This window comes from Pseudoalteromonas sp. SG45-1, from assembly GCF_014164135.1.
Classification (GTDB): Bacteria; Pseudomonadota; Gammaproteobacteria; order Enterobacterales; family Alteromonadaceae; genus Pseudoalteromonas; species Pseudoalteromonas distincta.
In genome coordinates this window covers 57,672-142,657 of the sequence record NZ_JACJEP010000001.1, presented here as the reverse complement: position 1 = coordinate 142,657, position 84,986 = coordinate 57,672, and the positions used below count along the sequence as shown (strand labels likewise).

The 84,986-nt window shown below is 38.9% G+C and carries 71 protein-coding genes (1 of these 71 only partly in view); 27 read left to right on the top strand and 44 right to left on the bottom strand.

Features of this window, described 5'->3' with window-relative positions; translation table 11 throughout:
- Window positions 1-725 precede the first annotated feature (725 nt).
- The 11 genes from nqrM to H5117_RS00590 form a co-directional block, all read right to left on the bottom strand.
- Complete coding sequence (gene nqrM, locus H5117_RS00640) at window positions 726-938, bottom strand: (Na+)-NQR maturation NqrM (RefSeq protein ID WP_007376137.1); 213 nt, start codon at window positions 936-938, stop codon at window positions 726-728.
- 101 nt (window positions 939-1,039) lie between these two features.
- On the bottom strand, window positions 1,040-2,071 hold the full coding sequence (locus tag H5117_RS00635) for an FAD:protein FMN transferase (RefSeq protein ID WP_182735949.1): 1,032 nt from the start codon (window positions 2,069-2,071) through the stop codon (window positions 1,040-1,042).
- Between the two features lie 109 nt (window positions 2,072-2,180).
- Entirely contained in the window at window positions 2,181-3,410 is a 1,230-nt protein-coding gene (gene nqrF, locus H5117_RS00630) for an NADH:ubiquinone reductase (Na(+)-transporting) subunit F (protein WP_002958895.1), read from the bottom strand.
- A gap of 18 nt (window positions 3,411-3,428) precedes the next feature.
- Window positions 3,429-4,037 carry an NADH:ubiquinone reductase (Na(+)-transporting) subunit E gene (nqrE, locus tag H5117_RS00625; protein WP_002958896.1) on the bottom strand — a complete coding sequence of 203 codons (609 nt, stop codon included), beginning with the start codon at window positions 4,035-4,037 and terminating at the stop codon, window positions 3,429-3,431.
- Window positions 4,038-4,047: 10 nt separating this feature from the next.
- Entirely contained in the window at window positions 4,048-4,680 is a 633-nt protein-coding gene (locus tag H5117_RS00620) for an NADH:ubiquinone reductase (Na(+)-transporting) subunit D (RefSeq protein ID WP_002958897.1), read from the bottom strand.
- Complete coding sequence (locus tag H5117_RS00615; protein WP_002958898.1) at window positions 4,680-5,432, bottom strand: Na(+)-translocating NADH-quinone reductase subunit C; 753 nt, start codon at window positions 5,430-5,432, stop codon at window positions 4,680-4,682. The genes H5117_RS00620 and H5117_RS00615 overlap by 1 nt, the downstream gene beginning before the upstream one ends.
- A complete protein-coding gene (locus H5117_RS00610; RefSeq protein WP_002958899.1) occupies window positions 5,425-6,627 on the bottom strand; it encodes an NADH:ubiquinone reductase (Na(+)-transporting) subunit B in 1,203 nt (400 codons plus the stop codon). The genes H5117_RS00615 and H5117_RS00610 overlap by 8 nt, the downstream gene beginning before the upstream one ends.
- Window positions 6,628-6,631: 4 nt before the next feature.
- Entirely contained in the window at window positions 6,632-7,975 is a 1,344-nt protein-coding gene (locus H5117_RS00605) for a Na(+)-translocating NADH-quinone reductase subunit A (protein WP_182735948.1), read from the bottom strand.
- A 633-nt stretch (window positions 7,976-8,608) separates the two neighbouring features.
- A complete protein-coding gene (gene fabV / locus H5117_RS00600) occupies window positions 8,609-9,802 on the bottom strand; it encodes an enoyl-ACP reductase FabV (protein ID WP_182735947.1) in 1,194 nt (397 codons plus the stop codon).
- Between the two features lie 113 nt (window positions 9,803-9,915).
- Complete coding sequence (locus H5117_RS00595; protein ID WP_024596564.1) at window positions 9,916-10,227, bottom strand: BolA family transcriptional regulator; 312 nt, start codon at window positions 10,225-10,227, stop codon at window positions 9,916-9,918.
- A gap of 61 nt (window positions 10,228-10,288) precedes the next feature.
- Window positions 10,289-10,900, bottom strand: a complete 612-nt coding sequence (locus H5117_RS00590; RefSeq protein WP_182735946.1) for an alpha-ketoglutarate-dependent dioxygenase AlkB — start codon at window positions 10,898-10,900, stop codon at window positions 10,289-10,291.
- A gap of 42 nt (window positions 10,901-10,942) precedes the next feature.
- Between H5117_RS00590 and H5117_RS00585 the strand changes: the two genes are divergently transcribed.
- Genes H5117_RS00585 through H5117_RS00570 form a run of 4 tightly spaced genes read left to right on the top strand, consistent with a single transcriptional unit; the run spans window position 10,943 to window position 14,698 of the window.
- On the top strand, window positions 10,943-12,085 hold the full coding sequence (locus H5117_RS00585) for a methyltransferase (RefSeq protein WP_024604970.1): 1,143 nt from the start codon (window positions 10,943-10,945) through the stop codon (window positions 12,083-12,085).
- Window positions 12,086-12,646: a YajG family lipoprotein gene (locus tag H5117_RS00580; RefSeq protein ID WP_024596567.1), complete on the top strand. Its 561-nt coding sequence runs from the start codon at window positions 12,086-12,088 to the stop codon at window positions 12,644-12,646.
- A 2-nt stretch (window positions 12,647-12,648) separates the two neighbouring features.
- Window positions 12,649-13,269, top strand: a complete 621-nt coding sequence (locus tag H5117_RS00575) for a peptidylprolyl isomerase (RefSeq protein WP_002958906.1) — start codon at window positions 12,649-12,651, stop codon at window positions 13,267-13,269.
- 49 nt (window positions 13,270-13,318) lie between these two features.
- Window positions 13,319-14,698: an AmpG family muropeptide MFS transporter gene (locus H5117_RS00570; protein ID WP_002958907.1), complete on the top strand. Its 1,380-nt coding sequence runs from the start codon at window positions 13,319-13,321 to the stop codon at window positions 14,696-14,698.
- Between the two features lie 70 nt (window positions 14,699-14,768).
- On the opposite strand, the gene H5117_RS00565 is transcribed toward H5117_RS00570, so the two are convergent.
- Complete coding sequence (locus H5117_RS00565) at window positions 14,769-15,008, bottom strand: helix-turn-helix domain-containing protein (RefSeq protein ID WP_002958908.1); 240 nt, start codon at window positions 15,006-15,008, stop codon at window positions 14,769-14,771.
- Between the two features lie 446 nt (window positions 15,009-15,454).
- On the opposite strand from H5117_RS00565, the gene H5117_RS00560 reads away from it, so the two are divergent.
- Window positions 15,455-15,643 (top strand): hypothetical protein, encoded by a 189-nt coding sequence (locus H5117_RS00560; RefSeq protein WP_024596569.1) that lies wholly within the window; start codon window positions 15,455-15,457, stop codon window positions 15,641-15,643.
- Window positions 15,644-15,692: 49 nt separating this feature from the next.
- Here the strand turns inward: H5117_RS00560 and erpA are convergent, their stop codons facing one another.
- Window positions 15,693-16,031 (bottom strand): iron-sulfur cluster insertion protein ErpA, encoded by a 339-nt coding sequence (gene erpA / locus H5117_RS00555; protein ID WP_002958911.1) that lies wholly within the window; start codon window positions 16,029-16,031, stop codon window positions 15,693-15,695.
- Window positions 16,032-16,352: 321 nt separating this feature from the next.
- On the opposite strand from erpA, the gene H5117_RS00550 reads away from it, so the two are divergent.
- The 5 genes from H5117_RS00550 (at window position 16,353) to H5117_RS00530 (ending at window position 22,951) form a co-directional block, all read left to right on the top strand.
- Entirely contained in the window at window positions 16,353-18,035 is a 1,683-nt protein-coding gene (locus H5117_RS00550; RefSeq protein ID WP_002958912.1) for a chloride channel protein, read from the top strand.
- A gap of 15 nt (window positions 18,036-18,050) precedes the next feature.
- The gene (locus H5117_RS00545) at window positions 18,051-18,485 is read left to right on the top strand and encodes a CopD family protein (RefSeq protein WP_002958913.1); all 435 of its coding nucleotides are present in this window, start codon (window positions 18,051-18,053) and stop codon (window positions 18,483-18,485) included.
- A 114-nt stretch (window positions 18,486-18,599) separates the two neighbouring features.
- Window positions 18,600-19,616, top strand: a complete 1,017-nt coding sequence (locus tag H5117_RS00540; protein WP_002958914.1) for an aspartate carbamoyltransferase — start codon at window positions 18,600-18,602, stop codon at window positions 19,614-19,616.
- Between the two features lie 33 nt (window positions 19,617-19,649).
- Window positions 19,650-20,930 (top strand): glutamate-1-semialdehyde 2,1-aminomutase, encoded by a 1,281-nt coding sequence (hemL, locus tag H5117_RS00535; protein ID WP_024596268.1) that lies wholly within the window; start codon window positions 19,650-19,652, stop codon window positions 20,928-20,930.
- A gap of 179 nt (window positions 20,931-21,109) precedes the next feature.
- A complete protein-coding gene (locus tag H5117_RS00530) occupies window positions 21,110-22,951 on the top strand; it encodes a methyl-accepting chemotaxis protein (RefSeq protein WP_154903663.1) in 1,842 nt (613 codons plus the stop codon).
- 230 nt (window positions 22,952-23,181) lie between these two features.
- Here the strand turns inward: H5117_RS00530 and mrcB are convergent, their stop codons facing one another.
- The 4 genes from mrcB to H5117_RS00510 all read right to left on the bottom strand — a co-directional run bounded on the left by mrcB (window position 23,182) and on the right by H5117_RS00510 (window position 28,687).
- Complete coding sequence (mrcB, locus tag H5117_RS00525) at window positions 23,182-25,524, bottom strand: penicillin-binding protein 1B (RefSeq protein ID WP_182735945.1); 2,343 nt, start codon at window positions 25,522-25,524, stop codon at window positions 23,182-23,184.
- 150 nt (window positions 25,525-25,674) lie between these two features.
- Complete coding sequence (locus H5117_RS00520) at window positions 25,675-26,904, bottom strand: ammonium transporter (protein ID WP_024596272.1); 1,230 nt, start codon at window positions 26,902-26,904, stop codon at window positions 25,675-25,677.
- 9 nt (window positions 26,905-26,913) lie between these two features.
- Window positions 26,914-27,252, bottom strand: coding sequence for a P-II family nitrogen regulator (locus H5117_RS00515; RefSeq protein WP_004587162.1), 339 nt, complete (start codon window positions 27,250-27,252; stop codon window positions 26,914-26,916).
- Between the two features lie 211 nt (window positions 27,253-27,463).
- On the bottom strand, window positions 27,464-28,687 hold the full coding sequence (locus tag H5117_RS00510) for a diguanylate cyclase domain-containing protein (RefSeq protein ID WP_002958922.1): 1,224 nt from the start codon (window positions 28,685-28,687) through the stop codon (window positions 27,464-27,466).
- 363 nt (window positions 28,688-29,050) lie between these two features.
- Here H5117_RS00510 and H5117_RS00505 point away from each other — a divergent pair, with 363 nt between their 5' ends.
- The gene (locus H5117_RS00505; protein ID WP_182735944.1) at window positions 29,051-30,568 is read left to right on the top strand and encodes a S10 family peptidase; all 1,518 of its coding nucleotides are present in this window, start codon (window positions 29,051-29,053) and stop codon (window positions 30,566-30,568) included.
- Between the two features lie 39 nt (window positions 30,569-30,607).
- On the opposite strand, the gene H5117_RS00500 is transcribed toward H5117_RS00505, so the two are convergent.
- From H5117_RS00500 to H5117_RS00485, 4 genes are all read right to left on the bottom strand, one after another.
- Complete coding sequence (locus tag H5117_RS00500) at window positions 30,608-32,839, bottom strand: ATP-binding protein (RefSeq protein ID WP_182735943.1); 2,232 nt, start codon at window positions 32,837-32,839, stop codon at window positions 30,608-30,610.
- The gene (locus H5117_RS00495; RefSeq protein ID WP_024596275.1) at window positions 32,826-33,635 is read right to left on the bottom strand and encodes a phosphate/phosphite/phosphonate ABC transporter substrate-binding protein; all 810 of its coding nucleotides are present in this window, start codon (window positions 33,633-33,635) and stop codon (window positions 32,826-32,828) included. The genes H5117_RS00500 and H5117_RS00495 overlap by 14 nt, the downstream gene beginning before the upstream one ends.
- An 87-nt stretch (window positions 33,636-33,722) precedes the next feature.
- The gene (locus H5117_RS00490) at window positions 33,723-34,388 is read right to left on the bottom strand and encodes an START domain-containing protein (protein ID WP_154903669.1); all 666 of its coding nucleotides are present in this window, start codon (window positions 34,386-34,388) and stop codon (window positions 33,723-33,725) included.
- Window positions 34,389-35,912, bottom strand: coding sequence for a CYTH and CHAD domain-containing protein (locus H5117_RS00485; RefSeq protein ID WP_024596277.1), 1,524 nt, complete (start codon window positions 35,910-35,912; stop codon window positions 34,389-34,391).
- A gap of 307 nt (window positions 35,913-36,219) precedes the next feature.
- Here H5117_RS00485 and H5117_RS00480 point away from each other — a divergent pair, with 307 nt between their 5' ends.
- The gene (locus tag H5117_RS00480) at window positions 36,220-36,825 is read left to right on the top strand and encodes a TIGR04211 family SH3 domain-containing protein (protein ID WP_002958928.1); all 606 of its coding nucleotides are present in this window, start codon (window positions 36,220-36,222) and stop codon (window positions 36,823-36,825) included.
- A gap of 32 nt (window positions 36,826-36,857) precedes the next feature.
- On the opposite strand, the gene H5117_RS00475 is transcribed toward H5117_RS00480, so the two are convergent.
- The 5 genes from H5117_RS00475 to H5117_RS00455 all read right to left on the bottom strand — a co-directional run bounded on the left by H5117_RS00475 (window position 36,858) and on the right by H5117_RS00455 (window position 42,814).
- A complete protein-coding gene (locus tag H5117_RS00475; protein WP_024598984.1) occupies window positions 36,858-37,919 on the bottom strand; it encodes a DUF21 domain-containing protein in 1,062 nt (353 codons plus the stop codon).
- 55 nt (window positions 37,920-37,974) lie between these two features.
- On the bottom strand, window positions 37,975-39,327 hold the full coding sequence (locus H5117_RS00470) for a magnesium transporter (protein ID WP_182735942.1): 1,353 nt from the start codon (window positions 39,325-39,327) through the stop codon (window positions 37,975-37,977).
- Window positions 39,328-39,641: 314 nt separating this feature from the next.
- A complete protein-coding gene (locus tag H5117_RS00465) occupies window positions 39,642-40,391 on the bottom strand; it encodes an RIO1 family regulatory kinase/ATPase (protein ID WP_024596279.1) in 750 nt (249 codons plus the stop codon).
- Window positions 40,392-40,524: 133 nt separating this feature from the next.
- Complete coding sequence (locus tag H5117_RS00460; protein ID WP_231388420.1) at window positions 40,525-41,040, bottom strand: MarR family winged helix-turn-helix transcriptional regulator; 516 nt, start codon at window positions 41,038-41,040, stop codon at window positions 40,525-40,527.
- A gap of 106 nt (window positions 41,041-41,146) precedes the next feature.
- Window positions 41,147-42,814: a methyl-accepting chemotaxis protein gene (locus tag H5117_RS00455; RefSeq protein ID WP_182735941.1), complete on the bottom strand. Its 1,668-nt coding sequence runs from the start codon at window positions 42,812-42,814 to the stop codon at window positions 41,147-41,149.
- Between the two features lie 521 nt (window positions 42,815-43,335).
- On the opposite strand from H5117_RS00455, the gene H5117_RS00450 reads away from it, so the two are divergent.
- The 8 genes from H5117_RS00450 (at window position 43,336) to pelG (ending at window position 58,009) form a co-directional block, all read left to right on the top strand.
- Window positions 43,336-46,041, top strand: coding sequence for an endo alpha-1,4 polygalactosaminidase (locus H5117_RS00450; protein ID WP_182735940.1), 2,706 nt, complete (start codon window positions 43,336-43,338; stop codon window positions 46,039-46,041).
- A 305-nt stretch (window positions 46,042-46,346) separates the two neighbouring features.
- A complete protein-coding gene (locus H5117_RS00445) occupies window positions 46,347-49,055 on the top strand; it encodes an endo alpha-1,4 polygalactosaminidase (RefSeq protein ID WP_182735939.1) in 2,709 nt (902 codons plus the stop codon).
- The gene (locus H5117_RS00440) at window positions 49,055-52,342 is read left to right on the top strand and encodes a tetratricopeptide repeat protein (RefSeq protein ID WP_182735938.1); all 3,288 of its coding nucleotides are present in this window, start codon (window positions 49,055-49,057) and stop codon (window positions 52,340-52,342) included. Before H5117_RS00445 ends, H5117_RS00440 begins: the two co-directional genes overlap by 1 nt.
- A 14-nt stretch (window positions 52,343-52,356) precedes the next feature.
- Window positions 52,357-52,872, top strand: coding sequence for a protein PelC (locus tag H5117_RS00435; RefSeq protein ID WP_076925174.1), 516 nt, complete (start codon window positions 52,357-52,359; stop codon window positions 52,870-52,872).
- A complete protein-coding gene (locus tag H5117_RS20820) occupies window positions 52,869-54,167 on the top strand; it encodes a PelD GGDEF domain-containing protein (RefSeq protein WP_182715443.1) in 1,299 nt (432 codons plus the stop codon). The genes H5117_RS00435 and H5117_RS20820 overlap by 4 nt, the downstream gene beginning before the upstream one ends.
- On the top strand, window positions 54,164-55,147 hold the full coding sequence (locus H5117_RS00425; RefSeq protein WP_024597303.1) for a hypothetical protein: 984 nt from the start codon (window positions 54,164-54,166) through the stop codon (window positions 55,145-55,147). Before H5117_RS20820 ends, H5117_RS00425 begins: the two co-directional genes overlap by 4 nt.
- Entirely contained in the window at window positions 55,140-56,657 is a 1,518-nt protein-coding gene (gene pelF, locus H5117_RS00420) for a GT4 family glycosyltransferase PelF (protein WP_182735937.1), read from the top strand. Before H5117_RS00425 ends, pelF begins: the two co-directional genes overlap by 8 nt.
- Window positions 56,645-58,009 carry an exopolysaccharide Pel transporter PelG gene (pelG, locus tag H5117_RS00415; protein WP_024597305.1) on the top strand — a complete coding sequence of 455 codons (1,365 nt, stop codon included), beginning with the start codon at window positions 56,645-56,647 and terminating at the stop codon, window positions 58,007-58,009. Before pelF ends, pelG begins: the two co-directional genes overlap by 13 nt.
- Window positions 58,010-58,284: 275 nt before the next feature.
- Here pelG and H5117_RS00410 read toward each other — a convergent pair whose 3' ends face one another.
- From H5117_RS00410 to H5117_RS00400, 3 genes are all read right to left on the bottom strand, one after another.
- Window positions 58,285-59,286 carry a D-Ala-D-Ala carboxypeptidase family metallohydrolase gene (locus tag H5117_RS00410; protein ID WP_182735936.1) on the bottom strand — a complete coding sequence of 334 codons (1,002 nt, stop codon included), beginning with the start codon at window positions 59,284-59,286 and terminating at the stop codon, window positions 58,285-58,287.
- An 11-nt stretch (window positions 59,287-59,297) separates the two neighbouring features.
- Window positions 59,298-60,623, bottom strand: a complete 1,326-nt coding sequence (locus H5117_RS00405; protein WP_182735935.1) for a murein L,D-transpeptidase — start codon at window positions 60,621-60,623, stop codon at window positions 59,298-59,300.
- Window positions 60,624-60,833: 210 nt separating this feature from the next.
- Entirely contained in the window at window positions 60,834-61,811 is a 978-nt protein-coding gene (locus H5117_RS00400) for a DNA topoisomerase IB (protein WP_182735934.1), read from the bottom strand.
- Between the two features lie 312 nt (window positions 61,812-62,123).
- On the opposite strand from H5117_RS00400, the gene H5117_RS00395 reads away from it, so the two are divergent.
- Together H5117_RS00395 and purU are read left to right on the top strand one after the other, a co-directional pair.
- On the top strand, window positions 62,124-64,010 hold the full coding sequence (locus H5117_RS00395; protein WP_182735933.1) for a hypothetical protein: 1,887 nt from the start codon (window positions 62,124-62,126) through the stop codon (window positions 64,008-64,010).
- 205 nt (window positions 64,011-64,215) lie between these two features.
- Window positions 64,216-65,046, top strand: a complete 831-nt coding sequence (gene purU / locus H5117_RS00390; protein ID WP_024597310.1) for a formyltetrahydrofolate deformylase — start codon at window positions 64,216-64,218, stop codon at window positions 65,044-65,046.
- Window positions 65,047-65,146: 100 nt separating this feature from the next.
- Here the strand turns inward: purU and H5117_RS00385 are convergent, their stop codons facing one another.
- Both H5117_RS00385 and acs read right to left on the bottom strand, forming a co-directional pair.
- Window positions 65,147-65,797, bottom strand: a complete 651-nt coding sequence (locus tag H5117_RS00385; RefSeq protein WP_002958948.1) for a response regulator transcription factor — start codon at window positions 65,795-65,797, stop codon at window positions 65,147-65,149.
- A 104-nt stretch (window positions 65,798-65,901) separates the two neighbouring features.
- On the bottom strand, window positions 65,902-67,842 hold the full coding sequence (gene acs, locus H5117_RS00380; protein ID WP_182735932.1) for an acetate--CoA ligase: 1,941 nt from the start codon (window positions 67,840-67,842) through the stop codon (window positions 65,902-65,904).
- Window positions 67,843-68,284: 442 nt separating this feature from the next.
- Between acs and H5117_RS00375 the strand changes: the two genes are divergently transcribed.
- Entirely contained in the window at window positions 68,285-69,451 is a 1,167-nt protein-coding gene (locus H5117_RS00375; protein ID WP_182735931.1) for a DcaP family trimeric outer membrane transporter, read from the top strand.
- A gap of 219 nt (window positions 69,452-69,670) precedes the next feature.
- Complete coding sequence (locus H5117_RS00370) at window positions 69,671-71,794, top strand: TonB-dependent siderophore receptor (RefSeq protein ID WP_182735930.1); 2,124 nt, start codon at window positions 69,671-69,673, stop codon at window positions 71,792-71,794.
- A gap of 190 nt (window positions 71,795-71,984) precedes the next feature.
- On the opposite strand, the gene recA is transcribed toward H5117_RS00370, so the two are convergent.
- Entirely contained in the window at window positions 71,985-73,028 is a 1,044-nt protein-coding gene (gene recA / locus H5117_RS00365; protein ID WP_002958952.1) for a recombinase RecA, read from the bottom strand.
- Window positions 73,029-73,095: 67 nt separating this feature from the next.
- On the bottom strand, window positions 73,096-73,584 hold the full coding sequence (locus H5117_RS00360; protein WP_182735929.1) for a CinA family protein: 489 nt from the start codon (window positions 73,582-73,584) through the stop codon (window positions 73,096-73,098).
- A gap of 21 nt (window positions 73,585-73,605) precedes the next feature.
- Between H5117_RS00360 and mutS the strand changes: the two genes are divergently transcribed.
- Window positions 73,606-76,191, top strand: coding sequence for a DNA mismatch repair protein MutS (mutS, locus tag H5117_RS00355; RefSeq protein ID WP_182735928.1), 2,586 nt, complete (start codon window positions 73,606-73,608; stop codon window positions 76,189-76,191).
- A 91-nt stretch (window positions 76,192-76,282) separates the two neighbouring features.
- On the opposite strand, the gene rpoS is transcribed toward mutS, so the two are convergent.
- The 11 genes from rpoS to H5117_RS00300 form a co-directional block, all read right to left on the bottom strand.
- Window positions 76,283-77,257 (bottom strand): RNA polymerase sigma factor RpoS, encoded by a 975-nt coding sequence (gene rpoS, locus H5117_RS00350; RefSeq protein ID WP_002958955.1) that lies wholly within the window; start codon window positions 77,255-77,257, stop codon window positions 76,283-76,285.
- Between the two features lie 35 nt (window positions 77,258-77,292).
- Complete coding sequence (locus H5117_RS00345) at window positions 77,293-78,117, bottom strand: peptidoglycan DD-metalloendopeptidase family protein (RefSeq protein WP_182735927.1); 825 nt, start codon at window positions 78,115-78,117, stop codon at window positions 77,293-77,295.
- 41 nt (window positions 78,118-78,158) lie between these two features.
- Window positions 78,159-78,737, bottom strand: coding sequence for a YqaA family protein (locus tag H5117_RS00340; protein ID WP_002958957.1), 579 nt, complete (start codon window positions 78,735-78,737; stop codon window positions 78,159-78,161).
- Window positions 78,738-78,746: 9 nt separating this feature from the next.
- A complete protein-coding gene (locus tag H5117_RS00335; RefSeq protein WP_182735926.1) occupies window positions 78,747-79,385 on the bottom strand; it encodes a protein-L-isoaspartate(D-aspartate) O-methyltransferase in 639 nt (212 codons plus the stop codon).
- The gene (gene surE, locus H5117_RS00330) at window positions 79,375-80,139 is read right to left on the bottom strand and encodes a 5'/3'-nucleotidase SurE (protein ID WP_024600608.1); all 765 of its coding nucleotides are present in this window, start codon (window positions 80,137-80,139) and stop codon (window positions 79,375-79,377) included. The genes H5117_RS00335 and surE overlap by 11 nt, the downstream gene beginning before the upstream one ends.
- Window positions 80,120-81,172 carry a tRNA pseudouridine(13) synthase TruD gene (gene truD / locus H5117_RS00325; RefSeq protein ID WP_182735925.1) on the bottom strand — a complete coding sequence of 351 codons (1,053 nt, stop codon included), beginning with the start codon at window positions 81,170-81,172 and terminating at the stop codon, window positions 80,120-80,122. Before truD ends, surE begins: the two co-directional genes overlap by 20 nt.
- A complete protein-coding gene (gene ispF / locus H5117_RS00320) occupies window positions 81,169-81,666 on the bottom strand; it encodes a 2-C-methyl-D-erythritol 2,4-cyclodiphosphate synthase (protein WP_024604077.1) in 498 nt (165 codons plus the stop codon). The genes truD and ispF overlap by 4 nt, the downstream gene beginning before the upstream one ends.
- Window positions 81,663-82,364, bottom strand: coding sequence for a 2-C-methyl-D-erythritol 4-phosphate cytidylyltransferase (gene ispD, locus H5117_RS00315; RefSeq protein WP_182673805.1), 702 nt, complete (start codon window positions 82,362-82,364; stop codon window positions 81,663-81,665). Before ispD ends, ispF begins: the two co-directional genes overlap by 4 nt.
- Complete coding sequence (gene ftsB / locus H5117_RS00310) at window positions 82,354-82,641, bottom strand: cell division protein FtsB (protein ID WP_002958963.1); 288 nt, start codon at window positions 82,639-82,641, stop codon at window positions 82,354-82,356. Before ftsB ends, ispD begins: the two co-directional genes overlap by 11 nt.
- Before the next feature lie 37 nt (window positions 82,642-82,678).
- Window positions 82,679-83,314, bottom strand: a complete 636-nt coding sequence (locus H5117_RS00305) for a hypothetical protein (RefSeq protein ID WP_002958964.1) — start codon at window positions 83,312-83,314, stop codon at window positions 82,679-82,681.
- 75 nt (window positions 83,315-83,389) lie between these two features.
- Window positions 83,390-83,869: a DUF2947 domain-containing protein gene (locus tag H5117_RS00300; protein ID WP_002958965.1), complete on the bottom strand. Its 480-nt coding sequence runs from the start codon at window positions 83,867-83,869 to the stop codon at window positions 83,390-83,392.
- A gap of 60 nt (window positions 83,870-83,929) precedes the next feature.
- Here H5117_RS00300 and H5117_RS00295 point away from each other — a divergent pair, with 60 nt between their 5' ends.
- Window positions 83,930-84,169: a DUF1653 domain-containing protein gene (locus H5117_RS00295; protein WP_039486721.1), complete on the top strand. Its 240-nt coding sequence runs from the start codon at window positions 83,930-83,932 to the stop codon at window positions 84,167-84,169.
- 52 nt (window positions 84,170-84,221) lie between these two features.
- On the top strand, window positions 84,222-84,986 hold the 5' portion of the coding sequence (locus tag H5117_RS00290; RefSeq protein ID WP_182692907.1) for a MoxR family ATPase. It continues 81 nt past the right edge of the window; only the first 765 of its 846 coding nucleotides appear in the window; the start codon lies at window positions 84,222-84,224; its stop codon lies beyond the right edge, outside the window.

Below are 84,986 nucleotides of genomic sequence, written 5' to 3'. Positions count from 1 at the left end.
AATATAAAGATTCTTGGTTTACACTACGTGGCAATTGTAGGGAATAAAAACAACTCAAGCTAAGTCACCACCGAACTTGAGCTGCCTTTCACACTGACAACATCTTCACACACAATATAAAGATTTTTGGTTTACATTACGTGGCAATTGTAGGGAATAAAAACAACTCAAACTCGTTCTTTATGGAAGTGAATCCACCGAACTTGAGTTGCCTTTCACACTGACAACATCTTCACACACAATATAAAGATTTTTGGTTTACACTGCGTGGCAATTGTAGGGAATAAAAACAACTCAAACTCAGTCACCACCGAACTTGAGTTGCCTTTCACACTGACAACATCTTCACACACAATATAAAGATTCTTGGCTTACACTGCGTGGCAATTGTAGGGAATAAAAACAACTCAAACTCAGTCACCACCAAACTTGAGTTGCCTTTCACACTGACAACATCTTCACACACAATATAAAGATTCTTTTAAGCGAGGCTAACTTATGCCTCAAGCTTATGACGAGAGCCTTGCTCTTTGTCTATGGTTAAACTTTAGAGTGTTAGCTCCAATTTGACAAACGAGAAAAATAAACCTAATAGGTGAAAAAAACTAAACTATATACCTTTGTCTAATACATTTAGATTGGATTGCTTTGGAAGCTATGATGCGAAGGCGTTTTACAGGCACAAAAAAAGCGCTATAAAGCGCTTTTTAATATTTAAGACAGGCTTAAATAATTTGGTTTTCTTTCCAGGCTTGCTCTTTTGCTAAACGGTTTTTGCGTTTATCACATGGATCATCGCAATCACAGGCTTTATCAATACCAACCGAACCTAAACCACCACAGCTGCTTGCCATAGATTTTTTTTGCACGATCATACCAACGGCCATAGCCGAAACTATCAAAATTAGTAAGCCAAAAGTAAGAAGAAAAAGTGACATTGCTTAGCCCCTATTGATCAGCAATAAATTAAACTCAAATATTTCTGAGCGACTGCTATTATATACCCAAATAACACGGAAATAAACAAGTCAGCACCATACTATAAATAAGGCTTAAATGCTGGGCTTGAGTAGGTAACTAAACCCTCTTTTGATTTACCTATTAAATAAACCGGTAAATCATGTTGTTCAGCATAAGCTTGCGCTTTTTGCATCCCCATTACAGTAAGTGCCGTCGCTAAACCATCTGCCGTCATAGCGCTTGGATGAAGCACAGTTACCGACACTAAGTCGTGCTTAATAGGCATACCTGTTGCTGGATCAATTAAGTGGGTATAGATCTCGCCATCCATTTTATAAAAAATACGGTAATCACCCGATGTCGCTATACCACTTGTACCTGGCGATAAAACACGGTGTACCTTACGCTCTCCAGGTTGCGCATCTGGTTGCTCAATCGCGATTTTCCAATCCTGATTATTTGGCTTTTCACCAGCTATACGTAGCTCACCACCAATCTCAACCATGTAATTAGTAATGTCGTGGTTTTCTAATAACTGGGCAACTTTATCAATACCATAGCCCTTAGCTGTTGCCGAAAAAGAAAGCTCCAGTCCATTAACTGTTTTAGCCAACCCTTGCTCATTTAAGATAAGTTTATCAATGCCTATTTTTTCAACCATACTTGCAAGCTCTTCATCACTTGGGCGATTAGTTGGTTTTTTATCAGGCCCAAAGCCCCATAAATCAATTAAAGGCCCCATTGTTACGTCGAGTGTTTTAGTCGATTCACCCAAGCGAATAGACTCACTTATAACAGCCCTAAAATCTTCGCTAATTGGCATGACTTGATTTGCAGGTAACCTGTTAAATGTATTTATTTCAGAGTCTTCTATGTAAGTAGACATAGATTGGTTCACATCTTTTAAAACAGCGTCTATTTGCAGCTGTAGTTGTGAAGCCGATAGCTGGGCTTGCTCATCATAATATTTAATATGATAAGTGGTACCCATAGTCTTACCTTCTAAAAAGGTTTCTTTTAACTCTGGCTTTTCACCACACCCAGACAATAATAAAGTCAGTGTAATTAGTAAAAAGGCCATTATGCCCTGTGAAGTACTTACTCGATTCATAACAGCTCTACTTAATAGATTGATAAAATTAAAGAATAAAAAAAGCCTCGTAACACAAGTGCTACGAGGCTGGTATTTTAACCAAAACTAAACTGTTTTGGTATTAGTGTTAGCCACCGAAGTCATCTAGTAAGATATTTTCGTCTTCAACACCTAAATCTTTAAGCATAGTAATAACTGCCGCATTCATCATTGGAGGACCACACATGTAGTACTCACAATCTTCAGGCGCTTCGTGATCTTTAAGATAGTTCTCAAATAACACGTTATGGATAAAGCCAGTATAGCCTTCCCAGTTATCTTCAGGCTGTGGATCTGAAAGTGCTGTATGCCATACGAAGTTAGGATTTTCAGCGGCTAGGCCGTCAAAATCTTCTACGTAGAACATTTCACGCTCAGAACGTGCACCATACCAAAAGCTCATCTTACGTTTAGAGTTCAAACGTTTAAGTTGGTCAAAGATATGAGAACGCATTGGCGCCATACCAGCACCACCACCAACAAATACCATTTCTGCATCAGTGTCTTTAGCAAAGAACTCACCAAATGGACCCGAAATAGTTACCTTGTCGCCTTCTTTAAGTGACCAAATGTACGAAGACATTTTACCACATGGCAAGCTAAGGTTTCTTGGAGGTGGAGCAGCAATACGCACGTTAAGCATAATGATGCCTTCTTCTTCTGGGTAGTTAGCCATTGAGTAAGCACGAATTGTTTCTTCGTCTACTTTTGACTCCAGATCGAAGAAACCAAAATGGTTCCAGTCGCCACGATACTCTTCAGGAACATCGAAATCTGCATATTTAACATGGTGAGGTGGAGCTTCGATTTGGATGTAACCACCCGCACGAAACGGCACTGACTCGCCATCTGGAATTTGCAGCTTAAGTTCTTTGATGAACGTTGCTTTGTTATCATTAGAGATAACTTCACAATCCCACTTCTTAACACCAAAAATTGACTCTTCAAGTTCAATTTCCATGTCATTTTTAACATTTACCTGACACGCTAAACGACAGCCTTCACGGGCTTCACCTTTAGATATGTGATCAAGCTCAGTTGGCAGAATATCACCACCACCTTCTTTAATGTGTACACGACACTGACCACAAGAGCCACCGCCACCACAAGCAGATGATACAAATATACCTGACTCAGATAGTGCGCCTAAAAGCTTACTACCTGCTGATGTTTTAATGGCTTTATCTGGGTCGCCATTAATGCCGATGATAATATCGCCACTTGCAACTAACTGAGATTTAGCACCAATGATGACTAAAACCAGTAGTACAACGATAGCGATAAAAACACCAACGCCTAAGAAAATCTGATAATCCATGATTTATCCTCGCTACCTTTACAGTGAAATACCAGAGAATGACATAAAGCCAAGTCCCATTAAACCAACAGTGATGAAGGTAATACCTAAACCACGTAAGCCGTCAGGTACGTCTGAGTATTTCAGTTTCTCACGGATACCTGCAAGTAATGTAATTGCAAGTGCCCAACCAACACCAGCGCCAATACCATAAACAACAGACTCGCCGAAGTTATAGTTACGCTCAACCATGAATGATACCGCACCAAATATTGCACAGTTAACTGTGATAAGTGGTAAGAAGATACCTAACGCGTTGTATAGTGCAGGGAAAAACTTATCTAATGCCATTTCAAGAATTTGCACAAGTGCTGCAATAACACCAATGAAAGTTAAGAAACGTAAAAAGCTAAGATCTGCATCTGGGTAACCTAACCAAGTTAGTGAACCAGGTGCAAGTACCGCATGATAAACCAAGTTGTTTACAGGCACAGAAATACCCAATACAACTATAACCGCTATGCCTAGGCCAATTGATGTAGTTACTTTTTTGGATACCGCTAAAAAAGTACACATGCCTAAGAAGAATGACAACGCTAAGTTCTCAATAAAAACGGCTTTTACAAATAAACTAATATAATGTTCCACTATTTGCCCCTTACGCTTTAGCTTCTACTTGGTCTTTCTTATAAGTACGCAGTACCCATATGAATAAACCAATGATGAAGAATGCACTCGGTGGTAAGATCAATAGACCCATAGGCTGATACCAACCGCCATCTTGTACTAATGGGATAATATCAACACCGAATAGTGAACCCTTACCAAATAGCTCACGAATGAAACCAACAGTAAGTAGTACTACAGAGTAACCTAAGCCGTTACCAATACCGTCAAGGAATGACATAAGTGGTGGCGACTTCATCGCGTATGCTTCAGCACGACCCATTACGATACAGTTAGTAATGATTAGACCAACGAATACAGAAAGCTCTTTTGCAGTAGCATAAGAAAATGCCTGTAATACTTGGTCAACAACGATTACCAATGATGCGATAATGGTCATTTGTACGATGATACGTACAGATGATGGGATCTGGTTACGAATAAGCGAGATAAAGAAGCTCGAAAACGCAGTTACAAGTGTCAATGCGATTGACATAATTAATGCATTTTTTAAGCTAGACGTTACCGCTAGCGCAGAACAAATACCAAGTACTTGTAGTGCGATTGGGTTGTTAGCTAAAACCGGACCGAATAGGACCGCCTTCATTTCTTTAGTATCAGCCATTATTTCAATGCTCCTTTACGTACTTTCGCAAGGAAAGGGCCAAAGCCATTTTCGCCAGTCCAAAAGTCAACTGCATGATCAACACCGTTAGACGTTAATGTAGCACCTGAAAGACCATCGATCTTATGCTCATCATTGCCCGCAGTACCTTTAACAATTTGAATTGGAAGTTCTTTACCTTCCCATGTAGCAGTCCACTGTGGATTTTGGATTTCGCCACCAAGACCTGGGGTTTCATTATGCTTGTAAAAGATAATGCCCTTAACTGTTTCACCATCGCTTTCAAGCGAGATAAAACCGTACATCAAGCCCCATAAGCCGTAGCCTTGGATAGGAAGAATGATTGCATCAACTGAGCCATCTTCTTTTTTAGAGATATACACCGGTGACTCTTTAGTCACACGTTGAATACCAGCAATATCTTTAACGCCTTTCTCTTGAAGAGAAACACTTAGCGCTGCATCATATTTGCTTTTTTCAAAGTCAAAGATTGTTGGGTCTGTATCTACAAACTCACCTGTAGTCATGTTTACAACGCGCGCTTCGATTTTTGCATCAAATGTTTCAAGAACATTTTCAACTTTGTCGATGCCCGCAGCAGCTAAGATATTGCTTTGAATATCTTTGTTTTTATTAGCTTGCTGTAAAGGACGAAGCTGTACAGAAGCAAACGATACAATGATTGCACACACTAAACATAGTGCTACAACAACTGACAACGTTTTGCCGATTGATTCGTTATTACTAGACATTACGTGCCAACCTCCGCTTAATATTAGCCTGCACTACAAAGTGATCGAACAGTGGAGCGAACAAGTTAGCAAATAAGATTGCTAGCATCATGCCTTCTGGGAAAGCAGGATTCACAACACGTATCATAACCACCATAAAGCCAATTAGTAGACCATATGCTAATTTACCTTTGTCAGTAAATGCAGCTGATACAGGGTCAGTAGCCATAAAGAACATACCAAACGCAAAGCCACCAAGTACGAAATGCCAATACCAAGGCATTGCAAATACAGGGTTAGTTTCTGAGCCAACAGCATTTAATAAAAATGCAGTTGCTACCATACCTAGGAATACACCTAGTACGATGCGCCAAGAAGCGATACGAACGTAAATTAAGAACAAACCACCTACTAATAATGCAAGTGTAGATGTTTCACCTACAGAACCTTGAATGAAACCATAAAACGCATTCCACCATAATTCCATGTTTGCAAAGTCAAGTGTGCCAGCAAATGCTTGGCCTAGCATAGTTGCACCAGAGAAAGAATCTACTGCTGTCCATACTGTGTCACCTGAGATTTGAGCTGGGTATGCAAAGAATAAAAATGCACGACCGGCTAAAGCAGGGTTTAAGAAGTTACGGCCAGTACCACCAAAGATTTCTTTAGCGATTACTACACCAAACGTAATACCTAACGCAACTTGCCATAAAGGAATAGTTGCTGGCAAAATAAGTGCGAATAATACAGAAGTAACGAAGAAACCTTCGTTAATTTCATGCTTACGCACTGAAGCAAATATAACTTCCCAGAAACCACCTACTGCAAATGTTACAGCGTAGATAGGTAAGAAGAAACATGCTCCATAGAACATCTTAGCGCCCCAGCCTGCATCAGCGGTTAACTCGCCACCGAATAACTGGAACAAACCAACTTGCCACGTGTTTGCTAGTTCAAAACCTTGTGCTAAAGCACCAGCGGCCTGATGACCGATATTGAACATACCAAAAAACATAGCTGGGAACGTCGCCATCCACACTAAAATCATCATACGTTTTAGGTCGATGTTATCGCGTACGTGTGTCGCGCCTTTATTTACGTAGCCTGGTGTATAAAAAATAGTTGCAGCTGCTTCATACAGTGCATAAAACTTTTCATATTTACCACCGGCTTCAAAATTCGGCTCGATATCTTCTAGATATTTTTTTAAACCCATCTCTCTAGCCTTCCTTCTCGATCGTAGTTAAGCAATCGCGTAGGATAGAACCATACTCGTATTTGCCTGGACAAACGAAGGTACATAACGCTAAATCTTCTTCATCAAGTTCAAGCGCGCCCAATGAAATTGCACTGTCTAAATCACGTGCAATTAAGTCACGTAATAATAGAGTAGGCAAAATATCTAACGGCATTACGCGCTCGTAGCTACCAATTGGTACCATGGCACGTTTTGAACCACCTGTTGACGTTGTCATTTTAAATAAACGACTTGGTGCAAGGTGAGAAATGAATGTACGCGTTACAGAGAATTTATCACTACCTGGTGCAATCCAGCCAAACAATTCTTTTTCGCGACCTTCAAGTAAAACAGATACTTGAACGTGGTAACGACCTAAGAATGCATGAACACCGTTTGAAATAGAACCCGATAGAACAGAACCAGAAATAACGCGGTTATCTCCGTCTTCTAACTCACCAGCCACTAAATCATCCAATGAAGCACCTAATTGTGTTTTCACTAAACGTGGATTTTTAACGCGAGGACCTGCAAGCGAAATAACACGATTTGTGTAAATTTCACCAGTAAGGAATAAGTGACCATACGCAATAACGTCTTGGTAACCAATATGCCAAACTTGTTTGCTAACAGAAACTGCATCAAGATGATGGATATGAGTGCCAACGAGGCCAGCCGGATGCACACCACCAAACTCATGTACTTCTACTTGAGCTATAGATGAGCTAGGAACTTGGCTGCCTGCTTTTTTACACACAAATACTTTGCCATCGGTCAAACGCGAAACAACTGCAAGACCCGCTTCAAATGCTTGCGCATTTTCTGCAATAATTACTGCAGGATCTGCAGCTAATGGGTTTGTGTCGATTGCGGTCACAAAAATAGAACTAGGATTTGCATCCACAGCCGCTACTTTGCTGAATGGGCGAACACGAAGTGCTGTCCATTGACCAGACTGGATAAGTACTTCTTTGGCTTTTTCGCGCTCTAAGCTCGGAAGCTCGTCTGCTTTGAAAGAGTCAAAGGTGATTTGCTCACTGCCTGCTACTTCAATAACAACAGATTGCAGCACACGTTTAGCACCACGATTTATTTCTTTTACTGTACCAGAAGCTGGAGCAGTAAATAGGACGCCTGGGTTCTTTTTATCTTCAAAAAGTACCTGGCCTTTTTTGACTTGGTCATCCACACGAACATGCATGGTTGGACGCATACCGATAAACTCTTCGCCAAGCACAGCTACACGTTTGACAGCAGAACCGTCATGTATAACTTGCTGTGGCGCGCCCTCTAAGGGTAAATCCAGACCTTTTTTTATGTTGATCATACGCACTTGCATTACATTAAAGGAAAGAAACTGAAAAATCGTATCAACCACGTCGCCATTTGAGTTATTCCAAGTTATATCAAGGTACAAAAGAGCAGCTTGCTAGAGATATCAAACAAGCAACGTAGTAAAACTCATCACATATTGTCGAGATTTTAACATCATTTTAGATGACTATGCGAGTGTATTTATGAAAATTATACGACAGAAACACTTATTTAGTTTTGTTAAGTGAATTAAATAAAAATCAAGCTAGACCAAAGTGGTAGCCTAAGCAATTATCATTCCTGATTTCATCGTAAATTCAACAAATCGCATAATACAAAAAAAGCCGCGATAGCGGCTTTTTATAACTAGGGCCTGTTGACCTTTCAGGATTAAAATTTGTTCAATCTAGGGGCTATTTATTTAATCGCGGCGTGAGGTTTGTAACCTAGTGGGCTAAGTAAAAACCGAACAACAAAGAGTAAATAGCCCCTAGGCAGAACCCTTTGGGCAGCGCATGTTTGGCATTTATTCCACGTTATCGCCCATTTATGGGGAATAACCACACTACATAGGCTCTGCCTTGCCTAAATACCAAACAGACTGCTGCAAATTTAACCTCGAAAGATAAACAGGCCCTAAGTTCTGTTAGTCAATCATATTGGCAATTGGCTTAACTGAATCTACATCTTGATCGTAGTCAACACTATCTATACCAAAACCAAATAAGCGTAAAAACTCATTATGGTAACCAACATAATCTGTTAGCTCATCAATGCTGCTCGTATCTACTTTATCCCAAACAGCTTGCACGCGTGCTTGCACGTCGTCTTCTAGCTCTTTATAGTTTTGGAATAAATGTCCACCGTCGTCAAAGCGAGGAGATTCACCATACAAGTTTTCACTAAATAATGCGTGAATTTGCTCAATAGTGCCTTCGTATGTGCCATCTGCTTTCATAACTTTAAATAAAGCAGAGATATATAACGGCATAATAGGAATAGCAGAACTTGCTTGCGTTACCACAGCATTAAGTGATGAAACATATGCCTCACCATTTAAATCTTTTGTTGATTCTTTAATAGCAGCGGTTGCACGGTCTAGATCTTCTTTAGCCTTACCAATAGTAGCGTGTCCGTATATTGGCCATGTTAGCTCTTTACCAATATAAGTGTACGCAGTCGTTTTAAAGTTATCGGCTAATACATCCGCTTCTTTTAATGCGTCAATCCACATTTCCCAATCTTCACCGCCCATTACTTTAATGGTGTTGTCGATATCGTCTTGGTTTGCAGCTTCAACAGTAATTTCATCAATTTCACGCTTTGATGTATTTAAGTTTTTAGTAGTAACGGCATTTCCAATTGGCTTAAGCGTAGATGAGTAAACTTCGCCCGTATTTGGGTCTGTACGACGAGGAGACGCTAAGCTGTAAATAATACAATCTACTTTGCCCAAATCGGCTTTAATAGTGTCGATTGCTTTTTGTTTAATTTCGTTAGAAAACGCATCGCCATTAATATTTTTAGACCAAAGGCCTGCTTCGTCTGCTGCATCTTGAAAAGCAGCGGTATTGTACCAACCAGCAGAGCCTGTTTTGCGTTCTGTACCTTCTTTTTCAAAGAAAATACCTAATGTTTTAGCACCACCACCAAACGCTGCTGTAATGCGCGAAGCCAAGCCGTAGCCTGTTGATGCGCCAATAACTAATACATTTTTTGGTGCATTTTTTAATGCGCCTTGTTGTTTTACATAGTTAATTTGTTCTTGAACATGCTCTGCACAACCAGCTGGATGTGCGTTTGTGCAGATAAATCCACGAATTTTAGGCTTAATGACCATTGATCATCCTATATCTTTTACAATAAAAATTAGCGCTAGTTTAAAGGCTAATACTAAAAACACTGATCTGATCAGTTAACCACAAGTGTAACAATCAAATCGCTATTAATTATTTAAGCTAATTTAGAGCCGCCCATACAATTAGGTGAATCAGGTGCCTCGCCGCCCTGCTCTGTATACTCATCGGGTGTATATGTATGAATTGCGAGTGCATGAATATGATTTGCTAATTCATCTTTTAGAATTTCATTAATTTCACGATGGCGCTGCAATAAACGTTTACCTGTAAAACCTTCGCTAACCACTATTACTTTAAAGTGTGATTCAGTGCCCGCACTGTGCATATGGCTTTCGTTAATTACGTTTAAATGTTTACACGCAATAGCGTTGCTTATTTTTTCTTGGATCTGTTGCTGCATTGACATAAAAGACCGTTTTAATTAGCTAATTTATACACTTACTATAACAATTTAACGCAGCGCTTGGCTAACTAAATTGCTTTTGTTTAATGTCCCTAATAAATCGGTAAGTTAAACTTATTCGAGGATGTGCAAGCGTTGTTTGTTTAGGTATTGCATGTTGATAATCTCGCTGGCTATGTCCATTCATTATTAAACAGCTGCCACTTTGTAATTTTAAGTCGGTTACTTTATTGCTCGCCTTGTGCTTTAACTTTAGAACCCGATCAGCTCCTAGCGAGACACACACAATTGTTGGTTTATCACCAAGCTCTATTTCATCATCACTGTGCCAGCCCATCGTATCATTACCATCTCGGTAATAATTAACGAGTAATGAGTTTAGAGGCTGATTTAAGTGCGTCTCTAAACGCCTTCTCATATTAAGTAACAATTCATCCCATGGCTCTACTATTTGCTTACTACTTGAATAGCCGTATTCAATATTTAAATCGCTCATGAAGCATTGTAGCCGTGGAATAGGCCCCGTTTTACCATAAACAGTTACATCGGGTTGTTGCCAACGTAGGTTTTTTTGCAAATAATAAAATAGATCGAGGCTTTTTTGTGCACTAAGTGCCCTACTTTGATAAGAAAAGCCATTTGGTAACTGTTGGGGGTTGGCGTTTTGCCGTTGCATGTTAGAATTTACCTACATTAGATTACTGATCAACGAACCATTATGACGACGCAAGCCCAGCTAGGCGATAAAACCTTTACTCTTGAACGCTTTCCTTTGGATCAAAAAAACCGCAGCTTACAAGCGTGGGATTCGGCAGATGAGTACCTTATCAATTATGTTAACGAACATCACCCTGATTGTCGCTCATTGCTTATTTTAAACGATAGCTTTGGTGCACTTGCTTGTTATTTTAATAAGTTAACGGTTTGTTCAGTTAACGATTCTTATATTAGCCACCAAGCTGCGGCTTATAACTTACAAGAAAACAAACTGCCTACAGCAGATTTCACACAATTAGATAGTTTGTCTGCATTACCGCAGGATGTTGATTTAGTACTTATTAAAATCCCTCGTAATGTAGGTTTTTTACAGTTTCAGTTAAGTGAGCTCAGTGAAGTCCTTGCACCTGGTACGCCAGTAATTGCTGCAGGTAAAACAAAAGAAATTCATAACTCAACAATAAAATCATTTGAGCAATTTATTGGTGAAACAAAAACTAGCCTAGCAGTTAAAAAATCCCGCCTTATATTAAGTACAGCTAAAGGCGGATATAAAGCAGCAGATTTCCCTGTAACGTGGGAGCTTGAAGGTACTGAGTTTAATATAACAAACCATGCAAATGTGTTTTCGCGTGATTCGTTAGATATTGGTGCACGCTTCTTTTTTAACTACTTACCAGAAACACCAAAAGCTAAAAGCATTATTGATTTAGGCTGTGGTAACGGGGTTGTTGGATTAATGACGCTTGCTCGTTGCCCTAATGCATCAGTTACTTTTGTTGATGAGTCTTACATGGCAGTAGAGTCGGCTCGGTTAAATGTAGAAATTAACCTAGGCGATAAGTTTGATAACTGCGAGTTCATCGAAAACGACTGTTTAACAGGCTTTGAAAGAGACAGTGTAGATATGGTGCTTTGTAACCCTCCATTTCACCAAGCTCAGGCCGTTACCGACCATATTGCTTGGCAAATGTTTAAACAAGCAAAAGATACTTTAAAAGAAGGCGGCGAGCTGCGTATTATTGGTAATCGTCATTTAGATTATCATGATAAATTAAACCGTATGTTTGGCAACTGTAAGTTGCTAGGTTCAAACAAAAAGTTTGTCGTTTTAAGTGCAACAAAAAATAGTGGAATGCTATAAATGAAATTAACAAACATTATAATTGGGTATTGTGTATTACTGATACTTGCTGGCTGCGCGAATCAGCCTAGCCAAGTAATACTTAACCCAGTTTATAAAAATGGTCAAATTAGCACTATAAATAGTAGCTTAAGTACTAGTGTAATTGATTTACGTGGCGATACATCAACACTTAAACTTATTGAGTCAGACAAAACTAAAACCTTTGCAAGCCAAGGTATTACCAGCTCTATTAAAAGTGTGTTAGACAGCGCCCTAAGCCGCAATGGAGCCAGTATTTCTAACTTAGCAACGGTTCGCTTTGAAGTAGATATTCATGCATTGCAAGCTGTTGTAACCGAAAAGCTAGTGAGCCATACCAGCGAAGCCCACATAGAACTTGGCGTGCGTGTTATTCGCGCCTCAAGTAACTTTAGTAAAGTGTATAGAGGTAGTGCTAATTTAGAAGGCCCATTTAGTCATGAGCAAGCAAAAATAGAAGGTCAACTCAATAAGTTGACTGAGCAAGTTATTACCCGCATTGTATCTGACCCTGAATTAATAGAATTTTTAGAAGGTTAACTATGAAACGACTTTTTTTAATCTGCTTAGGCCTATTTTTTAGTGTAAGTAGCTTAGCAGCCCAAGAAGGCCGCTTTGTGCAAAAGGACAACATTTTTCCACGCGTAGAAATTGTAACGTCAATGGGTAGCATCGTGGTTGAGCTAGATCGCTCTAAAGCGCCCATCACAGTCAATAATTTTTTAACTTACGTGTCAGACAAAAGTTATCAAGGCAGCGTTTTTCACCGTATTGAGCGCGATGTAGAAAATGATCGCGACTTTGTTATTCAAGGTGGCGGTTACGATAAAGACTATGATGGCCTACATGAAAATGACCCTATTTTTAATGAAAGCGGTAACGGTTTAAAAAACGATATGTATAGCATTGCTATGGCCTATCAAGATAGACAACCGCACTCAGGAACTCGCCAATTCTTTTTTAATATGGATAATAACGATCACTTAAATCCAGGGAAAGATTGGGGCTTTGCAGTATTTGGTAGCGTAATGGATGGTTACGACACGCTTGATAAAATTATGACTGTTGAAACCGGTTTTAATGAAAAAATTGGCTACGATTTCGTACCTAAAAAACCTGTTGTCATCTTAAATATTAAAGTGCTTGAACAAGTCCCACTATAATTTTTTAAGAGCAGCTTAGCTGCTCTGCATCAAAGCCAATGAAGGCCCTATGAGCAAATCTCTCTCTATTAGCGAATATTTTTCTTACTTTAAAGACAAACGCTTAATCCACATTTTCATATTTGGTATGAGTAGCGGTTTTCCGTGGGTTTTAATTGGCTCTGTTATGTCTGCTTGGCTAAAAGATGAAGGGCTAAGTCGCAGTATGATAGGCCTATTTGGCATTGTATTTGGCGCTTACAGCATAAACTTTTTGTGGTCACCACTCATTGACCGTACAAAACTTCCTATTTTATATAAATGGCTAGGCCAGCGTCGCAGTTGGATACTATTTTGCCAAAGTTTTATTTTTATTGGCACCTTGCTATTAGCAGGGCTTGATTTAAAAGCTAATTTGGCAATTGTTGCTGCGATTTGTTTATTAATCGCCATTGCTTCGGCTACTCAAGACATTGCTATTGATGCCTTTAGAATAGACACCCTAAGCGAAAGCGAATCACACAAAGCAACCGCTGCAGCCGCCATGGCAACTTCGGGTTGGTGGACAGGTTATGCACTTTTAGGCGCCATTCCATTTTACATGGCCGATATCCCCTCGCTCGACTGGCCACAAATTTATTACTTTTTAGCTGCCGTAATGCTGCTGTTAATGAGTGGAGCACTGTTTGCAAAAGAGCCCGAAACTAACCGCGAAGCAGTACATGCTGAACTTGAGCGTGTGTACCTTGAAAAACTGTCCTCTACAAAACAAACTCCTTTAACAAAAACTGTTGCGTGGCTTGCGGTAACCGTTATTGATCCCTTTAGAGCTTTTTTTACTAAAAATGGCGTTAAAACAGCACTAGCATTACTTGCGTTTATTTTCTTATTTAAAATAGGCGAAGCGTTTTTAGGGCGCATGTCGATTGTGTTTTATAAAGAAATTGGTTTTAGTAATAGCGATATAGCTACATTTTCGAAGGTAGGTACAGCGGTACTTACAATCATATTTACCTTTGTTGGCAGTTTATTTAATCAAAAATATGGCATTGTTAAGGGTTTATTTGTAAGTGGTATTGCAATGGCTGCTTCAAACTTAGCCTTCTCGTGGATTGCTTTAGTTGGCCCTGACCTAAGGCTGTATGCCTTTGCTATTGTTATTGATGGCTTTACGCAAGCGTGGTCGTTGGTCGCTATGGTGGCCTTTATATCGATGTTATGCGATAGAGCATTTAGTGCAACGCACTATGCATTACTGGCGTCATTAGGGAATTTAGGACGAACATTGCTTTCAAGCTACAGTGGTGTAGTAATTGATGATTGGTTAATGGGAAATTGGTCGCTGTTCTTTATTTTAACAGCCTTAATGGTTTTACCTTCGTTGATATTTTTATATCTGATTAGGCATAAGTTGTATGAGCTTGAGAAGAATTACCACAAAAATATTTAATGCATCCCTGCATTAACATATTGCTTAGCACTATCAAGTGCCCCTAAAAGTGTACTAAGCAATTATTGAGTTAATCTACTTTTAGCAAGCTAAGTGCTTCATGTGGATCAACTTCTAGAGCTGTACAATAGCGAACAAACTCAATGACATCTAAACGGCGTTCTTGATTTTCAATCTTGCCGATAAATGAATGAGGCGTTCCAAGCACTTGTGCTAGGCTTCGCATTGTATGACCCTTTTCATGGCGCTTAGTTTTAAGCCACTTTGTTAGCTTTGCATTTTCTTCAGAAGAAACTGTTTTGCCCATCATTTTACATCTCCTACTAGATGATTTGACGTACCCATTAAAGCAGTAGTTTCCATCAATAGCCGTAGGCAGGTAAGCAGTCATACTTTCAATAGCAAGCTATTGCTTAATAAAGCATGTGTTGCTACTCACTCCACCAACACAGCTAAAAACTACGCTAATAATATGGTAAAGATTTGTTTTTATTGAGAATGAAATTTTGCCCGTCTCATTCTTGGATACATTATATACTATTAACACTTTGGTTAAATAATTAATTACATACTCGGTACAAAATCAACCTGAACGAACATTTATAAACACTGAATATTTGACCTAAGTTATCAGAAAATATTAAAAAAATAATATTACCTTCATAAAACAGCTTAAAAATATTTATAACATATTTGTTCCTTTTTAATGTTACACGTTTATTATTAAGCAATAATTTGCACTAAAAAGGCCAAGTAATGTTCAGACTTCTTTTTTTATTACCTATCGTGTTGTGTTTAGGTTGGTACTTTTTTTTGCGCCACAACGGCGTACCAATTAAACAAGGTAAAAAAGGCTTTATGTATATTTTAGCGTTTTCAGCCTTTGTACTCGGCTTTTTTGTATTGATAATGCAAATTACCGAATACGCACCAACTGATTTATAGGCATTAAAAAAGCCGCAAAAGCGGCTTTATTCTATTTAGCGTTTGGCTGTTAAACGCTAAAGCTTGCACCACAACCACAGGTTGTTGTTGCATTTGGATTAGATACAAAAAAGCGTGCGCCTTCTAATCCTTCAGTGTAATCAACCTCACCATCAACCAAATATTGAATGCTCATTGGATCAATAACGAGTGTTACACCATTTTTTACAATTTCTAAATCGCCAGGATTCGCTTTTTCATCAAAAGTAAAACCATATTGAAAACCAGAACAACCACCGCCTGTTACATAAACACGCAGTTTTAAGTCTGGGTTTTCTTCTTCGTCGATTAACTGTTTAACACGAACAGCAGCCGCATCGCTGAACTTAATTGGTAATTCTTCAGACATTTTAAAACCCTCAATATCGCAATGGCGTGATTATCTAATACCCGAGTGTTTTAATCAAGTATAGTAAAACAACTCTTTCCTCTAAGTTATATCTATAAATTAGTAAAAAAGTGGCCAAACATTAACTAGCTAAAATAATACTTAAGCAAGCTAAAAGCGACCTTTATACGCTATAAACTCATTAAATATTTAAGTTATAGGCAATAGGTCTTAATCTTCACTGCAAATTGTTAATATAAGTTACGAAAATTTCAAAATCACAAGGACTTAGCTAAACTCTTTTGCTAAAATGCTGCTGAAAAATACAGCGAGGAATTATGCATGTGGCTTGAGCAACTCAGGCGTCGGCTGGCAAAACCTAAAACATCTGTACAATTATGCTTATTAGGCGTAGTTGCCGGATTAATTGCTGCATTTTTTATTATTTTATTTCGCTTAACCATTCTGTTTTTCCAAAGCTTATTTTTAGAAACACCTGACGACTTTACTACCCTACCAACACTTGAACGTGTACTAATGCCTTTAGTTGCTGCATTACTAATAGCCACGTTTGCTGCCTTTACTGGGTTTAAACATTACCGCTTGGGTATCCCCTTCGTTATACACAGAATTAAACGTCACTACGGGCAAATGCCTTTATACAATACGGTTAATCAATTTGTTGGTGGCGCACTTGCTCTCATTAGCGGTTTTTCAGTTGGCAGAGAAGGGCCTTCCGTGCATATGGGCGCAACTGGGGCGAGTATTTTGGCAGATAAGCTGCATTTACCGCATAATGCCATGCGCACTCTAAGTGGTTGTGGAGTAGCGGCAGGTATAGCCGCGTCGTTTAATACTCCACTTGCAGCCGTTATTTTTGTAATGGAAGTGGTACTTCGTGAATATAAAGTACATATATTTGTACCTATCATGCTTGCCGCTGTTACTGGCGCACTGGCAACACAGTTTGTTTTTGGTGAAGGCTCAGAGCTTGCACTCATTACCATAGCGCCATTGAGTGGTTGGCATTACCCTTATTTAATATTATGCGGTATGGCGCTGGGTGCTATTGCATTTAGCTTTAATCAAAACTTAATGCTAATTATTAAAACATTTAAACCTTTAAGTATGTTCCCTCGTTTATTAATTGCAGGATGCATTGCCAGCTTAATAGCTTACGCAGTGCCTCATGCTATGGGCTCTGGTATGAGCGCAATAACTATCGCGGTTGAATCTCCTGATGACGTGAAGCTACTCACAACTATTTTAATCGCTAAACTACTTGCTACATTGTTTGCTATCGGTTTGGGTATTCCGGGCGGTTTAATTGGTCCGGTAATTGGACTTGGCGTATTAATTGGTACATTAATGGCTTTTTTTGCTCAGTTTATTAGTCCTGGCACTGATATAGCGGGTACTTATGGCGTTTTAGGTATGGCCGGATTAATGGCCGCCACATTGCATGCACCACTAGCTGCTTTAACAACGGTCATGGAGCTTACATCGTCACCTGAAATAATTGTTCCAGCTATGCTTGTGATCACCACGGCCTATGTAACAGCATTACAGTTTTTTGGAAATCGCTCCATATTTTTGCAGCAACTAGATTTTCAGGGATTACCGTACCATGTATCTCCCGCTACCGAAGCATTACAAAAAGTGGGGATAATGGATGATATGGATGAAGACTTTAAATTGCTTTATTCAGACGACAAAGTGCAAATAAAAAGCACATTAGATGCCATGGATAGCCAAACTCCGTTAATTGTTTTTGACGAAGAAAATGGCTATCGTCTCGCTGAATACGATTTAACGCTAATGTCTAATGAAACAATAAATATAAATTATATTAGCTTGCAGGGCATCAGTAGTCAGGCCACCCTAGCCGATGCTTTCGATATCCTAAAAGATAAAAGAAGTGGCGCGCTTTACGTTTATAACCTTTTAGATAATCAACAAATTATGGGGCTATTACGCTGGGATCAAATTCATCATATTTTAACCATTCGTAACAGCTTACTTTAAACAATAAGGACTATTATGAGCGCATTATTGATTTATAAAACACTCCACATATTTTTTATGATTGCGTGGTTTGCCGGTATTTTTTACTTGCCTCGATTATTTGTATATCACGCTATGAGCGAGGAAAGATCATGCAACTCTATGTTAAAAGTTATGGAGCGCAGACTACTTTATTTCGTTACCCCATTTGCTGTATTAACCGCTGTATTTGGTGTGTTGACCATTGTTGAATATGGTCGTGATTGGTTTAGATACAGTATGTGGTTGCACTATAAACTAGTGCTGGTGATCATATTATATATATACCACGGCTACTGTTTTAAGTTATTAAATGACTTTAAACATGACCGCAACACTAAGACAGACCGCTTTTACCGTATTTTTAATGAGCTCCCAGTTATTGCGTTGCTCATCATAGTGGCGCTTGCGGTAATAAAACCTAATTTATAAGCGTTTCGGTGCATGTTAAACTGCGCTGCAATTTACAATACTTGCTATAACACGCGCGATTGCGTGCTCCATTTATGGATTATCGCGCCCATTTGATTGATTAGGAATTACCCCATGTTAAGTTTCCAAGGTGAGCATATACTGTCTGTAAATCAGCTAGACAGAGACTGCATTGAACGTATTTTTGCAGTAGCAAAAAAAATGGAGCCTTATGCTAAAAAGCAAAAGCAAACAACGGTGCTAGAAGGCGCTATTTTAGCTAATTTGTTTTTTGAACCGAGCACTCGTACACGAGTTAGCTTTGGCACCGCCTTTAACTTACTTGGCGGTGGCGTACGTGAAACTACAGGTATGCAAAGTTCAGCCCTTGCTAAAGGTGAGTCTCTTTACGATACCGCCCGCGTTATTTCAGCTTATGCTGACGCTGTTGCTATGCGCCATCCTGATGCAGGCTCAGTTAGTGAATTTGCTGACGGCTGTACTGTGCCGGTTATTAATGGCGGCGACGGCCCAAATGAGCACCCTACTCAAGCATTACTTGACTTATTAACCATTGAGCGCGAATTACATCGTTTTGGTCAAAATATTGATGGTATGCATATAGCGCTTGTGGGCGATTTAAAGTATGGCCGCACAGTGCATTCTTTATCTAAACTATTGTGCCATTATAAAAATGTAAAGTTTTCGATGGTCGCGCCTGACGGCTTACAAATGCCAACAAGCATTTTAGATGCAGTAGAAAATGCTGGCCATAAAATTGAGCTAGTAAATAAGATGGAAGGCAATTTAGCAGCCGATATTGTTTACCAAACACGTATTCAAGAAGAGCGTTTTCCATCGCAAGAAGAAGCAAATAAATACCGTGGCGGTTTTAGGATTAGCCAATCTATTTACAGCGCTCACTGTAAGCCTAACTCTGTATTAATGCATCCTCTTCCACGTGACAGTCGCTTAGAAGCCAACGAGCTTGATAACGACTTAAACAGTAACGACAATTTAGCAATATTCCGCCAGGTACAAAATGGCGTATTAATTCGTATGGCACTGTTTGCTTTAACACTCGGCGTAGAAAACAAAGTCGATAAGTATGAAGTAGACGTACCTTGGTTTAGCCGCAAACGCGACAGCTAACCCTCTTTTAAGTGACAATTTATAGGATTTTTCATGACAATTAGCCAAGACTTATTTGAACGCGCCCAAGCTTCTATTCCTGGTGGCGTAAACTCACCAGTTCGTGCTTTTAATGGTGTAGGCGGTACGCCACTATTCATTACAAAAGCAGAAGGCGCGTTTACATTTGATGCCGACGGTAATCGTTACATTGATTATGTTGGCTCTTGGGGGCCTATGATCATGGGCCATAATCACCCTGCAATTAAACAAGCTGTACACGAAGCTGTAGAAAATGGCCTTAGCTATGGCGCACCAACTGAAGCCGAAATATTAATGGCTGAAAAAGTAAAAGAGCTAGTTCCATCAATCGAAAAAGTACGCATGGTTAGCTCAGGCACTGAAGCAACAATGAGTGCAATTCGTTTAGCACGTGGCTTTACCGGTCGCGATAAAATATTAAAATTTGAAGGTTGTTACCACGGTCACGCTGACTCGTTATTAGTTAAGGCAGGTTCTGGTGCGCTAACAATGGGTGTGCCTAATTCTCCAGGTATTCCTGAAGACTTTGCTAAGCATACACTTACAGTTTCGTTTAATAATCTAGATGAAGTAAAAGCTATTTTTGCAAAATACGCAGACGAAATTGCCTGCATTATTGTAGAGCCAGTAGCCGGTAACATGAACTGTATTCCACCAGTGCCTGGCTTTTTAGAAGGTTTGCGTGATGTGTGTGACGAATATAAATCAGTACTTATTTTTGATGAAGTAATGACAGGCTTTCGTGTTGCACTTGGCGGTGCACAAGCTTATTACAACATTAAACCAGATCTTACGTGTTTAGGTAAAGTAATTGGCGGCGGCATGCCAGTTGGCGCGTTTGGTGGTAAAACTGAAATAATGGATTACATTGCGCCTGTAGGACCAGTTTACCAAGCTGGTACTCTTTCTGGTAACCCTATTGCAATGGCTGCAGGTTTAAAATCACTTGAGCTATTAAGTGAGCCTGGCCTTCACGATAAGTTAGAAGCTATTTCAAAAGCAATTTGTGAAGGCTTTGAAGCTGGTGCTAAAAAAGCCGGTGTTGCGCTAACAACTAACTATGCGGGCGGCATGTATGGATTCTTTTTTACTGATGCTGAAAAAGTAACGACATACAAGCAAGCAACTGAGTGTGACCTAGAGCGCTTCAAACGTTTTTTCCACCTCATGCTTGAAGAAGGCGTTTACCTTGCCCCATCAGCATTTGAGGCTGGTTTTGTATGTGCTGCGCATACTGAGCAAGAAGTAAAAGACACAATAGCGGCAGCGGAACGCTCGTTTGCTAAACTTTAAGCTAAAAATTACTATTTATACATTTGTAACCACTTGTTTTTAAGTATGTAATTAAGACTAAAGATTGAAAAAAGCCCGAAAGGGCTTTTTTTATTTGTAGTGTACTATAAATGAATGATAATTAAGCATAACAAGGTCTATTCACCTTTACTCTATTACAAAAAATACAAGAGAGCCTTATGTCAGGATTACGCCAATTTTCTTTTCCCGCTATCCAGCTAATGGCAAACTTAAAATACAAAACTAAAATCAGCTTAATGTTTGGAATTTTACTCGTTCCTCTATCACTTAGTTTGTTTTTTTTAGTCTCGTTATTAAGTGAAAGTATTACTGTTTCAAAAATGCAGCAGCAAGGCTTAAAAGGCTACAGAGCTATACTTTCAAATCAAATGCAGGGAGATACGAATCAAAATATAAAAATAGCTCGCTCACTCGGCTTTGACATAAAAGACACACAAGCAAATGAAGTACTTGAACTTGTTTCTATTCAATCAAATCTAGCCTTAGACAGTCAATTAGCAAGCGCTTATGTAAACCGCTCTTTAGTCACGCCAATTCCTGCACTTATAATGCAAATAAACTCAACAGCGCAAAGCGCTAATACTGTTTTAGCTAGTAACCGTTTTACGCCCGATACGTTTATAGCACTTTCAAATTTTAGTAAGTCACTTCCTTTATACGAAAAACAACTCGATAAAATACTCAATGTAGCCACCAATGCAGATAAATCAGTAAACAAAGCGCTCATGCCTCCTTTAACTAGTTTACACAGTGCTGTGGGTGCATTTAAAAACGCGATAGATGAAAAACTACTTGAGCCAGACGATATTCTATTAACTCAATCAGAATTTACTAAACTAACAAACAATGTTCACAGCAGTATTAATCAACTTGTTAGTAAGAGCATTCCAACCCTTGAGAGCCTTATTGAGGCAAAACTGCAAACTCAACAGTGGACACGAAATCTTGTTTTAGCTGCTTCATTGATCAGTTTGCTATTTGCATTTTATTTGATGATTGGTTTTTATTTTGCAGTTGTTGATACCATTAATCGCTTTGCTGATGCCGCGAATAGAGCCGCGAATGGCGACTTAAATGCCACTATCGATTCGAGCACTAATGATGAAATGGGAATTATTGCATCGCGCTACAATGCATTACTTAATGCATTTTCACATTTATTATTTGATGTTAAAGCAAGTACAGAAGAGCTATGCGACGCAACTAAATCGCTATCACATGCGAGTAGCGAAACAAGCAATGATGTTTCAAAACAGCAAATTCGAGTCAATGCCATTTATAATGCACTAAGCGATATGGCTCAAAACGCACTTGCAGTTGAAGAGTCAGCGCATCAAGCTACGCTTACCGCACAAAATGCTGCAGCTCATGTGAAACAAGGTTCAGATAATACAATGGAGCTTGCTAAATATATGCAAGACCTCCAAATTGAATTTGCAGAGAGCCAACAAGCGCTCGATAAACTAGCACAAGATAGCCAGGAAATTAGTAAAGTAAGTAAAGGGATCAGTGAAATAGCCGATCAAACAAACTTGCTTGCACTTAATGCCGCTATTGAAGCCGCGCGAGCCGGCGAGCATGGCCGTGGATTTGCCGTTGTAGCTGATGAGGTAAGAACACTTGCTCAGCGTACACAAACACAAACCCAAGAAATACATCAAATTATTAGCTCTTTACAACAAGCATCTGACGACACCCAGCAAAAAATGCGCTCAAGTGTTGAAAAAATGGAGCAATCAGTAAAAGCAGCCAATCAAACCAATGAAGTATTGCAAAGTGCAGAGCAAAGTATGGGCGATATTAAACATCAAGGTGAAGTAATTGCAGAGCGTGTTAAACAGCAATCAAATGCAACAACACAAGCATTGAATGATTCGCAAGAGGTGAGTAATTTAGCAGATCAAACGCTAACATCGGCTCAATCAACGCTACAAGATGCACAGCAATTAAGTCGCTTATCTAATGATTTAACCAAATCAATGCAGTTTTTTAAATCTTAATACCAATTCGCTTAATTAAGTGATCTATTTTGAGGGAAGAAAATCGTGTCGATAACAAGGCAAAAATTTCGTTATTTAGTTGTTCTATATCAGAAATTTTTAACGTAGTTAACGTCAGATTTAACCCCTCAAATTGATTAAGTATTATTACGGATTGGTATAATTACGTTAACTACAACTTACAACAAAGCCGCTAAATAAGCGGCTTTGTTGTTTAAAGTAATCTTAAACTAACGTATGCATTGCGGCCTAGGCTCGAACTCACTCGCTCTAAGCGGTAGCTGAATCACCTTGCCACATCCTGGTGGTGCCTGCTTACCCGTTTGCTCATTTACAAATGCCCAGCGTATTGATGGTGGACGCGTATCAGCTATTGCTTGTGGGTTAAGCGGCTTTAAGTAACGAATATATGCTTCTAATGCGCCTACGCTACCTGTTAAACCAGTGCTTTTGTTGTCATCTCGACCAAGCCACGCAACAGTCACTGTATTTTGATCAAAGCCTGCAAACCAACTATCACGTAAATCGTTGCTGGTCCCTGTTTTACCAGCGAGCTGGATTGACGGAAAGTGTAAATTTAAGCGTTTAGCAGTGCCATCTTTCGTTACGCGTTTCATCGCGTATTTGGTCATATACATTGCAGATTTATCAAAACGAGGCTCTGCATTTACTTTATGCTTATAAAGTACTTTACCAACAGAGTCAGTTAATGCCGAAATTGCAGTGAGCTTTTTATATTCGCCATCTGCAGCAATTGTTGTATAAAGCTGAGCCACTTCAAAACTCGACATTTCAACAGCCCCTAAAAGCAGCGATGGGTATTCGTCTATCGCCCCTGTTGCGCCTAAACCTTTCAATGTATTTACTACTTTATCAACACCTACATCGAGGCCTAAATTAACCGCTGGGATATTTATACTGTTACTAAATGCTTTATAAAGTGGAATTGCACCACGGTATTGGTGGTCAAAATTTTCTGGTTGCCACACTTTACCTTGCTCATTTGTGACCTGTACTGGCGAGTCATCAAGCAAAGTAGCTAAATTATAATGTGGCAATTGCAGTGCGGTTAAATACACGGCAGGTTTTACAAGCGAGCCTATATTACGTTTTGTGTCTAAAACACGGTTAAATCCTGAATATCGAACATCGCGACCAGCAATAAGTGCAGAAACACCGCCTTTTTCTACATTAACAGAGATCATGGCTGCTTCTAGTTTTTCAGTTCTAGGGCGATTTTCCAAGTACGGTAAACTCTTTTCAATCGACTCTTCCATTGCTGTTTGCTTTTGCAAGTCAAAATAAGTAAATACTCTTACGCCTGCATCAAGTGTTTGCTGATCAGGTAATAATTCATTTAACTCTCTGTTTACTAGCTCTAAATAGCCTGGGTATGATTTTTGTAAACTGGCTTTCATTGGCGCAATATCAATTGGGCGATTAAGCGATGCACGGTACTCTTTTGTGCTAAGTAACTTATTTTCGACCATTAGACGCAGCACTAAGTCCCTGCGCTCCATTGTGCGCTCTTTATAACGACGTGGGTTGTAATAAGATGGGCCTTTAACCATTGCCACCAGCAGAGCAATTTGATCGTACTCAAGCTCGTCTACAGGCTTTGAAAAGTAAAAGTCAGAGGCAAGCCCCATACCATGGATACCTTGGTTGTATGACTGCCCTAGGTATACCTCATTTAAGTAAGCTTCTAATATCTGATCTTTTGAATAGCGATAATCTAAAATAAGGGCAATAAAGGCCTCATTTATTTTTCGTACTAAAGAACGCTCACGCGTGAGGTAAATATTTTTAGCTAATTGCTGAGTAAGCGTACTGCCACCTTGAACGGTGCGTCCCGCTTTAATATTTGAATAAAGCGCACGTAAAATAGAAAACACCGACACACCATGGTGATCATAAAAATCACGGTCTTCAACTACCAGTAGCGTATCTTTAAGCATGGCTGGGAACTTATCTAGCGGTACAAATTCTCTATCTTGTTTAGAGTCGTTGCCAATTCGCGCTATTTGCACAGGTTCTAGGCGAGCAGAGTTTAAACGCCTGCCGAACTTATCTTTAATAGTCGCAACTTTTTGCCCTGCAAAACGAAGTTCAATAATATGTGATTCTTCAAGGCCATCATAAAATTCAAAATCACGGCGATAAATCTTGATGCTATCTGCTGTTTTAACAAACTGCCCTGTTCTGCTTAATCTATTAACAGATGAATAATGTAGACGCTCTAACTCAAACACAACTTCTTGGCTTGATAAAAATTGCCCCGGATAGAACTCCATAGAACGAGCATACACTTGCGCTGGAAGTTGCCATTTATTACCTTCAAATATACGTGTAGTTTTTGAATCTAAATAAATGAAATACATTGCCATTGCAATAAAAACAGCCAAGCTGAATTTCCAAAACACTGACCATGTTTTTCTCATAAAAGAGCGTTTAACAGTGGGATTCACTGTTTTTTTACTGCCCTTTGATGTGCTTTTTTTTGTCGTGCTTGACGTTTTACTAGCACGTTTAGCTGCAGGTTTGCTGGTAGGTGTTTTTTTATTGTCGGCCATTTAAGTGTAATTTATTCCAAGGGTTATTCACGAGTGTGAGCTTAGCATATTGGGCATATCCTAACATCCGAAAAGTTAACCCCCCCTGAAACAAAAAAAGCCCTACCGAAGTAGGGCTTTATGTAAATACACTATTATTTAAATAAACTATTAGCTATTTCGAACAGAAACAAACTCTGGGTAGGCTTCAATACCACAATCGTGTTGATCCATACCGTTTAGTTCTTCCTCTTCAGTTACTCGTATACCCATTGTTTTGTTAAGCACAGTCCAAACAATAAATGATGCTACAAATACAAAGGCAAGAATACACACTAAACCAATTAACTGATTAACAAAGCTTGCATCACCATTGGTTAGCGGTACTAACATAATACCTAATGCACCACACACACCGTGTACAGAGATAGCACCTACTGGATCGTCAATCTTAACTTTATCAAGTGCTATAATGCTAAACACAACTAATGAGCCACCAAGTAAACCTAGTAAACATGCCATTAATGGAGAAGGTGAAAGTGGGTCAGCAGTAATTACAACTAAACCTGCTAATGCACCGTTTAATACCATGGTTAAATCTGATTTGCCCCAAAGTATCTTACATACAAACAGTGCAGCAATAGCACCCATTGCAGCAGCTGCATTAGTATTAAGTAATATTTGACCTACCGCAGTTGCGTTTTCTTTATCCGAAAGTAGTAATTGAGAACCACCGTTAAAGCCAAACCAACCCATCCATAAAATAAATGTACCTAGTGTAGCAAGTGGTAAGTTTGAACCTGGAATTGGGTATATTTCACCGTTTTTACCATATTTTCCTTTACGAGCACCTAGGATTAGTACACCCGCTAGTGCAGCAGCTGCACCTGCGCCATGTACAATTGCAGAACCTGCAAAATCTACAAAGCCCATTTCAGATAAGAAACCACCACCCCATGTCCAGTAACCTTCAATAGGGTAAATAAAACCAGTTAGTACTACAGCAAAGCCAAGGAAAGCCCATAGCTTCATACGCTCAGCAACTGCACCCGATACAATCGACATAGCCGTTGCAACAAATACTACTTGGAAGAAAAAATCAGATTCTAAAGAATGGTCAGCATCAGCAGCTTGTGTGCCAATTAAAGCGCCTATTGAAGGAATAAAACCACCTTCGGCATTGTCTACATACATAATGTTGTAGCCAACTAATAAAAACATCGTACATGCAATTGAATACAGCGCGACATTTTTAGTTAAAATTTCAGCTGTGTTTTTAGAGCGAACTAAGCCCGCTTCTAACATGGCAAAACCTGCTGCCATCCACATTACTAATATACCTGATATTAAAAAATAGAAGGTATCGAGTGAAAACTTTAGTTCTATTATTGTATTTTCCATGAGACCCCCTTAAATTGCTTCTTCGTCAAGTTCGCCAGTACGGATACGAACAATTTGATCTAAGTCGTACACGAAAATTTTCCCGTCACCGATTTTACCTGTTGATGCAATTTTAGTAATTGCTTCAACAACGCGTTGACAATTTTCAGTACGAGTTGCAATTTCAAGTTTGATCTTAGGAATAAAATCTACTTGGTATTCTGCACCACGATATAACTCAGTATGACCTCGTTGACGTCCAAAACCTTTAACATCAACTACTGTCATCCCCTCAATTCCTAAATCAGCGAGTGCTTCACGCACGTCGTCTAATTTAAATGGTTTTATGATTGCACTAATCATTTTCATAGCGGCCCCCTCGGACTCTTTATTGTTATCCTGTTGGGTTAAACAATCCAACCTTTGTGCCACTATTTTTATATTTTTTAAAACAATAAGTTAGTGAAAAACAGAAACTAAATAACAAAAAAAACGCACCAATTAGGTGCGTTAATTTAACAAGTTATCTACATTGGTGCGTGCAATATATTAATTGCATGCTTAGCTTTATATAACAGAGCTATACCACGCAGTTTCTTCCTTGGTTTTTAGCTTCGTATAATGCTTTGTCAGCAACACGCATTGCCTGCGTCAAGCTAGTGTCTTGAAAGTCTGCCAAGCCTATACTTGTAGTAATTTTAATTGATTTATCGCTGATAGAAAAATCGTAACTAGCCAGCTTTTTTCTAAATGCTTCAAAGTATTCACGACCACGTTCAAGCTCTATCTCAGGTAATATTATGGCAAACTCTTCTCCACCAACCCGTGCAACTGTAAACTTTGAAAACGTAGTGCGGATTAATGAACCAACCTGCTTTAAAGCCTGATCGCCACCCTCATGGCCTAATGTATCGTTAATATTTTTGAAAAAATCGATATCTAACAATGCGAGAGTATTTTTCTGGTTTTTACTTTTAAGGAGCTTTTCTGCATATTGATAAAAATAGCGTCGATTATGAAGCCCTGTTAAATGATCCCTATGCGCGCTTTCTTTAATATCTGAAATTAACGATAGTTGCTCCATTGTTTGAAGTACTCGACAATGAAACTCCTCATTCATAAATGGCTTTGTTAAAAAGTCATTGGCGCCATATTTAATAAATCGCGCTGATAGGCCATGTTTCCCCGCGCCCGACAAGCCAATAATTGCTAAGTCGTCTCGGCCTCTAAAGTTACGTACCGCTTTAACAAGTTCAAAGCCATCCATAGAAGGCATAGCGTAGTCGGTCATAAGTAGCTTTATATCAGGATTAGCTTTTAATATTTCGAGTGCTTGTTGTCCATCGTGGGCATCTGTCACATCAAACAATTGCTTTTCAAGCATTTGCTTCATTAACGAGCGGCTCAGTAATGAATCATCTGCTACTAATGCTTTACAACCTTGGTTTCTTAGCAATTGCGCAACGAGTTTAACGGCGTAATGGTAAGAGTCGCGATTATCTTTAATAACATAATCAACGACACCTAATTCAAGCATTTGTTGGCGCTTGTACTCATCTATTTTTGAGGTTAAAACAACCGTAGGAATCTTTTTAGATAAAGTATATTTTGCGACTTCACCGTGAGGAGCATCTGGCAAGGTTAAATCAACTAACGCAAGCGTATAGTCGTATTTTTCTACGTAAGTGGCACATTCAGCTAAAGACCAAGCAAAATCGATTGCCACATCAAGGTATTGTGCAGTTAAGTGGCGAAGTACCTGCTGCACTACTTTACTGTCTTCAACCACTAATACTCTTTGCATAAAGCTTCTCTTTACCTTTAATTAGTTTTACCACAAAACGACAAATAGCACGCAATTACTGCAATAGCATTAGTCATAAACATCCGGTGTAGAGTGCACTTATGTGCTTGAAAGCGTAATCCGTTAGATTTTTTGGTGATAGCCTGTATAAAAAATCAATACAAGTAGGCCGCAATATACCTGAATTTTGCAATTAACTAAATAAAGAAAGTAAATCCAAAATAACTATAAAAGCGATTAATACGCGCCTTTCAATGTATTAATACCTTACTTAACCAGTATTATCGGCCACTAGTCTCAATACTTTTGTTATTTAACTCATTTTTATCTTTAATGATGTATCAACAATAATAAGGACACCTAATGAAGCTTAGTCGTATTATCAGTTTACCGATAACCGTTATTGCATTAATAATCAGTACAAGTACACTTGCCGATAACCAACGTCGTATTGATGTAGACAGCAAAGTTGTTACTCAACATAAAGCTAAAATCAACGGTCAACGTTTTAACTACACTGTTGCTACAGGTACACAACCTGTATGGGATGATAAAGGCGACGCGGTTGCTACACTGCAATACACCTACTACACCCGCGACAAAGTTGACGACAGAACAACCCGCCCGTTACTTATTTCATTTAATGGCGGGCCAGGTTCGGCTTCTGTATGGATGCACCTTGCTTATACTGGACCTCGCGTATTAAAAATTGATGACGAAGGCTATCCAATTCAACCTTATGGCGTAAAAGACAACCCATATTCTGTACTTGATATTGCCGATATTGTTTACGTAAACCCTGTAAATACAGGCTATTCTCGCGTACTTGAAAACGAAAAAGGCGAACTTCCTTCTAAAGCCCAACAAAAAGAAATGTTTTTTGGTGTTAATGCCGATATTAAATACCTTGCTGAGTGGTTAAATACCTTTGTAAATAGAGCACAGCGCTGGCGCTCGCCTAAATTTTTAATTGGTGAAAGCTACGGTACAACACGCGTGTCAGGTCTTGCTCATGAGCTTCAAAATAGTCAATGGATGTACATAAACGGTGTTGTACTAGTATCCCCTACCGATATTGGTATTAAACGCGATGGTCCGATTAAAGCCGCTAACCGCTTACCTTACTTTGCAGCCACTGCTTGGTATCACAAAGCACTTAAAGCCGATTTACAAGCTAAAGACCTAGACGAGTTATTACCTGAAGTTGAAGAGTTTACTGTAAATGAGTTAATCCCAGCGCTTGCTAAGGGGGGCTTTATTAATGCTGAAGAAAAACGTCGAATTATTACAAAAATGGCGCACTACGCTGGCTTATCAGAAAAATTTGTTGAACAAAATAACTTGGATATTCCAACTCAATTTTTCTGGAAAGAGCTACTACGTGAACGTGGTCGAACTGTGGGTCGCTTAGATTCTCGTTATTTAGGAATGGATAAAAGAGACGCGGGTGAATCCCCAGACTACTGGGCTGAACTTACCTCTTGGTTACACTCTTTCACTCCTGCAATTAATCACTACTTGCGTGAAGAGCTAAACTATAAAACGGATGTAAAATATAATTTATTTGGTAATGTTCACCCATGGGATAGAACCGGTAATAATACGGGCGAAAACCTACGTTTAGCTATGGCGCAAAACCCTTACTTAAACGTGATGATCCAATCAGGTTACTTTGATGGTGCAACCAATTACTTTGACGCTAAATATACATTATGGCAATTAGATCCAAGCGGTAAAATGAAAGACCGTTTGAGCTTTAAAGGCTACAGAAGTGGACACATGATGTATCTTCGCCACGCTGACTTAGAAAGCTCTAACAACGATTTACGTGACTTTATACAGCACGCTTTACCCAAAAAAGGGCAAGCGGCTAAATACTAATATACCTAAAACAAAAAATGGCTCTTTAAGAGCCATTTTTTATGTGCGTTTTTCATATCGTAAACAATAGCTTTTAAGTTGTGTGACTACATCGTTAAAGCACTCTTCCAGCTGCTGTATATAATCACCTTTAACTATTTCACTCTCTGCCTGTGTTTCTATCTGTTGGCATATATTTGCCAACTCAATAGCCCCCACAGACTTTGAAGACGACTTTAATGCATGAGCCTGAAAAGCTAAATCAACATAGTTTTTACTCTTAGCATACGCGTTAGCTAATTTAATTTGCTCCCCTGCTGTTTGTAAAAACGCATTAAATACCATGCAGTGCACAGTAGGATCATCACCAAGCATTGCTTTTAGTAGCGTAATATCTAATTGATCAAAACTATCTGAAGCTATATTTTCACCATCTGATTTTTCTGAACGTGTATTGACCATAGTTTGAGAATGCTCCATCAATAACGACTTTAATTTAACAAGCTCAATAGGCTTTGTTAAAAAGCCATTCATTCCACAACTATAGCAATTATCTATGTTGTTTTTGGTAATGTTGGCCGTAATTGCAATTATAATCAGTTCATCAAAATGAGTGTTTTCTCGTATTTTTTTGGCTAACCCTAACCCATCGAGTAAGGGCATTTGAATGTCGGTTAGTAAAATATCAAAGCGTTTATTTTGTATGGCCTCCCAAGCTTGCTCACCGTTACTTACAAAAGTAGAGCACACTCCAAGCATAGTTAATTGCTGTTTTAACACTTGCTGATTTGTAACTTGATCTTCTGCCACTAAAACCTCAAGCGTAGGAAGCGTTACCGCATTTAAGCTTTGCTGTGTTATTTGAGGGGCTTGCACTTGTGCTGGCAAGTCAGTTTGATCAAAACTGTTAAAGTTTAGCGTAAAACAAGAACCTTTGTGCTGCTCGCTTTGTGCGCTCAAAGACCCTTGCATACGCTCTACCAGCTGCTTAGTTATCACTAAACCAATACCGGTTCCATTTACTTTACTGGTTTCAGCGCCTAAACGGTCAAAAGGTTTAAATAAGCGAGAAATATCATCTGGAGCAAATCCACATCCGGTATCTATTACATCTATTTCGCATTGTTTATTACTTAACACCCGACAATTAATATTAATACTGCCATTTGGTTTGTTGTATTTAATCGCATTTGAAAGCAAGTTAAGCATCACTTGTTTAAAGCGGCGCTGATCAATATAAATACTCAACCCTTCTAAGGACTCAAAACCGTGAGTTTGCAGTGTTATTGATTGCCCTTTAATAAGCTCAGTGACAAGCTCTACTGACTCTTCTAATATGCTTTTAATAGGCACATAAGAAAAACTAAACTGCATATTACCCGACTCAATAGCTGTTAAATCAAGCACATCGTCTATGAGTAATAGTAAATGTTCTCCAGCTTGATAAATGCTTTTCGCGTTTTCTTTTTGTACTTTATTAGCATTCTCATCATATCCATACAGCTGGGCTAAGCCTAAAATTGCATTTAATGGAGTTCTTAATTCGTGGCTCATACTGGCCATAAAATCTGACTTTGCTTTACTTGCAGACTCAGCTTGAATTCGTAATGCATTTAATTTTTGATGGTTATTCGCAACCTCATCAACCATATTATTAAATGCATTTATTACACTGCCCACTTCATTTTGTTGTTGTTTATCTATATGGCAATCAAAGTCGCCTTTGGCTAAACGTGAAAACCCAAGTTTTAGCGTCCTCAAAGGCGATGTAACCCTGTAATCCACCAGCCAAGCTAAACCTATAAAAACGATAACTAAAATAATAAATTGTATATATATTAAGGTGTAATGAAGTTTTGAAGATTCGTTAATTTCATTCGTAAAATTAACAACCAAGCTAATATTAGCCAGCGGTTTGTCTAAAAATACCACCTGTTGAGATAACAGCATGTCGCCGTTTTCATTTGCTCCAACCCAATTCTCAAGCGGATACAATTGGTTTTTTGAATCAACGTCAACAATTTTAATACTTTTCCAATTAGGGCGAGTTTGAAGTTGACTGTCTATTTCTTCATATAGCTCTGCATATTGCCTAGTTAACAACGGAGTCGTTATAGAAGTCGATAACTGCGCTAAAGAACGCTGAGCAGCCTTTGAAAGGCCATCGTTTACCCAACGCGCTTGTTCAGGTAATGCGTAAAACATAAAAAGACATGCCATAAGCAAGCCACAAAGCAATACAACAATAAAGCTTTGCGCCCTTAAACTACGAAACCCTCTAATTTTCAACATAAAATGAGCGCAAGCCCCACTGAGTTAACTGCTGATACTCTGCTAAAGTTGCAATACTAGGTTTAATAATTGGGATACCTGCAAGTAAATGTTTATGCTCTGGGCTTTGCCCTATATCTAAAATAGCTTGTTGCACTTTTAACTGTATTGCAGGATCAACCCTTGGATGGGCTACAATTGGGTGGCGACTAATTTCACGCGTTTTATAAAGAATTTTGAGTTTATTTTGTAAGCTTTCTGGTTGTTGTTTAAATGTGCCCATTACACCACCGCCCGCCATTGTTGAGTGCAGTGCTACATTTAAATATACCGATGGATGAGTTTGGACATATACAGGCTTTATTGTTAGCCCGTATAACAATGCTAAATCAGCTCTCATTAATAATGACGCACCTAATGCGTTAGGTGCAGGGAATGCTATTTCAGCGCCCTCTAGTTGGCTTAAATTATCAATATCACTGTCTTTGTTTACGAGCAAAATACCTTGCAGCTTTCGCCCTGCATCTTTTATTAATGGTAAATATCCCTGTTTTTCGTATGCTACAACACTATGCCATGGGTTCATGTATGCAAAGTCGTACTCGCCATTAGCAAAGGCTTTTTCAAATACAGGAATAGACTCAACTGTAATTAGCTTTATTGTTATTCCCGTTTGCTTACTTACTTGCTTTAACAAAGGTTGCCAAATAGTATTTAGCTTTTGCGGCTCGTATTGCGGCACTACACCAAAGGTATATTCTTGAGCTAATAAGAATGAGCTGTGTATCAAACATAATATAGCCACTAAATACTTCATCAATTCTCCAAATAATAGCGTGTCATTATTGCTTAAGCGTAGTTAAAGACTACTCAACACACCATTAAATTATTATATATTCGATATTTAGCATTGACCTGCTTTGATTACAGGTAGTTTTGGAGTGTATTTTTTATCTGTGAGCATATGATGCAAGTTCATAAATGTGATGTAAGTACTTTTCAATCCGACCTTATTGCTTAGCCAAGTAGGTATTGCCCCATCAGGCAAAGCATATACTTGGTACTCAATATCAAGGCGGCCTTTGTCCTCACTCAGCAGCCAGCGTGCATTTAAAGTGGTAATTCTTATAACGCCATTGTTTTTGGGCTGCTTATTAGGGCGAGCCTTAATAAGCAATTGGCTTTTATTTGCAGTCAACTGTGAATAACAAGAATAAGTAATGCTATCTCTATCTCTAACAGGCCAAGGAGAATTAAAATAACTGTACACTAAATTTTCTGATGGGCTTATGTGCTTAATAACCTTTACCTGAGATATATTTTCGAGCCATTGGGGTGCGGCATCGGTATCACTAAGTAATTCTAAAAACTCATTGGTGGATACGCCTTTCACGCTCATCTGCGCTTTTACTTCAAAGGTATTATCACTGTGGCTTTGATAATACACACTTACGCCATTTTTGTTTTTATACAAATGCCATATGGGCTCAGCGTAAGTGTTAAAACTAACTAATAAAAAAATAACGAATAAACACTTTTGCAACTGAATTTTATTACAAAAGCGCATCATTTATTTTTGCCAGTAAGGTTCTATGTCAAGTGAAGCAAGGCGACTTTGCTCCATGGCACTGACCAAATATTCAGACTTTTGTTCAAGCCATGACTGGATTTTAGCAAGCTGTTCGTCCTCTTGCCCTGCACATAATTGCTTTAAATACTCAAGCGTACTTAATTCATAAATACCATGAGAAATATCAAGCCAAGGCAATCTAAACTCTAGGCGTTCTTCTTTATCAAATAACGATCCTAAACAGTTACCGCTCAGTAGGCTATTTTCAAGCTGAGTTCGTAGGTTTAAATACGAAGCGACATCGAGTGTTTGCTCCTTTGGAAGCAACTCGTGCAGGTTTTTCCAGTCTTTATTGAAAAGCCTATTGGCAATAGACGACACATTTTGCTCAGCCGCTTGAAGCTCTGCTTGCCCCCAGTCTTTACGCCATTGTTTATCGATTAACCAGGTAGTTAACGATAGTAATAAACGATTATAACGTGCGCTGTGAAACAGTGCATTTATATCGTCAATGCTTGGCTGTAACTCTTTTAAGTCTCCAATGACTTGAGCAAGTGCTGGCGCCGCATTAATTTTTTTATAAAAAGCATGGCGTTTAGACGTGTACGTTTTTAATTGAATCGCGTTTTCTACCCACGCTAATTCACTTAATAACCATTTAAGTTCGGTACGTAAGTGCTCTGTACTTTCTTTAGATACTATATCGTCGTATAGCCAAAAAGTATGGCGGATTAAACTGATGCCGTCAGTTACGCGTTTAAGTGTTTTTAAACTTGGCTTATCGAAATAGCATTGCTCGTGCTTTTGTACAAAGCGAATGCCAAAGTTCATGGCTTCAACTAAAGCACGCTCTTGAGTAGTCGACTTTGGTAATTGTACAAAACCAATAGATTTGCTTGGCATTAAAGGTTTTTCATCAGCAAGTCGATAACCACGCGCGGCCTTAGAATACAAACCTAAGCGTATGCAGTTTTGGCTAACTAGTATATCTGCAAATGCAAACAGCTCATTACGACTGCCCTCAACTAGCTCAATTTCTAGCTCGCTAATAATTTCAATTTTACCCGAAGCCGCAATTTCACCTTTATCGAGTACGACTTCAATTTTAGCGCCACTTTCGGTTTCAATTAACCAAGTACGACGAATGAAGTTAGTACTAAATATTGGATACAAGTTTTTTGAGATGGCGCTTATTTGCATGCCATGAGGCCAAATATCAGCATCAAACGCCATTAAATTAGGGCGGCTTGATTCAATTGGTAAATTGTACTCTGGACGTTGGTGTAAACCACCTACCACTTCACCTGCAAGCTTTATAGTTTGCTCGCATTCGCTGTCAGAACAACGCGTTCGAAAGCCTATATCAAGCGCTCTAAGCTCTCTGCTTGGCGTATCGTAGTATGCATTTTGTAAGCTGCGAGACGGTTTATTCTTCACCGTTTTTGCAAATTGAGTAATTAACGAGGGGATCAGTGGAATAACGGCATCTGATACCAAAAATTTCAGTTCTATCTCAGTATCCATTCGGTTTGCGGATTACCTTTAAAATAAATAAGTGCTCAAAATAAACAAAGCGCCTTAACAATGCAAATTTTTTAACCTTATTTTAGGGCTTGATGACCTTTGCGGATTAAAATTCGTTCTATCTAGGAGCAATTTAATCACAGCGTGAGGCTTGTAACCTAGTGGACTCGATAACTACTCCTGCGTTACCGTACTGGGTTACAATATCAGTCTTGCTATTGATCTATTTAATCCATACTATCTAACTACTTATGTGAAATAAAAATCACGTTCATAACGGACGCAGTTAGATCAACAAGGTAGATAAATGCTAAAACATTGTTTATTAGGGCTACTTTTAACAGCCACCACATTCATGAGTTATGCACAAGAAGCACAACCTGCAAATTCAACGAATGCAAACACCGCTTATATTATCGATAATCTATACACTTTTATGCGCTCTGGGGCGAGTAAAAATTATCGACTACTCGGCTCTGTAGATGCTGGAACAAAGTTAACCTTGTTATCAAATGAAGAAAACGGCTTTATAAAAATTAAAGATGATAAAGACCGCGAAGGCTGGATAGAAACTAAGTTTATTACTAAAACAGCGGGCTTACACCAACAGTACAAAACACTAAGTAGCGAAATGAGCACTATGCAAGAAAAGCTACGCCAAGCTCAAATAGAACTTCCACAGCTACAAGAACAAAACCAAACTTTAACAGATCAAAATCTGCAGTTATCTGCTCAAATTACTAAGCTTAAAACAACGCTAGAGCAAGAGCGCACTCAAAAAGAAGCTGCTAGCTCAAAAGAGAAACGCCAGCTACTTACTTACGGTGGTGCTATTGCGTTTTTAGGCCTGTTTTTAGGTATTATATTAACGATAGTGCTGTCACGTCGTAAGCGCTACGAAGGTTGGGCGTAAAGCTCCATCCAACTAAATACAAAAAAGCCGCTTTACAGCGGCTTTTTATTCTCTGTATTTTCATGCAGTTCGAGTTTTGGTGCACTCATACCTTTGAGCAACCGACCAAATATATCAGCGCCGGTAATAATGCGTTTCACATCGCTCCACACTAATACCACATCGTGATCAATGGCCCCATCAAACGATTTATCTAAAGAATGATTAGCCCGTATTTTTAAAATCACTTCACTTAAACGCATCGCTTCATCAGCAACAATTATAGGTCTGTGACAATAGTGATAAGGGTCAAACGTATCTGGCTCAAATAACGCTGATCTTAAAAAGCCGTCAGCATCTACCACTAATAAAGGCCAACCGTCTTCATTGGTAATGATCACCCAGTTATAACCTGACTTATGTAGTTTGCGTAAAAACTCATTATCAGTTGTTAATGTAAGGTCTGGGAAAATAGGCAAATCAAGCTTAGTAGGCAAAGCAATAATCGAGTCTGGATCAATTACCTCACCCTCTTTGGTTACGCTTATTTCATCTAAGCTAAAAAAGTTAAGCGCGCCTATTCCCTCAACGTGTTGAACATCAGCTTCTTCAGCCTCTATGTGTTTGCGAATAATACCCCTGAGCTCACTTTCAGCAAAGTACGTAATCCCCTCTTTACCTAACCATGCATCGAGAATTAAAGCAGTTGGCTTAGCAACTATATAAAACAGAATCTGATAAAACTTAATTAACGGCGAAAGTAGGCTCGCCATTTTTAACGCATTACGCGAAAAATAAGCCTGTGGTGTTATTTCACCAATAATAGTAATTGCGATAGTTGAGAATAAAAACGAACTTGCGCCCATTAATACCGAATCAGAAAGTAGTGTAAGTAGTACGTTAATACCTACGTTACCCCACAAAATAGTCGACAATAAAAAGTTAGAGTCGTTTCGAAGGGCCATGACTTTTATGGCCGCCTCGTTCCCTTTTGCACTTTCCATTTCAAGCTGAAGCCTACTTAGTGAAAAAAACGCTAAGTTTAAGCCCGAAAATATTGCCGATTGTGAAATACACAAAGCAATTGCACACCAAATCATGACTTCAAAGGTCATTGTATTTTCCTGTTAGTAATACCAATTCACTTAATTAAGCGAATTGGTATAAGGCTTATAAAAGCAATAAACTGCCTAAACCTAAAAAGGTAACAAACCCAACAATATCGGTAACGGTAGTTAAAATTACCGAACCAGATAACGCAGGATCAATTTTCATTTTGTCTAAAATAGACGGAATAACAACACCTGCTAGTGACGCGGCCACTAAATTCAATAATATGGCTACCGTAATCGTAATACTAAGCATTAAGTCGTTAAACCATAAAAAGGTAAGTAGGCCGATTACAAACGCCCATACCAAGCCATTTACAGCGCCAACACGCAGCTCTTTTTTAAGCAACGCATTACGGTTTGAATCTGTAACCTGTCCAAGCGCTAAACCTCGCACAATAACGGTTAATGTTTGACTACCTGCAATTCCCCCCATAGAAGCGACCACTGGCATTAATACCGCTAGTGCTACAACTTGTTCTATCGTTGCGCCAAATAAACCGATAAACCACGACGCTAAAAAGGCAGTAGCTAAATTAATACCTAACCATATGCCACGGTTTTTAGCACTTTTTCGCACACTTGCGAACAGGTCTTCGTCTTCACGTAAACCACCGGCTTTAGCGGCTGCTTCATCAGCAATTTCTTGTCGTAATTCATAAGCAGAGGCAATGGTTAATCGCCCAAGTAATTTGTTATCAGCATTAACCACTGGCAGTGCCATTTTTTCACTGTGGATCACCACTTCTGCCGCTTCATATAAATCATCATCAGCATGGAGCGATGAAAAGTCATGATTTGCCAATGTTATTAAATTATCGGTGTCGCTGGCTTTTATTAAATCATTTACCGCAACCTCACCTATTAAACTACCCTTGCGGCTTACTAAATAAATAACTTCACTGTATTGCGGTAAACCTTTATGTAGCAATTTTTTAGCACCACCGGCTGTTAGCTTCTCCGATACTTTTAAAAAGTCAAAACCTAACCAGTGACCTAATTGCTCTGGCGGGTATTGCTGCGCTAAATCATATTGTTTGGTTTGCGCTTCATCGAGTTGCTTTTTTGCATACTCAACAAATCGCTCTGGTATAACTTCTTCAAGTTCCAGTAGCTCTTCTACATTAACTTCATCAAGAAGTTTAAAAGCCTCATTGTCTTCTAGCGTTTGTAGCAACCACAAACAACTATCTTCACTTAAATTAACAAAAATTTCGTGTTGCGTGTCTTCATCAAGCAACTGCCAAATTTCAAGTCGTTGTTCTTTTGGTATCGCCTCAAAAAGTAATGACAGGTGCTCTGTTGAAAGCGTTAACTGCGCATCTGCTAATAATTTATTTTTGCGTTCTGTTGTATCGCATTGCAATAAATCATTTATGAGCTGTGGAAGTTGGTCTACCGGATACTCAATCATCTTAAAACCTTAAAATTTAAAAGCGCACATTATTTATAGTCTACTTGAACAATAAAAAATTGCAGAAAAAACGTGAACTTATTAAGTATGCGCAAGCTATTTTTGCGCATTGTATGGGCAAACTAAATGCAGTACTAATATTTATTTAAAAAAATTAAAAAAACAGTAAAAGGAATTATTTTTGAGGGATTAAACAACAAGTAAACAAACTAAAGGGATTACTTATAATAAAAAAAATCCCATATTAGCTAGGCTAATATGGGCAAAATCACACAATGAATTAGGTGTTTTTAAATTACGGTTTATGCTTTAAGTTAAAGTCTATCAGTAATATTTCGTACTAAGTCAGAATCTACAAATTGAGTAATAAGTGCAGTGCCCCACGCATAGCCACGCTGTATTGGGTAACCTTTAAAAATCCAGCGTTTACGCACGTGATTAAAGCGCTCTAAATAGTCTTGCTTTTTTTGTGGCAGAGGCTGCTCACCCAATTTATTCCATGCTTTATATACGCCTGACATGTCAGATCCTCGCATAAAGCGTTGCAACCAACGTGGAAAACGAGAAAAGCTAATAGTGGACTGAAAATCAATAAAATAAGGTTTACCGTCTGCGCCGCATAAAATATTACCCATATTACGCAAGTCTAAATGCACGATGCCTTTGCGATGCATTTTTGCTACTTGACGCTCAAGCTCACTAAAAAAGTTAACAGGTAGTGTTTTGTCTTCATGAATTAAAGCGCGCAGTGGCGTGCCTTCAATATAGTTATAAGCAACCGCTATCGGCGACAATCTACAAAAGCGGTTAGCAACTGCGTCAAGCTCAGCTAAACGGCTTAACCCCTTGTACTCTTGATTTACCGACATTCGTGCAAATGTTTTGCGGATAAACCACGGGCTTTGGCTAAAATCTTTAACAATTAAATCAAATTCATTATCTTTATATCGATACACAATCGCGTTAGCAAAACGTCCCTTATGGACAACACTTAAGTGATGTTGCATAAAAGTATGTTCTGGAAATTGCTGTTGTAATTGTACTAACAAATTATTTTCAATCATAACAAACCTAACAAGATGATAACTTTAATTGCCTAGGCAACTATATTATCAAAGTTAGATTCTGCGCACAATCAGATCAACTAATTAGCACGCTAACTTTCTATTGAAACAGTATCGCTATTTTATTGATAATCTACTTTTGGGGGGAGTCTGGCAGTGAATCAAGATTATTTATAGCTTTGAATAGTAAGTCGATTATTTGGTTTTTTTCTGGCTCCGAAAAACCACTTAATGCTTGCGCATAGACTTCGTTCACTACAGGCATAATTTCAGGACAAAGAGCTTTACCTTTTTCACTTAAACACAAAATAGTTGAGCGCTTATCAAGCTCACATTGCGTTTTAATAATGAGTCCTTTTTCTTCAAGTCGGTTTAGTAAGCGGCTCATAGCGCCACGATCATAAACCATATACTCGCAAAGTCCTGCAAGCGTATTAACCGACTCTCTCGCAAGTAGTACAACCACAATATATTGCGCAGAAGTTAAGTCCATAGGAAGTAACTTGGCATCAACATGAATGGCTAATCTCGAACGTAAAAAAGAGACTAAACGCCCCAAATCTTGCTCTGGCGCTAACTCTTCTCGAGTACAACGTTTAATTGATGGCATGTTTTGCATGGTTATTCCACTGTATAAGTATATTTGCATGCTGATAGACCTTAACGCATACAAAAAATTCAATAATTTTTATAAAAAATCGCCCACAAAAATAAAGCCGCTATTAGCGGCTTTTAGTGTAGGGCTTTAAGCTTTGTTAAATTTTAAATTGGCCAACTAAGTGTCCTAAGCTTTCACCACGCCCAGCTAAATGCTGACCAACTGAAGAGGTGGTTTTACTTGAAATAGTTAGCTCATTAACTATTTCTTGAATAGCAAATACATTACGGTTTATTTCTTCTGTAACGCTACTTTGCTCCAGCGCCGCTGTCGCAATTTGTGTGCTCATGTCGTTAATTGATCTAACTGAGCTTGTTACAGCGCCTAAACTTTCTGAAATAGCACGAGAGGATTCAACAGAGCGATTACAACTACTTTGGCTTGCTTGCATTGCTGCAACTGCATCTGATACTAAATTATGTAGCTCACTCAACATTTCACTAATCTCTAGTGTGCTAACTTGAGTACGACTTGCTAGGCTTCTTACTTCATCGGCTACAACTGCAAACCCTCTGCCTTGCTCACCTGCTCGCGCAGCTTCTATTGCAGCATTGAGTGCAAGTAAGTTTGTTTGCTCGGCAATTCCACCAATTACGCTTAGTACACTATTAATCTTTTTAGATTGATCACTGAGTGAATCAACCTGTTCAGCGGCTAGGTTTATCTCGCCCATTAGATTGGACACCTCACTGAGTGAAATATCAACACACTCTTGAGCTTTAGCAACTTCTTGCATTGCCGCTTGAGTTGACTCTGCCACTTGGTTTGTATTTTGAGCCACCTCATGAGAAGTAGCCGACATTTCGGTAATAGCCGTCGCAACAAGATCTGTTTCATGATTGTGATTAAGTAACTTGTCTTCAATTAATCGTGTTTGTGTATTTATGTCACCAGAAGCTGTTTTTACATCGTGTGTTACATCAACCACATTAGCAATAATGCCATGTAGCTTACTTACAAACATATTAAATGCTTCGCCAAGTTGGCCTATTTCATCGTTAGTATCAATGTCTAGACGCTTGGTTAAGTCGCCCTCACCTTTTGCAATATCGTCAAGGCTTTGCGCCATGCGCTGTATTGGTTTTACCATTGTATTTGCGGCAACTAACGCACATATAATTGTTAAAACAACCCAAAATAAAGCAATTAATAATAAGGTCATTACCTTATCATTCATGTGCTTTTGCATTGCTGTTTGGTATTTAAGTAGCTCTGCGTCTATATCATCCATATATGCGCCAGTACCAATCATCCAGTTTGTGCCTGGTATCATTGCTGCATAGCCCATCTTTTCAACTAAGCCTGTGGTATTTGGTTTTTGAAAATGATAGTTAAAAGCGCCACCGCCTTTTCTAGCTTGCTCTAATAAGCCCACTATTATTTTTTTACCGTTAGGGTCAGTCATCCCTATTTTGTTTTGCCCTTCAATAGCATCACCTAGTAATGCATGAAAAACACTAATGCCATTGGTGTCGTATATAAAAAAGTAACCACCTTGGCCAAATGTTAAGTCTCTTAAAGCGTTTTTAGCATCTTGCTCAGAGCCATTTGCTAATTGATAGCGAACAATTTTGCTAGCAATTTCAATTTCGGTACTTAGTAACGTTTGCTTGTCACTTATTAACTTAGTTTGAAATGCTTCAAAATTTTGTTGCTGATTTTTATTCTCTAAATAATAAGAACTCAGCATTAAGCTGATTAAAAGTAGCATTAGCGGTAAAATAGCTAGTAACAGCAATTTGTTTTTCAAGCTTAAATTACTCATTTTTTCTCCGAGGTGAATAAAGGTGTGTGTGCAGCAACAACTAAAATCTAGCAAAACGAATATAGTTTGCAGATTTACTTATTTGCCCAAAATAACTTCGCTCATTTATATCGCTTTAAACTTATATTAAGAAAAGCATAGGTAAAATTAGGTAGGACCAAGTTAGTTAGAAGTCAGCTTAGCCATATTATAATCCCAACTCGGCATTTTAGACACCAATAACGCAGAGACCTTAGTCTTAATAAAAATAATTCATCCAACGTTTATCCATTATTTAAAACACTCTCTATAAATAATATCCACGTAGCCTTACTGCTTTTATTTAAGTCAATTAGTTTTAATTGCAGCGAGTTAGATTATTTGTAAGCGAGTATAAACATTGACCTCAAGGTTAAATTAATATGTAGAGATTAATTTTTTATTAACATATAATAACCCTATCTTCCTAGTACCAAATAACCAGATAGATTGAAACATATTGTTTTGAGCCACTGTTATGAATTAATAAAAATGAATTACTAATGAAATATATTTTATATCTTGTGCTTTTAATCTCTAGTCAAGTATTTGCAAAGCCTGTAAATAATAGTATTGCATTTTACTATTCATACCCTATGCCTCTAGCCGAAATGACCTTTTATTCACGCGTTGTAGTTCAGCCAGAACACGTCACTGAGCACGAACTTAATTGGTTGAAACAACGTAATATTGCTGTTTATGCTTATTTAAGTGTTGGCGAGTCCTTTAATAAAAATAAGTCATCACTTAGTATAAACCCCAACTGGGATAGTCATATTGCCGATTTAGCATCAGCACATTGGCAACAACATATTCAAAGGAGCGCTGAGACATTAAAAGCACGTGGTTTTAGCGGCTTATTTTTAGATACTCTAGACAGCTATCAACTTTTAGATGACAAGCACAGTAAACCCGAACAACAAGCTGGATTAGTCACCATAATAAGTTCACTCTCTGAGACTTTTGATAAGCACCTTATCCTCAACCGGGGCTTTGAGCTATTGCCTAAACTCGCTAATTTAGCCAATGATTTAGTGGCGGAAGGTTTATATAGCCATTACAACCCAAACGACAATAGCTATAAACTGACTAACAAAAACGACCAAAATTGGCTAAGCGCACAATTAAAAAAAGCACAAAACTTAGGCCTCAACGTCCAAATTATTGATTATGCAAAGCCCGATAACCGCCTCGCTATGGCACAAAAGATTATAGACGCAGGTTTTAATCCATGGGTGACAGATGGCCACTTGCAAACATGGGGTACATCATCAATAAAACCGGTGCCTAGGCGAATATTAATTCCTTATAATAGCGATATTTCACCATTAGTTAAAAAATCTGTTCATTCAAAGCTTGCTACAATCATAGAATACTTAGGGTATATTCCTGATTATGTAGATGTAGCTAAAGAAAGCTTACCTAGAATAGATCCGAGTTTACATGCCGGCATTATTTCTTGGACTACTAGTAATATATTTTATAGTACTGAGATTATTAAATGGCTAGAAGAAGGTTTAGAAATAGTACCGGAACTAATATTAGGGGAATTACCTCAATCAAATAAATTACTGATTAGTTTAGGCGTAGAAAATATAAATAATGCGCAACCTGGCCCTTATGAAGTTAAATACTTTGCCGATTGGCTAAAAGGTGAAACGACAAAAGCACCTGTAATAATCCGACCAAACTTCCTTAAATTAACCTCAGACGCCACAGCGTTAATTAGCATTACTTCAGCAAACGGCAGAACACTAGCGCAAGGAAGTAAGACTAAACTGGGTGGCATAATAGTAGCCCCTTGGCTAATTGATAATTTACCACTGGAAGGCAGTAAATGGGTGATCGACCCTAAGAAATTGTTAAAGAAAGTACTAAATTTACCCACAATATTAGCTCCTGATACAACGACTCTAAGCGGAAGGCGTATGTTAACTTTGCATATAGATGGCGATGGATTTAGTAGCATTGCGCACTTCAAAGGTAAGCCATACAACTCAGAAGTAATTCGCGATGAAATAATAAAAAGGTACAAATTGCCATTAACCTCCTCCATAATACAAGCAGACATAGAGCCTAACGGCTTACATTCAAAACAAAGTAAAGAACTTGAGCAAGTTGCAAGAGATATATTTGAACTACCTTATGTAGAGGTTGCATCGCACACATATAGCCACCCTTACTTTTGGAAAGTGCTATCAGGGATACAAAACATAGATGAAGATGATACGAAATACGGACTTAATTTAAATATTCCTGGGTATCTCTCTGTCGATTTAGAAAAAGAAATTTCAGGGTCAATTCAATATATTAATGAACGACTGACGCCAAAGAATAAAAAAACAGTATTAATTCTATGGTCAGGCGATGCGGTTCCAGGACCAAAGGCTTTAGCCATAGCAAGAAAAGCTGGCGTGCTCAACGTGAATGGTGGTAATACTTCAGTAAAAGCTGATAACCCAACTCTTACAAATGTATCGCCAATTGGACGACCTGAAGGTGACTTGTTATACCAAATTTATGCACCCATTATTAACGAGAACGTATACACCAACTTGTGGCATGGCCCTTATTATGGTTTTAAGCGCCTAATCGAAACATTTGAAATTACAGAAAAACCATACAGATTAAAACCCTATAGTATTTACTTTCATTTTTATTCTGGTGAACTACCTGCTGGACTTGATGCCCTGAAATATAATATAGACTACGTACTTGCAAGACCGAATACGCCAGTACATTTAAGCCAGTATGCAAAAATAGCTAAAGACTTTTATTTTTCAGCTCTTGCTAAAAACAGCAATAACGAATGGGTTTTTAGCTCTCAAAGTATTCGAACATTACGTATTCCCAATGATTTTGATGTTCCTAATGTAGCTCAAAGTTCAGGAATATCCGGCGTCACTCAAAAGGGTGATTACATTCATATAACTGATGATTTAGCAAAGCTTAGCTTTGATCACAGCCAAGAAAACAATGTACCGTATTTAGCTTCAGCTAATGTCTCCATGGATAATTGGCAAGTGAATGGAGCTGTCAGTTTTAAAGCCTGGGTGCCTGCTAAAATTGATTTAGTTAATGGGCGTTCTTGTGAGTTTGTTTCTAATGATGGAAAGCGCTTTAAAGGTAAATCAAATGCTGATATCACACAGTTTAGTCTGCCAAAAGGTCAATTCTACGGTTACTTAAAATGTAAAAGAGCTGCTTGATGGTGAGTAATAAAAAACTAAGCTCTTATTGTAAGTAACATACTGATACATTCTTTTATCGTTTTTCTAAGTATAGGTTTGTAGGTTGCTCTTAATAACTCGAGTGGCAAACCAATGGGTTTTATTGTGGTGAGTTAATCAAACCAGCATGTTATTATACCCCTTGAGTATATGGTTGAATTAACATGTAGAAATTAATCTTCCATTAACATATAATAACCCTATATTACTAATACCAAATAGCTAGATAAATTGGAACGCATTACTTTGAGCCACAGTTATAAATTAATTGAAATGAATTACTAATGAAATATTTTTTATACCTAGTGCTTTTAATTTCTAGTCAAGTATTTGCAAAGCCTGTGAATAATAGTATTGCATTTTACTACTCAGCGCCGATGCCATTAGCCGAAATGACCTTTTATTCTCGCGTTGTAGTCCAGCCTGATCTTGTGACTGAGCACGAACTTAATTGGTTTAAACAGCGTAATATTGCTGTCTATGCTTATTTAAGTATTGGTGAGTCGTTTATTGAAAGTGAGTCTTCACTCGCAGTTAACCCTAACTGGAATAGCCATATTGCCGATTTAGCATCAGCACATTGGCAACAACATATTAAAAGTAGCGCTGCGGCATTAAAAGCACGCGGCTTTAGCGGCTTATTTTTAGATACCCTAGATAGCTATCAGCTATTAGATGCTACACACAGTAAACCCGATCAACAAGCTGGGTTAGTCACCATAATAAGCTCACTATCTGAGACTTTTGATAAGCACCTTATCCTCAATCGGGGATTTGAGTTATTGCCTAAACTCGCTAATTTAGCAAGTGACTTAGTTGCTGAGGGTTTTTATAGCCACTTCAATCCAACCGACAATAGCTATAAAGTGACCAACAAAAACGACCAAGATTGGCTAAGCGCACAATTAAAAACAGCACAAAGTTTAGGCCTCAACGTCCAAGTTATTGATTATGCAAAGCCCGGTAATCGCCTTACTATGGCACAAAATATTATAGACGCAGGTTTCAATCCGTGGGTGACCGACGGTCACTTGCAAACGTGGGGCACATCATCAATTAAGCCGATCCCTAGGCGCATTTTAATCCCTTATAACAGTAACGTAAAACCACTCATATACACTACCGTACACTTAAAGCTTGCGACCATGATTGAGTATTTGGGGTACATACCTGATTACATAGATATGGCAAAACGCGACTTACCTTTGGTTGACCCTAGCTTACATGCCGGTATTATTTCGTGGACCTCAAGCGATGCATTTTACACCCCAACACTTACCAATTGGCTTGAAGCTAATTTAGGTGTTGTGCCAGAACTTATTTTAGGCGAGTTACCACAGTCAACTAAATTACTTTTTAACATGGGTATTGAGTCGTTAAACACACTACCTGAAGGTCCATATAAACAAGATAGCTTTGCACCTTGGCTCAAAGGAGAATCCACAACACCTCCCCCTATCGTTAAACCATATTTACTAAAATTAGCAACTAATGCGACTCCTTTAATTACAATAAAATCAGCTGATAACACGATAATTGTACAAGCGGCTAAAACTAAATATGGTGCAGTCGTGGTTGCTCCTTGGCTAATTGATACATTTCCGATGGAAGGCAGCAAATGGGTTATTGATCCACGTACACTACTAACTCAGGCTATGGAACTACCACCTATATTAGTGCCAGATACAACCACCGAAAGCGGCAGGCGAATGCTTACGCTGCATATAGATGGAGATGGATTTACAAGTGTTGCCCACTATGCGGGTAGGCCTTATTCAGCAGAAGTAATTCGAGATGAAATAATTAAACACTACAAACTACCGTTAACGTCCTCAGTGATCCAAGCTGACATTGAAGAAGGCGGTATTCACTCTAAACAAAGTGCCAAACTCGAAGACATTGCGCGTAGTATTTTTAAGCTGCCTTACGTAGAAGTTGCTTCACACACCTATAGCCACCCCTATTTTTGGACTGCTCTATCTGGGCGAAAAAAAATAGATGAAGACGACACTGATTACGGTTTTCATCTAGATGTACCTGGCTACAATACCATCAGCCTTAAAAAAGAAATTACAGATTCGATAAAATATATTGATGAAAAACTCACACCTAAAAATAAAAAAACAGTGATGATGTTATGGTCAGGCGATGCAACTCCTGGTCCTAAAGCGCTTGAACTGGCTCGTGATGCTGGTGTGCTAAACGTAAATGGCGGCAACACTGATGTAAATTCCGATAACCCTAGCCTTACACATATATCACCTATTGGCCGCCCTGAAAGAGATTTGCTGTATCAAATTTATGCCCCCATATTAAATGAAAATGTTTACACTAACTTATGGCATGGCCCTTATTATGGCTTTAGACGCTTAACTGAAACTTTCGAAATTACAGAAAAGCCATATAGGTTAAAACCTTACACTATTTATTATCACTTTTATTCAGGTGAAGTTCTTGCGGGACTAGACGCTCTTAAACACAACATAGATTATGTTTTAGCAAGACCAAATACACCTGTGCATTTAAGCCATTATGCAAAAGTAGCAAAGGATTTTTACTTTTCTGCACTTGCAAAAAACAGTAATAATGAATGGTTATTTAGCTCAAAGTACATTCATACTTTGCGAATACCTACCGATTTTGATGTGCCAAACATAGCTCAAAGTGAAGGTGTATCTGGTGTAACTGAAAAAGGTGACTACATACATATTATAAATAACATAGCTCGCCTTAGCTTTGATCATAGCCAAAATAGTAAAAAACCTTATTTAGCATCTGCAAATGTTGTTGTTAATAGCTGGCAAGTTAACGGGCCTGTTAGCTTTAAAGCGTGGGTACCTGCTTCGCTTGATTTAATTAATGCACGTTCTTGCGAATTTGTATCTGGTTTGGGTGAGCACTTTAAAGGTATTAACCGAGGTAAATTAACACATTTCAAAATACCTGCAGGTGATTTTTATGGTTACCTTAACTGCGACGGAGCCGCACTATAATGAATACTACAAAGCGCCCTCAGTTAATTTCAGTAAAAACAATATTAGCGATATTAGCCGTAAGTTGTTTTGCACTTTATGCATTATTTCCACATACCTTATTTTTTGAAGATGATGCACTTTCACAAGACTATACCTTTGAGAAGTCTTACCTTAATGCAGCGCTCAATACAGAGCCCGACAACGAAAAGCTACGCGCAAAATTAGTTGAGCTACATATAGGGCTTAGTGAGTATTCACAAGCTACTAACGAGCTTGAAAAGCTACCTAGAGGTGAGCGCAAAGCAACACTTGAAATAAAGCTGCTCTACTCATTATGGCTAGCAAGCGGTGCTAAAGTTGACGACCGCTTTGAAGAGTTATCTTTAAAAATTGGTGCTCATAAAAACTGGAACGAACAAATATTAACTATTGCAAAAGCAGTTGGGTTAAATGCAAAAGTTGCTCAGTACTATCAAAAAAATAAACAGCCTCTCCTTGCAGCCGATTACTGGTTAAGCGCAGGCGAACCAGACAAAGCATTCGCTATTTATAAAACAAATATAAATGCTGATATTGCAGCTAAAGCGATTGAAACTGCACTTGGTGCAAATAACCCGATACAAGCTTATGCATGGTGGAAAACCTATGGCGACCAAGCCAATATTAAACGCACACTTTATTTGGCTAACTTAGCAGGCAATACAGAAGATGCGGCTCAAGCCATTGAAAGTTTATTAAAGACCGATCCAAATAACAGCGAGTACTTAACACAAGCAATGCACCTGCGTTTAGCAAATGCAAATGCAAAAGGGGCAGAGCAATTACTTGCAAAGCTATTACTACAAAGCCCAGCTGACAAAGAGCTACATTTATTAAATTGGAAGATAAAGCGCTGGCAAAACAAGCCTAAAGAAGCACTTCGAGAGTTTAAATGGCTAATGTCTAACAAAGCTGTAACTCCTGCGATGCTTACCGATAGTATTAACGATGCCACCGCTTTATATTTATACCAAGACGCTAATGATATATACGAATATAAAGCCCAAAATAGAAATCTAAAAGGTAATGGCTTTGCTAATTGGATGCAAGCTAACGAATTTATTGGTAACACAAAGCAAGAATTAAATAATATTGAACGCTTTGAGCAAATAAATGGTAAAAGTGCATTATCACAATATTGGAAAGCAAAAGTACTTCACGATACTGGTAATTTAAAAGCATTAAGAGCTTTGTGGCCTACATATAAAGGGCCTAAAAATGAAGAAGATTTACTTTGGATTGCCCGCGCATTTTGGCTAGATGATGACTTTTCTACAGCTCTGCAAGTACTAAAAAACAAACATGAAAGTTCTGACGATGAGTTTTGGAGCGCCAATGTTGACATGGCAATGCGAGTTAAGGACAAAGCTCATGAGCTATATGCATTAGAGAAGTTACAAAAAATAAGTCCTTTGAGCGTAGGCGACATGCTGCACTACCAACAACTGCGCTTTGAAGGTCGGCCTCAGGAGCTTCTTGATTATTTATGGAAAAGTGAGTCGCAAACTGACCGTCAATTGATTCAAATTGCATTATTAAGCACACAAGTAAATGATGCTAAATCAGTTGCACGTATTCATGCTGAACTTGATAAGCAGCGCTACAATAAAGCTCTCTACCCTGCTTGGTTAATTCTTTCTAATTGGTATCAAAACCAAAGTGATTTAAATTCAGCTTATACAACTTTAAACCGCGCTGCTAAATTAAGCGAATATGACTCTGATGTTGTGCTTGCACAAGGTTGGTTAGCGCTGCAAATGCATGACACTGTAATGATTGGCCGCATTTTAACGCGCTATTCTCAAAGCGACACTTCCTATGCGTGGACGCAGCTCTTAGCTAGCCTATCTATTCACGAAAAGTCATATAACAGTGCCTACTTTTATTTGCGTAAATTGGCCATTGCAGAGCCAAGTGACTTAACAACACTGGTTAACTTAGCCGATGTAATGAAACAACTTGGATATTATGCAAATGCTGCTGAACTTAATCACTATTTACTGCAACACTTACCTAAAGATAAATATGCATACAGAGGCTTAATGTTTCGCTGGGCGGGCGCGATGGCTGTTCCTCATTTAATGCAATTAAACACAATGGAAGAACTTGCCCCCGACACTATTGGTGAGCCCCAAACAAACTGGTGGTTAGCACGCCGAGCTGCACAAAAATTAGAGCCATGGCAAAAACTACAACTTTATATGACCAACGGCGAATTTAATAAAGCGAAACAACTATTAGCAGAAGGCTCACTAAGCAAACTAGATGAGCTAAACGCCCTACTCTATTTAAAACAACCCTATGCCACCATGCAACGTTGGTACGAAGAACTCACTGGCGAGGCAAATGAATCGCAATTGAGTTTACTCAGAAATGCACGCGCATCCTATTTTAGAGCGCTTGAAATAAACCTATCGCCAGAGGCTGGTTTAAACAGTAGCCAGTACGATGTAAACGTTTATTTTCCTTATGCTAATGGGCAATGGAAATTAAGTTTAAGTAATCAGCAAAACCTTGATAACAACGGATTACTGTTTGCAATAGAAGATAAAATGACATTTGGTCGTTGGTATTTTGATGCAAAAATAGATTCGCACCAAGGCAGCTTAGTTAGCCGCCAAGGTCTTAGCATAGACTCTCGTTATCAATGGGATTCACGAACACAGGTAGGTTTAAAGCTTGAATATAATGTTGAAAACCGCCAATCAGAAGCACTACTTAGCTATGCTCAGCTAGATAAAGCCACGGCCTATGTTAACTACAATATTGATGGTAGACAAAACGTACAGCTATCAGCAGCAGCGATGTCTTTTTCTCGAAGAAGCGATGGCAGCTCACTAATAAACGGCCAAGAATATAATGCTCGTTACCAATACAGCATTTTAAAAGACCGCCCAATTTGGAACGCTTATTTTAGTGCGCAATGGCAAGACTTTGAACGTGTTAATGCATTAATAAATACAGATGCAAGCAGAAGACCGCTAAGAGTTGACCTTCAACCATTTAGACGTTTTGCACTAGGGACCTCATTTGCCTCAACGGGTTCGTTAGAGCCGCCTTATTTAGGCGCAAACCCTTCATGGCTATTCGATATAAGTACTGGCTATCAAACACTTAACGATACAGTAGATGTATCTGTTTCGAGTGGCGCAGGTTGGTCTGTACTAGGCGATGATTTATTTAAATTACAGCTGGGTTACCAAAGTAGTAATAAAGTGGGTAACTCAGATACACAATTACAATTAGGTTATTACGTACATTTTTAATGTTAGGAGAGAGTATGTTTCGTTTAATTATACCGTGTTTGGTATTACTATTATCAGCATGTACCACCAGCAGAGTTGCTGATGATGTAGAGCTTAGCCCTTTAAAAACAGTGGCATTAATGCCACTTGTTAATCATGCTCAAACACCGCTTGCAGGTGAGCGTGCTGAAGATATTTTAGCCAGTATTTGGCAACAAAATAAATTACCAACTCTTATACGTGCACCTCGCGTTAACACCAAAGAGCTTCCACCACTGGACGATCAATACCGCTTAGACAATGCTATGCAGTGGTTAAACACTCAACAAGCTGACTATGTATTAACAGGCAGTATTGAAGAGTGGCGCTACAAAGCTGGCCTTGATGGCGAACCCGTTGTTGCACTTACATTATCACTCACTGTAACTGGACAAACAACACCGATTTGGACCGGTACTATTGCTAAAAGTGGTTGGGGCCGCGATAGCATTGCAGCAACAGCACAAGATGTGATTGCCGATTTAATTTCTTATATAGAGGTTAGTGAGTGAAAACACATTTCCTTAGACCAAGAGACGTTCCTGAGCTACAAATATGGGCTGAGGTATTTATATTTACCGCGCTTGCTTTAGGGCTGCCTGTATTATTTAACGCACAGGACCCATTTTGGACTGAGGGAGGGTTTTCGTGGCCTGTACTTGGCCCACTTTTAGTTTCTTTACGCTATGGCTTTTCAAAAGGCTTTATTAGTATTTTATGTTTGCTTGTTGGCCAACTTTTTTTACTTCAAGCAAATATTTTATCACCGCAAAGCGACTTCAATATTAACGCTATGATTGGCTACATTATTGTAATTATGATCACAGGCGAATTTAGGGATGTGTGGGAGCGTACTAATCAACAGCAAAGTATTCAGCTTGAGTACGTAACCGATCGTCTTGAAACATTTACTCGTCAGTATCATTTAATTAATTCATCTCACGATAGAATTGAGCAAATGCTAGCTGGCCATACGTTAAGTTTACGTGAATCGCTACAAGCAGTAAGAACCTCTATCGGGCTATTAAAAGAAAGAAGACTTGATAGCGCAGCGCAAAAAATAATCGACTTGTTTGTTGAGTACGGTTCGCTAGAAAGAGCGGGTTTATATAAAGTTGAAAATGACACTGTTTTAGAGCCACCACTAGCCTCTATTGGCAAAATGAGTCAAATAGCTGAAAACGATCCTCTTATATTAGCGATGATTGAAGAAAAAGAATTAGTATCAGTAAAAGACGCAAAAATGGCATCAGGTATAAGTAAATACCATATGGCGATTCCACTTATCGACGTAAATAACACAATTTATGGCGCTATTTTAGTTGAAAGAGTACAATTTTTTGCACTTAAAAATACCACTCTTACACTACTTGCAGTTATGGCTGGGCATATTGGCGATCTACTGCGCCATGAAATAACAAACCCAGTAATGACTTATGAAGAGTATCCATACTTTATTCGCCAAGTTAAACGTGCGAATAAAGAAGCAAAACGATACAACATTCCATCGCAGCTACTAAAAATAAAAGCTAATAATATTACTGATAAATCCACTCAACTTATGAGTTATTTAAGTGAAGCACGCCGTGGTTTAGACATTTATTTGTACGATAATCAAAATCAGGTATTACTGCTATTAATGCCATTAGCTGATGAGCTTGAAAAAGCAGGGTTTATCGCCCGAATGAACACTTGGTGTAAAGAGCGCACTGGTAGCACTTTAGCTGAGCTTGATATTGTTATTGAGCAGCAACTTGCACTACCTATAAGCTCAGATGACATAAAGAGATTGGTTTCACTTTCATGATTATAATTATTGTAGCGGCTATATTAGGGTGTATTTGTCAGTACTTTGCACTAATAGAAGTACTGGAAACACCTGATTGGTTTTTAGCTATATTATTGCATGCTATCGCTAGCATCTTTTTTGCTATTGTTAGTTATGTTTTTATACCTAAAAAATACAAAACGACTCCTTATAGCTCTTTGCTACTCATGTTTTTATTATTGTTTACATTACCAGTACTTGGAATTATAGGTGTTGTAGTAGCGCTTACATTTGCTCTTTGTAAACCTCTCAAGAATGACGAGATAGAAATAGAGGAGCATAAAATACCTGAGCTTCCTTTTGAAGCCAGAGCAATATCAGCAAATCCAACCTATTCAATTGGTGGACTTAAAGCAATTTTGAAGCACGCTAATGAGCCAAATAAGCGTTTAAGTGCTGTAATGGCGGCTCGTCACATGAGTGACTCACAAGCTATTCCTATTTTAAAGCTAGCACTTAAAGATTTAGAAGATGATATTCGCTTGCTCGCCTACTCAACCCTTGATGGTAAAGAAACCAAACTTAACGAAAAAATCAGTTTGTATCAGCAAGAAATAGCAGTTACAACTAAGCAGCCAAAATTGAGTCATTTACAAAAACAGCTAGCCGAACTTTATTGGGAACTGAGCTATTTAGGCTTAGCCCAAGGCGCACTGCGTAAATACGTTTTAGAAAAAGCAGAAGCACTTGCATTGCAAAGTATTGAGCACGTAAAAACACCCGCAACTTTTATATTTTTAGGGCGTATATCTTTAGCCTTAGACAAATACGAAATAGCCCATGAGTATCTACTTAAAGCAACTGAGTTTGGTATGGCAAGGCGCCATGTATTGCCTTATAAAGCCGAAGTTGCCTTTTGTATGAACAAGTTTGACGACTGTAAACGCTACTTAAAAGAACTCCCAGAACAACCTAAGGGCAGTGAATTACGTCATTTGCAGGAGTATTGGCATGAGTAATAAAAATGCAGACATTTTACTGCTTTTAGAAGGCACTTACCCTTATGTACGTGGTGGCGTATCTAGCTGGGTTCATCAAATAATTGAAGGGTTACCTCATTATAACTTTGAGCTTGTTTTTATAGGTGGAGCACCAGAGCATTATGGCGAGATTCAATATACTTTGCCTAAAAATGTTACAAAGCTGCATGTACATTATTTAGTGGAAAATGACACTTCTGAAATAAAAGCCAAGCATGGCGTTAAATATAAAAAAGAACTCTTTGATTTTTGGCAGCAACTACAAAATTATTTTAGGGATTGTGATGAGCCCATCCCAACTGAGTTATTAAAGTTTGCATTTGAGACTTTGGCTAAAAAAGACGGTATTAACGAAGCCGACTTTTTATATAGTGAATCATCGTGGCAAGTACTCACCAATTACTATTCAACTTTTTGTGATGAATCCTCTTTTATTGACTTTTTTTGGTCATACCGCAATTTATATAAACCGCTATTTAAAATAGCCGAAATTGCACGCGGACTTCCAAAAGTTAAACTTATTCACTCAATATCTACTGGGTATGCTGGTATTTTAGGATCTGGTGCCAGTGCAATAAGCGATACTCCCTTTTTGTTGACCGAACATGGTATTTACACCAAAGAGAGAAAAATAGATCTTATTCAAGCCAGTTGGATTAAAGAGTCTGAGCAAAGCCTAGGTAAAAACTTAAATACCGAGATGGGCTTTATTCGCCGTATGTGGATCAGCTTTTTTGAGCAAATCGGCCGAACAACATACCAAGAAGCAGATAAGGTCATTTCGCTATACGACGGTAACAGGCAGCGCCAAATAAAAGATGGTGCAGCGCCAGAAAAAGCATTTGTTGTACCTAATGGCATTAAAACAGTACGCTTTATTGAAGCGCTTGATCAGCGTCCAAAACAGATACCACCGGTTGTTGGGTTAATTGGACGTGTAGTGCCTATAAAAGATATTAAAACCTTTATACGTGCGATTAAAGAGGCACAATCGATGCTGCCTGAAGTAGAAGGCTGGATCATCGGCCCTTATGAAGAAGACCCGCAATATTACAAAGAGTGTGAACTACTTGTAGGCAGTCTTGATTTACAAAGCAGTGTAAAGTTTTTAGGTATGCAAGATATTACCAAAATTTTGCCTAAGCTCGGAATTGTAGCTTTAACCTCGATTTCCGAAGCGCAGCCTTTAGTACTTTTAGAAGCAATGGCGGCCGGTGTGCCTGTACTTGCTAGTGATGTTGGCTCGTGCCGCGAAATAATCGAAGGCGGAACCGATGAAGATAAAGCATTAGGTAAAGCCGGTGAAGTTGTCTCAATTGCTTCACCTAGCGAAACAGCACAACAAATATCAAACATGCTAAAAAATGATCAAGTTTGGCTTGAGTATCAAAAAAGTGGTTTAGACCGCGTACAAAAATTTTATGACGAGAGCCACATGTTTGCCCGTTACGATAAACTTTATAAGGATACAATGGCATGGCCGGAATAGGTTTTGAGATACGAAAAATTCTCAAAAAAAATACCCTGCTCTCAGTTTTTGAAGCATACGGCTACGCGGGCTTAATAGGCTCAGGTCCTTGGCTGCTCTCTATTGTAGCGTTAATGCTAATTGGTATTTTAAGTTTAGGCGTTGTATTACCTAAAGTACTTATTATTCAGTTTTTAACGCTTGTTACCTACATGATGGCAGCTTCACTTATTTTAACGGGTGGCTTGCAGTTATTATTAACTCGATTTATTGCCGATTTATTTTTTCAAAAAGAAGAGGCAAAGGTACTGCCTAATTTACTTGGTGCGCAACTTATAACAACAATAGCCGCGCTATTGGTAGGCTTGGCTGTATGGCCTATGCTCCCTATACCCGTTGTTACTAAGATTATAATTTTAGGTGCCTTTGTAAGCTTATGTAATCAGTGGCTTGGCGCTATTTTTCTATCAGGTATGAAAGAATACCGGTTAATTTTAATAACTATGCTAAGTGGTTACGCCTTTATGGTATTGCTTGCATATTTATTAAGAGACTGGCAGTTAGACGGCTTATTTTTTGCGTTTTTTGCAGGCGAAGCTCTGCTCTTTTTTAGCTTTTTGTTTATGATTATTCGCCGCTACCCAGGTGAAAAACTTATAAGCTTTGACTTTTTAAGCAATAAAAAAGTGTATTACAGCCTATTCTTTTGTGGTCTGTTTTATAACATTGGTGTGTGGGCTGATAAAATCATTTTTTGGTATTCACCAAGCACATCAATTCAAATTATTGGCACGTTACGAGCCAGCCCAATTTACGACTTGCCTATATTTTTAGCCTATTTGTCTATTATTCCCGGTATGGCAGTATTTTTAGTAAAAATGGAAACCGACTTTGTAGAAGAATACGACCGTTTTTACACAGCTATTCGAGAGGGTTCATCGTTAGAAGAGATTTACTATTTAAAAGACAATATGATCCAAACTGCACGTGCCGGTTTATACGATATATTTAAAATTCAAGGTATTACCGTTGCCTGCTTATTATTATGGGGCGAGCAAATACTTACCTTTATTGGTATTGATCCAAACTATAAAACGCTTTTATTTATTGATGTAGTTGGTGTGGGTGTACAAGTTATATTTTTGTCTATTTTAAATATTTTGTTTTATTTAGATAAACGCTCAACCGTCCTGTTTTTAGCGGGGCTATTTTTGGTAATAAACGTTGTTTTAACTTTGCTATCAATCGCTTTTGGGCCGCAATTTTATGGTTACGGCTTTGCTCTCTCAACTATTGTTACCTCTGTTGTTGGGTTATTTTGGCTTTCTAAACAATTTGAAGATTTAGAATACGAAACGTTTATGCTGCAATAGCATAATATAAAGGCTGCTTATGCAGCCTTTATATTTAAAGCTTTTCGTACAAAATTAAAATAATTAATTATTGGAAAGCGGCTGATACACACCATGTTTATAGCTCATATAAGCGCCTCAGTTTAAAGCAAAAAAGACTAGCTCAGTAAATGTATAAAATGTTTATAAAACTAAGGGCTTATAAAAACCAAGCCACCCTACCTTGGCTTAGCTAATCTCTTGTACAATTAGACTTAACTAGTTTAGCTTTATGCTAAATGAGGTAGCCGTTGCCATTACTTACTCACCCATCGCGCTTTAAAGCCACGCGTATCAACATGTATAAATGCGCCTCTGTGCGACTTAGGCCCATAAATACCTAAACCACCTAGTAAACCTTTAAATGATTCACGTCTAGCTAACGACTCCACTATATCGGCCATCGCTTTAGCATCACCAATTGAATGCTTACCATCATTATTTATATCATCCATACGGTAGTTGCCATCGTTATCTATAAAAATATCGGCAGCATCACCAAATACATGTCGGCTAAGTTTTACATTGCCAATTGATTTGTTGTAGTACGGAGTTCTATAACCGCTCATAACCACCATATTACTAACCGGTATACCTTCTAAAATCAGTTCTTTGCGTATTTTTTCTAGTTTAAGTAACAACTTATTTTGTAAAAATAAATACTTTGGGTACTTACTTCGCTGCTTACTAACAAATTCCTTTAGTGAAAAGTGAGGTGATATTTTTACGTTTTCATTTTCAGGCGTTACCTTCACAAAGCCATCGGGCACTATGTAGTGTGAAGCGTCTTTAATCTGTGAAGGTTTAGGGTAGTGCCCAATGTGGTAATACTTGAGCTTTCCTCCTTCAACATTGTCTGCCGGTACTTTTACAAATACGTTGATTTTCATACGCTGTTTTTTATCGGGCGACTCAATAATTACCGTTGTTAAACCGGGCTCTTTGGGTGCTTGCCATTGCCAACGGTTGGTGTCTGTAAGCTTAGATTTCCCCTGAGTGTTAATTAGCGTGTAAGCATTTTTTGATTGCGCAAAAAGCACTTCAAACTCAACTTGCTCTTTGGGCATTACAAATACTGAAAACACCGAATATGGCATAACTATATCGTTAATTTTTAGGCTAAATTCTGCATCTTCAAAGTTGGCTTTGTTTTTTATATCAACTACCTGATGCGCAGGCTTTGTAGGCGCGGCAGCAAATACACTATTGCTAAATATAATTGTAAATATGGCGATAGAAATATAATGAATAAATTGCATAAACCCTCTCATTATTTATTTTTTAATAAAGCGGCAATCACCGACTGTTCATCATTTTTTAATAGTGCTTTTTTATCGCGTTGATATATGTCATCTCTAAAGTTAACCAGCTTATTTTCGTCAACCCATGCAGTCCAATAAACTAAATGAATAGGAAGAGGCTCATCTAAATAAAACGTCTGAGTACTATTTTGAGCAAGTGCGCTGTCCATATTATTGAGTGTTTGCACTTCTCCTTCGTGCTTAATAATTTCACGCGCTAACGAAAAAGGCTTTTCTATTCTTATACAGCCATGCGATAAGGCTCGGTTTGCTTGGCTAAAACGGTGCTTTGCTGGTGTATCGTGAACATAAATTGCTTCGGCATTGGGGAATAAATACTTAACTTCCCCTAGGGGGTTTTCTTCACCAGCACGTTTTACTAAAAAGTGATCAAATTGGTACGGCTTAATAGAATCCCAATCAATATTGCTTGGATTAACAGTTTGTGAGTCTAGGTAGCTGTTTTTTCTAATTTCAATATTATTTTTTACAAGGTAGTCAGGATCCTCGGCTACCTTTGGAGCAATTTCTTTGGTGGCAATTGAGGTGGGTATACGCCATTCAGGATTAACTACAAACTTTTCTATTTCGTCGCTAAATGCAGGTGTTTCCCAACTTGGTTTACCTACAATTACGTTATTTTTCAATTTCACATCGCCAGCTTTTACAAATCGTAAGCTGTATTCAGGAATATTTACATACACATATTGCTCATCACTTGCGCCTGCAAAGTTAGTTATTCTATAAAAGTTAAGTTTTAATTTATCGAGTTTTTGTTGTGCGGGCACATTAAGCGATGCAAAAGTACGCTTACCCACTCGGCCATCAACTTTTAAACCATGGCGGCTTTGAAATTGCTTAACAGCTTGCTCTATACCTTTATCAAACGTGCATATAACTTCGTCACACACATTAGTTTTTAAGTCACGCTCTTGATATAAACGCTGTGCAAGTAAGCTCACCTGTTTATTATTACTGCCTAGTTCAAGCAATTCATCGTTATATAAGTGTGTAAAACCACCTTTGTTAACTATTTCTTGATACCAATTAATGGCTTTTTCTGTACGTTCAATTAACTGCGCTGAATATTGGTCAAAGTAGTAGGTGTCATCAGCTTGCACGTACTTTTGTGAGTTGTAAGTAGTTAGTGAAGAGTTAGCGAGTACCACACTTTCAAGCTCATTGGCAGCGAGTGTTGGTGCAGAGCATAAGCCGCTCATGCCAATAAACAATGCAGTTTTTAAAGTAAAACCCTTTGCTTTAGTAAGCGCTTGATTTGAAAATGACCCCTTCACTGTGTACCTCCTCGCTAAATATCGTTGATAAATGCTTATGTACTTACCACTAAGTAGTACACTGGAGGTGCAACGGTAATGCCAAATTAAAGTTTCAAAATAAACAATTGAAATTTAATGACTTTTTAAAAACCCTTATTCTAAACGTTAATAAATTAAATTAGAGAATATGTAATTAATATGCTCAAGTGTGTAAAGTTGCTATGGCAATTAATCTTTTAAAAAAGCTGAAAAGCCACGTTCATAACGACTCAAGTACTTTGTTTTTCGTGGTAATGAAAGGGACTCTCTCCACGCAGTTTGAGTATCTTCATCTTCTTTACACAGGGTAATTAAATCGGGATGCACATAAGATTTGCGTGCTATAGCTGGAGTATTACCAAGTTGCTCAGATACGCTATCAAGCATGCTTTTTAAAGTAAGCGCCCCTTTAGCTTTAGCTAATTGTTTGAATGCAATAACGCTTGCTCGCCAAGTTCTAAAGTGTTTTGCACTAAACTCCTCGCCCATTATTTGCTGAATGTATTGATTTATTTCACTTGATGTAACATTTGTGCGCTCACCTTCATTTATATACTGAAATAAATGCTGCCCGGGTAAATCTTGTAAGTCTTTTATAACATGACTAAGCACCCTGTCGGTTATATTTACTTCACGTTCCTTACCTGATTTGGCACGATATTTTAGTTGAATATTTTTGCCCGTGAGTTTTGCATGACGTGTTCGTAATGTTGTCGCACCAAAACTTTTATTTTGCTTTACGTTACGCTCGTTACCTACCCTCAGCGCACCTAAATCCATAAGTCTTACAACTGCTGCTAAAGTGCGTTCAATATTAAGCTCATCGCCTTGTAAGTCTGTTTCTAAACGCGCTCTTAACAAAGGGAGTTTATTACCAAATACTCCACATGCTTGGTATTTTTTTGCTTCTTGCTGCGCCCTAAATTCAGGATGGTAGCGGTATTGCTTTCGCCCCTTACTATCAAATCCTGTCGCTAAAATATGTCCGTTTTCTTCTGGGCAAAACCAGGCGTTTTTATAGGCAGGCGGAAATGCCAATCCATTCAAACGATCAATCACATTTTGCTCTTTTATTTGCTTACCGATTGGATCAAAGTAAAGCCAACTTTTATGTTTAAGTTTACGAGTGATCCCTGGTAAATTATCGTCTACATAAATTAGCTTCATTAACTCTCCAGTTATATTTAAGCATGCGTAGGAATATAAAATGTATCACTTTAAAATAACCTTAAACTGAACAAGATTATTGATATATAATAAAAAACCAACAACAATTATAAATACTTAATATATATTAATAATTCTATTTAGGTTTTTGTAAAAGTAGGTCGAACTTACGCGCCAGCAACAAGTCTATTACGATTAAACTCAATGCACTTAGCGCTAAAAAAAGCTACTTGAGATAGATTTATTATCCTAAGTTCAGATTAATTACACTTTGTCCCCCGCAATTGGGGTGCTGTTTAAATGGAGAATTCAATGGCTTTTGATTATGGATCGATTGATCTTGGACTAAAAAACCCCTTCAAACTGGAAGGTAAAGTAACAGCATTAAGAGGACTCATTGAGTCTATAGCAGGTATTAGTTTACTTGTTATTGCTGCGGGCTCTGTGAAAGAAGATACAACCGCAGGTTGGATTTTAATGGTGTTTGGCATGCTTATTTTAGCATTCGGCATTCGCTCACTATCGGCAGGTATTTATGCAACACTTAAATACTTTGTAGGTAGAAACCACCCAACTTCACTTGCTTATAACTACAGTAAATCGCAAGCATCAACCGCTCAAGAAGAACAAAAAGAAGTAGCCTACACAGCGCAATCACTTGAAGAAATGCTGGTTGGTCGTAAAAACAGTACATTTAAAGAGCCTAATGGTTTTTTATCTCGCTTACTTCACAGCTTAATCCCTAAGTTATTGTTTCTACCATATCCTATTCGAAATGTTGCCCAGCGATTATTTGGCTCATGGGTAAGCACCTTTGTCGCCCTTATTGCTTATGGCCTTGTTGCATTTGTATCTTTGTCGGGCTTTACCGGTGAAGCTGGGGAATTAGCATTTCCGGTCTATAGTGCAATATTAATGTTTTACGTGCTTTTTTCGTGGCGCTCTACAGGTAAACCTATCTCTCGAAATGCAGAAAAAAATATTGAAGCACTTGGTACTGGTGCACTCGCTAAAATTATTTCTTTATCTTTTATTTTACCCATCGCTATTGGTCTTTCTATGTCATGGTTGATGAAAGAGCAGCACATTAGTAAACAAGAAATAGATAACTGGCTTGAGCAACTGCCTAGTCTTCATGCTGGAATGTACTTAATTGCAATTATTGTATTAGCAACTCTAAGCTGTGCGCTTGCTTTTATCATGATTAAAGCGCGTTTAAATTCAGTTACCCCTTCAGCTGAAGTATCTGAACTACGTGAAAACTGGCAAGAGTCTGTTCATCCAGACGAGATTTTCATAAACCTCGATAACCTAGTAATGGCTAATCGCCGTTATAAAGAAGTACCTAACAGAGTTTACAGAGAATTAGACCCTAAGCTTCAAGAACAAATAGAAGGTAAAGGCGGTTTTAAAGGTGAAATGATCCAAGAGATTCAGCCTAAACTGCACTCAATGGACTTAGGTAAAAACTTTACACTCGCGAGATTACTTGCTTTGGTGAGCGGTAACTTACTTTATATTGTAGCGTTAGCATTTACTGTACTTTTAGCGTATTCGTTTATTAATATTTACCATTACATTGATGCGGCAAATATTAATAGTTTTAAACAGGCATTTAATAACCAACATGTCATTCAATTTAGTGAGCTATTAATGACAAGCTTTCACTTATTGCTAATAGGCGTACTTATTAAAGCATTTGCGCAGTTACTTGCAAACACAGCGCATCTATTTTTTGCAGAAATGCAATTTGAGTCACTGCTTGTGTACTTTAAATGTGAAGGCACTTTTACTGAGTCTAAAATATCAACAGGTACTGGTATTCACGATAGCACCCGCTCAGAAAATACTTTAGTACGCAGTAGCATAACGCCTTGGATTATTGTTTCTCGTGTTATCTCTACTACGTTTGCTGCAACAGGTATGAAAAACCTTGAACATCCTCGCCACATTATGGAAATGCATAAAGACGAAGGACAATTACAAGCAATCAAAAAAGACGTTATTTCATTCTTAAAAGACCGCGAATCTATCGCCTCAATCACCAGTGAGCGTGATTTAGGTAATGCGTCACAAATACATCAACTAAACCAACAAACGCGCGCTATACCTACTCAGCAAGCAATAGCGAAAGATGATGAAGAAGCTGCCGGGTATTTAAGACAAGAAGAAAACTTATCTCCCGAGCCCAAGGGTTAATTAACCTCAAACCTAGATAACTTTTATTAATGCCACCTTGTTAACTTAGGTGGCATTTTTTTAACCTCTATTCAATACTTTTTAACTTTATTACCTCTTTTGCACTCAACAACATGATTAATATTGGATTAGTTCACAAAGCCCTTGCTTTATGTGCCAAAACACAAATAATGAAAGGATTAATTACAGGGTAAGAATGAGGACAATGAGCTATATACTAACCACCCAATGTGCTGATGATGTAGGCTTAATAGCTAAAATTACAGGGCTTTGCCATAAAAATAATTTAAACATTACGCGTAACAACGAATTTGTAGATAAAGACGCGCAGCGATTTTTTATGCGTACAGAGCTTACAGGTGAGCCACAAAGCGACTTTTTAGATCAATTACGCGCACTGTTGCCACAAGGCGCTAAACTTGCGCTACATTGCGGCGCAAAAACTAAAGTAGTTTTACTGGCAACTAAAGAAGCTCATTGTTTAGGTGGTATGCTGTTAAAGCAATTTGAACAAACTCTTAATATTGAAGTACTCGCTGTAATTGCTAACTATGCTGATTTAGAGCCGCTAGCTAAAGGGTTTGGTGTGCCATTTCATGTTGTATCGCACGAAGGATTAACCCGTAGCGAACATGATAAAAAGGTAGGCGATTTAATTGCCAGTTACAATCCTGACATTATTGGTCTTGCTAAATACATGCGTATTTTAAGTCCTGAATTTGTGGGTCGATTTGAAGGTAAAATAATTAATATTCATCACTCATTTTTGCCAGCATTTATAGGGGCTAAACCTTATCATCAAGCATTTGAGCGCGGTGTAAAAATTATTGGTGCTACCGCTCACTTTGTTAATAATGAGCTTGATGAAGGGCCTATTATTTTGCAAGATGTAACCAGCGTTACACATGCTAATACCGCCGAAATGATGGCTAAAATGGGCAAAGATGTTGAAAAAACAGTGTTTTGTAAAGCACTTCAACTTGCCTCAGAGCATAAGCTATTTATTAATGGTAATAAAACCGTGGTGTTTTCTTAGCATTAATCCAACTGCTTAATTATTCTACATATAAAAAATGCCAGCAATTTTGCTGGCATTTTTTTGCTCATAAATAAGCTAATAACTTTTTAAATGTAAATTATGCCTGCTCTATTGGTTCGAGCTTTAATTTAGCGGCAATTAAAACGGCTTGGGTACGATTGTACACACCGAGTTTTCTAAATATGGCTGTAATGTGTGCTTTTACTGTCGCTTCTGATATGTGTAGTTCATAAGCAATTTGCTTATTAAGTAAACCTTCGTGCAGATATTGCAGCACTCGGTATTGTTGAGGCGTTAATGAGGCAACTTGCGCTGCTATTTCTCTATCTTCACCTTCAATTTCAGCTACTTTGTTTTTTAGCTCTTTTGGTAGCCATGTATCGCCTTCAAGTATTTGGTTAATTGCACTGGCAATATCATCAGACGATGATGATTTAGGAATAAAACCCATAGCGCCGTAACCCATTACTTTAGAAACGATATTCACGTCTTCACTACCCGAAACAACGGCAATAGGTAAGCTTGGGTATTCTTCTCTAATACGAATAAGACCATATAAATCACCATTACCTGGCATGTGAAGGTCTAGCAGTAATATATCAAGATCCTCTTGCTCGCTTAACACTTGCAGTGTGCTGTCAAAATCGGATGATTCAAAAACCTCTAAACCCTCAAATTTTGCGCTCAGTGCGCCCTTTAGTGCTTCACGAAATAACGGATGATCGTCCGCTATTAAAAACTGACTCATGGTTCACTCCTAATAAATTCGGCTGCCAGTTAGGTTTAAAACCTTTACTGACAGCCGACATACTACGTTTAGAATCAACTTGTAATCAAGTTTTTAACGCACATTTAACGATTTAATCTGTTCTCGATTAGTTCATCGACAACTGAAGGATCGGCAAGCGTTGACGTATCACCGAGTTGTTGGTGCTCATTTGCAGCGATTTTACGTAAAATACGACGCATAATCTTGCCTGAACGTGTTTTTGGCAAACCCGGTGACCATTGAATCATATCTGGAGATGCAATTGGGCTGAGCTCTTTACGAACCCAATTACGTACCTCTTTAGTTAATTCATCGCTTACAGTTACACCTTCGTTAGGCGTAATGTAAACATAAATACCTTGGCCTTTAATATCATGCGGGTAACCTACAACAGCAGCTTCTGCTACCGCTTCATGCGCAACTAACGCACTTTCAATTTCGGCAGTACCAAGGCGGTGCCCAGACACATTAAGTACATCGTCCACACGGCCTGTGATCCAGTAATAACCATCTTCATCACGACGACAACCATCGCCTGTAAAGTAAACTCCTGGGTAGGCGCTAAAATAAGTTTGTTCAAAACGTTCATGGTCGTCATAAACAGTTCGAGCTTGCGATGGCCAACTATCTAAAATAACTAAATTACCATCTACGGCACCTTCGAGTGTATTACCTTCAGCATCAAATAATGCAGGCGCAATACCAAAAAATGGATGTGTTGCAGAACCTGGTTTTGTATCAGTAGCGCCCGGAAGTGGTGTGATCATAATGCCACCGGTTTCTGTTTGCCACCATGTATCAACAATCGGGCAATTAGATTTACCAATACTCTCGTAATACCATGTCCACGCTTCTGGATTTATTGGCTCACCTACTGAACCTAAAATACGTAAACTATCGCGATGTGACGAAGCTGTAGGCTCATCACCTTTAGCCATTAGTGCTCTAATTGCTGTAGGGGCGGTATATAAAATAGTAACGCCGTGTTTATCAACTACTTCGCCCATACGCCCTGCAGTTGGATAAGTGGGGACACCTTCAAATAAAACCTGAGTACAACCGTTTACTAATGGCCCGTACGCAATGTAACTGTGGCCTGTGATCCAACCTACATCGGCACTACACCAATACACATCATCTTCTTTTAAATCAAATACGTATTCATGTGTCATTGATGAGTAAACTAAGTAGCCACCTGTAGTATGTACAACACCTTTAGGCTGACCAGTAGAACCTGATGTATACAATATAAACAAAGGATCTTCAGCATTCATTGGCTCTGGCTCACACTGTGCTGGTAAGTCAGCAACTAGCTCGTGCCACCATATATCGTGCTCATTCCAATCAACTTCACCGCCTGTTAATTGGTGCACAATAACGTGTTCAATTGTGGTTACAGTTTCTTGCGCTACCGCTTCATCTACATTTGCTTTTAATGGAACACAATTTCCTGCTCTGCGTCCCTCATCAGAAGTAATAACAACCTTAGCGCCAGAATCTCTAATACGATCAGCAATAGCCGATGGTGAAAAACCACCAAATACAACAGAATGAATAGCACCAATACGTGCACAAGCTTGCATTGCATACACCGCTTGTGGGGTCATTGGCATATAAATAGCTACGCGGTCACCTTTTTGTACACCCAGTTTTTTTAAACCATTGGCAAATTTAGCCACTTCATCATGAAGTTTTTGATAAGTAATGTTCTCACTTTGAGAAGGATCATCACCTTCCCAAATAAGCGCAATTTTGTCTGCTTTCGTTTTTAAGTGGCGGTCAATACAGTTGTAAGACGCATTTAAATAGCCATCTTCATACCATTTAATACTGATGTGGCCTTTATCAAAAGAGGTGTTTTTAACTTTAGTGTAAGGAGTAGACCAATCGAGGCGTTTGCCATGCTCACGCCAAAAACTTTCAGGGTCATCAATAGATTGCTTATAAAGCGTATTATATTTATTTTTATCAATGAGAGTCGCATCTTTAATATGCGCAGGAACTGGATAGATACTTTGTGACATCTTCGTCTCCATTTAAATTACTTGCCTTAAGCTTTTATCAAGGATTACTCAGCAGTACTTTATTAAGTATTAGACCTTAGTTGTACTCTACTCCAATTTGCTCATTTGTAGTTTATAATCCACCTGCTTTCAATTTTTTTACATAAATAATACAACGCGTTAAATGTAAGTAAATGCAAACTAATCAACTCTAAAACCTTAGTCTTATAGACCAATAGGTAATTGAGTAAATATTGCACATATTCAAAAGTGTTTGTGTACTTTAATAAAGATATTTGCGGTATTACTTGCCAAAGCTTTATTTAACGAATGAAAACAATATGTGTATTGAAAAGCCAAATTAACACCCTTTTTTATTCGTAAGTAATACTAGTAGCAAGTAATACAACCTTACATGAAAAAAAAAGCAACAAACAACAAGTAGCCTATAAAGGACACCACAATGAAATTTACCCCATTAAAAACATTAGCAGCAAGCGCTGTATTATGTGCACTATCAAGCACTGCTTATGCAGCGACTGCCGCAAAAATTGGTGATACGGAATTTACTTACGGTGGATACATTAAACTCGACTCTATGTGGAGTGATTATTCAGCGGGTGCGCCTGCAGGCTCAAACGTAGGTCGTGACTTTTACGTACCAAGTACGTTAACAGTTGGCGATGATAACAGCTCAGATGCTGTATTTGATATGCATGCTCGTGAGTCACGTTTTAACTTTGGCACAGCCACTGTTATGGATAACGGTAAAACCGTTAATACTAAAATTGAAATTGACTTTTTGGCCTCGGCTGCTGGCGGTAATGAGCGAGTTTCAAATTCTTACGCCCCGCGTATTCGCCATGCGTTTGTGACTTACGATGGTTGGTTATTTGGTCAAACATGGTCTAACTTCCAAAACGTGGGAGCGCTTGCTGAAACGCTTGATTTTGTAGGCCCTGCTGAGGGCACTGTGTTTGTGCGTCAATCGCAAATTAAATACACCACTGGCGCATGGTCGTTTTCATTAGAAAACCCAGAAAGTACAATTTCTACTACTAGCGGTATGGTAGTAACTGATGATGCATCATTGCCTGACTTTACAGCTCGTTACACACACAAAGCCGATTGGGGTAACATTGTGGTTGCAGCGCTTGCTCGCCAACTTACTTATAAAGTAGGCAGTGTTGATGCAGATGAAACTTCTTTTGGTATTAGTGCATCAGGTAAAATAAACCTTGGTGAAGACAACCTTAAATTTATGCTTACTCAAGGTAAAGGCTTAGGCCGTTACGTAGGCTTAAACGTTGCTCACGGTGCTGTACTTAATGGTGATGAACTAGATGCAATTGATTCGACTTCTGGTTTTGTTGCTTACCAGCGCAAGTGGACAAGCCAATGGCGTTCAACGTTCTTATATTCATTCTTCAGTGCTGATAACAACACTGATTTATTAGCTATTTCTGGTGATCCGACTGAATCAAGCCAAAGCTATAGCGCTAACATTCTATACTCACCGGTTAAACGTCTAACTTTTGGTGCTGAGCTAAAGCATGCTGAGCGTGAAACTGAAAGCGGCGTTGATGGCGATTTAGACCGCTTACAGTTTTCTGTTAAATACTCTTTTTAATAACTAGAAAGCTAACTACTTTAAAAAGCGGCCTAGGCCGCTTTTTTTATAAGCGAGATTGAGTTCTATATAATTCATCAATTCGTACCTAAAATCTTTATATGTGGCGCTAAGATACAAAAAAATAGAATTATTATTGATAAAAACACTAAACACAATTGCAAATCGATATCATTTAGATTAAGTTACGCACTTCTTTTGAACTAACTGGAAAAACTTATGTCGTCCCCTCAAGTTTTGCGTTTATCTAAACTAAGCTTTGCTACTTCTTTAATTTTATCTGGTTATGCACTTGCTGATGAGGCAAATGTAAAATCTGAACCTCTCGAAAAAATTGCGGTATATGGTCAGCATCATAAAAACTACATTACTGAAGAAGCGCAATCGGCTACCAAACTAGGTTTAACAATTAAAGAAACACCACAATCAATCTCGGTAGTTTCACGCGCACTAATGGACGACTTTTCACTAGACGACATAAACTCAGTACTTGAAAGCACGCCAGGCGTAACAGTAGAGCAAATAGAAACAGATCGTACTTACTTTAAGGCCCGTGGTTTTGAAATTACGAACTTTCAAGTTGATGGCTTAGGGATCCCACAAAGCTCAGGCTCTATTCAAGGCAGTCTTGATACATCAATTTATGACCGTGTAGAGATAGTTCGCGGTGCTAATGGTTTAATGACTGGCGCTGGTAATCCTTCTGCAACTGTAAACATGGTTTTAAAAAAGCCAACTTATACAACACAGGCAAATGCATCAGCATCTTATGGCTCATGGAATAAAAAACGTTTAGATTTAGATGTATCTACGCCAATAAATGAAGACCACGCTGTACGCGCTGTATTTACAAAGCAAAAAGCTGACTCATATTTAGATCGCTACGAAACAGATAAAACCATTGTTTACTTAGCCTACGAAGGCAAATTAACAGACAACACATTATTAAGCGTTAACTATGTTAACCAACAAAAAGACGCAGATAGCCCGCTGTGGGGTGCACTACCTCTTTATTATACAGACGGAACAGCAACCGATTACGACGAATCAACCAGCACTGCTGCTGACTGGTCTTACTGGGATAACAGTGCTGAGCAAGTATATGTAACACTTGAACAAAACTTATCGGCAACATGGGTAGCTAGAGCACGTTATGCTCACATCGAAAACGAACAAGACTCAGAGTTGTTCTACGTATACGGCACCCCTGATAAAGATACTGAACTTGGTTTAACAGGTTATGCTAGCCGTTATGATTACGAAGATAAGCATGACTTATTTGATTTATATGCCAGTGGTAAGTTTGATTTATTTGGCCAAGAGCACGACCTATCATTTGGTGTTAGCCAAGCTAAAATGGATTACAACGAGCAGTCTCTTTACGATTATACTACAGGCAATGGTTTTCCAGCTATGCCATCACTTAAAACGTGGGATGGTGTAGTACCAGAGGCAACACTTGCTGATGGCTTAAATGGTAGTGATATTACTAACGAGCAAAAATCAGCTTACATATCTACTCGCATTAGATTAAGTGAGCCTTTAAGTGTGCTCGCTGGTGTGCGTTATACCGATTGGAAAACAAAAGGGAGTGCTTACGGTGTTGAGCAAACAAGAAGCGACTCTGAAGTTATTCCTTATATTGGCACGGTGTACGACTTTAACGAGTCTCTATCAGCTTATGCAAGCTACACAGAAACATTTGTACCGCAAAAAGAGCTTGATATTAATGCCAACCAATTAGCTCCCGTAATAGGTAAAAGCAGTGAAGTTGGTATAAAAGCACAGTTACTTGATGACCAAATTTTCGTAACTTTTGCTTACTTCGATGCAAAGCAGGAAGGGCTTGCCATAGCTTTACCCGACTCACTACCTAGTGATACGCGTTATTATGCAGCAGATGGTATTAACAGCAACGGCTTTGAAGTTGAACTAAGTGGTCGAATAACTGATGATTTAAGCGCAAGTGTAAGTTTTAGTAACCTAACTATTGATGGTGATGATTTAGTTAAAGATTACACACCTGAAAACCAACTTAAAGTGGCCGCAACCTACCAAGTACCTTTAGTTGATGGTTTATCATTTGGTGCAAACTATCGCTGGCAGGATTCAACTAGCCGAGTTCAAGTCGAAGATGCAAATGGTATTGCAAGCGTCACTACTCACCAAGATGCATACGGGTTACTTGATTTAATGGCCACTTACGAAATTACAGATAACGTAGGAGTCACTTTCAATGTAAATAACACCACCGGTGAAAAATATTTGCACAGCCTGTACTGGGCACAAGGTTACTACGGTGCACCTCGTAACTACGCCCTATCTGTAAACTGGCAATTATAAATATATTTGATTAATTAAAGACTCTAGATTTTTTTAATTCAATAGAAAAAAACGACACATTTTTAATGTGTCGTTTTTATTTTATCTAACCTGATGTAAGTTTTTAATAACAAAAAAGCGCTAATCATTACTGATTAGCGCTTTTCAAAGCTCGGGTCAAATCAAGCTTAAAAACTCATTTGGGTGCAGTTTAAAGGTCTGGATCGTCGCCTAACTTATCTTCACCGTCTTCAGGTTCAATAGTTGCTTTTAGTAAAAGCATTTCGCGTAACTTACCTTCGATCTCATCTGCAATTTCTGGGTTTTCTTTCAAAAACTTAATTGAGTTAGATTTACCTTGGCCAACCTTGTTGCCACTGTAACTGTACCAAGCACCTGCTTTTTCAACAATTTTATGCTTAACACCTAAATCAATTAACTCGCCTTGCTTAGAAATACCTTCGCCATACATGATGATAAATTCAGCTTGTTTAAATGGCGGCGCTACTTTGTTTTTAACAATTTTAACGCGGGTTTCGTTACCAACAACTTCATCACCTTCTTTCACAGAACCAATACGACGAATATCAATACGTACCGATGCGTAAAACTTAAGTGCATTACCACCCGTTGTTGTTTCTGGGTTACCAAACATAACACCAATTTTCATACGGATTTGGTTAATGAAAATACATAACGTGTTAGAACGTTTAATATTACCAGTAAGCTTACGTAATGCCTGTGACATTAAACGTGCTTGCAAGCCCATGTGCGAGTCGCCCATGTCGCCTTCAATCTCAGCTTTTGGTGTAAGTGCAGCAACCGAGTCAATAATAACAACGTCTACTGCGCTTGAACGTACTAACATGTCACAAATTTCTAGTGCTTGCTCACCTGTATCAGGTTGAGATACAAAAAGATCATCAATATTTACACCTAGTTTTTGTGCATATACAGGATCTAGAGCATGCTCAGCATCAATAAAGGCACATGTTTTACCTTCTTTTTGAGCTTCTGCGATAACTTGTAAAGTAAGCGTTGTTTTACCAGATGACTCAGGACCATACACTTCAACAATACGTCCCATAGGTAAGCCACCTATGCCTAAGGCAATATCAATACCTAGTGAACCTGTAGATACAGATTCAATGTTTAACGCTTTGTTGTCACCCAATTTCATAATTGAGCCTTTACCAAATTGACGTTCAATTTGTGATAGTGCTGCGTCTAACGCTTTTTGTTTGTTATCGTTCATTTTGTTCTCCAATCCAGCTAATGCGAACAAGTATACTGTATGAAATCACAGTATCAAGCTAATTTTTTCATTTTATCTCATCTATTACACTTTTTAATGCAAATACAATAGCTTGCAGTCTTACTTGAGCCCTATCACCAGTAAATATTTGTTTAAAGGTCAGTACTTTGTCATCAATTTGTATGCCAAACCATACAAGTCCAACAGGTTTACCTTCTGTCGCCCCGCCAGGCCCTGCAATGCCCGATACAGCTATAGATATATTAGCGTTTGTTGCTTTAATAGCACCTACTACCATTTCATGGACTGTTTGCTCGCTCACAGCACCGTATTGATTTAATGTACTAGCACTAACATTGAGCAAATCTTGCTTTGCTTGGTTACTATAAGTGACAAATGCACGGTCGATATAAGCTGAACTTCCAGGTGTATCGGTAAGCGCATAACTCACTCCGCCACCAGTACATGACTCAGCAGTAGTGATCCATAAGCATTTATCCGTTAAAATAGCGCCTAATTGCGCAGCAAGTGTTTTAATCTCTTGATGTAATTCCATATTCAGCCTTTGGGTAAATACATGTCGTTTGATCTTTATGCACCACACACTATAAAACAACAAACCCCTATGATGCAGCAGTATCTAAAAATAAAATCAGAGCATCGCGATATTTTATTGTTTTATCGTATGGGCGATTTTTACGAACTTTTTTTTGATGACGCTAAACGCGCCGCTCAATTACTCGATATTTCGCAAACTCATCGTGGTAAAGCTGGCGGCGATCCTATCCCTATGGCGGGCGTACCCTACCATGCGGTAGAAAACTACTTAGCACGTCTAGTCCAAATGGGTGAATCAGTCGCTATCTGCGAACAAGTGGGAGACCCTGCAACCAGTAAAGGCCCTGTTGATCGTAAAGTAGTGCGTATAGTTACACCCGGTACAATTTCTGATGAAGCGCTTTTACAAGAACGACAAGACAATCTCCTTACCAGCGTTTGGCAAAGTAAAAAAGGCTTATACGGGATTGCTTATTTAGACATTAACTCTGGTCGTTTTAATATTGTCGAAGTAAATACCGACGAAGCCTTTAGCTCAACTATTCAGCGCCTATCACCAGCCGAGCTTCTGTATAGCGAAAGCTTTGAAAACGTTCATTTAATTGAACATATAAAAGGCGCTCGCCGTCGCCCAGAGTGGGAATTCGACTTAGATACGGCTCAGCATTTATTATGCGATCAGTTTGGTACTAAAGATTTAGTTGGCTTTGGTGTTGATAAAGCCCATAGCGCGCTTGTTGCTGCAGGTTGCCTAATGCAATACGTAAAAGATACACAACGTATTGCACTGCCGCATATTCGTGCAATTACGCTTGAGCACAACGAACACGCTGTTATTTTAGATGCCGCTACCCGTAAAAATTTAGAATTAACTGTTAATTTATCAGGCGGGTTTGAAAATACACTTGCTCAAGTACTTGATAAAACAGCCACACCTATGGGTTCTCGCTTACTTAAGCGCCGTATTCATACACCAATTCGTAATAAAGACGAGCTAAATTCACGTTTAAATGCCATTAGCGCTATTTTAGATGCGCAGCTTTGCGGTGAATTACACGAATCATTAAAAGATATTGGTGATGTAGAGCGTGTTATTGCACGCCTAGCTTTATGTACTGCACGCCCGCGTGATTTAACTCGCCTGCGCAGTGCGCTACAAGCACTTGCACCACTGCATACTTTGTTAGCTGACGCTAACGATCCTCGTATAGCAGGTATCATCAAGCACTCGCCTGAACTCCCTGATTTACAAGCGTTATTAGAACGAGCTGTGATAGAAAACCCACCGGTACTTATTCGTGACGGTGGTGTTATTGCTCCAGGTTACAATAGTGAACTTGATGAGTGGCGTAACTTAAGCAAAGGTGCCACTGATGTCCTTGAGCAATTAGAACTGCGAGAGCGCGAACGTACGGGCATTAGTACGCTTAAAATTGGTTATAACCGCGTACATGGCTTTTTTATTGAAGTAAGTAGAGCTAATGCGCACTTAGTGCCAGCCGACTACATTCGTCGCCAAACGCTTAAAAATAACGAACGCTACATTATTCCAGAGCTTAAAGAGCACGAGGATAAAGTACTCGGTAGCCAATCAAAAGCTCTCGCGCTTGAAAAACAACTATACGAGGAGCTGTTTAGATTTATTGCTCCACATATTGAGCAGTTGCAAATGATGGCAGCAGCATTGGCCGATTTAGACGTTTTAAACAATTTAGCTGAGCGTGCATTCGCACTCAATTATGCAAAACCAGAATTGTGCGATAACGACAATATAAGCATTAAGCAAGGTCGTCACCCTGTTGTTGAACAAGTAATGAAAGAACCGTTTATTGCTAACCCTGTTGAATTAAACAGCCAACGTAAAATGCTAATTATTACCGGTCCAAACATGGGCGGTAAATCAACCTATATGCGCCAAACGGCACTTATTGTTTTAATGGCTCACATTGGCAGTTATGTACCCGCTGACAGCGCTAAAATTGGTAATATCGACCGCATATTTACACGTATTGGTGCAAGCGATGATTTAGCATCAGGGCGTTCAACCTTCATGGTAGAAATGACCGAAACAGCGACTATTTTAAATAATGCCACGGCGCAGTCTTTAGTGTTAATGGATGAGATTGGTCGCGGTACAAGTACTTACGATGGACTCTCTCTTGCGTATGCAACAGCCGATCATTTAGCATCAAAAATATCTGCTAAAACATTGTTTGCTACGCACTACTTTGAATTAACAGAACTTGCTGAGCAAACTACGGGCCTTGTAAACGTGCACCTTGATGCAATAGAGCATAACGACACTATTGCGTTTATGCATACAGTTCTCGACGGTGCAGCAAGCAAAAGCTTTGGTTTACAAGTAGCAGCTCTTGCAGGTGTGCCAAAAGCTGTGATTGCACAAGCAAAGCAAAAACTTAAGTTGCTTGAAAATCATCAAAGCGTTACTGCACCAAATACAGAGCAACAAGCCTTTACTTTTAATAACGAAATTGCACAAAGTACACCTTCTGAAGTTGAAGAGCAGTTAAGCGCAATCGACCCTGATAATTTATCGCCACGCCAAGCGCACGATTTGTTATATAAACTAAAAGCATTGCTGTAATTTATATCACCTAATTTACAAGCATAAAAAAAGCCGAAGAATAAACTCTTCGGCTTTTTAACACACATAGTCTCTTAAACTATTTAACTAGTTACGAAAACTGATTAAACAAGCTATCTGTACTTAAACCTTCTTGTTGCAAAATGTCTTTTAGACGACGTAATGCCTCTACCTGAATTTGTCTTACTCGCTCACGTGTTAAGCCTATTTCACGACCTACATCTTCAAGTGTAGATGGCTCATAGCCAAGCAGTCCAAATCGACGTGCTAACACTTCACGTTGTTTAGGGTTTAATTCACCTAACCAATCAACAATATGTTTATTAATATCATTATTTTGTACTTCGCCTTCAGGACCAGCACTTTTTTCATCAGGGATGATATCAAGTAGTACACTGTCGTTTTCGCCACCAATAGGCATGTCTACTGATGCAATTCTTTCGTTTAAACGTAGCATTTTAGTAACGTCTTCAACGGGTCTATCTAGGCAAGCTGCAATTTCGTCAGCTGTTGGCTCATGGTCAAGCTTTTGAGTTAACTCACGCGCTGTACGTAAATAAACATTAAGCTCTTTAACTACATGAATAGGTAAGCGAATGGTACGCGTTTGGTTCATAATGGCACGTTCAATTGTTTGACGTATCCACCATGTAGCGTAAGTAGAGAATCTAAATCCACGCTCAGGGTCAAATTTTTCAACTGCGCGAATTAAGCCTAAGTTACCCTCTTCAATTAAATCAAGTAGAGCAAGGCCGCGATTATTGTAACGACGTGCTATTTTAACAACCAAACGTAAGTTACTTTCAATCATACGTTTACGTGAGGCTTCACACCCTCGAAGTGATTTGCGAGAAAAAAACACTTCTTCTTCAGCACTAAGCAAAGGAGAAAAACCAATTTCGCCTAAATAAAGTTGAGTTGCGTCAAGATTTTTAGTTACTTCTTCTTTAGCAAAGATTTCATCGTCGTCTACTTTATCTAGTAGAGCTGTGCTTTCATCAACATCGATGTCATCGAACTTTTCGTCAGTCGTAGTATGTTTGTCAAGTTTTGCTGCGCTAGCCATAAGCCTTCTCCCGAGCAATTATCAATACCTAAAAATTAGGGTAGGTATTTAGCAGGATTGACAGCTTGCCCTCGGTAGCGAATTTCAAAGCGAAGCGCGGTGACCGGAGATTCTGAATTACCAATTTCTGCTATTTTTTGTCCTGCCTTAACTTTCTGCTTTTCTTTAACAAGTAATTTCGAGTTATGTGCATAAGCACTTAGGTAATCATCATTATGTTTCAATATAATTAAACTACCATAACCTCGAAGGGCGTTACCCGCGTATACCACTGTTCCTTGTGCCGCAGCTAAGACTGAAGCCCCTTTGCGATTAGTAATCTGTAAACCTTTATAACCGTTTTCCTTATTAGAAAAGCGTTTGGTAATTTTGCCCTGTGCAGGCCAAAACCACTTAACTTTACTGCTCGACAAACGTTTAGTATTACTAATTTTGTTACTGGCTTGTTTCTGAACATACTCTCGTTGTTTTGGGGGATCAAGCTCTTTCTTTAAAATTTTGTTATTTTTTTGTAATTTTTTTATAGACTTTTTACTCGAATTCGTATAATTTCCATCCCTTTTTGTTTTTTCGGGCTTAGTGAGTAAGGAGATGTTTTGCCCAGGGAAAATTGTGTAAGGTGATGGAATTGAATTGTTTTTTGCAAGTAATCTAAAGTCTTGCCCAGCACTAAAGGCAATAGAGTAGAGCGTATCTCCTTTTTGTACTTTATAGCTAGCCCCATTGATGTTAACAGTATGACCTAAATCATTAACATTATTATTTAAGCTATTAACAGGTGCAGGAACATGGCGAGAAGAGCAACCAAAGAGAAAAATACTAATAAATATAGTTACATACAGTAAACACTGTTTATTCATTGTATTTTTCCCCTAAATTAGAAAATTGATATTTTTAACGCTTAACGCAATAAAAAGTAAGCTAGCGCAATTAATACCACTAATCCCCAACCAAGTATTTCAATATACTGACGTAATTTTCGCTCCATTTGAGCTCCGCCCCACTTCATTAAGGCTGAAACTAAAAAGAATCGCGCACCGCGCCCAATGGCTGATGCTATTAAAAATGGCAAAAATGCCATTTGTAAAACACCTGCGCCAATCGTAAATACTTTATATGGTATAGGCGAAAAACCGGCTAAAAACACAACCCAAACACCGTAATCCTTAAACCAGTTTAGTGCTATATCAAACTTTTCTTGCCAGTGCATTTGTGCAATCAATGGCTCTACAACGGGTTCAAATAGCCAAAAACCAAGTAAGTAACCAACCACTCCACCAATAACCGATGCTATTGTGGCAAAGCTTGCAAATCGCCATGCTTTGTTTGGTTGCGCAAGCGACATAGGTGCAAGCATTACATCGGGTGGTATCGGGAAAAAAACTGATTCTGCAAAGCTCATAGCAGCTAAGTAACGTTCCGCATGACGGTGTTTTGCCCACACTAGGGCCATATCGTATAACTTGGTAAACAACTTCAAAATGAATTCCTATTCAATATCGCCAGGTACTAACGGCACAAATCTAACGGAAGCAATAACATGCTCTTTGTAATTATCGCCTTTGCGGATAACCATTACTAATTTTTGATCGCTCTCACCAATTGGGGCTAATAACACGCCACCATCGGCCAACTGAGCAAGTAAGTCTTGCGGAACTTTAGAGGCCGCAGCAGTCACTATAATACCATCAAACGGCGCTTGTGATTGCCAGCCTTGCCAACCATCGCCATGCTTCATGGTTACATTATATAAATCGAGTTGCTGCAAACGTCTTTTTGCCTGCCACTGAAGTGTTTTAATACGCTCTACCGAGTAAACCTTTGTAAACGTTTTGGCCAATATTGCAGTTTGATACCCAGATCCCGTACCTATTTCTAGCACTTTATTGCGCACACCAGCTAAACGAAGTAGCTCTGTCATGCGCGCTACTATGTAAGGCTGAGAAATTGTTTGCCCTTGCCCAATAGGGAGCGCTGTATTTTCATAGGCTTTGTGTTTTAGCACATCATCTATAAAAATATGGCGCGGAATATCAGCTATAGCACTAAGTACTTGCGTATCTTCAACACCTTCACGCTTTAGTAAGTCAGAAAGCGCTTTAGCACTGCGGGTATAATTAGCGAGCACGATTAATCTCCAAGTCGGCTAACCATTCTCCTACTGCCTTTAAGCTATCTTTAGCTGTCATATCAACACTCAGTGGCGTAACTGAGGCATAGCCATTATTGATTGCGTAAAAGTCGGTGCCTTCACCAGCATCGCTTTCGGTGCCAAGCGATCCGTACCAATAAATATCACGCCCCCAAGGATCGGTTTGTTTCGTCATCGTTTCAGCTTTATGACGAGCACCTAAACGTGTTACTTGCACCCCTTTTAATTCACTTAATGGAATATCTGGCACATTAATATTTATTATTTGATCTTTAGGCAGCGGATGCGAAGCCAAGCCTTTAATAATATTTACGGTAACAGCAGCGGCTGTTTCAAAATGATCGCCATTATGTGAGCAAAGCGATACCGCAATTGCAGGCAGACCTAAATGGCGACCTTCAGTTGCAGCGGCAACAGTACCGGAATAAAGCGTGTCATCACCCAAATTGGCACCATGGTTAATACCTGCAACAACTAGATCTGGCTTTTCATCAGCTAGCTGATTTACACCTAAATGTACACAATCAGTGGGTGTGCCATTAACTGACATAAAACCATTTTCGAGTGTAGTCGCTCGTAGCGGGTTCATAAGTGTTAAAGAATTACTCGCACCACTACAGTTGCGATCAGGTGCAACAAGGGTTACATCTGCAATTTGTATAAGCGCCTGATATAAAACCGCAATGCCTTTGGCATTTACGCCATCATCGTTACTTAACAGTATCTTCATTTATGCCATTATCCTTTTCTTTGCGCTCTCGAGGGCTAGCATCTGTGTAATCCACCAGCTCACGTAATAATGCGGTTGCAAAACACCCTTTTGGTAAACCAAAGCTTAGTTTTAGTGTGGTTTCATCAAGTGTTTCAACAGTTAAGTTTTGTGGAATTAAGCGCAGCATTCGGCGCTCATTTTTAAGGCCTAACTCACCTAAACCATCACACCATGTTTGGTAAGATACAAGCCATACTTTTTCTTGCTCGGTTAAGCCTTTTTCACTTTTACCCACCATAGGTGCCGACATCATAATATCGCCAGTGGCTAATCGCTCTATGTTTTCGTCATTAATTGCATCTTCAAAAAATGCATTGCTGCCGCTAAGCATAAATACTTCACGATGCATTGTTTTAGCTAAACCATGCTCTTTTACACGCAGGCTCACTAACTGATTAAATACATGCGATCGTGCTGCTGAAATAATAATACCGCGCAACTTTTTATCGCGAATACGCTCACCGGCAAACATTTTTTCAGCCATAACTAAGTTATGACCGCCATGACCAAAGCGCTGCTCGCCAAAGTAATTAGGCACACCTGCGCGCACGGCATTAATACGGCATAGAATATCAAGAGGCTTGGTTACGTTACGAAGTGTAATAGTAAATTTATTACCTTTGTGGCAGCCCGTACGTAACTTACGGTCGTGGCGCTGTTGCGACACAATAAAAATACTCTCACTATTTAAATCGCTAAAATCGATAGGCTTTTTAATCGGTACTTTTACACTAAACCACTGCGAGCACACGCCGTGGCGATCTTTCATGCCTGCATAGCTTACGTCTCGCGGTGAAACACCCGCACGCTGCGCAATTAGCTTTGCAACGTATTGCGTATTTTCGCCTTTTTTAACCACCTGCAAACACACGTGTTCGCCACTGCCGGTAAATTCTATACCTAAGTCTTCATCAACCATAAAGTCTTCAGCTGTGGTTTTAAAATCAGCTTTAGAAAGCGGTGCACCGTATAAATAATTTAAATCGCTCATGCGTTTTTTGTACTCGCAAGCTCTTTACTCATAATAACCACCGCATGGCTCGAAATACCTTCTTTGCGCCCTTCAAAGCCTAGCTTTTCGGTAGTAGTGGCTTTAACGTTAATTTGGCTAAGGTCGCAATTTAAATCGCTGGCTAAATTAGCGCGCATAGCTTGAATATGTGGCAACATTTTTGGTGCCTGAGCAACAATAGTCACATCGCCATTACCAAGTACATAACCTTGTTCTTTAGCTAAGCCCACCACATGGCGAAGTAAAATACGGCTATCGATATTTTCATACTCGCTTGCCGTATCGGGAAAGTGCTTACCAATATCACCCATTGCAAGTGAGCCTAAAATAGCATCGCATAATGCATGAATAGCAACATCACCATCTGAGTGCGCTAAAAAGCCCTGTGGGTAATCAATTTTTTCACCACAAATAGTTAACGGGCCTTCGCCGCCAAATTTATGTACGTCAAAACCATGGCCAATTCGTATCATAATCCACTCTCGTTTTGTTGTTTATGTAATAAAAACCCAGCCAGATCTAAATCCTCTGGCGTGGTTATTTTAATATTATCGCTACGACCTGCTACAAGCTTAACCGGTTTACCCGCCCACTCAATTGCACTGGCTTCATCGGTAATAGTAGCCCCACTTGCTAATGCGTTTTGCAGTGCATTTTTAAGCTCGTCATATTTAAAAAACTGCGGGGTAAGTGCTTGCCATAAATCATCTCGCGGCACAGTTTGTAGGGCATGAGTGTGGCCGCGTTTTATAGTGTCTTTTACTTTGCTAGCTAAAATACCGCCTTCATCAGCGTTAATGCATTCATCAATTAAACGTTCTATATCACTTATATTAACTAATGGACGAGCAGCATCATGCACCAATACCCATGTTGGTGGGTTAGGCGCTAAAAAAAGCAAGCTATTGAGCACCGAGTCGGCTCGCTCTTTTCCGCCACTGGCTCGCACAATGCGATTATCAAGCAGTGGGAGTTCGTCAAAATAGGGGTCGCTGTCGCTAAGGGCAACAACAATAGTGCGTAATTGAGGTAATTGAGAAAGTTTAGCTAAGGTGTGTTCTAAAATGGTTTTACCGGCTAATTGTATATATTGCTTAGGCGCATTGTGCTGCATTCTACTGCCAACACCCGCAGCAGGTACAATTGCTGCAATAGTCTGTTTATTTGTCATATTGTTTGCCCGGTAAAACACGAATAAATGTTTCGTCCGGTTTAATCATTCCCAATTCGTTGCGTGCACGCTCTTCAATGCCTTCTTGGCCAAGCTTTAAGTCTTCAATATCTGCTTTAAGTACTTTATTACGTTTAATGAGTTTTTCGTTGGTTTGATGATGCGACGTTACTGCACCTTTTAGTCGTGTGTAGTCTTGTAAACCATTATGACCAAACCATAACCTGTATTGTACAAACAGTGCTAAGCACAGTAAGCCAACTTGAAAAATACGCATTTAACACTCCTTATTTTAAATTCCAAATACCTTAACTTTAATACGCTAAGGGGCGCTTTAAATTGCGCCAATTAATACTACCCGCTAAAAGCATTTCGCGTAGTGATAAAACCCGTGGCATGCAACGCTTCGAAAATTGCCACTGATGCCCGCAACATGCAGCGGTTAAACTCACTTTACTTGGCTTTATTAGCTGAGCATTTTGCTGCTCTAGCCCATTTCCTAAAAAATCAAACCAACCAAGCTCGTTACAATGCAGCTTATTTTCGCCTAACTGATCGATACTGTCTATTCTAAGACGCACCTGATCGTAGCCATGCAATATAACGGGCACAATAAGCCCCACTTTGGCATACGTTTGATAAAAAAGTTCATTAGCTTGAACATTCACATCGGGTGGGGTCGGTTTTTGCTTTTCAAGCCACGTACCATTTTGTGCATCAAGCGTAAAAGGCGTGTCACCATTGGCAACTAACGTTGCCGCTCGCTCAATATAATAAGGTAGGCTTTTTAACTGGCGGCGCAGTTTATCGGCATTAGGCTCTGCAACTAATCGCTGAACCTCACGCTGATAAAACGCATTGCACAATTGTGCATACAACACTTTTTGTGCATCAGTTTGCCAAATTTCAACTTGCTGTTGAGCACCAAGTGACTGATTTTTAGCGACCAAAAGCTGTACTCAAAAATATTCAGGTAAATGTTTTATAACACAGTATTGAATGTTTTTTAAGCGCAGCGCACTATTTTAAGCGCTTGGCTTTTCACCTAATTTTGCTTTACCTGATTCTAAAAATTGCACAACCGTATTACGCTTTTTACCAATCAATAAACTGCCATCAGCTAAAAACATAAAGTTTTGCCAATTGCGTTTAAATACATCAAACGTCGTTTCGATAATATTATCGCGTGCCATACAAAAATAAACCGTGGTGTTAGCTTCCCAATCTAAAAACGTTAAGATTGCTTCTGGTGGTAACGCATCGCCATTTTCCCACGCATCTTGCCAATCTACTTCTTGGCTAAAGCTTTTTTCTTGACCACACCAATCGGTGTCTTCAAAAAAATCAGGGTGATCAAACTCACGGCTCACCATGGTTGTCCAAAGTACGGCTGCGCGCTCGTCGCTCATAGGCTTTATTTTTGCTGCGTCTTCATCAGATACAGGTAAATCTTTGTGGCGAAAAACCCACGCCTTTTTGTAATCATCTAAAGAAATATAGTTCATAGTATTGGCAAATTAGTTAACATTAAAAGTGCAAAGCCAAATTATACAAGAGATCAAAACATGACTACAGCAATAAAACCACTTTCCCTAAAACCAGGCATATACCAACACTACAAAGGCCCGCAATATAAAGTTATTCATGTTGCCACCCATAGCGAAACCGAGGAACAGCTTGTGATTTACCAAGCACTTTATGGTGAATTTGGTATATGGGCGCGCCCACTTAGTATGTTTTTAGAAACTGTTGAAAAAGAAGGTGAGGTCATACAGCGTTTTGCTTATATTGGACCTGCTGCTTAACTATGGCATTATAACAAAATAACTTACTGCTCAGACCAGACAAGGGTACACCGTGCAATTTAATTCAACTGACAATTACATAGCGAGTAGCGCGCTTAAACAAGCTGTAAATGCTGCCATTATGCTCGAAAAACCACTTTTAATTAAAGGCGAACCTGGCACAGGTAAAACCATGCTGGCTGAGGAGTTGGCTAAAAGCTTAGATACCACGCTTATTCAGTGGCATATAAAGTCGACTACTAAAGCGCAGCAAGGTTTATACGAGTACGACGCGGTTTCGCGCCTGCGCGACAGCCAACTAGGTGACGAGCGTGTACACAATATTGGCAACTACATCGTTAAAGGTAAGCTTTGGCAGGCATTTACGTATGCAGAGCTTAACGGCAAACGCCCAGTGCTTTTAATTGATGAAATAGACAAAGCCGACATAGAGTTCCCAAACGACTTACTACTTGAGCTTGATAAAATGGAGTTTCATGTTTATGAGACTAACGAGCGCATTGTCGCAAAAGAGCGCCCTATTGTAATCATCACATCAAATAACGAAAAAGAATTGCCGGACGCATTTTTACGCCGCTGCTTTTTTCATTATATTGATTTTCCTAGCAGCGACGAAATGCAGCAAATTATTGACGTGCACTACCCTAACGTTAAACAGGATTTAGTACGCCAAGCACTCGAAGTGTTTTTTAACCTGCGCGAAGCAAACGGTCTTAAAAAGAAGCCATCCACCAGCGAATTACTCGACTGGTTAAAGCTTTTAATGGCTGAAGACATAGACGCCAAAACACTGCACGACAAAGCTAAAAAAGGCGGT

What these genes read in the sequence shown, in the direction of transcription:
- H5117_RS00445 (WP_182735939.1), top strand. Translation starts at nt 46,347, where the DNA reads ATGAAATATTTTTTATACCTAGTGCTTTTAATTTCTAGTCAAGTATTT.
- H5117_RS00530 (WP_154903663.1), top strand. Translation starts at nt 21,110, where the DNA reads ATGTCAGGATTACGCCAATTTTCTTTTCCCGCTATCCAGCTAATGGCA.
- ispF (WP_024604077.1), bottom strand. Translation starts at nt 81,666, where the DNA reads ATGATACGAATTGGCCATGGTTTTGACGTACATAAATTTGGCGGCGAA.
- H5117_RS00400 (WP_182735934.1), bottom strand. Translation starts at nt 61,811, where the DNA reads ATGAAGCTAATTTATGTAGACGATAATTTACCAGGGATCACTCGTAAA.
- H5117_RS00635 (WP_182735949.1), bottom strand. Translation starts at nt 2,071, where the DNA reads ATGAATCGAGTAAGTACTTCACAGGGCATAATGGCCTTTTTACTAATT.
- H5117_RS00550 (WP_002958912.1), top strand. Translation starts at nt 16,353, where the DNA reads ATGTGGCTTGAGCAACTCAGGCGTCGGCTGGCAAAACCTAAAACATCT.
- H5117_RS00485 (WP_024596277.1), bottom strand. Translation starts at nt 35,912, where the DNA reads ATGGATACTGAGATAGAACTGAAATTTTTGGTATCAGATGCCGTTATT.
- H5117_RS00560 (WP_024596569.1), top strand. Translation starts at nt 15,455, where the DNA reads ATGTTCAGACTTCTTTTTTTATTACCTATCGTGTTGTGTTTAGGTTGG.
- H5117_RS00470 (WP_182735942.1), bottom strand. Translation starts at nt 39,327, where the DNA reads ATGATTGAGTATCCGGTAGACCAACTTCCACAGCTCATAAATGATTTA.
- H5117_RS00595 (WP_024596564.1), bottom strand. Translation starts at nt 10,227, where the DNA reads ATGTCAATGCAGCAACAGATCCAAGAAAAAATAAGCAACGCTATTGCG.
- fabV (WP_182735947.1), bottom strand. Translation starts at nt 9,802, where the DNA reads ATGGTCATTAAGCCTAAAATTCGTGGATTTATCTGCACAAACGCACAT.
- H5117_RS00500 (WP_182735943.1), bottom strand. Translation starts at nt 32,839, where the DNA reads ATGTTGAAAATTAGAGGGTTTCGTAGTTTAAGGGCGCAAAGCTTTATT.
- H5117_RS00425 (WP_024597303.1), top strand. Translation starts at nt 54,164, where the DNA reads ATGATTATAATTATTGTAGCGGCTATATTAGGGTGTATTTGTCAGTAC.
- H5117_RS00620 (WP_002958897.1), bottom strand. Translation starts at nt 4,680, where the DNA reads ATGGCTGATACTAAAGAAATGAAGGCGGTCCTATTCGGTCCGGTTTTA.
- H5117_RS00575 (WP_002958906.1), top strand. Translation starts at nt 12,649, where the DNA reads ATGAAACGACTTTTTTTAATCTGCTTAGGCCTATTTTTTAGTGTAAGT.
- H5117_RS00300 (WP_002958965.1), bottom strand. Translation starts at nt 83,869, where the DNA reads ATGAACTATATTTCTTTAGATGATTACAAAAAGGCGTGGGTTTTTCGC.
- H5117_RS00410 (WP_182735936.1), bottom strand. Translation starts at nt 59,286, where the DNA reads ATGCAATTTATTCATTATATTTCTATCGCCATATTTACAATTATATTT.
- H5117_RS00580 (WP_024596567.1), top strand. Translation starts at nt 12,086, where the DNA reads ATGAAATTAACAAACATTATAATTGGGTATTGTGTATTACTGATACTT.
- H5117_RS00540 (WP_002958914.1), top strand. Translation starts at nt 18,600, where the DNA reads ATGTTAAGTTTCCAAGGTGAGCATATACTGTCTGTAAATCAGCTAGAC.
- ftsB (WP_002958963.1), bottom strand. Translation starts at nt 82,641, where the DNA reads ATGCGTATTTTTCAAGTTGGCTTACTGTGCTTAGCACTGTTTGTACAA.
- H5117_RS00440 (WP_182735938.1), top strand. Translation starts at nt 49,055, where the DNA reads ATGAATACTACAAAGCGCCCTCAGTTAATTTCAGTAAAAACAATATTA.
- H5117_RS00495 (WP_024596275.1), bottom strand. Translation starts at nt 33,635, where the DNA reads ATGAAGTATTTAGTGGCTATATTATGTTTGATACACAGCTCATTCTTA.
- H5117_RS00375 (WP_182735931.1), top strand. Translation starts at nt 68,285, where the DNA reads ATGAAATTTACCCCATTAAAAACATTAGCAGCAAGCGCTGTATTATGT.
- nqrF (WP_002958895.1), bottom strand. Translation starts at nt 3,410, where the DNA reads ATGGATTATCAGATTTTCTTAGGCGTTGGTGTTTTTATCGCTATCGTT.
- mutS (WP_182735928.1), top strand. Translation starts at nt 73,606, where the DNA reads ATGTCGTTTGATCTTTATGCACCACACACTATAAAACAACAAACCCCT.
- H5117_RS00345 (WP_182735927.1), bottom strand. Translation starts at nt 78,117, where the DNA reads ATGAATAAACAGTGTTTACTGTATGTAACTATATTTATTAGTATTTTT.
- H5117_RS00490 (WP_154903669.1), bottom strand. Translation starts at nt 34,388, where the DNA reads ATGATGCGCTTTTGTAATAAAATTCAGTTGCAAAAGTGTTTATTCGTT.
- H5117_RS00590 (WP_182735946.1), bottom strand. Translation starts at nt 10,900, where the DNA reads ATGCAACGGCAAAACGCCAACCCCCAACAGTTACCAAATGGCTTTTCT.
- rpoS (WP_002958955.1), bottom strand. Translation starts at nt 77,257, where the DNA reads ATGGCTAGCGCAGCAAAACTTGACAAACATACTACGACTGACGAAAAG.
- H5117_RS00610 (WP_002958899.1), bottom strand. Translation starts at nt 6,627, where the DNA reads ATGGGTTTAAAAAAATATCTAGAAGATATCGAGCCGAATTTTGAAGCC.
- surE (WP_024600608.1), bottom strand. Translation starts at nt 80,139, where the DNA reads ATGAAGATACTGTTAAGTAACGATGATGGCGTAAATGCCAAAGGCATT.
- H5117_RS00450 (WP_182735940.1), top strand. Translation starts at nt 43,336, where the DNA reads ATGAAATATATTTTATATCTTGTGCTTTTAATCTCTAGTCAAGTATTT.
- purU (WP_024597310.1), top strand. Translation starts at nt 64,216, where the DNA reads ATGAGCTATATACTAACCACCCAATGTGCTGATGATGTAGGCTTAATA.
- H5117_RS00370 (WP_182735930.1), top strand. Translation starts at nt 69,671, where the DNA reads ATGTCGTCCCCTCAAGTTTTGCGTTTATCTAAACTAAGCTTTGCTACT.
- H5117_RS00615 (WP_002958898.1), bottom strand. Translation starts at nt 5,432, where the DNA reads ATGTCTAGTAATAACGAATCAATCGGCAAAACGTTGTCAGTTGTTGTA.
- H5117_RS00475 (WP_024598984.1), bottom strand. Translation starts at nt 37,919, where the DNA reads ATGACCTTTGAAGTCATGATTTGGTGTGCAATTGCTTTGTGTATTTCA.
- H5117_RS00605 (WP_182735948.1), bottom strand. Translation starts at nt 7,975, where the DNA reads ATGATCAACATAAAAAAAGGTCTGGATTTACCCTTAGAGGGCGCGCCA.
- nqrM (WP_007376137.1), bottom strand. Translation starts at nt 938, where the DNA reads ATGTCACTTTTTCTTCTTACTTTTGGCTTACTAATTTTGATAGTTTCG.
- H5117_RS00480 (WP_002958928.1), top strand. Translation starts at nt 36,220, where the DNA reads ATGCTAAAACATTGTTTATTAGGGCTACTTTTAACAGCCACCACATTC.
- truD (WP_182735925.1), bottom strand. Translation starts at nt 81,172, where the DNA reads ATGAGCGATTTAAATTATTTATACGGTGCACCGCTTTCTAAAGCTGAT.
- H5117_RS00360 (WP_182735929.1), bottom strand. Translation starts at nt 73,584, where the DNA reads ATGGAATTACATCAAGAGATTAAAACACTTGCTGCGCAATTAGGCGCT.
- H5117_RS00510 (WP_002958922.1), bottom strand. Translation starts at nt 28,687, where the DNA reads ATGCAAAGAGTATTAGTGGTTGAAGACAGTAAAGTAGTGCAGCAGGTA.
- erpA (WP_002958911.1), bottom strand. Translation starts at nt 16,031, where the DNA reads ATGTCTGAAGAATTACCAATTAAGTTCAGCGATGCGGCTGCTGTTCGT.
- H5117_RS00570 (WP_002958907.1), top strand. Translation starts at nt 13,319, where the DNA reads ATGAGCAAATCTCTCTCTATTAGCGAATATTTTTCTTACTTTAAAGAC.
- H5117_RS00395 (WP_182735933.1), top strand. Translation starts at nt 62,124, where the DNA reads ATGGCTTTTGATTATGGATCGATTGATCTTGGACTAAAAAACCCCTTC.
- H5117_RS00465 (WP_024596279.1), bottom strand. Translation starts at nt 40,391, where the DNA reads ATGATTGAAAATAATTTGTTAGTACAATTACAACAGCAATTTCCAGAA.
- H5117_RS00385 (WP_002958948.1), bottom strand. Translation starts at nt 65,797, where the DNA reads ATGAGTCAGTTTTTAATAGCGGACGATCATCCGTTATTTCGTGAAGCA.
- ispD (WP_182673805.1), bottom strand. Translation starts at nt 82,364, where the DNA reads ATGACAAATAAACAGACTATTGCAGCAATTGTACCTGCTGCGGGTGTT.
- H5117_RS00585 (WP_024604970.1), top strand. Translation starts at nt 10,943, where the DNA reads ATGACGACGCAAGCCCAGCTAGGCGATAAAACCTTTACTCTTGAACGC.
- acs (WP_182735932.1), bottom strand. Translation starts at nt 67,842, where the DNA reads ATGTCACAAAGTATCTATCCAGTTCCTGCGCATATTAAAGATGCGACT.
- mrcB (WP_182735945.1), bottom strand. Translation starts at nt 25,524, where the DNA reads ATGGCCGACAATAAAAAAACACCTACCAGCAAACCTGCAGCTAAACGT.
- H5117_RS00565 (WP_002958908.1), bottom strand. Translation starts at nt 15,008, where the DNA reads ATGATGGGCAAAACAGTTTCTTCTGAAGAAAATGCAAAGCTAACAAAG.
- H5117_RS00455 (WP_182735941.1), bottom strand. Translation starts at nt 42,814, where the DNA reads ATGAGTAATTTAAGCTTGAAAAACAAATTGCTGTTACTAGCTATTTTA.
- H5117_RS00295 (WP_039486721.1), top strand. Translation starts at nt 83,930, where the DNA reads ATGACTACAGCAATAAAACCACTTTCCCTAAAACCAGGCATATACCAA.
- H5117_RS00545 (WP_002958913.1), top strand. Translation starts at nt 18,051, where the DNA reads ATGAGCGCATTATTGATTTATAAAACACTCCACATATTTTTTATGATT.
- H5117_RS00520 (WP_024596272.1), bottom strand. Translation starts at nt 26,904, where the DNA reads ATGGAAAATACAATAATAGAACTAAAGTTTTCACTCGATACCTTCTAT.
- recA (WP_002958952.1), bottom strand. Translation starts at nt 73,028, where the DNA reads ATGAACGATAACAAACAAAAAGCGTTAGACGCAGCACTATCACAAATT.
- pelG (WP_024597305.1), top strand. Translation starts at nt 56,645, where the DNA reads ATGGCCGGAATAGGTTTTGAGATACGAAAAATTCTCAAAAAAAATACC.
- hemL (WP_024596268.1), top strand. Translation starts at nt 19,650, where the DNA reads ATGACAATTAGCCAAGACTTATTTGAACGCGCCCAAGCTTCTATTCCT.
- H5117_RS00460 (WP_231388420.1), bottom strand. Translation starts at nt 41,040, where the DNA reads ATGCAAATATACTTATACAGTGGAATAACCATGCAAAACATGCCATCA.
- H5117_RS00505 (WP_182735944.1), top strand. Translation starts at nt 29,051, where the DNA reads ATGAAGCTTAGTCGTATTATCAGTTTACCGATAACCGTTATTGCATTA.
- H5117_RS00515 (WP_004587162.1), bottom strand. Translation starts at nt 27,252, where the DNA reads ATGAAAATGATTAGTGCAATCATAAAACCATTTAAATTAGACGACGTG.
- H5117_RS00435 (WP_076925174.1), top strand. Translation starts at nt 52,357, where the DNA reads ATGTTTCGTTTAATTATACCGTGTTTGGTATTACTATTATCAGCATGT.
- pelF (WP_182735937.1), top strand. Translation starts at nt 55,140, where the DNA reads ATGAGTAATAAAAATGCAGACATTTTACTGCTTTTAGAAGGCACTTAC.